Source organism: Bartonella sp. B17, from assembly GCF_053795755.1.
Map to the genome: position 1 here is coordinate 1076918 of NZ_CP200032.1, position 115343 is coordinate 1192260.

Genomic DNA, 115343 nt, shown 5'->3' on the forward strand with positions numbered 1-115343 from the left:
ACCATAGCATTACAATCGTTATCTCCAAAACGATCATCATTACAAAGGTGAAATAATGTTATCCATGAATCACACAAAGCATCAATACTGATATTCATTGCACACCTCCGTGGATTTGTTCTCTCAAGTATGCCAAGCCTTTTGCTGTAACACGTGCCTGAACAGAAACTTTCTCGCTGCCATCATCTCTTTTAAACACATTCGTCGCACAATCCATAAGCCCCTGTTGTATCTTATCCTGATAGGGTACAAATTCAGATGTACCCACGCGCTTATATATCCAACGTTTTTGTTGCATATAGCCGAATAGATCTTTCGGACGTATTTCAAGCATTTTAGCGGTATCTGTGATGCACATAGTCCCCTCAGCACGAGTTAAATGATCATAAGCTATAACCTTAGGGGTTTGTTGTTCAATTAATGCTTCTTTATTTTGCAACTCCTCTTGCATATGGGTGATGACACCAAGTATCGTGCGTGGATCCGAATAATCAATCTGTGGTGCTGATACTTTCTTCTCCAATTCTTGCCACCGGTCAACTATCTTGGCTCGTAGTGTAGTGCTATAACCTGACACAAGAATTAAACATTCACGCTTGGGAAGGTGGTAACAAGGACGGTTTTCACCTTTCACATCAGTGTAAGTGCCACTAAAATCAACCGCCCCAAATTTGGGGGCGTTAAGCTCTTCAAGCATTTTCTTGATGTCTCGCATAACATGGTCATGCCTTTTATTACACAATTCTGCAATTTCACGGCTAGACATAGTCTGAACCGTTGCACCATTAACAGTGCTTTCTGTAATTTTTATAAGAGTGTTCATGATGAACTCCTATTCGTTAGATGTTTTTGATTGACACTCAAGAAGAGTGCCGGGTGCTCAAAAACACGGCGAATAGTCCGTCGTTACACTTTCCCCGTAAGGGTATTGTATAGTGTAACCACACCCGACAAAATCATTGTACACACGTAGCGTATCATGAGTCAAAACATTAAATGAGCGGGAAAAGATTATTCGGTAATCTGACCGCTATTCGCTTAAGGTGTTTTTGAGGCACCTGAATCAAGGATAGACATATTCTCGCCATATTGTCAACGAATAAAATTTCTTTCCGTTCGTTTTTATCTTTTATACCGAGCATTACTTCAGAACTGAAGTAGTCAATCTGTGGTGCTGCGATTTGCTTCGCACGTCGCTCGCACTCGATAAAGTACTGACGTGCTTGTTTGTCTTTATCATTACGCTCTACCATGGCAAGCTCCTTCGCCATGTCGAGCGTGAGGTGATAAATATTTAAAATAACGCTATTGCGAAAACAAACACCTTTAAAAAATCACATTTTTAAGACTGAATACATCATGCAGATTTCCGGTTTGCGTACCAGTTTCTCCATAAGTGCTATTAATACCACAAGCGTCTACACGACCATCTTCATAGAGAAGACCAATGCCCCATCTTGATGAGATACCATAAAGATTCCAATCAACAATTTTGCCAGAGACTCCTAATACACGGGTAAAGCGTGTGTTAGAAGAAGTATTCTTGCCTATACCAAGATTGCCGTTGCTGCTATAACCTGCCGCCCAAAGCTGATTGTCCGCTTGAATAATTGTGCCATTATAGCCAAAGCAACCACAAATTTTTATTTTTTTTACTTTACCTTGAAAGGAATGATTTGGCCAGTAGGGTGCGTTTATCTGTGTCGTAGTGCCATTGCCAAGTTGTCCATAACTGTTTGCACCCCATAAATAGACATGTCCTTTTTCGGTTAGTGCTCCAACAGTGCAGCTTTTGCCATCAGATACAGCAATATCAGTAAACTTATCTTTATGTGTGATTTGGGTAAAGCTTGTTCTATTGGTTGTATCGCCAAGTCCCAACTGACCATTATTATTGTTCCCTGTACTCCAAATGCTGCCATCTTTTTTGATCACAAAGCCAGAACCAACGGGTGCAGTACCATCACTGAGATAACCACAAGTGGGTATTGCTTTATATACATTTGTCATGGTGGTATTTAAGGTTGGAGAAGAACGATTTGTTGTATCACCAAGCCCTAGTTGACCAAAATTATTACATCCCCAAACCCATAATGCGCCTGTTTTGTTGATAGCATAGACTGTACAGGGTGAGGCTGATATTCCGACATCTACGATATCTTCTAAAGCGCCACAACGAATAGGGGTATATTGATTTACTGTAGTTCCGATACCCATATTACCATAGCCATTATGGCCACAGCCATAAAGGCGACCGTCAGTGGTTAAAAAATATGCAAAGCCAGAATCGTAGTAGTTAGGACGATTAGTGATGATACGAGCAATTTTTATACCATATTTGACAAAATATTCGATGCGTTTTGGTAGGGCGCGTGCAACCGTATCTCCATGTCCTAATTGTCCGGCAAGATTACGCCCCCATGACCAAACTTCTCCATTTTCTGTTAAAGCATAATGTTGGAATCCGCCCGAATAAACCTCAACAAAACGGATATCAGGATCTTCAGGTGTAATAGTGCTTGGAATATAAATACTTTTTTCAGCAGGATTTCCATTAGAAAAATCAGTGCCTGATCCACAGGCTTTAATTAATCCATTGGCCATTAAGTAAACGCGAGTATCTATACTTCCACTTTGATTTACATTAGAAAGCTTCCAAACTTGGCGTGAAGGGTCAAGTGCTTGATTGCGCCAAGAGGGCGTAGTTCCAACCATTTGTAAAACTTGTGTATTATTTCCGCGTGGCAAACGCACTGGCATAGTACCATTGTGTGTGAGAAGATCACCTTGTTCTATTAGTTGATCAGAGCCAGCTGCCATCAAATCCCAATTATCACCTTGGGTTGGAATTACGTTGTTTATTGCGTGTTTTGCGACATAGCTAGAACCTTTATAAAACACTGCATCATGGCGAACATAGTGCGCCATATTATCATAAGCACCACGCCAATTTATACGGATATTTCCAAGACTAATCTGTGTCATAAAATTGTTATTCCTTTAAACTGTGAGAATGAGGTGGCCATTGTCATTAATAGTAAAGACGATATCAGGTAGCCCTATGAGCCAACTATCAAAATTATTGACTTCATAATTTCCTTTTCCGGTCGTCAGTGTGAGCTTAGCACCGTCCACATTTAGTCCGTAAAAAACACCACGGGTCTTTTCTAAAAAACGGGAATCGGATTCATTTTTGCTATAGACATTGTCACTATGTGCTAGGTTATCTAGATACGTCTCAAGATTTATAACATCAGTGATTTTATGATTATGTTGCCCTAGTGCAGCAGCGGGTGACATAAACCCAAAGCCCATTGTTTGCTTAGCAAGCACATAATTATTTGCAGCGATATTAGCACCAGATACGTCAGATAAATCGCCAAGCTTAATCTCTTTGTTAGCAGACATTTTACCGTTTAAAGCAGCTTCTAATCCGTTTACATCCTTCATCGCATGTTGGTGCTCTTTATCGGCTTTGTTATCAGTTGCATTACTGATGTTTTTTAGCGCTACATCAAGTATCTCAAGATTGGTGCGTAACAGTGGAAATTCATCAGCAATAGTTCGAGTTTCTTCTGGCAAGTGTAACTGATAATTTTTACTTTTCTTTGTCATTCCTTCACTCCTCACACGATTGCTACGCCGAAGTCGGAACAGGCTATTCGTGCTTGCGGACTGCCTGATAGTTCTATTTTTAATTGTGCTTGGTAACCATGCAAATTCTTTTGGCTAAATTTGCGCTCTGTCCATAATGGTTCTGACAGTGGTTCGTTCATCTCCAAAATTATTGGTTTGAAGCTTCCATCATCAATTTTTAAAGCTACGGAAACAGTTGCTCCAGCTGGCAGATAAGTTTTAATATGAGCTGAGAGATTAACTGTATCACCATCGCGATTGTTTAGTGGAAACGCACGGCTGATATAGCTAGCATTCTGCTTAATTTCTCCTGCCATTACTTTTACTGGCGCATAAAGAATAGGTGATAGTGTTTTCGTTCCTTTAAGAATAGCGCGTATGGTTACAGTTTCATTAAGATATTCTGATAAACTCAATACTTGTGCAGGTAATAATTGATAGACAGTACCATTCTTGCGTATCACTTCAAATATCACTGAACACTCATTGGATGGCAATTCTACTGCGGCACGAATTTGTAGATCAGAGCAATTTTTCAATTCAATTTCGCCAAGCTCTAATTGTTTTTCAAGATTTTTATATTTAGCTGCAATAATTTCAAAAGCTAAAGCCTCATCTTGGTGTGCTGTCCATGTTTGTGCATTAACTGATGAAAAGCGTGGTCCAACGACATAAGGGTGCATTGTTATCCATTGTTGACGCTCAGTATCAAAGTCACCAAGCTTAGCAAAACTTACAGAGTGCTTATTATCATCAGTTTTAATAACAAAAGCTGATAATGTGCTATTATCTGTGGTAACAGGTAAGTTGTAGTATGCTGTCATCCAGTTTGTTGTAGCGTCTTTCATTGATACGGTTGCTTGAGCTACAACATCTTGTGTTGGATATCCGTTATCGGTTGTTACTTGCTCGACAATAAGATCATTGTTTTTATTGCCAATTTTGCACACATGAAATCTAACCCCAACAATTTGTCGTGGTTGATCGGGCAAAAATAACTGTGCCTGCGGGTCTGGGTTACTGTACCACCAGCGGCGAATAGTGATATTGCGTCGCATAGTCGCAATATCCACAACACCTTGACCTGTGAACATTGCTAAACCTTTAGCACCGCTCATTCCTTCGACCAAAATTTGCTTCGTACCTGCGGGAATATTTGCGGGAATAGTAAAACTTCCGGCAATTTCACCCTTATCATTACTAACGGTTTTTGTTTTTGGCATTACATCTAAGCCATCAAATGTAAGGCTTTTTAAAATTTCCCCTTTTCCAAAACCGTTAATTTTATATGTGATAGGAATTTGTCGTAGGAATGGTAAATTTTCTTGGTGTTCACCAATTTTTTCATTGTATTCTGTACGCTCTGTTTTTGCTCCTGATCGACTCCCACTAACCCAATAATCATTAATTAAATTTTCTCCCCATTCTGTACGATGTTCTGTCCAAAAATCGGCAATCGGATTGAGTGTGATTGAAGCTGGTAATGGCTCGAAGTTAGCATAAGGGTTAATTTTCGTGCAGGCAGTTTTTTGTTGCTGACTAATGATAACATCTTCGCTCCAATCTAATGTAGCAGGAGCATCAAGAGATAGCGTATAAAATGTAGTCTTAATTGGCAATTCAAGTACACCATTCCCCACACTTGCATCTTGTTTAGTCCCCAAATCTCGGTTTGATTGATCAATAAATCCATCAACAAATATGCCTTTTTTAACCATGGGATCTTTAGCGTTAATACCAGATTTTATCCGCTCTAGTTGCACAATACGATCTAGATCATCAAGATGCTTGATAACGCGCTGTAAATCTGAATAAGGGATAGAACGAAACGCGTCGTTTTTTATAACTGGCGTATTCATCCAATCATTATGTATGCTTGCTAATGATAAGACATTGCTTGGTACTTGTGGTGTAAGAGGCTGATTTGGTGCTGACAATCCTTTAATGTAAACAGCGCTACCGTCTTCCAGAAGTCCGATACGATCAATTCGTGGCATTTTCCATGTATAGCTGACAATAATATCACCATCTTCAGCACCGCCGCTTACTGTAATTTCGGTAGAAGTTTGGTTTGTTGCTTCTACTTTATCACGATAGCGATAAGTTACACGATAAGTTGATCCGCTTTTGGGTTCTTTCCCTGCTAAGCTCCAGTCGATAATATTCCCACGCATGGTAAAATCAACATTTTCTTTAAATTCTGCTGTGCCTTGAACTACTTTTAACACGCTAACAATGGAGCTGTCGGGTAAAGAATCTTGTCCAAAAGCTATGGCACCACGGGTAACAGTCGCTGTTTTTTCTTTGGTGAGAAGAATAGATTTAATCTCTGCAATTGGTGTTTTATTTAGGGAAAAACGAAAGTTTGTTTCATTGCCTTTGTAAATATGCGTTTCTCCTGGAACAAAAGCTTCATCCCATTTTTCATTTTCAGCTAGTCGCAGGCTGGCATGGCGAACAGATTTGCGTCCGTTAATATTGGCTTCACCTTCTTGAATGGTGAATATTTGTGCGCCTTTGTTGTGACCAAGGGCAGTAACATAGCAACCTTTGACTACGTAATGTCCATGAGCACGGTCATAAGCAGCAATGGCGTTAATAGCTGGTTCTAATAAAGATGGACCTTTTTGATCCAAGATTGTGCCATCTTGTAAAACATAAACAGAATAAAATTCACCATTTCTGTTTTCATTTGGATGTATCCACTGAATCTCTACGATTTCACGCGCTGCTCCAGGCTCGCCTTCAGCTAAACTTCCAAGCTCTTGACCAAGTAAGCTTGGGTCATCTAGGTGTGTAATAAATTTGCGTGTCAAATGTACGCCAATCTCAATACGTCCAGACATTGGTATATTTTCCAGCACGCATTCTTTTACGGGAAAGATATCGCCAGCAAGAGCAATTTTTCCTGCTGATAATGTTACCTTAGCGCGAGCAATATCAACAATTGCTGTAGCACCTTCAATGCGATCACCATCTTTAGCAACAAGCTTTCCCAAGCGGTCATGGCGTCCACGGATAATAGTTTGCATTTCATTGAGTTCAGCTTTTTGTAATAAGGCATTTCTACCATAAAATACTACAGATTGTTGTTCAGGATGACCTTTAGCACGATCAAAGGCATTTTCTAAGTTGCTCTCATGGTTACGCATCAGAACCTCACAAGAATTTTGATTTGCTCACGCACAGTGGCACGTAATGGTAAGGAAAGGGGGGTGGTAATAATAGAAATGCCACCTGTTAATTGTTGCGGTGTGAGCCATAATGTTCCAATAGGGGTATCACCGACCAATTTTGGCTCAACAATTACCTTTATGTGCGATAAATGACTCACGCAATCATTAAAATCTGTCATGGCTTCTAAGTATAAATATTCGCCAGACGATGATGCTTGATAAGCTTGATTTTTGAAGTGATAAGCACCATCGATTGCTAAATTAACTGCACGAGAAGAACGGATACGACGATAACCAATCAGTGTATTGTCGCTATCATAAAATGCTAAATAACAAATTTTTTTGTTAAACCAGCTTGCCATCAAGATTCGACGTGCACGTGCACCTGTATCAATCCATGGAAATTTAGCTGTCACCCATGGGTAGTGCATATTTACCCATTTCAAATCATCTTCACTTAGAGGCAACCAATTACCAAGTCGTTTGCCTTCGTTTTCACTGAGCGTGTGTTCAATTTCTGTTGTGCGACCAAAGGACCATTGCGCATTACCAAATTTTATCCCACTTTCAAAATCCAACATGGCATTATCTAAAACACTATGGTCTGCAATGAAAGCGGGGGCATCATACCCACAAATTCCACGTCGAAAATCTGAACGTAGACAAGACGATAAAGCGATAAGTGCTGTTAAAGATGTTAAATTTGCATCATCTTTGGGAAAATTTGTAAAGTTAAGCTCAAAACTGTTCCACCATTGGCGTGTTGGTAATGCTGCTTGAAAAGTGGCTTCTAAATCTAACCAACTTAACGCTTGAATTAGAGCGGCAAGAGAACCACGTTGCTTTTGCCATTTTATACCATCCTCAATTAACTGATAAATATTTGGTAAATAAGGGATAAGCTCACTTAAACCGTACTCATCAATTAGATATGGGAGGATTGAGGCGGGTTTTGTAATTAATTTTGTTCGTGCAATTTCAGAAATTGCATCATCCAACAATGGTGCAGAAAATACGCTTTGTACTAAAGCTTCTTCAAAAGCTGTTGTATGAGGAATAGGAAGCGAAATTGCCATCTTATGAACCTATATTCTCATAATGCTTGTCCAGCAAAATTCAGTGTGATTTTGCCAATTGCTACAGCTTGGCTCTCATCTACGAAATAGTCTTTTATTGGATAAATTGGCTCAATTCGTTGAACACCATCCAGCATTAATTTGGATATCCAAAAGCTTAGAGTGAGGTTACGTCCAAGTCCTTGAATATTTGACCATTCTTTACGCAAATTTTGTTCCATTAATTTTAGGATTTCAGGATTAGTTTCGGGTGTTAGATAAACATTAGCGATAATATTTACGGTTTCGCACACAGCTGAATGAACATGAAGCACATCATTCGTCATGATGATATTGGGAGCATTTAAATATGAGCTAACTAAATCAAGTAATGCCTTATCGGCGGAGCCATCAACATTGTCGCCAAATATTGCGATGTGAACAATAGGGCTTTTGCCGCGGCGATAAGCTATCGCATCACGTACACGATTTGAAGCGCTAAGAGCATGAAATCGATAACGTGGACTTGTGCCACCAGATGATGATCCTTGTCGAAAAAGACGAATGCGAGTGCGGTAGCGTTCATCTTCTTCGTTATCCAATCGCTTTACACCGTGCCAGTCACCTAAGTGATCGAGATCAGTGCCACTTGCGTAGCTTAATAAGTTAGCGCGTGCTGCATTGTTAATGCGTGTGCGCAACAGAAATTCTCGATAACACAACGCTTCAATAACCTTAATAGCAGGGTCACTTTCTAAGGCGATGTAGTCTGGCTGTAAACGTTTAAGGCGTGTAATTGCATCGGCACGAATTTCTTCATAAGAAAGTTCTTGAATAACGGAAGGCGGAGGAAAATTTGAGAGCTCTGTATTTTTAAGCTTTTGACTTACTATTTTATTCATCTTAGTGCTATATCATCAAGGATAATTTTCTGATTAGTTGGCAAGTAAACGCCATCGAACCTCAATATAATCTTCCCATCATTGGCACTTTTATCACGTTTAATAATCACTTTTTTTAAAACTAAGCGTGGTTCATATGCGCCCAATGCTGTTGCTATGGCTTGTACCATATTTACAGAAAAGTTATCGTTTTGCGGATTATCAATGAGATCAGCTACATTTGCACCGTAGTTACGCCGCATGATGCGAGTTCCAACTCGTGTCATCAAAATATCAATGATTGATTGGCGTAAATGCTCAATTCCTGTAATGGGCTTTCCTGTCATGTGACACATACCAGTGCCAGTGATATGAACTGGTTTCATTGAGGTTCTCTTGTTAAGCCAATACCGTTTTTTACACCGCCATGACGGTGTGTTGATCCAACATCACGCCCATTATGAGTAAGTTTAGACGCATCAATTGTTACTTTGTCACTTGCACTGAATATTAAGTTATTATTGCTTTTAAATACGATATTTTGATCACTTTGAAATTCAATTCCGTTAGGAGCAGAAAATTTCAATATACCATCCTTTGCCACAATTTGTGCTCCACCACTAATTTCCAGTTTGAATTTGCCTCCTTGTACAAGCTTGACGACTAGTGTGTGTTCATTATCATCGTAATCGATTTGGGTTCCATCAGCATAAATTGTGCGATTCAAATGTCTTTGATCAGCTGCTTGAGTTTTGGTAGTTGGAATTGCTCCAATGATAACTGCTTGTGTTAAATCACCAGAAGGTGAAGCTAGTAATACTTGTTCTCCAATATCACGCCCACTCCAACTTTGGGTTTTTCCAGCACGCACTTGGCAGTCTGGTAACCAATTAGTTAACAGTGCACCTGACTGAACACGATAGCGACCATTTTTATAATCAACCTCGCTAATGTTGCCGATAACAATTTGCCCAGAAACACGTCGCTTTAAATCAGTTATTTGCGCTGCCGTTTTTTCAAACATTTATTTCCCTTGCATCACTAGGGTCGTATTCAGTCAAATACTCAAATTCAAAGTTTAAATCTACGGCATAAATTGGGAGTTCTCCTTGCATGCTAAAGCTAAATTCTGTTGATACAAATTTACTCGCGGAAACCAATCCACCAAGACGAGGATTTTTATAAAATGCTTGTTCTACAATCATTGCTAATTTATCAGCGACATCATCCCCTGCGTTTTCAGCAACGCGGCATTCAATTGTAATTGTTGTAGTACGACTGCGTCCACCATTATCAAGTACATATTGTTCATCCATGCGCTCACTATCACTACGCACCAATATACAAGGCAATACCTTCTCATGTACTGGTGCAGTTCGATTGCAAAAAATTTGCACGTCCGTTAGTGAATCTTCAGCCTTTAGCATCTCGACAATATAGTGACGTAATTTTGTGCGATGATGAATATTAGCATCTGATTTCATAAATTGTGACTTTCTTTGTTAAGTGTTACTTTAATTAGGTCGGAAGTGGATTGAAAAACATCAGTAACGCTATAGGTTACTCCTTCAATCATGACATGATCACCAAACGCGGGCTGATAACCGCCAATATCACTCATGCGAATGTCAAGTGCTTTTATTTGAATATTGGTCAGCGTGTTGCCGCTAGAGTTATCCAAATAATGGCTGATTTTTAAAACAGCGTAGATATTTCGCGCTATTCCGTCATCTTTTCTGATATAGGTAACAGGCTGCCCGAATGTATTCACTATAGTTTCATTCATGGTTTTGACAGCGTCATCCCACATCACTGTTCCTTTACGATAACTTCTTAAAAAGGAACTGTACAAAAAACATGCCTAAATCACAGCCGACAAGTGTCATGGGTTGAATAATATTAAAATATAGCTATTATAATATTATTAGAATGATATTATCTGGAGTAGACAATGCCAAAGGCTTTATATATCCCTGATGAGACAGTAAGAAAGCTAGCTGACGAAGTGAAAAAACAATTTCATTTTAAAAGTTATCGTGAAGCCGCTGAAGTTGCTTTTCGCAAGCTTTTAGATGAAAAAAAAGAGCAAGAAACACCCGCACAAATTATCTCTCGCTTACAAAACTGTACAAAAGAATTTTTAGGCGATGATTATCGCCCTTTGTCTGAAGCAGAAAAAAAGCATTTTTTTGATGATTTAAGTGGGGGAATCTAGTGCTATTTGTTGAACCATCAGCTATTTTAGCCATCTTATTAAACGAGCCTGAAGCTGAATTATTTTTTCTCAAAATCACTCATAGTGAAGAACTCTATTGTTCCGCTATCGGCAAGTTTGAAGTTGTAGCGGGGTTATGCCGAATAAAAGCGGGTCTTGGTAAGCCAGTATCACGGCAAAAAAGTGATGAGGCTATAAAAATAGTTGATGATTTTTTTGACTCTCTCAATATAGCATTATTGCCGTTAGACGAGAATGTAGCGATGAATGCTATTTCAGCTTATCAAGTTTACGGTAAAGGAACAGGGCATAAAGCTAACTTAAATATGGGCGATTGCTTTAGTTATGCTTGTTGTAAAGTGCTTGATGCAGCTTTGCTCTTTAAGGGGAATGATTTTATTCATACTGATGTGAAATGTGCATAAACTCTAGTCCTTCTCGCCGTTTATTATGACGAGAAGGCTAATATTTGTCTTATTATTTTTTAGTTGCGGATACACCTTTCATTAACATTTCTGGGCGTAAGCAAATAAATAATGGGTAAGAAAAAACCTCCGGCTGTACCCAAAATTCACGATCAAGATCATGTACCATTGTGGAATAAAGACTCAGACCAATTTCGTTAACATGAGACCAGCTTTCACCTGGTGCAAAAATTTTCTGAAATACGCCGTCTACATTAACAGGTACAAAGTGCGCTTCATTAGGTTTAACTCCTAAAGCTAGTTTTGTTCCCTCTTTTGCTGTTTCATCATAATCATCAATAGAGTGATAATTATAGAAGAAAATACCTCCGTAATAAAAGTAAGCAAAACTACCAGTACCTACGGGGCTTTCTGTAGCTACACCAAATGCTCTATTAAGATTTTGAGCTTGTGTTGTATTAAGATAAGTTTCGCGAACCATTTTATGACTCGTTAATTTATCAAAAAATGTATCACCACAAAGTGCGATGATCTGAGAGTTAGGCATATACTTATTGCCTGCTTTTCTCTTTATGCTGCGTACAATTTCGCGACAAATCCCCTCAACATTTGTGTTTTCAGTATCTAGATCAAAGTTGATAGCTTTTGGTCTTGGTATTCCCCATTCTTTAAACCAGTCATAAATCACTGTTCCATCAGCATCTAGGACAGCTCCTTTAATGGCTCCTAATTGCATATTTTCCCAAGTCATCTCAATTTCGCGAACGAGTTTATTCTGGTATAAGCTTATAAAATTTATAGCTGTTTGTAATTCATTCGATTTACCAAACGTTCGCATATTTTGAATTTCTGAGGCGTGGAGCGTTGCAGATTTTGCTATGCGCACTGTTTCAAAATTTCGTAAATTACGTTTAATACGTTTGCCAACTTTAATCGGAGCACCTCTAGGAGAAGTTTTGATTAATTCCAATCCTATGTCACGACGTTCAACAGTGGCTATAGTGGTGTCTGTTTCAACGTTTTCAAATATATTTAGCGAACCGATCAAGTCTGGCTGAAACTCATAAAGCTCTAAGGCTTTCGTCATAGATGTATTGGAAAACGCCTCATTTTTAAAAATACTGAAATTCATAAAAAGGCTCCCTTATCGCAAAATAATTTGACGTTCTGCCAAATCATTAATGGCTTTAATTTTTTGTTCAGGCGTTATATCTCGTGGCCAAATTAATGCTTCTGCACTGACAGCAGATAGTCGTGCTGTTACAGTGGCTGGCGTATCGTTTTCGCAAGCATCAACATTATCGTAGCAAATTGCACACGCAACATCTGAGCCATCGCTTTTAGATGGTTCATCGTCTTTTGATGGTTTTGCTGATGGTTTAAGAGCTATATATTTTCCAGTAGCGTGAAGACGTGCCAACACGGTTCCTGCCTCTAATTCTTGTCCTTTTGCAATTATTACTTCTTCGCGGGAAATTGCAATAGAGTCCTCGATTAGATATTCGGCAATCCAAGATCCTTCAGTATATACATACGACATTTTATTTTTTCCCTTTGGCTTTAGCCCACATATTGTTAATTTTAGAAGCACTTACAGATTGAGGCGATGATGAAAAACGATCTCTCCTCTGTGGGGGAATATTGGTAAGTGCATAGCTTTCTCTGTTTTCATGAGCAGCCCACATGACAGCTTTTGCAGCATTTTGTATGCTCAATCCATCTACAACAGCTTGCTTCATGTTAAATGATACACCCATCCTGCTAGCAACTTTGTTAATATGAGCGAGCTTAAGGCATCGTTTCCGTTCTTTTAGAGTCGCATTTTTTGCCAAACTTTTTTTCAATTTGGCATCTCTTTTGCTTTTTGCTTGTTTACTTTGTGGTTCGTCATCGTCAGTGTCGGTGGCTAAAATTTCGTCTTCATCTTCTACATTTGTATCGTTGTCATCGTCGACATCACTGGATTCTTCATCGTTATCGGAGTGACTCGCGTCGTCTATATCTGCTTCAGCCGCAATGTTTTTTAGCTCTTCTTCATTTTCGTCAAGTTCTTCGACGAGTTCATCTTCATTTTCATCGTTTTCGGTGTTGATGTATGGATTATTTTCTTCTTTGTGTTCATCTTCTTCGAGGCATTTTCTTTTTGCGTATTTGTTTTTTGCCATTTTGGATTATCCTCTTTATGTTGGTTGTTATTTATGAGCTTCATCAAGGCATGAAGAGCCATCACTCTGGTACCAATACGGTCACATAGTCCGATGTTTAGGGCTTCTTCACCCATAAAAATTTGTGCTTTGGTAGCGCGGATTTTGTCGACTGTTAGTGGGCGATAGCTCGCTACTAATTCAACAAATTTTTGATAAAGCGTGTCACAATCAGCTTGAATTTTTGAACGAGCATCATCAGACAAGGGTTGGTGAGGATTGGCATCAACCTTATTAGAGCCTGAATAAATATATGTCCAATTTAAGCCAGCCTTCTCATCAGCTTTAGATTGGTCAACATGGGCAGATACTACACCAATAGAACCAAGATCAGCTGTTTGTGTTGCCCAAATTTCTTGTCCAATGCAAGCAATTGCATAGGCTGCGGAGCAAGCCTGTTCATTAACAAGGGAGAAAACTGGTTTTTGATATTTTTGAGCCATAGCACGCAAATCAGTAACAAGATCGAATACACCACCAGCTTCACCGCCACCACTATCAACCTCTAATAGAACAGCTTTGACATTTTCATCGCGCATAGCTTTGTAAAAGCCTGCACGTAAATTTTGATAAGAAGTCAAACCTGATTGTGCCGCTAAAAAGCTATGCCGACGCACCAGTGTGCCAAACACGGGAATAACTGCTATACAATGAGCTTTTTTATATGGAGCTATGGCTTTTTGCTCAATTTTATCAAATTTATGTTCTCCCAAAATGCGAGAGCTTAAACTTGCTAAAACAACATCTAACTTTGTTCTTGTCACCATGAGTGGATGATTAAACAGCATCTGATAAAGGTGAGGAACATCAATCATCTTTATCTCCGATATCTTCTATATTTTCATCATCTTATTTATTATTATCAGGTATTTGGAAATCTGATACAGTGAGCATATGCGGTGAAAAATCTAACCCTAAACGATGTTCATTTGCGCGGTCTGACGCTATTTGACTATCAATGTCGCTAATATCCATGCCTTGTTCGCTCAACAGCTTTCTACGACTGGTAAGACCAAGACGCAAAGCCATTTCATTTGCTGCCATATCCTTAGATGGATCAATCATTTCTAAGGGGGGTGCATGACTTTCAGATTGTAACCAAGGCGTAGGATTTTCATAAAAATTAGGCAAATTAATAACGTTTGACATCTGCGCTAATAGAATAAAACGTTCCCATACAATACGATTTAGCTGGAAAATCAAAACATTAGCGCGCCATTGTCCAACGCGTCGTCTAAATTGAATAATAGATGTTCGCACATTTGAGAAATTACCACGTGTAACATCACCAGTGACGACAGAATAAGGTACACCAAGCCCTGCGCAAATCTTTAATAAATTGCAATATTGGAAAGCATCATAAGAGCCTCCCACTTCTGCGGGGTTTGAAAATTTAATATCACGATCAGCTCCAACGTCTGTTATGGTTCCTGGTTTCCAATTAGGAATGGATTTTTCATGCTTTTCACCTTTTTCTTTTCTTGCAGCATCTGAAAATGGGCTTATGGCATCATGTGAAGGTCCAACCAAAAAACCAGCCAACAATGCTGCTGTTTTTTTGCGCTCTAATTCAGCTTCATCATAAAAATCGAGATTAAAGATTTTTGTAAGTACACGCGTTACCCTTGGAATGCCACGTAGTTGTCCGCTTTGCCGCATTTCTTTTATGTGAATTATATGACTTGCTGGAATCCTCACACGTTCATCGCTATTAAAATTTAATTTAAAGATGCCTGTTTCGTCATAGGGATGCTCTTTAAAAAAATGATAAGCAACTCGGTGTCCTTTTGGGTTGAACTCTATACCCATCCGAATGTAATTGCCTGACTCTTCAGCAGGGCAATTATATTCGACATCAAGCATTTCGCAGGCTAAGACTTCAAGTTTTAGTGGGACATAATCTGATGCACTTTGGTCGCTGTCTATCTCGTCTTGAGGAACCATCAATAAATGGATAAAGCATTCACCTGTTAAAAATACTTCACGTGCAACTTCTTCTTGAATACCGTAAAAATCGTAATTTCGACGGTAATCAGCTCTATCACACCATTGCCACCATAAATCATTTAAGTGATTTGTATATTTTGTAAATCCTTGGATACGCGGGGATGGTTTGACACCATCACCTACTGCCGCAGAAACCCATTCATCAACAGCAGATGAGTAAATGGGATCATTATCATAAAGCCAGCGCGATCGGGAAACGACAGTAGCTCCTGCGGCTTCAATAACACGGTTAAGATGCTCTTGTGGTGTTTCAAGTCCAGAAAGGCGCTCACTATGGCTGCCTGCGCGCAATCGTACTTCTTGATCGCTTGATGGTTTGGCAAATGGATTAAATTTATTAAAAAAAAATGCCATTAATAGCCACTTCTTATTTTAGGAGAGAAGTAGCGAGGATAACCACCTGTGTTATTTAAGGTAGCAATCTCTTCATCCAAAACGCAAAGTGCTTTTTTGAGGTCATCAATAGAGCGGTACATTACTTGTGTTTCACCGTGGCGCACCATCAATTCGCCAGAAAAAATGGTTTCTTCAAGTTTTTTGCGTTTTTCTAATAATGTCGTCAGTTTTTCCTTAATAGAGTCTGACATTTTTTCGATTTTCCCCATTTTTCATGAAAGAACTGACCCTTGATGGGTAGGGGTTCTTCTGTTTTTTCGTCGATGATTTATTAACTATAGCAGGGTTAATCGGGTGATGCCTTTGACTATTGTCAATTTCTTTTAATCTGTTTTCGAGTTTTTCTGCATCTCGGTTTAAATCTAATCCTAGAGCAATTAAGCCTTGCAGAGCAGCATAAGCGTATACGCGGCAATCAAGTGCCTCATTGCGATCTTTGGCGGCTTTTTCCCAACCAACGGTTTTGCGTCCTTTATGATAACGGACAACTTTATATTCACTGGTCAATTGAGCAAAATATTCAAGATCACGATCTATATGAAAATGGCATGCACCAGATCCACTTACATTGGAACCCACTTTTTTGAGACGCGCAGTTATAATCTCTTTGGCAGAGTCTACACCAACGATATAAAGATTAATTCCACCTTTGTTGTTTAACGAGGGAGCCTTTGGCCAAACAGGCTTGGATCCAGGATTCCCTTTAATCCCCCATATGGGATAATTTCGTTCACGCGCTGCTACATATTTGTAAACAGATTGGGTGTTTAGTCCTCCTGTATCGACGCAAGTAGCTGATATAGGAAATCCGTTTTTAAAAGCAGGATGAGGCCAAAGCTTTTTTAAATAAATATCTAATCTTTCCCATACCTCTTCACCTGAAGCATCTCCTTCAATGACTTGGTAGTCAATATTCCAGCTTTCTTCACCAGCACCCCACGCCACTAACTCTAATTCTAGACGATCTGGTTGGACATCTACACCGCATGTTAATGCTAGCGTTTGTGGCGGCAAAATAGGATATTCCTCACGCAAAGCATGAAGTGTGTCAGGTGGGATTGCTTCGTCTTCACGCTCTGACCAAACTTCACCAAGGACAGTATTTACAAATGGCTGAATGAGGGCAGGGTCATGGCGCGCACTAAGAAAATCTCGTGCACATTCACTCCATTTAAACCAAGGGGAGTAAAGCGCTGAAATATGATAAGATCGCAAATTAGAGCGACTAGATTCTTGTGTCGCTATCCAACAAGCACCATTCTCTTCCTTCATTAAGTGTCTTTTGCGATGTTCAGGATGTTCGTGACCACATTCACGGCAAACAAATACAGCTTTTTCAGGCTCTCCTTTTGGCCATTTGATACTTGCCCATACAATAGGCTGGAGTACTCCACATCCTTCACAACCAACATGATAAAGCCTCTTATCGCCTTTATTGTATTCGGCATTAATACGGCTAGTAGCTTGGTTTGCAGGCGTTGAGAGAAGAAATATTTTTCGCCCAATAAAGTTTGCTGTACGCTTAATAGCAAGTTGAACAGGATCACCTTCGTTATCAACATTTGTTGGATAAGCATCGACCTCATCTAAGATCAAATACCTAATTGGCATAGAACGTAAGCCGGCAGCTGAATTTGCACCTGTCAAAAGCAATACGCCGCCATCAAATTCTTTAGATAACATGGTGTTGCCTGAGTCACGCGAGCGTGGTGGTGCAATCCGTTCAGACAAAACTGGACTATTGCGTATCATTGGTTCGAGACGCGTTTTTGAGAGTTTTTTAACTGTATCAACGGTTGGCATAACATAAAGTGCAGGACCGGGTGCATGATGGATTGCATAGCCACAAAAATTCATTCCTGCTTCTGACATTCCGATTTGTGCACCTTTCATTACTATTGTCGTTTCAATAGGTGAATAGACAGACAAATTGTCCATAATTTCACGCAAATAAGGTGTCCGTGATGTTCTCCAGAGTCCAGGCTCGGGTGATGATACCGTGGCTAAATGGCGGTTCTTGTTAGACCATTGTGATACTGTCCATGCTGGGTCTGGTCTTCTTGCTTCCAGCGCATATTCTAAGAACATATTATAGCCATCAGCTGTAATAGCGTCTAAACCGTCCACTTCCATTTAATCTTCCTCGTTTTCACGATCAAGAAATGGTTCAGGGATATTAAGTGCTTCCGTCAAAGATGAGCGCACAAATTTCTCTAAAACTGGAATTAAAATTGCAGGATCAATACTAACCTCGGCAGCAATCTCAGCACCGTAACGGGCAGGGAAGGCTAATACAGCATCACGATGACTACGAGCAAAGTTACGAGCCGCTTTTCGTACATCAGCAAGTTTTACGGTAGTTCGCTGTTTTTCGGTTAACTCAACCTTTGCTAATGCAATGTCGATAAGCTTCTTTTTTAGATTAGCTGAACTAATAGTGTTTTGGTCAAGCTCTTGGTCAATAACGTTATCTGTGATGAAGTTAGGATTTGCGCGTTTTGCTTTAGCAATTGCATCAACAGAAGAGATTTGAAGCCATACCTTAGTGGCCATATCTTCATTGAGAGAGTTGTCTGGATAAAGCGCTTCATCTAAATAGCCTTTCTCAATACGCGAGCGCACTGCATTAAAATGAACTCCCATCTTTTTAGCAAACGCATTGGTTGAAATGCCTTTGCGACCTTTAAGTTTTTTACCAGTTGTCCCTGAACTTTTTTTTCGACCTATCATGTTTAAAGTTTTTAAGAGTGATGCTTATAGGTCTTTGATTTTATCTGGTCTAAATCCCGCCCAATGTTGAGATTCAGTTACAACAACAGGGAGGCGTGAATAACCAAGAGATTGAATATATTCGTAAGCTTCTTCGTTTTGAGTTACGTCAATCATTTCATAAGTTAACTCGCGTGCATTTAACGCCTTGTAAGTCATCGTGCATTGCACACAATCGGGCTTACTATAGATTTTTATCATTTATTGCCCCTTTATTTTCGGCAAAAATTAAAGCCAAAAAAAAATCAATAAAATAAATATTTTAGCAATATAAAAATTTTCTGACGGTAGAAAAATATCGCGCTGCTCAACCGTGTTCGACCCTACCCCCTCTGGGAAGTACCTTTTTATTAAAAACTCTAAATAAAAAGTAAAATTTAGCGATTTTCATAATGTATCGATTGCTTTATTCAATTTGTTGACGACATTTCGTTCAAGTATATTTTTAGTATAATTACTTATTTTTTCTTGAATATTACTTTTTTCAAGTACTTTAGTTACAGAAATACCTTTAACTTTTCTTATACCATATCCTAAATATGTTCCATTTTTACTTTTAATTCTTCTAGTTTTACTTTCAGATTTCTTAAAAATATTTCCACCTCCAACTTTAAGAGGTGTTCTGTTTGGAAATTTTCCACCCATATGAAAAGCCCCCCTATACATACGATCCTCTCCTGAAATTTTTATGATAGTACCGTTTTGGAGTTGTTCTTGGTGAGAAAATATTCGCAAAGGCAATCTATTGGTATCACCAGTGACTATAGCGTTCATTTCATTGGTTATAGCTTTTTTTGTTACATTAATCTCTTTTGCTACACGATATTTGCTTTCTTTAGATACACCAAGTTTTTCAGCAACAAGGTTAGTAGACTTTCGTTTTAAAGCGGTGGCAGTTGCATTAATAGCACTAACGAGCGTGCGTTGAAGCTTTGGTTCTTGAAGTTGATACATCAAGTCCTGAATACCATCATCATCAATTTTGAAAATGATTTCCATACAGTGATCTCAGATATGATTTCAATTTTGTAATCAATCTATCATATTGGTGACAAAAAAGTCAACAAAATAATCAAATGTATGAAAATTTCTTGTTGTATGAAACCAAAATCAATTTTATACACATTTTCATACATCAAAAAATCCAGCTTTTTCTAGCTCTCTAGCCTTATATGTATAAAAATATAAAAAATAAATAATATATATATATATATATGTGTGTGTGCATGCGCGCGCATACGCGTATGCGTGTACGCGCATTATGGGGCTATCTTTTTTTAAAAATTTTCATATTTTCATACATATTCAAGTATCTATTTGAAATATATAAATAAAATATGTATGAAAATGTGTATGAAATTGATGTATGAAATAAAATGTATGAAAATTTTAGCTATAATAGGGGGATAATAAAGGTGCTATGATTAAATAATTATCTTTGTATGAAATATAAAATTAGGTAAAATTTTAATTGCTAATTTTGTTATAAAATAGTAATCATTATACATGAAAAGATTACTTAAACTTACGTCATACCCCGATGCAGCTAATTGGTTCGGCTTTGATAATGAAGATGAATGGTTAGAAAATCGTGCACACCATATTACTGCAACTGCAAGTTCTGCATTGTTTGGCGTTTCACCTTATATGACAGAATTTGATTTGTACCATCAGCTTGCTGGGAATGTGTCACCAAAATTTGTTGAAAATGAACGCATGTTATGGGGTAAGCGCTTACAGAAGTCCATTGCTCAAGGTATTTGTGATGATAATGGTTGGAGACTTGTTAGTGACCATCCCTTTCTTTATGCTGAAAGTGTTGCACATCCACGTATTGGTTGCTCGCCTGATTACATTATTTGGGATGATAAAAATCCAGAGCGTGGTTATGGATGCTTAGAAATAAAAAATGTCGATAATTTTATTGCCTATCAACAATGGGAAGATGAAGAGGCACCAGCTCATGTTGAATTTCAGTTACAGCATCAAATGGGTGTTTGTGGGTTTTCATGGGGAGTTATTGGTGGATTAATTGGTGAAAATGAAGCGAGAGTTCTTATTCGTGAAGCAGATAAAGAGGCAATAGAGGCTATTTTTTCTGCATGTAATGCTATGTTTACGAGAGTAAAAATCGGAAACCCTCCGCTAGCAGATTACTTAGCTGATTATGATACGATCCGTAATATTTATCGTCATAGTGAAAAAGGGAGCTCAATTGATTTAGATGCGCCAATTCAAAATATTGATGTTGATGAAATAGAAATCTTGATAGCAAAAAAATATCAAGCAGATACAGCTCTTAAGTTAGCCAAAAATGAGCAAAAACGCGCTAATGCTGCTTTGCTTAACGCCATTGAAGATACTGAAACGGTTATTGGACGAGGGTGGAAAGTAAGTGCCCCAACAATATCAAAAGCTGCATATACGGTAAATTATCCAGAGACAACATATCGTCATTTACGTGTCTCTAAACTTAAAGAAAAAGGAATTTCCTCATAATGAATATACAATCACAAGCTGTGGCACCAATTTCACAAAGTGAAGTGCAAACAATTGATCCCTTAGTTCCACCACAATTAAAAGGGGCAGGTATTTTTTCAGATATGAAGTTTTTTGAAGATGCTCAACGCATATGCAAAATGCTTGTAACTTCAACTTTAGTTCCAAAACAATATCAAGGAGTGAATAATATTGGAAACGCCATGATCGCGCTTGATATAGCCAAACGTATGGGTATTTCGCCTCTTATGGTTATGCAAAATTTACATATCATCAACGGTAGACCAAGTTGGTCATCAAGCTTTATTGTATCTGTTCTTAATATTTCAGGACTTTTTTCACCACTTCGTTTTAGAATAAAGGATATTGGATCATTTAAAAATCGTCAAGCTCAAGAAATTGTTCATGCAACCAATAAATCATATGTTGCTTATGCTGTTGAAAAAAGTACTGGTCGAGTTTTGGAAGGAACAGAAGTTACCTTAGAGATGGCCATTATGGAAGGGTGGTACGGTAAAGACGGTTCTAAGTGGAAGACAATGCCAGATCAAATGGGCTGTTATCGTGCAGCAGCATTTTTTGGGCGTCTTTACGCGCCGAATCTTCTGAATGGGGTATATGCAGAAGATGAAGTGTTGGATATCTCAGATAATAAATATCAAGTTATTACAGTAGAAACAGAAGAAGAAAATAAAAATAGTCAGCAGATAATTAAACGCTCTAAGGGTGTGCAGGCAGCTTTAAAAAAGAAAGCTGCTCCCCAATATACACCATCCATCCAAGAAAATATTGTAGAGGCAACGGTAGAAGAGATTTTTCCCATTCAAAAACAGGTTGTGCCTGAAGTGGCTGCAATAATGGCGAAAGATATCAATGATGACAAAAACGATATTTCATCTGATCTAATCATTGATGATTATTAACACTGAATAAGAGATTTTAAAAGGCGGAAAAGATAAGGTTAATTGCAGCAGAGATAAGCTTGTCTGCATAATGATGTTAAGGGAGAAAAATTTGAATAATCTTTCCGTTAAAAATGAAAAGAGTTTTCAGGCATCATTAATCCAATCAGTTTCATCACCAGTGTCATTTTCTGATGTGAAAGAAATTAAACTGACTGATCGTCATGAAATTATGAAAGCCATTATGCAGGCACGCATCGAGAAGGGAATGACGCTTATAGATGTTGCGTGGACTTCAGGTGTATCATGGGATGCAGTACGCAGTTGGTATCATGGGCGCCGCGAACCTAAAATGGGAAATCTCGTTGCAGTTGCGCAAACTCTTGGTTTAGAAATTATCCTACGCAAAAAACAAGAAGAAAAAATTCTTTCTAAAATCACTTAGCCATTATCACGAATCAATATCACAAACTGTTGCGGTTTATCCTCATAATCACTGCTTAAAATCGGATATTGATTTGATACCTTAGTGAATCGACTATTCAGATATAGCCATCTTTATACACTTTCCAACAACCTTGCTCGGGTGCCCCGTAGGGTGCCCCGCAGCTAAAAAATCTTTTCTTATAATTGAAAAAAAACTGCTAAGTTATTGATTTTATTGGTGCCCCCAGAGAGACTCGAACTCCCGACCCCCTGATTACAAATCAGGTGCTCTACCAACTGAGCTATAAGGGCATAGCAACATGTGCAGTAGCATAAACTTACAAAAAGGGAAACAAAAAATTGTCAATTTTTGTACATATTTTTTAAATTTATATCACAGATTATAAAGTAATCAGCTTTTTACTCCTTAATCATCTTTTGTAAATAACATTTTACTACTCCTATACTACATTTAGTAGAGGATGTTGGTAAAATGAATCATTTTATTTATCAGGTTATGAATCTGAAATTTCTGATTTGTTAGAAAGATATTTTTCTAGCCAATGAATATGGTAATTACCATCTGTAACATCTTGGTTGCTAATGAGGTCGCGAAAAAGAGGCAAGGTGGTTTTGATTCCATCGACTACAAATTCATCTAAAGCACGTCGTAAACGCATCATGCATTCTAAGCGTGTACGTCCATGAACAATCAGTTTTCCGATTAAACTATCATAATAAGGTGGGATACGGTAACCTGAATAAGCACCTGAATCAACACGAATTCCCAAACCTCCAGGTGTATGAAAATGTGTAATGGTTCCTGGCGATGGGGTAAAGTTATTGGGATCTTCCGCATTAATACGACACTCAATAGCATGACCAGAAAAGCAGACGTTATCTTGTGTAACTGAAAGTCCTTGGCCAGATGCAATATGAATCTGTTCATGAACTAAATCTATACCCGTAATTGCTTCAGTTACAGGGTGTTCAACCTGTAAACGAGTATTCATCTCGATAAAGTAAAATTCACCATTTTCATAAAGAAATTCAATGGTACCTGCACCACGATACCTAAGTTCTGCACAGGCTTTTGCAACAATATCACCAATTTTTTTTCGTTCAATTTCATTAAGTGCAGGTGAATTAGCTTCTTCCCATACTTTTTGATGACGTCGCTGAAGTGAACAATCACGATCTCCTAAATGGATGGCATTTCCTGCTCCATCACCTACGACTTGAATTTCAATATGGCGTGGTTTTTCTAGATATTTTTCAATATAAATTGCATCATTACCAAAAGCAGTTGCTGCTTCTGAGCGGGTTGTTTTTAAAGCTGTAGCAAATTCTTGCTCAGAATGAACAACTTTCATACCACGTCCACCACCACCAGCAGAAGCTTTAATAATAACAGGGTAACCAATTTCATTAACAACACGCAAAGCTTCAGTTTCTTCAGTTATAGCTCCATCTGAACCGGGAACTACAGGAATTCCGAGTTTTTTAGCGGTTTTTTTTGCTTCAATTTTGTCACCCATCATTCTAATATGAGCGGCTGTTGGGCCAATAAATGTAATATCATGAGCTTCTAAAACATCTGCAAATTTTGCGTTTTCAGAAAGAAAACCATATCCTGGATGTACAGCATCAGCTCCTGTAATTTCACATGCAGCAATAATTTGATGAACACTCAAATAAGAATCGCGTGCTGAGGGAGGACCAATGCAAACACTTTCATCTGCAAGACGAACATGCATTGCGTCAGCGTCAGCTGTTGAATGAATGGCTACAGTTTTTATTCCTAATTCTTTGCAGGCTCGTTGAATGCGAAGAGCAATTTCTCCTCGATTCGCAATGAGAATTTTTTGAATCATAATTTCCCCTCGCTTTATTCAACAACAATGAGTGGTTCACCAAACTCAACTGGCTGACCATCTTTAACAAAAATAGCGGTTACCACACCTGAGCGTGGTGATGGAATCTGATTCATCGTTTTCATTGCTTCAATAATAAGTAATGTTTGTCCTTCGGAAACATTTTGTCCTACTTCTACAAAAACTTGTGCATTTGGTGCAGGTGCAAGATATGCTGTACCAACCATTGGAGATGTTATCACATTTTCTGACTCATTTTCTTGTGTCGATACTTCATGTTCTGCGGTTAAAGGGGGAGTAGTTGTAATAACAGTAGGAGTGGAAATGTGAGGAGGGATTGTTTGTTCGGTAACGATTGAGGTGTTTTGACGTGATACGCAAATACGAAGTCCACCTTGTTCAAGTTCAATATTAGTTAAATTTGTGTCATTCAAAATTTCAGCAAGGTCGCGGATAATTTTTGTATCAATTGCAGTATGTCTCGTCGCATCCATTTTTTTTGTTGCCATTTTTTTTTAACTCCTTTATCCATGAAGCTCCTCACTATTTATTGCTATAACTAAATGTTTTTCGACTACGGATGACCTTTTTGAGGCTTCTAGGAAGGTTTATTTTACTTTTCTGATATTCGCACTGATGATATTTTGCAATTTTGAACTTATATCTGCTATAGAGATTGCACTTATAAACTTGTTCATAGAAAAGAGAAAGCCTAAAATCACTTAAATTTATGGTATTTTTTATAAGATTGATGAGATAAAGAAGATGTTTATTGTGCATTTTCTATCGCATTTTCTAAAATTTTTTGCATTACAGCTCCGATAAATATCTCATTATTTATGAGATAAGAAGGGGTTCCAGTAATACCTAGCGTAGAGGCAATTTGAATATTTTCTTGAAAGGAATTCTGCGGATCGGGTTTTTTCATTGCATGGCGCAATTTTTTTTCGTCAGCTCCTAGTGAAATTGCTATTTTAATGGCTTTAGCCTCATTTGAGCGATTTGGACTGGTTATGAGTGTTTGATAAAATTGATGATATTTTTCTGGCAACTGTTGTCGAAAAGCATAGGCAACGGTATGTGCTGCCATAGAGTCAGGTCCTAAAATTGGCAAATCTTTGATAATTACCCGTAAATCTGGGTATTCTTTTATTAAATTTGTTATGTGTTTATAGGACTTTTTACAATGACTGCAATTGTAATCAAAAAAGACAACAAGTTCTGTTTTACCATTTTGATTTCCAAAAATAGCATCATGAGGGGATTGAAAAATTTCCTTTTTTAATAAATTTATAAAAGAAGCTCGCTTTTCTTTTTGTTTTTCTAGCTTTTCTTGAAGAATAAGCTGCATTTGAATCATAATTTCTGGATTAGTGAGTAGATAGTCTCTAACGATTTTTTGAATATCGTGATCATTAATATGTGTTGCAATCTTTTCTTTAAGCTTAGATAGAAAGACAGGATCTTCTAAAAGTTGTATCTTAAATTTTTCTGAGCTCAAATGATTTGGTGTTTCTTCACTTAATTTTGTGTTCGATAAAGAAGGCGAGCAGATTAAAACGCTCAATATGGTTGTTGCTAAAAATTTTGCAATGAGTTTTTTTTTAAAGTACTGAGACTTGTTAGTCATCTTTATGCTTTCTATTTTTATTGCGACATTATAAAACTATACGGAAAGTATCGCATATACGCAATAAAGCATTTAATTGTATTGTAAATCTAGTAGGTTGCAAAAAAAATATAAATTTTTTCTTTTATATAAAAAGATTTTATCTAGCACATATTTTGCTATCATTGTGTTTTTACAATGACTGAATTTTTTTCTTTTTATCAAATATTGTTTTAACTTATGGTAATGTAAAGAATAATTATATGCATAATTTTATTACAGAAAAAGTACATTAATAATTCGGTTAAGAGAATCTTGGTATTGACTTTTAACTTCTGTTTTGTTGAGCACAGTAAAATGAAATAAATTTGATATGAAAAGTAAAATTATGAAAACCACAACGCATTATGATCTGTTTATCATTGGTGGTGGGATAAACGGATGTGGATTGGCAAGAGATGCAGCTGGACGCGGATTTAAAGTAGGATTAGCTGAAATGAATGATCTTGCATCAGGTACATCAAGCACATCAACAAAACTCATTCATGGAGGTCTTCGTTATCTTGAATATTATGAGTTCAAACTTGTTCGTGAAGCGTTAAAAGAGCGCGAAATTATTTGGCGTATGGCTCCGCATATTGTGCGTCCTTTACGCTTTATCTTACCTTATCATAAAAAATTGCGACCTGCTTGGATGTTGCGTTTGGGACTTTTTATTTATGATTATCTTGGTAGCTGGAATCAAAAATTGTGGCGCAGTAAAACTATTAATTTTTCAAAAAAATTTGGCTCTACGCTTAAAGAAAAGTACCACAGAGGCTTTGAATATTCTGATGCACGAGTAGATGATGCACGTTTGGTAATTGCAAATGCGCGTGATGCGGAAAAACTGGGTGCTGATATAAAAGTACGAACACAGGTTCTATCCGTAAAAGTAGAGGATAAAAAATGGCTTGTGGTTCTTCAAGATAAGTTAAGCGGCAAAGAATATTGCGTTACGGCTTCTTATGTTGTGAATATGACAGGTCCTTGGATTAAACATGTTTTGGAAAATGTATTAGATTATAAGGGGAATTCATCAGTACGACTTGTTAAAGGTTCTCATATTGTTGTTCCAAAGCTTTATACCCATGATCGTGCTTACATTTTTCAAAATGATGATGGGCGCATTATATTTTCTATTCCGTACCAAGAAAAATTTACATTGCTTGGGACAACAGATTGTGATTATCAAGGTGATCCTGCTGACGTTCATATCTCGGATACAGAGATTGATTATATCTGTACAGCAGCGAGTGAATATTTTATAAAACCAGTATTGCGTGAAAACATTGTTTGGGCCTATTCTGGTGTTCGTCCGCTTTATAATGATGGAGCTTCCAAAGCACAAGAAATTACGCGTGATTACGTTTTGAAAGAAATGGGAAGTGAAGACGTTCCGCGGATCCTCCATCTTTATGGCGGTAAGATTACAGTTTATCGCAAATTGGCTGAAGATGTAATGAAATTTGTTGAAAAAGCGCTTGGTACAAAAGGAGCACCATGGACAGCTAATTCAACACTTCCTGGAGGTGACTTTCCATATAATAAACTGGATATAATCGAACACAAAATTGCTCTTTTGATTTCAGACTTAGATAGTTTTACGCATCGTAGGCTTGCCCGCTCTTATGGTTCCGAAGCACTCATAATATTTGCTAATGGTGAGGCAGATAAGGGAAAAAATTTTGGACATGGACTTTATGAAATAGAAGTAAAATGGCTAATGGAAAAAGAATGGGCTAAGACGTGTGAGGATGTGTTATGGCGCCGTTCAAAACTTGGGCTTTTGTTTAATAAAAAAGAGATTGATGCTCTGTCTACTTATATGCAAAGTAAACAAGAAACTAAACAAAATTCGCAATAACTCATTTTACAGGGCTTATATCACTTTATTATGACATCTGTTTATGTCATAAATCAATTACAAAATTATTGAAAATGGTTAAGCCATGATCATACAATTTATCTGTATTTTTCAGTATAGTATGAGTAAAAATGGATGTTACTTTAATAAATTATTATAGTTATATTTAATATTTATAGAATTATTTAAATAGATCTATTATAGAAGTAGCTTTTTGTTGAAAGCAACATAACTTGTTTTTGCTTAAACTGATTTTGATAAAACTTTAAATCAACTAAGGAAAGCAATAAAGTAGAGAGGGTGTTTTTATGTTTTTAATTAATAGTAAAAATAGTAAACTTTTCGTGAAATAGAAATTTATGTAGGGATGGTGGGAAGCTATTAAGAAAATGCAAGAGTGATTTTTATGGTATTTTATAGCCTTCCTTCACCAATAAAATTTGCAGTAGCGCCAATGTTAAATTGGACGGATCGGCATTGTAGATTTTTTTATCGCCTTTTAACAAAAAAAGCGCTGCTTTACACTGAAATGATTGTAGCAGATGCTGTAATTCATGGTATGCGCGAACAATTATTGACTTTAAATCATAAAGAGCATCCCATTGCATTGCAATTAGGGGGATCAGATGCAAAAAAGTTAGCAGAGGCTGCGCAAATTGCAGAAGATTTTGGTTATGATGAAATAAATCTTAATGTTGGTTGTCCATCAAATCGTGTTCAGTCTGGTGCATTCGGTGCTTGTTTGATGTTACATCCTGATATTGTGGCAAGTGCTGTAGAAGCAATGAAACAAACAGTTTCTATACCTGTAACTGTTAAGTGTAGGATTGGTGTAGATGATCAGGATGAAGAATTAACTTTAGATTTTTTCGTGAATCAAGTTTGGAATGCTGGATGTGATGCACTCTGGATACATGCACGTAAAGCGTGGTTACAAGGGTTAAGTCCGAAAGAAAATCGTGATGTTCCTCCACTTAATTATAAAAGAGTATATAAATTAAAACGCAAATATCATAATAAATTTATTGGAATAAATGGTGCAATTAAATCTATTAATGAAATTAAAGAGCATTTAATTTTATGCGATGCTGTTATGGTTGGTCGACAAGTTTATCATGATCCAACTTTATTGAAGTATATTGATGCAGAGATATATGGTGAATCACAGAATAATCTTAGTGATTGTGATCTTATTGAAGCTATGTGCGATTATGCTGCTAAACATATTGCATCAGGGGGACGGCTTTCTCATGTTACACGTCATATGATTGGTTTATTTCATGGTCAAGATGGGGCACGTCGATGGCGGCAAATATTATCAAATGATGCAACAAAAAAAGATGCTGGTGTGCATGTTTTAAAAGAAGCTTTTTCTGTTTTCAGTTAATAAAAATTGTACAGATCAACGTATACTAAAGCTTAAATTTTTTAAGACTTTATTTCTAGAAAAATTTTAAAGTATTGCAAGATTTATTAATTTCAAAAATTAACGCTATTATGGAGAGGATACCAGTTGTATGTAAATATAGTATGCGGATTGATGTTTATTAATAAATCAACTAAAGGTGAAGTATATGTAGATCAATAACAACAACCATTTTATTAAAAAATTTAACGTAAAAATAATTTCGCTAATAAGGCTTGATGTGTCCAAAACGTTTTTTTAAAAAAGCAACAAGTTATTTGCGTCTTGTTGATATGACAAATTATATCGTGTAAGTTTGAAAAGGTGTTTTCATGACCGTCAATTCATTTGAGTCTTTTCGTATTTTACTCACCAATTTACCTATTGCTGATGAATTTTCTATGATTTTGGCAAAAAAACGTCAAAAAAATTTAACACATATGGGAAGCGCACTAGGAAAATTAGGAGATCTTGCGGTTTGGTATGCAGGATGGAGAGGTACAGAAAAACCTGTTGTAGTACGGCCGTTAGTTGCTATTTTTTCTGGAAATCACGGTATTACAGATGAGAATATTACATCATTTCCGCAATCTATGACACAGAAGATGGTAGAAAATTTTGCAACTGGTGGTGCTGCTATTAATCAGATTTGTAACGCTTATGACCTTGGATTAAAGATATTCGATTTGGCACTGAAATATCCAACAAGGAATATTACAAAAGATGCAGCAATGGATGAGTGTAATGCTGCTGCTACAATGGCATTTGGAATGGAAGCTATCGCTGGTGGTCCAGATCTTCTGTGTATAGGTGAAATGGGAATCGGAAACACTATGATAGCTTCAGCTTTGTGTTTTGCATTATTTGGTGGAAAGATTGAAGAATGGATAGAGAATGGCCTCGAACATGAAGAAAAATTTTATCAACGTAAAGTAGCTACGCTTAAAACAGCAGTTTCTTTACATAAGCATCATTTTGATGATCCTTTTGAAATCATGCGTCGCTTAGGAGGGCGCGAAATTGCTGCTATCATAGGTGCTATTTTAGCAGCAAGACTGGAAAAAATACCAGTTATTTTGGATGGTTTTGTAACAACAGCAGCGGCTGCGGTACTTTATAAAATGCATCCAAGGGCTCTCGATCATGTTCTCGTAGGGCATATTCCTTCTGAGCCAGCACACCGTAAACTTTTGGAAAAAATTGAGAAAGAGCCGTTTTTAGATTTGGGGATAAATCTTGGTGAAGGAGTAGGTGCTGCTGTGGCTGCTGGTATAGTCAAGGCTGCTGTTTTAACGCATGCACAAATGGCGATTTTTAAGCAAGAAGATTTGGCCGTTTAAAATTAATAACTTAATTATATAACAATCAAAATTATTAAAATCTTTTTCTCTTTTTATGATATTCTTTATAAATTCACGATAGTCTGTTTAGAACGAAAAAATAGAAAACTATAGATATCAATTTTAGCAAAATTTTTAAGAGATGTTTTGCTACTCATGGTTGAGTGTGCATTGCTGTTATATACATAAAAACAGTGACGTGCAATTTATCTTCTAAAAAAGAATGCAAACACATTGTTAAATAATTACATTTTTTTAATTTTGCACTAATAAAGAATAATAAAATTAAGCTTTTTAAACTCCGTAAGAAATAAAAAATTTTGCATTTTTTTAATACAAATTTTAAAAATTAAGATGGTTTATATTTGTTTCTCAAATGTTTAATTTATAAAAATTTACGCACTAAAGCGCGAAGATAGATAATAAGTTCATCATTAAACCATGGATTTTTTTGTATCCAAGAAGTATTTCGCCATGATGGATGAGGTAAGGGCATGACGTGGTAACCTCTAGGTTGATGTATAGAAAGAATATTTTTCCAATCACGGACGGTTGCTGAGACAGTTTTATATTTTAGATTCGCAATATGCCATTTTTGTGCATAACTCCCAATCGCCAAAACAAGTTTTATTTGTGGCATAGCCTGAAATACTCTCTCATGCCATATTTCTTGACATTCACGTCTTGGCGGTAAATCAGATTTATTTTTATCATAGCCTGGGAAACAAAACCCCATAGGAACAATAGCAAATAGGGATCTATTATAAAATTCATCATTCGTTACGTTAAGCCAATTACGCAATTTTTCTCCAGAACGATCATTAAAGGGGATAGAGCTTTCGTGTACACGCAATCCAGGTGCTTGACCTGCGATTGCAATCGAAGCTGTGTTAGATAAATAAACTACTGGTTTTGGGTCATGGAGAAGAGGAGGAAGATAATGTGGGTGCTCGATACAAACACGACAGGAATAAATTTCTTTTTCAAGTTTAATAATTTTATTACACTGTTTCATATAAATAGAAAATTAAGAATATGACGCAAAAAAGAGAAAACCTTCTTTATTTTTTCCAAGGATGAGTTTTTCGCCATTTTTGCGGTTGTTGAAAATTTGATTGCCATATTCCTTTTTTTTTCCTTCTGGCTTCTTGTTCTTCTTTAGGATAGTTGTAGTAACTTATGGCCCAGCCATTACGTACCATCATTGCATTGATATTGTCGATTTTCTTTGTTTTACATGTTGCTAAAATGCGATGATACTTATCTTTTTTATTCCAGTAACATGTAATGAGTTGATTTGCTATGAGTTGTTTTAAATATTTTTTCGCTTCAAGCCCACATGGATATTGCTTTCTTGTATCGCCACAAAATTGATGAAGTTCAGGGGCATCAATCCCAATGAGTCGGATTATAACAGAATGAATTACGATTGAATCACCATCAATGACAGATGCATTTCCTTTGATTGATGTATTACTTTTAATAAATTCTTGATAAATAAAATCTTTTTTTTGAGAGCCGGTTTGTGTAGATTTTAAATAAACTGTTACAAAAACAAGAGTAGTAATAATTAAAAAAACATAAAAATCAAAAAACTTTTGTTTAGAGATATTTAAATAAAACTGAAAAATTTTTTCTTTCATAAAGAGAACTGCTGTTATATGGAAAGTTTACTTTTGAAGAAATCATTTATAATTTCGTATTAAATTTTCATTGTTTTATAAGAATAAACGCATTACAAAATTACGTGAAAAAATTTCGTAATACTTATTTATCTATTGTTGCACACAAAAATGTTGCACACAAAAACACCTTGAATGCGATATCATAGCGGAGACCTAAAACGAAAACACAAAGAAGTGATTTAAAAATAAACCACTTCCTATATATGTGTAGAGCACTACAACATAAGTATGCAAGCAAACACACTCTTCTCTTTAATTTCAAAAAACTCCAAAAGCAATACAATCAGAATTTGCTTTCAATAAAAAACCACCAATTAAATGATAACAATAACTTATTTAATTTTTGTTTCTTTAAATTCAACATGCTTTTTTGCAATTGGATCATATTTACGCTTGCTCATTTTATCTGTCATTGTACGGCTGTTTTTCTTTGTCACATAAAAAAAACCAGTATCTGCAGTCGATAAAAGCTTTATTTTAATGGTTGCTGCTTTAGCCATAACGAGGAATCCTATTTATATTGAAAACGATATCATTCTGCTATTAAATCTACTTTTATGTAATTAGATTCTGCTGTAACACTACGGATGTTCTAAAAAAAGTCAATAGCTATTAATTTTTTGATTAATTGGATAAGCAAAAATAATATATAAATTAAAAAATAAGTCATTATAGATAAAATAAATAGTTAAAAGATATCTACAATTTAGACGGCAATGGTTATCGAGATAAGTATATTTATTATATTAAATTTAAATTAATTTTATATTGTTTGTATAATATTGACAATAAATAGTATAATTGAATAATAATATGAAATACTTTAATATATTATTATTTTATAATATATTGTATTAATTGAAAATAATACAATATATTTTTATGTAAATTTACATTTTTATTTAGTATTTTTTTCTTTTGTAAGAGAATTTTTTATATTTTTTATTTATAATTTTAGTTTTGTGATGAGATGTAGATGAAAGAATTATTGGACGAGGGTTTGTTAATATTTCAAAAGACAAAGCACCAGCAAAAGACTGTACTTTTATGAGTTTTACTTCTACTATATCACTAAGTTGATATCCTTTGTGACTACGTTTTCCTATAAGAATGTGTTGTGCTTCGTTAAAATGATAATAATCATTTTTAAGTGTAGAAATGTGTACAAAACCATCTGTGCCTAGCTTATCAAGTGAAATAAAGAGACCTGTTTTTGTAACTCCAGAAATGCGACCTGTAAAAGTGTAGCCAATTTTATTCGTTAAATATTGCGCAACAATGCGGTCAATAGTTTCTCTTTCAGCTATCATTGCACGGCGTTCATATAAAGAAATTTGCGTGGCGATTTTTTCAAGATTTTGTTCTTGTTCATCTATTAATTGATCATTGCCTAATTTTAGAGCTTTAATGAGTGCTCGATGAATAATAAGGTCTGCATAACGACGGATTGGTGATGTAAAATGTGTATAGTTATGCAGGTTTAAACCAAAATGGCCAATATTTTTAGGATTATATTCAGCTTGAGATTGTGAACGTAAAATAATTTGGTTAACCAATTCTTGTTGTTGTGTATTTGTTACTTTTGCCAAAATGTTATTAAGGCATGCTGATGTAAGCTCTGCTCCTCGGGAAAGTGATATCCCTAAACTTTGAAGAAAGTCCCGCAATATTTCCTGTTTTGCAAGAGAGGGTTTATCATGGATACGATAGAGGAGAGGTTGATGATGTTCCTTTAACGTTTCAGAAGCTGCAATATTAGCTTGTATCATAAATTCTTCAATTAAACGATGCGCTTCTAAATGTGTTTCTATTATAACATCTTTGATGCAACCATTTTGGTCAAGAATAACCTTTTTTTCTGCTATTTCTAATTCTAGTGGTTGTCGACGATTCCGTGCAGCTTTAAGTGTATCATAAGCTGCCCATAATGGTTGCAAGACATTCTCAAAAAGAGGAGCTATTTTTTTATTTATATTTCCATCAATCGCCAACTGTACTTCTTGATAAGATAATTTAGCTATTATGCGTACCATAACACGATGAAAACTATGCTTTCGTTTATTACCATTTGCATCAAAGATCATACGAACGGCTAGGGCTGGTCTATCCTTTCCTTCACACAGAGAACATAAATCATTAGAAATGCGTTCTGGAAGCATTGGCACAACGTGATCAGGAAAATAAACAGAATTTCCCCGTTTAAATGCTTCTTTATCTAAGAGACTTCCCGCCTTAACGTAATAAGAAACATCTGCAATTGCAACGACAACAACCCAACCGCCATTATTGGCAGGATCTTCATCTTTTGTTGCATAAACTGCATCATCATGATCTTTTGCATTTGGTGGATCGATTGTTACAAGTGGTAATTGTCGCCAATCTTCCCGATTTTCTACGTTAGCAGGTTTTACATTTTTTACTTGCTCAAGAACTTCTTCAGAAAAAATATAAGGAATTCCTTTTGAAAGAAGAGCAATCATTGAGATTGCTTTTTCATTTTCAATGTGTCCTAAAACATTTTTTATTTGTGCGCTTTTTAGTCCGTAATTAGTATCTTTTTTTATTTCAACTTCAACGAGATCACCAGATTCTATACCAATTTTTGAAGATGTATCAATAATTAGCTCGTTAAATTTTCGTTCTATCGGATCAAGTCGCCATTGGCCATTTTCTAACTTTCTGACTATGCCAAACGTACTCTTTTTAAGCACATCAATTTTACGAATAATTCGTCCAGTATAAAGAATATTTTTAGAATTTTTATTTTGGGCAATTTTTACAAGAACGTGATCTCCAATACCAGCGTTGATCTTTTTTTTACGTTGAAAAGGGAGTATTTCAATATTTGGTTTTGGATCATTTTCCCACTCAAGAGGTTGTGCAATTAAACTACCGTCTTCATCGCGCGTGCTAATTTTTACTAAAGCAGTCTGTGGTAATTTTTCTTTATTTATTGCCTTTTTACGCTGTTTTGGGATTAATCCATGATCTTTCAGATCACGCAATATGTCTCTTAACCAGATTCGAGAATCGCCTTTTAAGTTAAAAGCTTTGGCAATTTCACGTTTATTTGATCGGTCAGGATTATCATTGATAAAAGAAAGAATTTCTACCTTATTGGGTAGTCGTTCCATATTGCGTGATTGGGTATATTTTATTTTTTTTGCGCTTTTAGCCAAAATTTATGTCTCTTTTGTTTTTGACGAAGCTCTTTTAGAAGTTATTTTTTTAACAGATGATTTAGTTAATATAAGTTCTAATGCTTCTGTAAATGTTACGGTCGTTGGATCTTTATCTTTTGGTAATGTTACATTAATTTTACCCCAATTAACATACGGACCGTAACGTCCATTGCGTACAGTAATAGTACCTCCATCTGGGTGTTCTCCTAATGTAGCTAATGCTACAGGTGTTGTTTTTTCTCGCTTTATTTTATTTTCTTGTTTTTCGGCAAGCACTGTAACAGCACGATTGATGCCAATATCAAAAATTTCATCTACATGAGGAAGAGGAGCGTATTTTCCATCATGGGAAAGGTATGGACCATATCGTCCAATTGTGGCTGTGATTATTTTGCCAGTTTCAGGGTGAATTCCAATTTCACGGGGCAGGGATAATAAAGCTAAAGCTTTATCAAGAGTAACATTTTCTGCTTGCCACTCTTTTGGTAATCCCGCACGCTTAGTCTTTTTACCTTCACCAAGTTGAATATATGGTCCAAAACGGCCTGTGCGAAGAGAGACATTTTCCCCTGTTATAGGATCAACACCAAGCATTACAGGTTCATCATTGCGCATAGTTTCATTTTCTTTTCCTGTATCAGTACCAAGCTGGCGTGTGTATTTGCAATCAGGGTAATTAGAACAACCAACAAATGCACCATAACGACCCAATTTTAATGATAGCTGGCCGTTTTTGCAAAGAGGACAAGAACGAGCATCACTTTCGTCTTCACGTACAGGAAATATAAGAGGAGCTAATGCTACATTTAAAACGTCAAGCACATTTGTTATGCGCAATTCTTGGATATTGGCAATAGATGCATTAAATTCATCCCAAAAATCTTGTAGAACATCTTTCCAAGCAAGTTTTCCATCTGATATAAGATCCAGTTTTTCTTCAAGATTTGCTGTAAAACCATATTCTACATAGCGATTAAAGAAATTTTCAAGAAAGGCTGTAACGATGCGTCCTTTAGCATCAGGAATAAGTTTTCGTTTATCAATTACGATATAGCCGCGATCACAAAGTGTAGCTAATGTAGATGCATAGGTTGAAGGCCTGCCAATTCCTAATTCCTCAAGCTTTTTAATTAATGAAGCTTCAGAATAACGAGGTGGTGGTTCTGTGGTATGTTGTGTGGCTTCAACTTTATCTTTTGTAAGCGCTTCATTTGCATTAATTTGTGGAAGATGTGTTGATTCATTTTCTTCACTATTTTCTTCATCTTTTTGATCAGTATAAGCGGAAATGAATCCATCAAAACGAATAACAGAGCCTGTGGCGCGTAAATTGGCGTGATTTTCTCTTTGTAATGCTTCAATTTCAACAGTTGTTCGTTCAATTTCAGCAGAGCGCATTTGACTGGCAATAGCGCGTTTCCATATCAATTCGTAAAGCTTTGCTTGATCGCTATCGAGAAAATTACTTATTTGGTTAGGCGTACGTTGAAAATCTGTTGGACGTATAGCTTCGTGTGCTTCTTGCGCATTTTTTGCTTTTGATGAATAAAAACGCGGTTTTTCAGGAACATAATCATTGCCAAAAGATTCATGAATTACTTTTCGCGCCAAATCAATAGCTTCTGGTGCTATCTGTACACCATCAGTACGCATATAGGTGATAAGTCCTGCCGTTTCACCATTAATTTCAACGCCTTCATAAAGTTTTTGAGCAATTTGCATGGTACGAGATGCTGAAAAACCTAATTTTGAAGAAGCAGCCTGCTGTAGGGTGGATGTTGTAAACGGAGGAGAAGGGTTTCTTTTTGTAGGCTTCGCTTCAACACTTAATACACGATATTCCGCTTCCTCCAACATAAGGCGAATCTGATTTGCATGTTCTTGAGATTGAATATCGAGTTTGCCAATCTTTTTTTGATTAAACATTGTTAATCTTGCAGAAAAGCTATCATTTCTGATAGTTTTAAAGTATGTTGTAATAGACCAATAATCTTCTTTGATAAAATGCTCTATTTCTGATTCACGGTCACAAATAATACGCAAAGCAACAGATTGAACGCGACCGGCTGAGCGTGCACCAGGGAGTTTACGCCATAAAACAGGCGAAAGCGTAAAACCGACGAGATAATCCAGAGCGCGACGTGCAAGGTATGCGTCGACGAGAGATATATCGATATCACGTGGATTGTTCATAGCATCCAGAACGGATTTCTTAGTGATCGCATTGAATACAACTCGTTTAACAGGTTTATCATTTAAAACTTTTTTTTGCTTAAGAACATCTAAAATATGCCATGAAATAGCTTCTCCTTCACGATCAGGGTCTGTAGCTAAGATGAGACTATCAGATTTTTGGACTATTTTTGCTATTTCGTTTAAGCGCTTTTGAGCAGCAGTGTTTATATCCCACTTTAAAGCAAAGTTCTCATCAGGTAAAACAGAACCATCTTTAGCAGATAAATCTCTGACATGTCCAAATGATGCTACCACCTTATATTGAGATCCAAGGTATTTATTAATTGTTTTTGCTTTGGCTGGAGATTCAACGATAACGATATTCATAATTTAACCTGAATGTTGAAATAAAAATTCCTCTATAAACGCCTTTTTCGGGAATAGCTAATGACAATTAGTTGAAAGAACATAAAAACATTATATTATACAACTTTTTATTGTTATTATTAAAATACACCCTATATGATACTATATAATTTATTTTTCATGGCTAATACAATAGATATGATGAAATAGTAAGATGGTGTCTATTAAGAGGTGGGGGGGGAAAATTCCCAAGGGTAAAGGATTATGTTTGTAAATCATTTAAAGATTATCCAGTATATTACAGATATGTCAAAACAAATGAATGTAATGGCGCGCCAAGCTCGTAGTCCACTTTTGGCATTACTTTTGGATATGGCGGCTAAAGAGGGGCAAAACATTATTAATAACGCTGAATCTCTTCGGGAAGATCCAAATTCAACAATGACACATAACCACCAGAGTGTCGAATAAGCTTTCCAGCAAGATCAAGTTCAACCAACAAGAGATAAAGATTTTGTAACGAAACACCTGAGTGGGCACTTAGCGTATCTAAATCAATTGGAGTTGTTGAGAGGGATGAGAGTACAGCTGCTCGTTCTGCATCATTTCTAATAGGAGAGGGTGTGCTGCTTTCTGGATAAAGAGAAGTGGGGATTGATTCTTGGAATTGAAAAGAATTTGCTTTTTCAAAAAAATCAAGCTGAGAGTTCACCGTATTTTGGGTAAGAGGTGTCAATGTTTCTATTATGTCAGAAGGGTGTGTGCTTAGTAAGGCACCGTTTTTGATAAGGTTGTTTGTGCCAACCGATCTTGGGTCAAGTGGAGAATTGGGGATGGCAAAAACTAATCGCCCCATTTCGGCGGCTTGACGTGCTGTAATTAAGGATCCTGATCGCATAGCAGCTTCAACAACCAAGAGACCAAGTGATAGACCCGCAATAATACGATTTCTTCTTGGAAAATCGGTAGCTCGTGGTTTCCAAGAAATGGGCATTTCACTAATAATTGCTCCCCCGTTGTTGATAATATTCTCGTACAGTTTTTGATTTTCAGGAGGATAAATGTGGTCAATTCCACCAGCCATAACAGCAATTGTACCTGTTTGCAGGCTGGCTTGATGAGCAATGCTATCAATTCCACGAGCTAATCCAGAGATAATTGTAAAGCCAGCATTGCCAAGAAAGTGAGCAAATTGAGCGGTTAATTTTTTACCAGCTGCTGAGGCATTTCTAGAGCCCACGATTCCTACAGAAGGTTTCTGAAAAGCAGAAGAATCGCCTTTTATAGCAATAAGCGGTGGTGATGCTTCTGTTACTTTTAGATATGCCGGATAATCTGGTTCTCCTATACCAACAAACCTAATATTTAATCTTTCGGCTTTTTGCATTTCTTTTTCAGCATCTTCTAACGTTGCTATTTTAATAGATCTACAAAGACTACCTTTTTTATTAAGTTCAAGAAGCGCATCTAGAGCATTTTCTGCTGTTTGATAATGATCAATTAAATTACGAAAGCTTACTGCTCCAATATTTTCACTGCGCAATAACCGTAACCAGTTTAGACGTTGGCGATCAGTGAGCAGAATTCCCTTATTCATTTCTGTTTTAAAGGTCAATTTTGTTTTCTTTTCCAATTAATAACCTACCTATATTTGCATAATGTTTTAGAATTACAAATGCACTCATTGCGAGTGTCATGTAATAAACGCAGGGATAAGGATAGAAAAAATACACAAATATCGGCGTTATAATAACAGCAATAAGTGAAGATAATGAAGAATAGCGCGTAAATAGAAAAAAGGCTATCCATACAACAGCAAATACAATTGCTGATGGCCAATAAAGCCCTAAACATACTCCCAGATAGGTAGCAACACCTTTACCACCTTTAAATTTAAGCCATATTGGAAAAAGATGTCCCCAAAAAGCTAAGAAGCCAGCTAGAGTAATAATAATATTATTTTCTATCGGACAATTTAAAAATTTTGCAATAAGAACGGCAACAGTCCCCTTCAATATATCACAGAGAAGAGTAAGGGCAGAAATTTTTTTATTTTTTGTTCGCCAAACATTTGTAGCACCAATATTTCCAGAACCAATAGTTCTCAAATCACCAAGTTTTGCCCATCGTGTAAAAAGTAGTCCAAATGGAATAGATCCAATGAGGTAGGACGTCAAAAAGATAAACCATGTATAAAATTGAAAAAGTGTTTTTACTTCACTCATTAAAAGTCTCATTAATTTTGTTGATCAAATTTAAAAACTGATTGCCCTTTAACAAAGGTTTGGAGAACTTTTCCCTGAAAGCGAGCATTTTCAAAAGGTGTGTTTTTTGCATGTGAATATAATTCATTTGCAGACACTACCCACGGCTCATCAAGGTCAACTAAAATCAGATCTGCATTTGCACCTTTTTTAAGTGTTCCTGCGTTAAGACCAAAAAGTTTTGCAGGTGTCGTTGATAAAAGTTCAGTTAATCGTAGTAAAGATATGCTATTATTGTGATAAAGGCGTAAAGCTGCACTCAATAAAGTTTCCATACCAATGGCGCCTGCGGACGCTTGATTAAATGGCAAATGTTTTGTATCGGAACTTTGAGGATCATGAGAAGAAACAATAATGTCTATTGTTCCATCTTTTATCGCTTCAATCATTGCTATACGATCTTCTTCTGCACGTAGAGGAGGCATTAAACGGAAATGGGGACGATATTCACCAATGTCATTTTCGTTAAGAGACAAGTGATTAATAGATACACCGGCTGAAATTTTTGCGTAGTGTTGCTTTCTCAAACGAACGGCATCAGCAGACATAGCTGTTGATATTTGTGCAGCATGATAACGTGTTTGTGTTAATGTAGCTAGTCGCAAATCTCTCTCAAGAGGGATGATTTCTGCTTCGCGGGGTATTCCAGAAAAACCAAGCCAGCTTGCGAGTAAACCTTCATTCATAACGCCTTGTTCTATAAGGTCATTATCTTGTGTTTCGTGCATCAATGTGATGTTGAAATCGCGTGCGTAAGTCATTGCACGTCGCATAACAGATGAATTTTGAAGTGTTTTTTTCCCTTCACTAAAGGCAATTATTCCTGCATCTTTTAATAATCCAAATTCAGTGATTTCTTGTCCATTAAAACCTTTAGTAATTGAAGCAATGGGATAAATATTGACCAATGATATTTCTTGTGCTGTGTATGTAATAAATTGAGCAAGTACAACATTATCGATAATAAGATGCGTGTCTGGCATCAAAAAAAAGGAAGTAATTCCGCCTGCTGCTGCTGATTGACTTGCTGATGCGATCGTTTTTCGGTATTCGCCACCTATTTCTCCGATAAAAACTCTGGCATCTACAAGTCCAGGCAAAATTGCTTTGTTTTGTGCATTAATAATTTCTGCTCCTTCTGGGATTCCTTGATTAAGAGCTTCTTTTCCAGCAACTGTTATCAGTCCATTTTCAACAATAACAGTGCCAATTTCATCAATTGCGCGTGAAGGGTCAACAATACGAGCGTTTTGAAAAACTATTGATTTTATCATTTTTTTTCTCCACTCTTAAGTTGTGGATCCAATAAGGCTTCTATAACAGCCATACGCACAGCAACTCCCATTTCTACTTGCGTGTGGATCACACTTTGTGATCCATCTGCTATGTCAGATGCGATTTCTATACCACGATTTATTGGACCTGGATGTAAAATAATGCAATCATTTTTAGCATGAGCCAAATTTTCTTTATGCAAACCAAAGTAACGAAAATATTCACGAGTAGAGGGAATAAAGGAACCTGACATACGCTCGTGTTGCAAACGTAGCATCATGATAACATCAGCATCTTTAAGACCTTCTTTCATCGTGTTAAAAACCTCAACACTCATATTTTCGATTCCTATAGGTAAAAGTGTTGAAGGAGCAACAACACGGACACGTGCTCCCAGAGCATTAAGACTGAGGATATTGGAACGTGCAACACGTGAATGTAAGATATCACCGCAAACTGCAACAGTTAATCCTTCAATGCGACCTTTTGCTCTCTTAATGGTTAGAGCATCTAATAAAGCCTGTGTTGGGTGTTCATGCGCACCATCACCTGCGTTAATTACGCAACAATCAACTTTTTGAGATAACATAGCAGCTGTTCCAGCGCAACTATGGCGAATGACGAGTATATCTGGTTTCATCGCATTGAGGGTTGTGGCTGTATCAATCAATGTTTCCCCTTTTTTTACAGATGAATTGTTAATAGCTATATTTATCACGTCTGCTCCCAACCGCTTGCCTGCTAATTCGAACGAAGATTGTGTTCTCGTGGAAGCTTCGAAGAAGAGATTAATTTGTGTGCGTCCACGTAATGTAGATTTTTTTTGATCAATTGTTTCAAAAAAGGCAACATTGGCATTTGCACGATCAAGTAACATGATAAGATCTTGCACACTCAAATCTTTAATGCTTAAAAGATGTTGGTGGGGGAAAGTGGGGAAAAAAGTATTTTGAGTCATAGCATTCTTTTCTCTCTCTCTTTAATAGAGATTAAAAAACTATTTGTTTAAAACGATAATTGTTTTTTAACTGCAAAAAAACAAATAGTCTATGATATGAATTATTTGAATAATAGGAATGTACCCATGAGTGTCGGATCTACACAAAATGCCCGCAAAAAAAACGCATTTCTTAGTGATACGCTTATGTTTCGTATTGCCTCTACTTTGCCTACATTTTTGTTAGCAAGTTTTGAAGAAATGGGAGATTTTGTGGCTAGTCATGAAGCAAGGGATCTTTCCTATTTGGCTAATCGTTATAGACCTTTGTTGCGTTATAATGATGAATGGGGGCAAGCAACAGAAAAATTAGAAATACATTCTTCTTACCAAGCACTTCAAAAATATTCTAGACAAGCTGGCTTGGTTACATCACTTTGGGAAAATGCCACTTCAGAAAATGGAGTACGCTATCAAGCGCGTGCTATTCGTTTAGCTTTATCTGCAAGTTTAGAAACTGGGCATTTGAATGAGATCATAATGTCAAGTGCGGCTATTGCAGTGTTAATTAGTGATGTTGAACTATTCAAAAAATGGAAAAATGTTCTTTTATCGCGTGAATATGATTTATCGTCTAAGCCTATTAATAACAAAACAGCAGCTTCACTTACCTGTGCTTTTGATGATGTTGAAAAACACGAAAAACACTTTTTCAATTTTCCAAGTGTTCAAAAAATATCTTTTGATGAAAAAATGGGACGCGATCTTTATCGTTTAAATGCTTTAAAAACGAATGTTATTAATCCTATAGTTGATGGGTATATTGTTAGTGCAGAATTGGAAGGTCATTTAAGCTGTTTTTTAGTTCCGCGTGTACAAGAAAATGGTGCCTTAAACGGTATTATATCAATCCGTCATTTAATACAGCGCTCTGGAGAAACTTCAATGCCAGAGGGGGTTGTTGATTTTCAAGGAAGTTATGGTTGGCTTTTGGGTAATGCTGGAGAAGGTATCAAGGTCATTAAAGATATCGAAACTATGATGCGTTTCGATCAATCAGTGATTTCAGCAGGTGTTTTGCGAGCAGCGCTCCAATTTGGTATAGATTTTTTTCGACAAAAAATGCCAAATCAGCCTTTACCACCGCTGACAGAGCGTATTTTTGCAGATATTGCACTTGATATTGCAGCTTCACAAGCATTGGTGTTTCGTTTAGCTCGAGCATTTGATAACGCTGCCAGTGATCGCTCTGAAGCAGCTTTTGCACGAATCATGACGCCTATTATTGCTTACCATGTAAGCCAATTAGTTGTTCCTATTATTGGTGAGATTATTGCACAACTTGGTATCGAAGGATTTATAGAAGGAAATCCGTTATCACAAATGTTGTGTAATGGGCCTGCACGGATTGTTAGAAATAATTCTGCTAATCAATTGGTAAAAGATGCAATTCTCATAGCTGAAAAAGCACCAGGGTTGTTTCAAAAGTTATTAGAAAAAATTGCAGTTGATATTGGGTCAGCAGGACCTCGAGCGATTGATATTATCAAATCTGCTGTAGGTATGGCATCGACAAATGAGGGAGCAGGTAGATTTTTTGTTGAGCAAGTAGCATATGCTGCAGCTGCTGCATCATTACGTTATACAGATATAGAGCAGGTTGCAAATGCTTATATGGAAAGTCGTCTTGGAGGACAATGGAGATCTTCCTATGGTATGCTCATCGCACGATATAATACAGGACACTTATTAAATGTTCTCTATCCTTCTGTTTGATGAAGAATTCGAATTCTATCGAGAGCACCTTGTAGTATGAAAGCGGCAGAAGCAGAATCAATACGAGTTGCTCTTTTTGTGCGTGATACATCCATTTCTAGAAGGTAGCGTTGTGCAGCAACAGTTGATAAGCGTTCATCCCAAAAAATAAATGGAATCTTTGTATGCGCTTCCATATTGTTGACAAAAGTTTTGGTTGCCTGAACGCGAGGACCATTGCTTCCATTCATATTAAGAGGTAAACCAATAATGACAACTCCCACATTTTCATTGTCAAAAGTTTGTACAAGTGAGCGAGCGTCTAGGGTAAACTTTTTTCGTTGAAGTACTGGACGTGGATTTGAAAAAGTCAAACTAATATCAGAAATGGCAATTCCAATAGTTTTTGTGCCTAAATCCAACCCTGCTATTGTTTGTCTGGGCAAAAGATGTGTAATAGCTTCATCTATGTTAATAATAGCCATGTGCTTTATGATTTAAGTTGTTTAATATTTTAATTCGTACCTATATTTTTATTTAAGATATCAATATCCTTGCGCTTACCAACATAGCTCTGTATAGCCAGAATATGAGTAAGTTAATGTCAAAATAAAAAAAGCAGGAAGGCGTAGTATGTCTGTTGATAAAGAAACAGTCAAGCGGATGGCACATTTGGCGCGCATTGCTATCCATGATGATGAAGCAGAACGTATAACAAAAGAGCTCAATGTCATTTTTAATTTTGTAGAGCAACTTAATGAAGTTGATGTTAGCAAAATTGAACCATTAACATCAGTAATGCCAATGGCTTTACGAATGCGTGAAGATATTGTCACAGATGGTGATAAAGTGGAAGATATTGTAGCAAATGCACCTGTTACGGAGGAAAATTTCTTTCTCGTCCCAAAAGTTGTTGAGTAACTTTAATTGTATTTAAAAATTTGAGAACTAATATGACAGATTTAACGACCCTAACAATTGCACAAGCGCGTAATTCTTTAACAAAAAAAGATATCAAAGCTACTGAATTGACAGAAGCTTATTTGAAAGCGATTGAATTGGCTAATCCAATTTTAAACGCTTATGTGGCAATAACAGCAGAACACGCAGTGAAAATGGCGACTGAATCAGATAACCGCTTAATTAAAGGGCAGGGTGGTATTTTAGAAGGAATTCCGTTAGGAATTAAAGATCTTTTTGCGACAAAAGGTATTCATACTCAGGCCTGTTCGCATATTCTTGATGGTTTTAAACCTCAATATGAATCAACCGTAACTGCTAATTTATGGAAAGATGGAGCGGTTATGTTAGGTAAGCTTAATATGGATGAGTTTGCCATGGGATCTTCCAACAAAACATCATATTATGGTCCAGTTGTTAATCCATGGAGAAAAAAGGGATCAGATGATAAGCTTGTTCCAGGTGGCTCTTCTGGTGGTTCTTCGGCTGCTGTTGCCGCACGGCTTTGTGCTGGTGCAACAGGAACTGATACTGGAGGATCAATTCGTCAGCCGGCAGCTTTCACAGGCAGCGTTGGCATAAAACCAACTTATGGACGGTGTTCACGATGGGGAATTATTGCTTATGCTTCATCACTTGATCAGGCGGGTCCTATAGGACGTGATGTGCGTGATTGTGCAATTATGCTACAATCAATGGCTTCTTTTGATGAGAAGGATTCAACCTCAGTCAATTTACCAATACCTGATTATGAAAGCTATATTGGCCAATCAATTAAAGGAATGAAAATTGGTATTCCAAAAGAGTGTTATATTGAAGGGATACCTAATGAAATTATTGATCTATGGAAATCAGGGATGAGTTGGCTAAAAGAGGCGGGAGCTGAAATCATAGATGTTTCATTACCTTATATAAAATATGCTTTGCCTGCCTATCATATAGTGGCTTCTGCGGAAGCATCTTCTAATTTAGCGCGCTATGATGGTGTCCGTTTTGGACTTCGTGCGTCAGGAAAAGATGTTATTGAAATGTATGAAAATACACGTTCAATTGGTTTTGGTGACGAAGTTAAGCGACGTATTTTAATTGGTACCTATGTGCTATCGGCAGGTTGTTATGATGCTTATTATTTGAAAGCTCAGAAAGTAAGAACACTAATAAAACATGATTTTGATCAATGTTTTGCAGACGGTATAGATGCTATTTTAACACCTATAACACCAATGCAAGCTTTTGGTATTGCTGATGAAAAAGTAAAAAATGCTACTTTGACAATGTATCTCAATGATATTTTTACAGTACCAGTTAATATGGCAGGGTTACCAGGGATTTCTGTCCCTGCAGGTTTATCACTAGATGGTTTACCGTTGGGATTACAATTGATTGGTAAGCCTTTCACTGAGGAAATAATTTTTCAGATAGCTCACGTTATAGAACAGGCTGTTGGTACATTAAGTGCTGAAAAATGGTGGTCATAAAATAAAAAGTAAATTTTTTGTGAAGACAAAATTTTACCCGAAGAGAGTATTTTTTCGGGTAAAGAGTGTAGTAAATTAATTTTCTTTTACACAGAATTGGACTAAAATCTATTAGCCACCAAGATAGGCTTCTTTAACACGTGGATCAGAAAGCATAGCTTTTCCTTCACCGTGAAATAGGACTTTTCCTACTTCTAAAACATAAGCGTAATTAGCAATAGAAAGCGCTGCAAATGCATTTTGCTCAATAAGGAGAATAGTTTTACCCATATCATTAATTTTTCGAATAATCGAAAAAAGTTCTTGCACAAGAAGCGGCGCTAAACCGAGAGATGGTTCATCCAATATCACAGTCTCAGGATTACTCATAAGTGCACGTCCTACAGCCAACATTTGCTGTTCACCGCCTGACATTGTACCACTTAATTGTTTAGATCTTTCACGTAAACGCGGAAACATATCAAATACCCATTCAATATCGCGAGCAATACCAGCTTTATCATTACGAGCATAAGCTCCTAATTGTAAATTTTCTAGTACAGTAAAATAAGGTATAATGCGCCGCCCTTCAGGACTAAGCGCAATACCTAATCGTAAAATTTCTTCTGGCATTTTTTTGATAATAGATTGGCCTTTATAGATGATATCTCCATGAACTGATCGATTAAGCCCCATAATAGAGCGTGCAATACTGCTTTTTCCTGCTCCATTAGCACCAATTAAAGTTACTATACTTCCCTTTTTTATAGATATAGAGAGATCATAAACAGCTTGAATGTTACCATAATGAACATGAAGTTTTTTTATTTCAAGAATATTCATGTATATCTCCACCAAGATAAGCTTCAATAACCTTAGGCTCATTGCGAATTTCATTAGGTGTACCACCAGCTATACAACGACCATATTCCAGCACATAAATATGTTTGCAAAGCCCCATAACAACTTTCATATCATGTTCAATAAGTAAGATTGTAAGGTTAAATTTTTCTCTTATTTCTTCTATAAATTGTCTTAATTCTTCACTTTCTTGCGGATTCATACCAGCGGCAGGTTCATCAAGAAGGAGCAATTTGGGTTTTGTTGCTAAAGCGCGAGCAATTTCTAAACGCCGTTGTGCCCCATAGGGAAGAGTAATTGCCAGCTGGTTAGAAAGATGATCAAGTTCAAACCATTCAAGAAGTTTCATTGAGCTTTCGTAAAGCTCATTTTTTTCCTTAATAGCGCTTTGCAAAAATAAATTTGAAGCAAACCATGGCTGTTTTTGTCTCACGTGAGCACCAACCATGACATTTTGTAATACTGTTAATCCTGAAAAAAGTCGAATATTTTGAAATGTTCGCGCAATATGACGCTTACATATAATATGTGGTGAAAGTCCACAAATTTTTTCTCCATCAAAAAGAATTGTTCCACTAGTAGGTGCATAGAAACCAGAAATCATATTAAAAACAGTGGTCTTTCCTGCACCATTTGGACCAATTAATCCAGTGATTTTTCCCCGTTCAATTTCCATATTAACATTATTTACAGCAATCAACCCGTCAAAATTCATCATGAGATCATGGAGTGAAAGAATAGTGTTTTTCATGGTTTTTCCTTATTCAAAGTTTTTCTTTTTGCAAAAAAACAGTAAATTCCACTCCATGAAAATTCACGCTGACCTAATAATCCTTTTCTCCAAAATAAGATAATTGCCAGTAATAAAAGTGAAAAAATAACCATACGCAGACCTGGAATTCCTGGAATATATATGAAACCTAAATCTAACGAGCTTTCGATAACGCGAAACCATTCAAGCGATACTGTAATGATAATACTGCCTATAATACTACCTGTGATAGAACCAAGACCACCAGCAACGACAATCATCAAAATATTAAAAGTTAAAAGAAAACTAAACATTTTTGGATCTATAGATGAAATAAGTGCAGCCATCAATGCGCCCCCAATACCTGCAAAAAACGCACCGGTAGTAAAAGACGTGACACGGTAAAAATAAGCGTTGATTCCCATTGTGTTTGCAGCAATTTCATCATCACGAATAGCGCGTAATACATTGCCAGTATTACTCCGCAGCAAAAGAGTAATAAAGATGATTGTGAATGCTAACCAACCATAATTCCACCACAACGTAGCGCTTTGAGGTATTCCTTTAATTCCCAAAGCACCATTTGTAAAAGAAGTGGCATTGACAATAACAATGCGAATGATTTCCGCAAAACCTAATGTTGCAATTGCAAGATAATCACCACCAAGACGTAATACGGGAAGAGCAATCAATAATCCCACGACTGCTGCACACAAACCACTTACAATAACTGCTACAAAAAACGGTAATTGCATGTGGCGCAGCGGCTCAGCTATGGGATCAAGAATCCACATCATCTCTTTTTGTTCAGGAGAAAGAAGAAAAATTGCACATGTATAAGCACCAACAGCAATAAAACCAGCATGCCCAAGAGAAAGCATACCTGTAAATCCGTAGATTAAATTAAGTGAAATAGCTAATATGGCATTGATAGCAATAAGATTGACGATACGCAGCGTATAATCATTAAAATGACTTTCAGCGTAAAATAAAAAGCTTATAAATATGATAATGCTAACAAATGATAAAAAAAATTCAATTGACTTTGCCATCAAATTTTCTCCTGATTTTTTTTGCCCATTAAGCCATAAGGCATAAACAATAGGATAAGAATTAATAAAATGAAGGCGAAAGCATCTCTATATCCGGACAAAATAGGAAAGAAGGCAACTGTCATAATTTCAATAAATCCTAATAGTAATCCACCAAACATCGCTCCTGGAATTGACCCAATACCTCCAACAACGGCGGCTATAAATGCCTTTAGTCCAGGAAAAACACCCATATAAGGTTGAATTTGAGGATAACGCAAAGCCCACATAATTCCTGAAATAGCAGCTAATGCTGAACCTATAGCAAATGTGAATGCAATAATCTTATCGACTGAAACGCCCATTAAACGAGTAACCTCAATATTGTGAGAAATTGCACGCATGGCGAGACCAGGTTTTGTTTTATTAACAACCCATAATAACAAAACAACAAGAATAAATGAGACGATAGGAACAATAATCGACATGGGAACAATTCGAATTATACTATCTGGTGTTTGTCCAAAATGCCATTCGATTGGCGTTACAAAGAAACTTGGCTGTTTTACACTTTTAGGAGTGCCTCCAAAGAGTACGGTTGCTAAATTTTCAATAAGAAAAGAAACACCGATTCCACCAACAAGTGCTGAAACGCGTGGAGCATCACGCAGAGGCTTATAAGCAAAACGATCAACAGAAATTCCTACTGCACTTGTAATAAAAATTGAAAAACAAACAGCTAAAATCCAAATTGGTGTAAAATCTTGAGGAGCAATTTTAAAATAATAAATAAGCCCGAAAACAAGAATAAGGAAAGCACAAACCCAGTGAATTTTAGGGCGTTTTTTAAATCCTACAAATGTTGAATAATAAATGATGACAGCCAGTAACACAAGAAGAACAGCAACCCATGCAGGCATAAAGCTGACTGTAGAGAAAAAAACAAAATATGCACCTAGCATAAAAATATCGCCATGAGCAAAGTTAATTAGTCTTAGAATACCATAAACCATGGTATAACCAATCGCGATAAGCCCATAAAGCGATCCTAGTGCAAGTGCATTAAAAAAATACTGGATGAACATTTCAGTGCTCATCTCTTATCCTTCCGTATAATAATATATCAAGATAAAATGCTATGTTTTTGGTTTATTTAATTTTTATTATTTTCAAAGTACATAGCATACTTTTGTCTAGATGATTTATTTATTCAAAATATTTTCTAAATGTCAGACTCTACTTCACCTAAATAAACACGTTTGCCATCTTTTATTTGAATTACACCAACAGGCATTATAGGATTGTGATTTTCATCTATAGATATTTTACCAAAAGGCGTTGAAAAATCTTTTAGCTTTCCAAGTTCCCGTGTAATATCTTCGCGATTAGCATTACCTGCATTTTCAATGGCTTTCATAACCATCGTGTAAGCTACATAGCCAGCAACGGAATTCATATTCGTTTTTTTATTGGGATAAAACTTTTTCCATTCTTGGGTGAATTGCTTTGCAGCTTCCGACATATTTGGCATATTTTCATCGTAGGCGAGTGTTGTGTGTAAAAAACCTTCAGCCGCATTTCCAGCAATTGTGACAGTATCTGGGTTATCCATAGCATCGGCACCCATAATGCGGAATTTTGCTCCTAATTCGTGTGCTTGCTTTAAGATGATCGCACCTTCAGAAAAATAAGATGTTATAAATAAAATATCAGGTTTTTGAGCTATAATTTGCATGAGAGCAGCTGAAAAATCCTGATCTCCAGAATTATAGTTCAAATTTGCAACAATCTCACCGCCTAAATTTTTAAACGATTTACTAAAGTAATTTGCAATGCCAACCCCATAATCACTTGATATATCTTTCAATATAGCGGCCTTTTTTGCATTTAAAGTTTTAATTGCGTAAGTCGCAGCACTTATACCTTGATAAGAATCAGTAAAAGATGCACGGAAATAGTATTTTTTGCCTAACGTTATGAGTGGATTTGTTGCTGAAGATGCTACAATGGGAGTTTTTCCTTTCTCAGCAACTTCTCCTCCTGCCAATGATAATGAGGAGCCATAACTCCCAATGATAGCATTAACTTTATCATTAGAGATCAAACGCATGACTGCATTAGCTGCTTCTACTTTATCAGATTTATTATCAACAACAATGAGCTCAACTTTACGTCCTAATATTTCTGGAATTTTTTCATGTGCTAACCGTACACCTCCAAGTTCAAGTTCTCCTCCAAATGCGTATGGGCCTGTTAATGGAAGGTAAACACCAATTTTAATAGGTTCGTTAGCATAAACATTCGCTACAAGTGCCATCATTGTAGCCATTATAGTAAAAATCTTTCTCAATTTCATTGTGTACCTCCCTGATTAGTTGCAATTTTGCACCTTATCTTGAACTTTTTCATTATGCAAGTTCCATTCACGAAAATATCATTATGTAAAAAATCTTTTGTATCGCTCCTTTTAGGATACGTTGAGCATATGATCAAATGTTTTTGTAAAATGGATTGATACTAATATACAATAGGATGCGACAATATGGGGAAATCTTATCTTGGGGCTTGCGTGTTGATGTAGGAGCGATATTTACTTACGTTAAAGAATCAATATCGTAATTTATACCTAATAGGATCGCGTTTTATTATGACGAGTAAAGATGTGCTAAAAGATCATTTCATGTCTAAGGATGGTTTAGGTGCTTGTGGTGAAATTATTGAAATTAGTGGCGTCATTAAGTGGTTTGATGGTAGTAAAGGTTATGGATTTGTTCTGCCTGATTCTCCTGAGTTTCCCGATATATTGTTACATGTTACTGTAATGCGGAGAGATGGTTTTCAAACAGCTTTGGAAGGTGCTAAAATTATCTGTGCTGTAGAAAAAACTGATCGAGGATTGAAATGTGTTCAAGTGAAATCTATAGATTGCTCATCAGCTGTTCATCCATCAGAGATTCCGGCACGTACGCACGTCGTTGTTGCTCCTGAAAGTGGTTTAGAGCGAGCAATTGTTAAATGGTTTAATCGCGATAAAGGATTTGGTTTCCTTAGTAGAGGACAAGGAACAGAAGATATTTTTGTTCATATGGAGACGTTGCGTCGTTTTGGTTTAGCAGAGCTTCGTTCTGGTCAAGTTGTTCTTATTCGTTTTGGTAAAGGGGAAAAAGGTTTAATGACAGCGGAGATTTATCCAGACATAGGACTTCCATTTGCTACGCATTAAATTTTAAATTATCTTGTTTTGATCCTCTTTTAAAATTTTTGAGCTTTTTTGCCCCGCAGAACTAGAGAGTTTTTTTATGGTTAAATAAAATGTTAGAGCTCTTTAAAAAAGGAAGCATTATCCTGTTAGTGTTGTTTTTTACGATAATAGCTGGTGTAGCTGTGATAAAGAAGCCTATGAAAATCCCTATTCATCCAGTTCCTTTAGTGATAGAGACAAAGAAAGGTGTAATTTCATACCAAGTAGAGCTTGCGTTTACGTCATCTCAGTCAGAGGCTGGTTTAATGTATCGTACAGATTTTCCACGTGATCGAGCAATGCTTTTTAAAAATCAGGTAAGTAATCAGCAAGAAATTTTTATGTGGATGGCGAATACACCCTTGCCTTTAGATATGATTTTTTTAGACGCTGAGGGAATTATTGTTTCAGTTGTTGAAAACACTTCTCCATTTTCAATGGATATAATTTCATCAAAAGTGCCCGCAGTTTTTACTATTGAAGTTAATGCTGGTGAAGTTTCTGAAAAACAGATACAAAAGGGACAACGTGTTATTCATCCAGCTATTTGTGGTGCGTGTGAAAGTAATAAAAAGTGACAGCTGAGGACGTTCGTTTTTTTGAATATGATGGGTTACGCCTTGCTTATAGAGAAGAAGGGCAGGGTGCTCCTATTTTGTTGATTCATGGTTTTGGATCTTCTGCACGTATAAATTGGTGTGCAACAGGTTGGTTTAGAACTCTTACTGAAGCAGGATACCGTGTTATTGCTCTTGATAATCGTGGACATGGAGATTCAGATAAAAGTTATGATCCTGCTTTTTATACTCCTCAAGCTATGGCTGGCGATGCAGTTAAATTGCTGCAACATTTAAATTTATCTCAAGCTCATGTCATGGGATATTCTATGGGAGCTCGAATTAGTGCATTTATGGCTCTTTTGCATCCAACATATGTACACAGTGTTATTTTTGGTGGTTTAGGTATTGGTATGGTAACAGGGGCAGGAAATTGGGAACCTGTTGCGGAAGCTCTTTTAGCAGAGGATATTTCTACCATTACCAATCAGCGTGGTTTGATGTTTCGTAAATTTGCAGATCAAACTAAAAGTGATAAGCGCGCTCTTGCTGCTTGTATCATTACATCAAAACAGGAATTAACAGCATCTGAGGTTTACAAAATTAAACAACCTACACTTGTTGCAGTTGGTTCATTAGATGAAATTGGTGGTGCAGCAGAACCGTTAGTTGCTTTATTGCCCCATGGAGAATCACTATTAATTCCTAGACGGGATCATATGCTTGCTGTGGGAGATAAAGTCTATAAAAAAGGCGTTATCGATTTTCTTTCTCGTTATCCCATTATAAATAATTATTCATAGTTTTTAAAATTTTTAAAAGAATGTAATTCTTCTTTTTTTGAATTAAAATAAAAATTTATTTAAAATTTTAGCTGTTGTATGTAAATTTATATGAAAATATAAAGGAAAAAGCAGAGGGGATTTTAACGCGCTTATTTTGTATAGGAATAACTTTTTTTCATGTGTTAATTTATATTTAGCGTAGTGAAAGGAAGGGAGCTCTTTTCAATTATGCAATGGGGATTTTATAGTAAATAAAATAGCTATAATGATTAGCATGCGTTTATTTTATATAATTTATTTTGGATAAAATAACTTAAAATTATTGATATTTTACGTTTTATTAAAATATATTTTTGAACATAAAAACTTAAATTGAAAATACAGTTTTTAAAGATTTACAGTTTATTATTTATTTTTAATTTTAAGCAGTATATTTAAAAGTTTTCAACTTTTTAATAAAATACATTTAGTAAAATTTCGAAGGTACTTATGTTTTTAGTATAGATTATAAAAACAAAAATGTAGATTAAGCTTTTTTATCATCTTTATAGAATCATAAGAGCGCCTTATTTGCCAAGAAAGAATTAATTGATAATTTCAAAAAAACAGGAGAGCATAGTGAATGCTGATGAAATAAAAAAACTTGATAGTTATTTTAAAAATACATTCCAAAATTCAGCATTACAGGTACGAGAACGGCCTAAAAAAGATGATTCTTGTGAAGTCTATATTGGGAATGAGTTTTTGGGTATTATCTATCGAGATGAAGATGAAGATGAATTATCGTACAATTTTTCAATGGCTATATTAGACATCGATTTGGAAAAGTAAAAAATTATGAATTATTGAATGAAGTTTTTCTTCATTCAATAAACTTTATATAAGTTTTAGTTTTTTAAAACTTGTGTGACCATTACGCCCGATAATAAGATGATCATGAATAATAATTCCTAACGCGTTTGCTGCATCTTTTAATCTATATGTCATTGATATATCTGCTTGAGAAGGTGAAACGTCGCCAGAAGGGTGGTTGTGTATTAAAATAAGTCCTGATGCAGATAATTCTAAAGCTCGAGAAATTACTTCACGAGGATAAACAGGAGTGTGATCAATCGTTCCAGTTTGTTGTATTTCATCAGCAAGTAAGCCATTTTTCTTATCAAGAAATAAAACACGAAACTGTTCACGTGTTTCGTGAGCCATAACAGCTTTACAATAAGCTAAGACTTTATCCCATGATGAAAAAATATCACGTTTAAATAATTCGGCGCGAGCAAGACGTCCGGCAACATCTGAAATAATTTTTAAATCGATTGCAGTTGCTGGACCACATCCTTGAATTTCTTGAAGTCGGTGAATGTCAGCGCCCAACACGTCAGCTAATGAGCCAAAACGTTCTATCAAGCTTTTAGCTATTGGCTTTGTATTTATTCGAGGAATAGTACGAAAAAGTAATAATTCAAGATATTCATAATCTTCAATTCCATTTCCTTTTGTCTTTAAATAACGTTTGCGTAAACGTTCACGATGTCCTTGATGATGTTTATTTATTTGTAAATTTTTTTGAAGCTTTTTACTTTTTTGTTCTGATATTGAGCGCAGTGGGGAACTCGGTGTTAATGCAAAATGATTGCCTTGGTTTTCCCCCTTTTTATTTGATTTTTTAATCATGATATTTCTACATTTACTCAAGAATATGAACTTGGAATATAAAAAATGTTTTTAGGAGATTGAGTAAATATTTCATATCCTTCACTTGTTACACCAATTGTATGCTCATATTGTGCGGTCAAGGATCGGTCACGTGTAACAGCTGTCCAACCATCGGATAAAATTTTAACATGTGGTTTGCCAAGATTGACCATAGGTTCAATTGTAAACATCATACCTTTTTTAAGTTCTATACCTTCCCCTGGGTTTCCATAATGCAAGATATTTGGGATATCATGAAAAAGTTGACCGATTCCGTGTCCACAAAAATCTCTCACAATTGAACATCTTTCAGATTCAGCATAACGTTGAATTGCTGCACCAATGTCACCTGTTGTTGCTCCAGGTTTAACTACGGCAATTCCTCTCATAAGACTTTCATGTGTTACTTTTAGCAAGCGTTCCGCAGCGCGTCTGATTTTTCCAACAGGATACATGCGACTTGAATCTCCATGCCAACCATCAAGTATAAAAGTCACATCCACATTAACAATATCTCCTTCTTGTAAGGGTCTTTTATTGGGTATTCCATGACAAACAACGTGATTGATGGATGTACAACATGAATGAGTGTATCCATGATAATTTAAATCAGCCGGAAGAGCTCCTCGTTCGGCGCCAAAAATAAATACAAAATCATCAATTTCTTGAGTAGTAATACCAGGTTTAATAATATCTGTAAGTGCATCGAGGCATTCTGCAGCAATGCGACCAACTTCACGCATTTTAGAAAAAGCGTGGTCGTCAAAAATGCGGATTTTTCCATTAAGTTTTAAGGGGATTTTGTTATATTCAATATAATCAATCATTGTTTTTTCTATTTTCTATTTTTATTCGATGAATCGGAAAAATACCTTTTATACTTACGCGACACTTTACAGCATAAAATTTTACCCCCGATTTTAGTGCCAAATCAAATTGACGTCCATAAGTGTGATCTAAATCACGACAAACTGCAAAAGCTGTGCAATCTTCTCTTTGAATTATATAAAGCATAGCAGCACGTTTTCCTTGTTGCACAATTTTTATAAGTTCATCAAGATGGCGTGTACCGCGTTTTGTTTCAGTATCAGGAAACTCTGCTAATCCTTTTTGGCGAATATAATGAACATTTTTAACCTCTAGATAACAATCAGGAAGGGTGTCATCACGTAAAAGAAAGTCAATACGTGATTTTGTACCATAGCATTGTTCTTTCAAAATTGTTTTATAACCGCTTAATTCTGGCAATAATCCGTGTTGAATAGCTTCTAATGCAAGTTTGTTAGGCAAAATCGTATTGATGCCAACCAAGGTATTATCTGCTTCGACAATTTCTAATTGATATGGGTATTTTCGCTTAGAATTGTTGTTATAAGAAAGCCAAACATTGGAATTAGGTGTTGTTAATCCACGCATTGATCCTGTATTAGGAACTGAAACTGTGAAGATGCGCTGATCATCTTGTTTAACATCTGCAAGAAAGCGTTTATAACGACGGATAAGTTTTGCAGGAAAAAGTTCAGAAGTAAAGAGCATGTTTCTTTTTAAAGTGCGTGATATCATAATTCAACTTAAATTATGACCTGTAATAATTATAGCATGTTAAATGAAGCTGCATTGTTGTAAAAAACAATTATAGCAATTTATATAATTTGCTATTTTGATTTATCAGTGCAAAATGAAGGAAAATTGGCTTTAATTGGTTGGTAAAAGGTTATTTTGTGTTTCTAACATTGAATTCAAAAAAACAGCAATTAAGGGCGTAATTGATAAAATTAGGTAAAATTAATGGCTGGAACAAATAAAAATCGTAAAAATTTAATCAATGGTCCAATTATTATTTTAGTTGAGCCGCAGTTGCCAGAAAATATTGGTATGGTAGCGAGAGCAATGGCAAATTTTGGACTCTCTAAGCTTCGGTTAGTCAGACCGCGAGAAGCATTTCCAAATGAAAAAGCTAGAGCTGCAGCTAGTAAAGCAGATCATGTAATTGATGATGCAATGATTTTTGATACGTTGCATGATGCGGTTGCAGATTTACACTATGTTTTTGCTACAACGGCACGTGAAAGATGTGGTTTTAAAACTGTAAAAAGTGCTGTTGAAGCAGCAAGTATATTACGTCAACGTGAAAACATTGGACAGAAAACAGGTATTTTATTCGGAAGAGAAAGGTGGGGGTTAAAAAATGATGAAATTAGCCTTGCTGATGAAATTATTACTTTTCCAGTTAATCCTGCTTTTGCGTCACTCAATATTGCGCAAGCAGTTCTCCTTATGTCTTATGAATGGATGAAGTCAGGTTTAGACAATATAAGTGATACGGCTTTTCGTGCAGTAGAGATGCAACCAGCTAATAAAGCAACGTTTTATGGTTTTTTATCTCAATTAGAAGATGCTTTGGATATTCGTGGGTATTTTAGACCCCAAGAACGCAAAGAGGTGATGATTGCGAATATGCGCTCGGTTTTTACACGCGCTAATTTTAGCGAATCTGAGGTTTGTTTACTACGCGGGATTATATCTTCATTAGATCATTTTTCGCCTAAGTTTCCACGAGGAAGCGGGGCACCAGCAGATCGTGATCGCAAAAAAAGAAAAATAAGTGTAAATATTGATGTTTGAGCGGCCTATTCTTTTTTTTGATAGCGGAATCGGTGGTTTAACGGTTTTCCGGGAAATGCGCATTCTTATTCCTGAAGCACAATTTATTTATGTTGCTGATGATGCAGCATTTCCTTATGGAAATTGGGAAGAAAATTCTCTGGCAAATCGCATTTTTAAGATTTTTACAAATCTTTTAACACGTTACAATCCTGCTTTATGTGTGATTGCTTGTAATACCGTTTCCACATTGATGATAGCAGATTTACGACAAAAATTCCCATATACTCTTTTTGTTGGAACTGTTCCTGCAATTAAATCAGCAGCGAAGCAAACAAAATCTGGTATTATTTCAGTGCTAGCGACTCCAGGAACAGTTAAACGTGCGTATACGCATGAATTAATTAATTCTTTTGCTGGACAATGTCACGTTCAGCTTGTTGGAAGCAAAAAACTTGCTGAATTTGCTGAAGATTATTTACGTGGTAAATCTATTAATTCTGAAAAATTACGTCACGAAATTTTGCCATGCTTTGTTAAGAAAAATAATCAATATACTGATATTATTGTTTTAGCTTGCACACATTACCCTTTTTTAATTAATTTATTTCGTGAGCAAGCCTTATGGCCCGTTAAATGGATTGATCCAGCAAAGGCTATCGCTAAACATGCAAGATCTTTATTGCCGGAAAGAATGCATCACAAAAACATAAAAAAGCATAAAAATTTTGCATTATTTACATCGCAAAATGTAACTTACTCAACGGAGGCTTTGCTAAAAGAGTTTGGCTTAGATATAGTGAAAAGTGTTGACTTTGAAATATAAAGTGAATAGAGCTGTTTTAGATTTTTCTTTCGAGAAAATGTCATTAATTGACGTGTCCCGTGGATGCTTTGTAAAGCTGTGCGTTCGAGCATCCTGTCAGTCTTCAAGTTGAAGGCAGAGGAGGGCGCGTTTCCTTGGTCTTTAGTTGTGGGATTTTTTATTTTATTTTAGAGGAAATGCGGTATGAGTAAACGCGAAACAACGAAGTATAAAATTGATCGTCGTATGGGAGAAAATATTTGGGGTCGCCCGAAGTCTCCTGTTAATCGCCGTGATTATGGCCCAGGCCAGCATGGTCAACGCCGGAAAGGAAAGCTTTCTGATTATGGTGTACAATTGCGTGCTAAACAAAAATTAAAAGGATTTTACGGTGATATTTCAGAAAAACAGTTCCGTAGAATTTATCAAGAGGCTGCTCGTCGGCACGGCGATACTGGTGAGAACTTTATTGGACTTCTAGAGTCGCGTTTGGATGCTATTGTTTATCGTGCAAAATTTGTGCCAACAATTTTTGCTTCTCGCCAATTTATTAATCATGGTCATGTGAGTGTAAATGGTCGACGCACAAATATTCAATCATATCGCTGCAAACCGGGTGATGTTATTGAAGTTCGTGAAAAATCAAAAAAGCTTGTTTTAGTTTTAGAATCTGTACAATTGGTAGAACGTGATGTGCCTGAATATATTGAAGTGGATCATGATAAGATGAAGGCAACATTTACTCGTGTTCCTGCTTTTACAGATGTACCTTATGCTGTACAAATGGAGCCAAATCTGGTTGTTGAATTTTATTCTCGTTAAGTGTTATGGAGAGAGTATTACTCTCTCTACTTTGTTGTATGTTTAAAAATATTATTTTTTATATCCGTTGAATCTACAAATGATTTTTGTGAGTGGTGCGTATTAATTTATTTTTGTTTTTATGCATTATGATTTATTGTAGTCTTATTTAATTTTGTGGTTTAAATAAATATCACTTTATGCTGCTTTATACCTGCTATGAGTTCATATACTTTACAGGAAAAGTTATTATATTGTGAAAGTTTAAATTTATTATATCATGGAAAACTCTTCAGCCAAATATCAAAAAATGGAAGAGAATATAGATAAATCTGTTTCTTTTGCAGTAGAAGTTGATGATTGTCATCCAATGTTTCGGATTGCACCTTCTACTGTTGAATTTAATAAGTTGCGTAAACGGCTTTTGCGCAATGTACGGCAAGCGTTTGATGATTTTTCTATGCTTTCTTCAGGAAAAAAATGGCTTGTTGCTTTATCAGGTGGAAAGGATTCTTATGGTTTACTTGCGCTTCTTTTAGATTTAAAGTGGCGTGGTCTTTTACCTGTTGAAATTTTGGCCTGTAACCTTGATCAAGGGCAACCAGGATTTCCAAGGCATATTCTTCCAGATTTTTTAAGCTCTTACCAAATTCCATATCGTATTGAATATCAGGATACTTATTCAATTGTTACGGATAAATTGACACATACGCAAACATATTGTTCGCTTTGTTCTCGATTGCGACGCGGTAATCTATATCGTGTCGCACGTGAAGAGGGGTGTTCTGCGTTAGTTCTTGGGCATCATCGTGATGATGTCTTAGAAACGTTTTTCATGAATTTGTTTCATGGTGGCCGATTAGCAGCTATGCCTGGCAAGCTTATAAATGATGAGGGAGATCTTTTTGTTTTACGCCCTCTTGTTTATGCTGCTGAGGAAGATATGGAAAAATTTTCTCAAGCAATGCAGTTTCCTATTATTCCTTGTAACCTTTGCGGTAGTCAAGATGGCTTGCAACGTAATGCCATGAAAGAAATGCTAAAAGATATAGAAAAAAAAATGCTAGGACGTAAGGATACTATGATTCGTGCTTTAACAAATGTGCGTCCAAGTCATTTACTTGATACAAAAATTTTTGATTTCAAAAATTTTATATAGATTATGAGACGTTAATAAAATAGTTTCAGTCCTTTTTATAGCTTCAAATTGTAATATTATAAATATTCATTTAGTAATAATAAATTTGCCTATCTGTAATGGTTATTATGATAATATATTGCAATATTATGTGCTTTTAAAACGTTATGTTAATTAAAGCTTATAGAAATTTATAATGATTTTCATTGATAGAGCTTTTTATCTTTTAAATAAGTAAAATTTTTATTTTGCTATAAAGAGTGAGATTGATTTTATTTTATTTTTTTCAGAAATACTTTTTATTGTAAACAATTTATGATAAATTTTTATGTTTTTTTATATTAAAAATTAAAGATCAAAATATTTAATTTTATGAAATGATAATAACTTTTTACTTTTGTTTGTAATAATTTTTTGAATTCGTAAAGAATTATTTATAAAATGTGAAATAAGATTATTATATAAAGCAGAGATAATATTAATATAAAATCTATATCACTTAGATTAGCTTTAAATAAATCTTTATAATAAATTTAAAAAATTGTTTTGTTTTCTAAAATAGAGCTATGTGCTTTGTAATTTTTATCATAAAGATATCAATGAAAAGATACTTTTTCAATCAGTGTAATGATTCTTAATTAAGTGTATATTTAGAATCATTTCTTTATTTTATATCTTTATCAATAATGTTTTTCGATATCGTTTAAGTTATATAACTTCTAATTCATGGAGTGGTGATTATTCGGTATATGACCACTGTAAATTATAGAAATTACGCTAGTATCTTATTTGGTAATAAGAAAAAGATTCTTAAAGATATAAAAGTTGTGGTATTTTGTGCTATAAAAATAATAACGTAAATGTTTCTTTACAATTAAGTTTTTTCTTATTTATGGACTGTAATAAAGAACTGTATATGTTATTTGTCCATTCTTTTGCTTCAATAATTTTAAACTGTTTGCTATTTATCTTTCAAAGATTTAAAATACTTTTTGATTAAGATATTGTTTTTACTAAAATTTTAAAAGAAAAAAATTGTGTATGCAATAATGCAAAAAGGAGAAAGATTAAAAAAAAATATTGATAACTAAAATAAACAATAATATTTTTCTTAAAAGGTGTTGACCAAATGAAAAGTCGACCGTATGTTCCGTTTACTTTCTACAAGTAAGGTGGCTTGTTTGGGAGCGCGTAGCTCAGCTGGTAGAGCAACTGACTTTTAATCAGTAGGTCCAGGGTTCGAATCCCTGCGCGCTCACCACATTTAAATAAAGATGATAAAAAGGCACTATGAATTTTGAATCTTCAACTCCAGATAATCTATTTATTGAAATTTCTAATGTAGTTTCTGTTCATCTTAAATGTGCTTTTGTTGTAAGATTTTATCAGGAAGAGTAATTTGCTACTACCAATGAAAAAAATCTCTTAGTGAGGATTGAGAGATAGGCAATAAACAGAGATAAATATTCGAAAAGAACAAAAACTTTCGTTCCCGAAAAGTTTAAAGTGATTAAAGGTTTTAAGTAATCAAAAAATCTTACCAAAAGACTTAAAATTTTAAGTTAACTATTAATTAAAATGATATTTGCAGAAAATTAAAAATATTTTTATCAGTCTAAATTTAGAAGCATTGTATCTTAATTAAGTATTGCGTAACACTGTAAATAACTACGGTAAAAGTAAGCTGAGTGTTTGACAGAACGAAAATTTTTAAAGCTATATCAGTTTCAATCTAAACGCGTTAAAAGAGATATTTACGTTAAAACAAAAGTAATAGCAAAATTCTTTGAATCGGATCCTGTTGATTCAGGAACATTATTGCCGCTTGAATTTTTAAAGGTGAAAGAAATAAAGTATAGCGGGTTTACACGATGTCTCTAGAAAAAATTCTACTCTACAGTTTTATAAAAAAAGCAGGTGTTAATTAAGTTAAGAATGGGGGAGAATATATTTTAAATAACTAAAAGATGATCAATTCTTTATTGCAAAATGAGAGAGACAGTGCAGAAATCACATCTAAGCAAGAAATTGTAAGTTCCATTGAATAACATGCCAATAAGATGAGCTTCAGATACACTTTGCTTATCAGGAATGTGATGCCAATAAAAAGGCTAGGCAATGTTCTTAATTTACACTTATACTTTATATACTGTCGATTTGTTATCGATTATGTGTTTGCTCTTCTTCGAGAAAATTTCAGAAAAATTTTTGTAAAAAACACTTTTCAGCGGTTGGTTATTGTTGTGGGGTAGGCGAGTGCAACTATCGTTAGCGATAAAATTTTAAAATTGACTGTATATTATAAACATAACTATTTGATAAATAATGATTTTAATGTGTACTACGTATGTACACTGTGTAGTAATTTATGTGCATGCTATACACAATATATAATTATTTTAATAAAAGTGATATCCGTCATTTGATAGTGTCGCAAGAGTATATCTGTTATAGATATCAAAGTTTTAACAAATATTTTAAATTGATAGCGAATAGATTACCAAAACAATTTTTTCTCTGCACATTCAATACTTTGACTAGTTATATTCTTGTTGTGTACAATGATTTTATTGAATGTAGTTATGCTACACGATACTTTTTTAAGGAAAAATTTGATGATGAACTATCGACCACGTTTTTTAGCACTCGGCGCTTTTAAAAAAGATTATTAATAAACACCTAATCAGTAAGAATTTATCATGAACATTCTTATAAAATTCAAAGAAAGCACTTATCAATAACGCAACAATTTAGCAAAATGCATCTAGTCGTAAGATTGCGAATCTGTGCGATAAAAAGTATGGCCATGTTATGCATGGCATCAAGAAAATGCTTGAGTAATTATTAAGTCAATTCTTAATTTTGCCATATTTTCTACACTAAAAAAAGTCAATTATCACTATTTATATAAGTATATAATTTACTTATCCACAGTTTATATTATTATATTGTATCTTATTAAGATATTGATTTTTTTATATTTTATGTACTTTAATATTTAGCTAGATAGCATTTATTTTCTATGATGTATAATAAAAAAGTTTTAAAAAAGGTTAAAATTGTATTAATCTTTTGGTGGAAAGCGAATTTTAAGCATACCTTAAATGTTTAAGAAAAATAGTTTAATGTTTAAGGGAAATATTTTGCGAGTATAATTTTTTTACGTGTAAAGATACGATTCGCTTTTATAGTGAAGTCAATAAAAATAAGCCGAGTTACAAATGCTTAACGGTAAAAGAAATATTATCCCTATTATTAAGTTAGTTTTCAAATTTGCTTCTGTAGTGGCTGTTTCCCAGTTATTAGTATCTTGCAGCACAAGTAAAATAGCACTATTAGCAGTAAAAGATTCTGAACATAATAAAAGAACTGGTACAAAAAGCGCCTCTTTGCCTAAAAAAGTTTCAAATGAGCAAATTAAATCGAAAAAAAAGAGTAATGGACGTGCTGTTGTTGGCAGGCCTTACCAAATAAAAGGAAAGTGGTATTATCCTAAAGATGATCCGGCTTATAAGCGGGTTGGGCAAGCTTCATGGTATGGTTCATACTTTCATGGACGCTTAACTGCAAATGGTGAAGTTTATGATATGAATCTCTTGACTGCTGCTCACCCAACGATGCCTTTGCCTAGCTATGCTCGTGTTACTAACCTAGAAAATGGATCTTCTCTCATTGTTAGAGTAAATGATCGTGGTCCATTTATGAAAGATAGAATCATTGATTTATCAAAACAAGCTGCGATGGTACTTGGTTATGCTAATGCAGGAATAGCAAATGTTAAAGTAGAATATGTTTCTAAAGCCCCCGTTGATTATTATGATGGCGCTTATTTAATGGCTTCTTATACGTTTGGGAATCATTCTTCACCTTTATTGACATTGGCGGATATTTCAGGAAAGAGAGAAGACGTCATGTTAGGAAAGTTAAATTTGAATAGTCAAAGAAAATTAATCAAATCTGCGATTGAACAGAAACACTTGAGTAAAATTGCTTCAATAAAATTGCCAGAAATTGGTCCTATTTTGATTAATAAGCCTACCTCATTCAATCAGGTAGCTTTTGTAAATAAATAAAATAATAACAGATTGGTTTTAATGAATTTAAGTAATAATATGTTAGTTTTTTATCATATACATTTTAAAATCATAGATAATAAAAGTGATTTATTATCTGATTAAACTCTCGTTTTAAAAATGAGATTGGATATTGTTTATCAGAGCGATATTGTTTGAAATTTAAAAATTTATTGTGTTTTTAATGTATTTTTGAACTTTATTTAGATAAAAAATAAAGAAAAGTGCATTTTGTTATTTTATCTTTATGGCAAATAAAATAAGAATTTATTTTAAATTTACAGACGACTCTTAGTTTGCAAAAAACGAACAACTCTTTTCTTGCACAAGAAGATTCTTTATGCTGATTCTTTAGATATGGGAGGATTAGCTATGCATATGACATTAAAAATTTTGTTTCTTTTATTTTTGATGTTGATATTGTCCGAGCAGGGGAAAGCGCAAAGTTTTCAGATTTCTGCATCGCAATTATTATTACTAGATGATAATACAGGTACAATTCTTTGTGAAAAAAATAGTGATGTTGCTTTTTTTCCTGCGTCATTAGTAAAATTAATGACAGCTGAGGTTGTATTTCATCAATTAAAGGAAGGGGTATTAAATAGCGTACAAACATTCAAAGTGAGTGAAAATGCTTGGCGCAAAGGTGGAGCTCCTTCGGGTACAACCACTATGTTTGCAAAAGTGAAAACAGAAATTAATATTTCTGATCTTTTGCATGGTTTAATTGTTGCCAATGGAAATGATGCAGCTATTATTTTAGCTGAAGGGATAGCGGGAAGTGAGGCTGATTTCGCAAAATTGATGAATCAGCGAGGCAAGGTGCTTGGATTGTCGCATAGTCATTTTGTTAATGCGACAGGACTTCCTGAAGAAGGGCAGTTTGTAACATTGCGCGACATGATAGCACTAGTACGTCATATTGTTCATGAACATTCTGATTATTATTCGCTTTACAGTGAACCTAATTTTACTTGGAGTAAAATTTTTCAGCGTAATAAAAATCCTCTTATCGCTAAAAAAATTGGTGTAGAAGGCTTTGGCTTTGGTTATAGCGAAGAAGAAGGATTTTCAATGGTTGTTTCCGTCTATAAAAATCATCGACGTCTTTTTTTAGCAATAAATGGCTTGCAAGATAGTAAAGAACGTACAAAAGAAGTAGAACGTATTCTTCAATGGGGAATGACAGCTTTTGATCTTAAAACAATTTTTACAAAAGAAGAGGTGGTTGGTCGCGCTTCTGTTTATGGTGGATCGCACAATTTTGTCCCATTGATTGTTAAGGAGCCGATAAGTTTTATGCTTTCGAATGAAAAAGAAGTTAACGTTAAAGCAAGAATTAAATATCATGGTCCATTGAAAGCTCCTATTGTTTTAGGGCAATCTGTCGGTGTTATTCAGATTTTAGAAAATGACAGGATTTTTTTTGAAAAGCCGGTTTTTGCTGGCGTTAATATTCAAGAAGGAAGCTTCTTTTCGAAAGTAAAAGATGCATTGTATGAAGTGACAATTGGATGGTTGCGAAAATATTTATAGTACATACTAAATAAGGTTAAGGTTCATTCGTGTCAGGATTTTTTATTACATTTGAAGGAGGAGAGGGAGTAGGGAAAACGACACAAATTTCTTTGCTTAGTCAATATCTCAATAGTAAAGGTCATGATGTTATTACGACACGGGAACCTGGAGGAACAGTAGGTGCAGAAGTAATACGCCATGTTTTATTAACGGGTCAAGTACACCATTACGGATCTTTAATTGAGGCAGCTTTATTGACTGCAGCACGTGCTGACCATGTTACCGAAGTTATTGCTCCTTCTTTACAAAAAGGTAAAATCGTTTTATGTGATCGCTTTATTGATTCTACACGTGTTTATCAAGGGCTCAATGGTAGAGTAGACCCTCGCACTCTTTCAGTTTTAGAAAGTATTGCTATAGATGGTATAATGCCTAATTTAACATTTTTGCTAGATATGCCAGCAATATGCGGTATAAAACGTGCAAATTTACGAAGAAAAAAAACAGAGACAATTGATTGTTTTGAAAAAGATGGATTAAAGATTCAAGAACAAAGACGTCAGGCTTTTCTTCAATTGGCAAAGCAAGAACCGCATCGATTTTGTGTAATTGATGCAACAAACACAGTGGAAGTTATTGCACATAAAATAAAAGATGTTTGTCATCAGATAATTGTGGATCATTTTTTATGAATGATATAAACTGTTTACGTCAATATGATGATATCGATACAATTTTGTCGTCGTCACAAAATAATCTTATTTTCGGCCATGAGAATGTTCGTCATCTTTTAATGCAAATGCGCGAAAAAGAGCGTTTACATCATGCATTATTATTTGAAGGAGAGTATGGGATTGGAAAAGCCACGTTAGCGTTTCATTTTGCTTGGAATATTTTAAGTTCTCAAAAGAATTATTTTTTACAACCAGAGCCTAACTCAATTATATGGCGCCAAATTACACAAGGAAGTCATCCAAATTTTTTATATATTTCACGTCGCTTTGATTTGAAAACACAAAAGTTTAAAGCAGGCATATCCGTTGATGATATTCGCGATGTCATTCATTTTTTAAACCAAACAGCGCAAGATAGTGGATGGCGCATTGTTATTATTGATTCTGCTGATGATATGAATAGAAGCGCTGCCAACGCAATTCTTAAAACGCTTGAAGAACCTCCAGCAAAGACTTTGTTTATTATTATTACGCATTTTTCGGGAAAATTGTTTCCGACAATTCGCTCACGGTGCCAACAGATTTCTTTCCAATCATTGCACAAAAGTGAAATGAAGCAAGTCATTACACATGTTTTTTCTAATAAAAACATCATTGATGAAGAAACAGTTGAAATGATTATTCAAAAATCCAAAGGGAATCCTCGAAAAGCCGCTTTACTTATTTGTCATGGTGGACTTGAAATTATTAAAACTATCAATTTGTTCTTAGAGAAACCTGTATATGACGTAACTATTGCACACACTCTTGCCCAAACATTATCCTCTTCTTCTTTAGTAACCCAATTTCAACAATTTTGTGATGAAATTCTTGATAAAATTAGAAAAAGAGCTATCACGTTTGCTGAAATAGGAAATCTTACTTTTTCAAAAAATTGCGCGCAAGCATGGAAAGAAATTCATCAAGAAGTAGGGGAAATACAGTCGTTTAATCTTGATAAAAAGCAATTCGTTATCAATTTGCTTTTTAAAGTACATAAGATCTTTCAAGAAAGTAAGCTTTTTCCGTGACAATATGATTAACAGTCGTTATGTCATTATATCTTCTATTGCGTTTTACAATGAGTATGACATGCGTGATACATATTATATAACTACTCCAATTTTTTATCCTAATGGCACTCCGCATATTGGACATGCTTATAGTGCAATTGCAAGCGATTCCTTGGCTCGGTTTCATAGATTAGATGGCAGAGATGTGTTTTTTCTATCTGGTACGGATGAGCATGGTTTAAAAATGCAACAAACAGCAGAAGCGTTAGGTATAACACCTAAACAACTTGCAGACTGTAATAGTGCAGTGTTTAATAAAATGCTTACAACATTAAATTGCTCTAATGATGATTTTATTCGTACGACAGAGAAGCGGCATTACCAAGCGTGTCAAGAGATTTGGAAGAAAATGGAAGCCAATGGTGATATCTATATTGGTCGTTATAGTGGTTGGTATTCGGTTCGTCAGGAAGCTTATTATGAAGAAAAGGATACTGAAATTGGAGAAGATAAAATTCGCCGTGAAAAAGAGTTAGGATCTCCAGTTGAATGGAACGAAGAAGAAAGCTATTTTTTTAGACTTTCCCGTTATGAAGAAGTTCTTCTTGAATATTATAAAAAACATCCTAATTGCATTTTTCCTATTGAACGGCGTAACGAAATTATAAGTTTTATCAAATCAGGCTTAAAAGATATATCTATTTCACGGACAAGCTTTAACTGGGGGATTCCTGTTCCAAATAATCCGAAACATGTGATGTATGTTTGGGTTGATGCACTCACAAATTATTTATCAGCAATTGGTTTTTTTGATAAAGATTCAAAAAATCGTGATTTTTGGCCTGCAAAGATCCATATCATTGGTAAAGATATTATCCGTTTTCATGCAGTTTATTGGCCAGCGTTTTTAATGTCTGCAGGAATTGAATTGCCTGAGCGTATTTTTGCTCATGGTTTTTTGCTGAATCGTGGTGAAAAAATGTCAAAATCCATAGGTAACGTCGTTGATCCTTTTGAAATGGTGGATCGCTATGGTCTGGATCAGGTGCGTTATTTTCTTCTTCGTGAAGTACCGTTTGGACAAGATGGTAGTTATAGTCATGATCATTTTGTAAATCGTATTAATGCAGATCTTGCTAATGATCTTGGTAATTTAGCACAGCGCTCTTTATCTATGATTGCTAAAAATTGTGGTGCGAAAGTCCCTGTGCCAACAGGATTTTTAGCTCAAGATGAGCAACTTTTAGAGCAATCTCTTCAAGCACTTGAAAGTTTACGCCAATCCATGCTTTTCCAGAAAATGCATTTAGCGCTTGCAGCTGTTTTTTCAGTTGTAACAAATGCTAATCGCTATTTTGCTAATGAACAACCTTGGAGTTTACGGAAAAATAATCCAGAGAGATTTTTTACAGTTCTTTACGTAACTGTAGAAACTTTGCGGCGAATAGGAATTATGTTGTTGCCTTTTATGCCTCAATCAGCAAGCAAACTTCTTGATAGTCTTGCAATTTCTGAAAAAGATAGATTGTTGCATCATGTAACGAATTCAAAGATTAAAGAAGGCCTTGATCTTCCTTCACCAAAACCGATTTTTCCTCGTTATATCTTGAAGAAAGACGATATTCATCATGCTGATTGATACACATTGTCATCTTGATTTTGAGAATCTTGCACAAAATTTGGGTGATGTTATTCAACGAGCCTTAGATGCTGACGTTAAACGTATGATAACAATTTCAACACGTGTTAGTGAATTAGATAAGCTTTTAGCAATTACACAAGCTTACGATGAAATATTTTGTTCTGTTGGAACTCATCCTAATCATACTCATGAAGAACAAAATATTAAGGGTAAAGACCTTATTCATTTGTCAAATCATCCTAAAATTGTTGCATTTGGAGAAACAGGTCTTGATTATTATTATGATTATTCTTCTCCAAAAGAGCAAAAGAAAAATTTTCTGGAACATATCATCGCTTCTCGGGAAACGCAGCTGCCCCTTATCATTCACTCACGGGATGCTGATATAGATATGGAGCAAATATTACGAGAACAAATGAAAGAAGGTTTTTTTCCATTCGTATTCCATTGTTATTCATCTGGAATGCAACTTGCTCGTGTTGGTATTGAACTTGGTGGTTATATATCTTTTTCAGGAATTCTTACTTTTAAAAATGCTTCTGAAATCCGTGAAATAGCAAAAATTGTGCCTCATGAGCGTTTATTGATTGAAACGGATGCGCCATTTTTAGCACCTATTCCTCACCGAGGAAAAATAAATGAGCCTTCTTTTGTACGTTATACAGCAGCTATTTTAGCTGAAGCTATTGGCTTAAACATTGAAGAAATAGCTCAAATAACGACGCGAAATGCTTTTCGTTTATTTAACAAAATGAAATAAGGGAAAAGATATGTTTGACCGGTATAGATTTACAATATTAGGCTGTGGTCCTTCTGCTGGAGTTCCGCGTCCTAATGGTGATTGGGGTGCTTGTGATCCGAATAATTCTAAAAATAAGCGCTATAGAAGTTCTTTATTAGTTGAACGTGTTCATACATCAGGAAAAAAAACAACACTTGTTATTGATACTGGTCCAGATTTTAGATCACAAATGATAGATGGATGTGTGAAGCATCTCGATGCTGCTCTCTATACGCATTTTCACGCAGATCACATTCATGGTATCGATGATTTGCGCAGTTATGCACTTGCACAGAAATGTTTGATAGATATTTATGCAGATGCACCTACAATAAAGTACCTCAATAATGCTTTTGGATATTGTTTCCAAACGCCTAAAAATTCACTTTATTCACCCATTTTAAAAGCACATCTTATAAATGAGGATAGCCAGTTTACAATTCAGGGACAGGGTGGTGCAATAACTGTTAGTACACATTTACAATTTCACGGTGCCATCCATTCGTTAGGTTTTCGTATTGGCAATGTTGCTTATTGTACAGATGTTAATAAATTTCCTGAAAAAACATTAATAAAATTAATGAATTTAGATGTTTTAATTATTGAGGCTCTTCAATTTGAACCTCATACAAGTCATTTTTCAGTTGATCAGGCTTTGCAATGGATAAAATGTTTAAAACCAAAGCAAGCTATATTAACACATATGGATAAATCACTTGATTATAATGATCTTGTAAGACATATTCCAACACATGTTACGCCTGCATATCAGGGACTTACTTTTGAAAAAAGTATATCTCTTACTGACTAAAATATTAAATCAATTTTAGATGTAATTTTGTTTTTATAAAAGTATTATTTTTTGCATAAATTTTTGTATGTGGATATATAATATTATTATTCTCAATTTTTTTAAAATTTATACAAATAGTATGATGTGTTTTATATTTTTTTACATATAATTTATTTAAAATTATTTAGTAATTCTGTTTAATGATTTTTATTACTGCATATTAGTTTTTAAATAATATTGCAATTATTAAAAATATATTGCCAAAATATTGACATAGTTTTGTTATAATAGTGATTTCTATGACAGAAATGTGAAAAATGTGTATAAAATAAGTTTTAATTGAAGGCTTCTTTTTTTGCTCTAAATCACATTCGTATTATCGCATAATATATATTATGGAATATTTTTAATAGAATAGAAAGGATATGTATTATAATGTTAATAGCATCGCTTTTTGGAACAGTATCATCATTAGTATGGATTTTTTCAGCAAAAGCTACCAGTCCTTTGGATTTATGGTGGGTTCTGTTTCTTTAAAAAAGTTCTATTTTATTATTAGGTAAAAAGACTCTACGGCAATTAAGAAAGTTTGATAATTAAGAAAGTTCTATGACGTTATTAAAAACTTCAGGTCAATTATTCTATCCTGAAGTTTTTAAATTTAGTAATCTGTTATAGTATCGGCAGAATCATTCATATGATTTTTCTTAAAAAATGCAATCGTGATTTGTAGCATCACGAGAATTAAGAATAATATTCCGTGCAATAGTAGCATAAACAATTTATAAGAAAAGTTAGAATGAGAAATTGTTATCATCAGCGTTTCAGTAAGGGCTGCAACACACCATAGTACAATTCCCCATGGCGAATACATCCAAAGTCCAAGTGAAGCAATTGGATAAACAATAGCTAATGTGCCTGATAAAAATTGCCATTGCCATGGCATAAGATCAAAACGCCACAAAATTCCCGAAAATACACCAACAAGACGCAACCAATAATGAATGCTTAAACTTAAGCAAATAAGTGCTAAAAAACGCAAATAAAAGTTGTAAATTAATAAAAGTATATTAGTTTTTGAAATCTGTTTTTTAGGGTTATTTATCAAAGTGATAATTCTCGTTCAACGGGTTGAAAATACACATCAATCATTTTATCTGTTATATCTGAAAGCTTATTTGGATTCCATTTAGGCATTTTATCCTTATCAATTAACATCGCACGCACACCTTCACAAAAATCATGTGAATTAATCATATGATGTGCAATGCGATTTTCAATTCGCATACATTCTTCCAAAGTTTGACATGAATTCTGTTTCATTTGTCTCCAGATAATTTTCAAACTTGTTGGGGAACGTGATTGTAAAGTATCATAACATTCTTTGGCAAATAAAACTCCTTCACAACTTTTTTTATGAAGCAATTCTATACATTCTTCCAAGGTATCTGTACTAAAACAAATATTTATTACACAGCGTGTTTCGTAATTTGTTTCAAAATTTTTTGTAATTGCTCGTTCTTTTAAAGCTAAAATAGGATTTCCTTGCTCAATAATAGCATTTTTAACGATATTTAGTTCAGATTCAGGAACCGCATGCGTTGCTAATCCTAAATTTAAACAATCTCCCCACCTTATATGCGCACCTGTCAAAGCAAGATAAACACCAAAAAAATCAGGAAGAGGTGGCAGAAAAAAGCTCGCGCCAACATCTGGAAAAAATCCAATAGCACTTTCTGGCATAGCAAAAACTGTATTTTCCGTAACAATCCGGTGTGAGCCGTGTATAGCAATCCCAACCCCTCCTCCCATACAAATTCCATTTAAGAAAGAGATATAAGGCTTTGGAAAGCGCTTAATGTAAGCATTTAAACGATATTTATCGCTAAAATATTGATAAGAAGAAGCCGTTTTCCCCATATGATAAATTTCAACTACATCTCCACCTGCACAAAAGGCACGTCCCTCTCCTTCAATTAAGATGCACGAAATATCATCATCTTTTGCCCACGCATTAAGAGCTTTTTCAAAAGCAAAAATCATCTTATGATTAAAAGCATTTAATACAGAAGGACGTGTGAGCTTTATAATACCAGCACACCCCTCTTTCGTAAATGAAATATCACCGTCTGCCCCAAAATCAATTTGCATCTTAGAACTTTCTTAAGTTACTTATTTTATTGTTTGAAATAACTTTTTTGCTCCTAATTGAGGAAATAGCTGCATGATAGCACCAATACAATATATATATATGCCAGTTATTGAAATCCCTACTTTTACCCAATATGGAGCATTAAGTTGGTAAAAAAATGCAGCACCACCGAAAAAACACCATAAGAGAAAAATTGAAAAATTAAGCTTACGTAAACGGATAACTCTTACTGGATGAACAAAATAAATTGGTAAAAAAGATATAATAGCAGATAGAACAATGACAGTGAAACTGATCCACTCTTCTGGTCTTACTACAAAAAGCGTAAAAATCGTCATATTCCAAACTACAGGAAATCCTTTAAAAAAGTTTTCTTTGGTTTTCATTCCTGTATCAGCATAATAAATAGCTGACGCAATGACAATGATAGCGCTTAGTAAGAATGATAATTTTGGCCCCACAAAACCACTTTGATAAAGTGCGAATGCTGGAATTAAAACATAAGTTACGTAATCAATAATGTTATCTAATAATTCTCCAGACCATGTTGGGAGTACGTACTTAACATCAAGTTTACGTGCAATTGGCCCATCAATACCATCAACAAGAAGTGCAAGTCCGAGCCAGAAAAACATAGCTGTCCATTCTTTTTCAGATGCAGATATAAGAGAAAGAAATGCTAAAAATGAACCAGAAGCCGTTAGTAAATGAACAGAAAAAGCTTTAGCTTGGGGCATCGTTACTCTTTTTTGACGTAACAGATCAGCTTTAGTTTTAATTTTTTTTGTTAGTTTACGTTTCAAGGTTTTTTTATCCTCGGTTCCAAAATTTTTACCCATTTTGCAATATATTACTCTTCTCTTTATGATATGATTCATCAGGAAAAAAAACACAAAAAGATCACTTTTTTATATCGCATTATTTATTACATAGTGTAATAAGAGAGGTTTACACAATAAAAAATGCTTATCCATTTAGAAATATTAAAATGGTCGATAAGTTAGAAAGGCTCAAACTATTGTGACATTAGAGAAAAATAAGCGCGAGAGTATTGCTGTTATTGGCGCAGGCCCAGTGGGTATGTTAGCAGCGCTTAGCCTTGCGTATAAAGGGTATTCTGTTTTTCTCATTGGTCCACCTTCTTGTGTAGATGAATTGCGAACAACCGCTCTTATGATGCCGGCGATTCATATGTTAAAAAAAATGAATATTTGGAATGTTCTCAAAAATTATGCTACAGCTTTATCTTTTATAAAAATCATTGATGTTACGTCTAGGATTGTGCGTGCTCCTATTGTAAATTTTTGTTCTGCTGAAATTGGAGAAGAGGCTTTTGGTTATAATATACCTAATGTAGAGTTAAACAAAATTTTATGCGATTTTATTACAAATACACCAAATATTATAAGATTTTTCTCTTCAGCAAAATTTTTTCTTCATCAAGAAGATCATATATGCATTACTCTTGAGGATGGAAAAATGATTCAAACGCCACTTGTTATTGCTGCTGATGGACGCCATTCTTCAGCGCGCGCAGCAGCTGGTATAAGCATCAAACAGTGGAGTTATTCGCAAACAGCATTAGTTTTAAATTTTTCACATGATTTTTCTCATAAAAATACATCGATTGAGTTTCATACAGAGAATGGTCCATTTACACAAGTACCACTCCAAGGGTATAGATCAAGCCTTGTATGGGTTGTCACCTCTTCTCGCGCTGAAGAATTACTTAATCTAGAACCAAAAGAGATTGCAAAAGTGATTGAAGAACAGATGCAGTCGATCCTTGGAAAGGTAACGTTAGAATCATCAATCCAAACTTGGTCCCTTTCAGGACTGATTTCTTATCGTTTTGCCGCTAATAGAACGATTTTAGTAGGTGAGGCTGCTCACGTTCTTCCCCCTATTGGAGCACAAGGATTAAATTTAGGATTTAGTGATGTTCAAACTTTGATTGATATTTTGCCTAATCAAATATCTCATTCTAATATTAAAATGATTATTGCATATTATAATAAACGCCGCAAACCCGATATATTTATCAGAAGTGGATCTGTTCATATGCTTAATTATGCTCTACTTTCTAATATACTGCCTATTCATATCATACGGAGCACTGGGCTTGGATTATTACGCAATTGCTCACCATTACGTAACCTTTTTATGCGTGAAGGCATGTATTTTGGTTATGGATTGAAAAAAAATTATGCAAATATTTCCAAAAATAGCTAAAATGGCTGTATTTATATGATAACAAAATGAATGGGAATGATATAGCTTATAGTAAGCATATTTTATTAGATAATAAGTGTTTTTTACAAGTTGGTGCATTAATTTATCGCGTAAAAAACGAAAATCTTGAGTTTCTTCTCATTACTAGTAGAGGGACTAAGCGATGGATCATACCAAAAGGATGGCCAATTCCAAAGAAATCTCTTTCACAGGCAGCACTCCAAGAAGCATTTGAAGAGGCTGGAGTACGAGGTATTATTGGAACATCCCCTATAGGTACGTATGAATATGAAAAATTAGATTTTCCTGTAAGAAAAAGAGGTAAACTTCGTGTTTACATTTTTTCTATGCTCTATTCACATCAAGAAAGAAAATGGCCAGAACAAGGTCAACGCATATGTGAATGGGTTACAGCGTCAGAAGCAGCAAGACGTGTCAAGGAGCCACAGCTTAAGAAAATTCTGTTACACTATAGACCACATTAAAATAAATCTACATAAAATTCATCATAATACATTTTTTATATCAGTCATTTATATTTTATAAATATCTTAAAATTGCTTATGTAAATGGGCATAAATTTTTACAATATCTTATAAAAAAGTAATTATAGTTAATACTTAAATTTTTTAAATTCCTCGCTGTTAAGTATAATGTAAAAATAAAATAATCTTTGGAACTTGTGAGAAATACAAAGGTTAAGCGTACGAGATAAACATTAAAAAGCATCGTTTAAATAAATGGTGATCAGATGAAATTAAGTAAAAACGTAAAATTAATTATTTTTTTTATAATGGCCATATGTATCTCATCTATCATCATAGTTTCAATAAGTGAAGCTTTCTATAATCCTTCTTGCCAAACTTCTGAGTATGGTTTTGCTCAAGATAAAATTAAATCAGGTCAAAATTCATTTACTGCTTTGCAAATTAAAAATTATCTTACGAAAAATGGTTTTAGTAATATTAAACGATTGCGTTTAGATGATAAAGGCATTTGGCGTGCTTTAGTAGAATTTAAAAAGTGTCATTTCCTCATATCAATCGATTATTCTGGAGCAATCTGCATTCAAAATGAAAGAGATAAATATGATTGAATTTAAAGTTGTTAAAAACATTAATTCAAACGGATATAATAGAACTTTTTTTAAAAAGATTTGTTATTCTATTAAAGAGCTTGTACTCATCGGAGGTTTAAACGGTAGTGTATCAGGAGCAATTGCAGCAATTCTTGCAGCTTATGGTTATATTGCTCTTCCAGGATTTGGTCCCATTATCGCAATGGGCATAGGAATAGCCTTCTTTACTGGCATAATAATTGGTGCAACAGCAGGATTTGTAATGGGTATTTTTGTTGGCACATTCTGCGCTTTTGTGAAAAGCTTATATACATAATAATCTTGTTCATAAATATTTTGTACGAACACATATAATTAATGGATTATATATTATCATTTTTAATAAAATTTCAATTATTATGAATAGAATACTACTAAAATTTTAAATAATTTTTTATTTGATTACATTTGGATAAAATAAGTGGCGCATTATTATATAATAAAGATATTTGTTTTTATATTGTTTATTTAACGTAAGTATAAAAAAGGTCATAAATGAATAAATTTTTTTTTCCTTTGTTAATTTCATTCGCATTTTTAAATTGTGGCGTTTCTGCATTAGCAACATCAACTCAAGTAACAATTTATAAGTTAGAAAAAGACAACGAAAAAAGTCCTATAGGTATAATAAAAATTGAAGAAAGTGCATATGGTTTGATTTTTACACCAAATTTATCTACACTTCCAGAAGGTTTGCATGGTTTTCATGTGCATAAAAATCCTTCATGTGATACGAAAGAGGATGTGATTGGTGGTGCAGCGGGAAAGCACTATGATCCCCAAAATACAAATAAACATCTTGGACCCTATAATGTTAATGGACATCTTGGTGATTTGCCTGCACTTTATGTCGATGAAAATGGTCAAGCAACAATGAGTGTTTTAGCTCCACGAATTAAAAAAATTTCTGAAATTCAAGACCACTCATTAATGATTCATGTAGAAGGAGATAATCACTCAGATAAACCATTACCTTTTGGGGGAGGCGGTGCACGTTTGGCATGTGGTGTTATTACAGGATAAACCTAAAATCCGTAGTGAACTGTAGATGTATATACTCTTCTACAGTTTAGTGATGATGTAGCTTGCTACAAATTTTTGCACAATTTTAGTATTCTAAATTTTATTATAATAATTAATAACGATATAATCTCTTCGTTAAATTAATTTTTTAATTTTCTCTCCTCTTCTAATTCAAAAATGAAGCAACTACGATTTTTAACTAGTTTTTTGTCTCAAAAATCACTTCTTATGATCAGTGAACCTACTTCTTTTTATATATGGGAAATGTGTTGTAATCATTAGATTCAATTTAAATACACTCTCTTTTTCAATTTAGATAAACTTTAATTTGATTTACGACAGTTTATACAATTGTTCTTTAAATTTAAACACTTGTACAAAGAAAAACAGCTCATTCATGAATAAAAGAATTAAATTATTTAGTAATGCCTAATACCATCCAATCGCAACTTGTGCTTCCTCTGACATACAGTCAGGTGTCCATGGTGGATCAAATGTCATGATTACTTCCACATGCAAGACACCTTCAACTGCACTCACTGCATCTTCTACCCAACCTGGCATTTGACCTGCAACAGGACATCCTGGTGCTGTAAGTGTCATTTCAATCTTTACAGAACGATCATTTTCAATATCAATACGATAAATTAGTCCTAATTCATAAATATCCGCAGGAATTTCTGGATCATAAACCGTTTTAAGAGCGGCGACAATACCATCTGTCATGCGCTCAATTTCAGCTGCTGGAATTGCTGATACATAAGACTTCTCTTTTTCGTAATCTTTCTTACTAGATTCAATAGGGTCACATGTTTTAACTGATTTAGCCATTAAAAAATGTCCTTGCTTTTTCTAATGCTTCTGCTAGCTGATCAATATCTTCATAATTATTGTACATGGCTAATGATGCGCGACAAATAGATGTTAAACCAAAATGTTGTAATAAAGGCTGTGCACAATGCGTTCCTGCACGTATAGCAACGCCTTGTCGATCAATAAACATAGCTACATCATGTGCGTGAATACCTTCCATTTCAAAAGATATAATAGCTCCTTTATGAGGAGAACAACCGTAAATACGCAATGATTTAATAGCTTCAAGCTTTTTATGTGCATATGCTAAAAGTGCTGTTTCATGTATATGAATAGCATTTCTATCTTTTTGTTGCATATAATCAATGGCTGCAGCCAGGCCAATAGCTTCAACTATAGGAGGAGTTCCTGCTTCAAAGCGAAATGGAGGAGCATTATAAGAGACTTTTTCAGTGGTTACATCTTCAATCATTTCCCCTCCTCCTTGAAAAGGATGCATCTCCTCTAAGCGATATTCTTTACCATAGAGAACGCCGATACCTGTGGGACCATAAAGCTTATGACCGGTAAAAGCATACCAATCACAATCAAGATCTTGTACATCAACTGTTAAATGTACAGCTCCTTGTGAACCATCAACAAGAACAGGAATAGAATTCTGATGCGCTAGCTTAACAATCTCTTTAACAGCGGGCACTGTTCCAAGTATATTAGACATATGAGTAATAGCAACAAGCTTAGTTTTTTTACTTAATGCTTTTTGGAAATCTTCAATATGTAAAGTGCCATTTTCATCAACTGGGACAAAAACAAGCTTCACGCCTTTTCGTTCACGAATAAAATGCCAAGGAATAATATTTGAGTGATGTTCCATAATAGTGAGGACAATTTCATCTCCTTCATTCAATTTAAACATACCCCAGCCATAAGCAACAGTATTAATGGCTTCCGTCGCACTTTTTGTAAAGATAATTTCTTTGGCTGTTTGAGCATTTAAAAACGTACGAACTTTTTCGCGAGCATCTTCATAAGATTGTGTAATTGTATTTGATAAAAAATGTATTCCTCGATGCACATTTGCATAATAGCATTGATACAAATTATTCATCGTATCAAGCACTTGTTGTGGCTTTTGAGCAGATGCACTATTATCAAGATATGCTAATCGCTTACCATAAACATCACATTGTAAAATAGGAAAATCACGACGAATTTCTTCTACATTATAATTTAATGGTGGTACATCACTTTCCATATTTTTCCTTAAATATTCTTTTTTAACCATAGGACAATAATCTTATCAAGAATAGTTCGAATCTTATCTTGTTTAATGTCATCAATTAATTCTGAAACGAATCCTTTAATCAAAAGTTCTTGAGCGATTTTGAAAGGGATACCACGTGCCATCAGGTAAAAAAGCTGATCACGGTTAATTTTTGCAACAGTTGCACCATGACTACACACAACATCATCAGCAAAAATTTCTAATTCAGGCTTTGCATTAAATTCTGCATCATCTGAAAGAATAAGACTATTACAAGCCATACGTGCATCTGTTTTTTGAGCTTTTTGTGCTACACGTATCATCCCTTGAAAAACACCATGCGCCTTATCTGTGACAACATTGCGAATAATTTCTGTAGAAGTTGATTTTTCTGCAATGTGACGAACTGTCATTGTAAGATCACTATGTGTTTTTTCAGACAATAAATTGATTACTCGTAATTTAAAATTCGCGTCTTCTTCTTGTAATTCAATATCAATTTCCTGACGATTCAGCTGACTGCCTATATTAATTACATAAAGTGACAATTGAGCATTTTTTCCAAGCGTAGCATGTAATCGACCAAATTGTGTAGAATTTATTCCTCGATCTCTAATAAGAATCCACGTCACATCACTATAATCTTCTACGCATAATGAAAATATTGAACTGACAAAAGTATCTTTATCGTTACCAATTTGACGCTCAATGAAGGTGGCTCGGCTATTTTTACCAGTTTTAACCTCTGAAAAAACGTGTGACTGTCCACCTTTTTGAATATTTTGTAATTCTATGGGAACACTTAAATTTGCATTCTCAGAAATTTGAAGAATCCAGCCATCTGTAATGAAAGCTGTGTTCAATTGCCCAATAAAATCGTTATCAGCAATAATGGGATTTATCTGTGCACAATTTTTTTCTAATACATCTGCAAGACGTTTTGCTGAAATATTTGGCATTTCTGGTTTTATGAGCGTTTTACCATTTTCAATAGAGAATACGACATTTTCTAAAAGTAATGCGTCAACCAATTGGTCATTATCTATTTTTGAAAAATCACAAACAGACTTTAATAAAACACGTAGATTAGTGTAGTGCCAATTTTCTATTTTACGCGTAGGGAGTCGCATTTTTTGAAATAATTCAATAGCTTCTTTGCGTATTGTACGCATTGTCCCATTTCCAGGTAAATCATCAATACATTGATTAAAATTGTTTATAATATCGATTTCAGCTTCTACCAATTCTCGTTGTGAGTTCATGCGCATATTTAATGACCTCAAGCTACTTCACCGATAATATCAGCATATCCATTTTGTTCTAAATAAAGTGCCAATGATTTATCTCCACTTTTAATAATACGCCCTTTATGAAGAACATGTACTGTATCAGGAACAATGTAATCAAGCAGGCGCTGATAGTGCGTAATGAGCAAAAATGAACGCTTTAAGTCACGAAGTTTGTTAACGCCATCTGCAACGATTTTTAATGCATCAATATCTAAACCAGAATCTGTTTCATCTAAAACACAAAGCTTAGGCTCTAGTAGAGCCATTTGAAGAATTTCAGCTCTCTTTTTTTCCCCACCTGAAAAACCAACATTTAAAGGACGTTTTAGCATAGATATATCTATATCAAGTTTAGAAGAAATCTCTTTAACACGCTTGATAAATTCAGGAGTTTTAAGTTCTTCATCGCCTCGTGCTTTGCGTTGAGAATTTACTGCAACTTTTAAAAATTCCATTGTTGCAACACCAGGAATTTCCATGGGATATTGAAACGCAAGAAAAATGCCAAATGCAGCACGTTCTGCAGGATCCATTTCCAAAAGTGATTGTTCATTGTAAAGAATATCACCTTCTGTTATTTCATAATCATCACGACCAGCAAGCAAATAAGATAAAGTAGATTTTCCTGCTCCATTTTGTCCCATAATGGCAGCAACTTCACCATCTTGGATAGTTAAATTTAAACCGCGAATGATTTCTGTATCAGTTTCAGCAATCCGGGCATGTAAATTTTTGATTTCTAACATAATTTAATCCTGTTCCTACAGCTTATATTCAGTATACTATTTAAAACTGATGAACAATTAACCGACACTACCTTCAAGGCTGATACCAATGAGTTTTTGTGCTTCAATAGCAAATTCCATTGGAAGTTTCTGAATGACCTCTTTTACAAAGCCATTCACGATTAATGCAATAGCCTCTTCTTCAGGAATTCCTCGTTGCATAACATAAAAAAGCTGATCATCAGATATTTTTGATGTTGTTGCTTCATGTTCAAACTGAGCTGTTGCATTTTTTGCTTCAATATAAGGTACTGTGTGAGCACCACAATCATTACCAATTAACAAACTATCACATTGTGTAAAATTTCGCGCATTTCTCGCTTTCCGATATGCTGCGACTTGCCCACGATAGGTATTATTTGAAAAGCCTGCTGAGATACCTTTGGAAATAATGCGACTTGATGTATTTTTCCCTAAATGTATCATTTTTGTTCCAGAATCAATCTGTTGATGACCATTGGCAACAGCAATAGAGTAAAACTCGCCACGTGAGTTATCACCTCGTAGCAAGCAGGATGGGTATTTCCAAGTAATTGCAGAACCTGTTTCAATTTGTGTCCATGAAATCTTAGAATTATCTCCTCGACAATCTCCTCGTTTAGTCACAAAATTATAAATACCACCTTTTCCTTCTTTGTCACCAGGATACCAATTTTGCACTGTCGAATATTTAATTTCTGCATTTTTCAGCGCAATGAGTTCAACAACAGCAGCATGGAGTTGATTTTCATCACGTTGAGGTGCAGTACAGCCTTCAAGATAAGAAACATAAGAATCTTCATCTGCAACAATTAATGTGCGTTCAAATTGGCCTGTATTGCGTTCATTAATCCTAAAATAGGTAGAAAGCTCCATGGGACAACGAACGCCTTTGGGAATATAAACAAAAGAGCCATCTGTAAAAACGGCTGCATTTAAGGCAGCATAATAATTATCACCAACTGGTACAACTGCTCCTAAATATTTTTTAATAAGAGTAGGATATTGGATAATTGCTTCTGAAATAGAACAAAAAATGACACCAGAACGGGCTAATTCTTTTTTAAATGTCGTAACAACAGAAACAGAATCAAAAACTGCATCAACAGCTACTCGTCCAGAGGCATAAATATTATCATCAAGAGTAGAAGGATCACTCTGTTTTTTTATACCTGCTAAAATTTCTTGTTCTTTAAGGGGGATGCCAAGTTTTTCATAAGTCGCTAATAATTCAGGATCAACTTCTTCTAAAGATTTTGGTCCTGTATGATTTTTAGGAGCAGCATAATAATAAAGTTCTTGAAAATCAATTCTAGGATATTGAATCCGCGCCCAATGTGGCTCTTCCATTGTAAGCCAACGATGAAAAGCTTGTAAACGCCACATTAACATCCATTCAGGTTCATGCTTTTTTGCAGAAATGAAGCGAATAATATCTTCATTTAATCCTTTAGGAGCTTTGTCTGTTTCGATGTGAGTTTCAAAACCATATTTATATTGGTCAACATCTATCTCACGTACCTGGCGTATTGTTTCCTGTACTGCAGGCATTGGCTTTCTCCATTCTTTCCAGTGTCAAGAATCGGTGATTGAAAACCTTGTTTTTATAAAATGAAAACAAGAAATTTACTTCTTAAACTATATGCAAAGTGTGAAAGTTTCAATCAAGCTTATTTTATTTTTTAAAGCAATTCTGAAATTAAATAATGCATTTTACCTTTTACCGTTGTTTATAATTTGAGAAAAAGCTAATAAAAAATCATCAATATCGTCAAGTGTTGTGTCACGTCCTATTGAAACACGGACTGCACCATTTGAGATATGATATCCCATTGCTTCCAAAACTCTGCTTTGTTTCACTTTTCCTGAAGAACAAGCAGAGCCTGCTGATACAGAAAACCCTGCCAAATCAAAACTAATTTGCATAGTTTCAGCTTTCATGTTTCGTACAGAAAAATAAGTTGTATTTGGCAAACGTTGAACTTTTTGGCCAAAAATTCTAACATCATTACTAATTTTTTGCAGGCCATTTTCTAATTTATCACGCAAATAAATTAAATTTTTTATCTCTTCTTGGGTAATACAATCCGTCATTGCAGCTCCAAACGCAGCGATAAGCGGCAAGGCTTCTGTTCCTCCACGCAATCCTTTTTCTTGTCCGCCCCCAACGATAAGAGAACAAGGCATTAAAAGTCCACCACATGAAACAAAAGCACCAATTCCTTTAGGTCCACCAATTTTATGAGCAGACAGTATAAAAAAATCTCCACCCATTTGATTAATATCAACAAAATTTTTATTTATATATTGTGTTAAATCAACAATAAGGACACCTCCAGCATCCCGAACAATAGCAGATATTTCTTTTATTTGTTGAATAACACCAGTTTCACTATTTGCAGCTTGAATAGCAACGAGAGGCAGACCCTTTATATTATCATGAACAGCTAAGAGAGAAGTTAATTTATCTTGCTGAATTAAGCCATGTTGATCAACAGTAACTATACTGGTTAATTCTTTAGGAAAACGCCCCCCTTCTGCAACGCATGGATGTTCAGTAGCTCCAATATAAAGATGGGAAAATCGTACTTTAGAATTTCTCATATTATAAAAAGGTGTTAACAAGGTCATTGCTGCTTCACTTGCGCCAGATGTGAATACAACATGATCTGGATCTGTGTTGAGCCTATTGGCAATTTGCCGACGTGCTTTTTGTAATAAAGCTTTAGCAGCACGCCCTTCTGTATGGACAGATGATGGATTTCCAAATATTTCTAAAGATTCTAGTAACGCCGCTCGCGCTGTTTTTGTAAGTGGTGTTGTTGCGTTATGATCAAAATATCGGCGTTTTATAACCATTTTACATCTCAATCATTAATCTTATGGATTGATTAAAAAAAAATAGTGCAATTTTCTTGAAAAATGCACAAAAAAAAGAATATCTAACAGTTCATTAAACTGAAATGATCATATAAGAAGGTTACTATAGCAGAAATAGATTAAGGTCAACAGAAGCCTATAGCATTGAAGGAGCATTTAATGCCAGAAATTATTTTTAATGGTCCCGCAGGTCGTCTTGAAGGACGTTATCAGCCCTCTCAACAAAAAAATGCACCAATTGCAATTATTCTGCATCCACATCCCCAATTTGGTGGAACAATGAATAATAAAATTGTCTATGACCTATTTTATATGTTTCAACAACGCGGTTTTATCACGCTACGTTTTAATTTTCGTGGTATTGGGCGCAGTCAAGGCGAATTTGATCATGGAATAGGAGAACTTTCAGATGCGGCAGCAGCACTCGATTGGATACAGGCACAACATCCTGATTCTAAAAATTGTTGGGTCGCTGGATATTCTTTTGGTGCGTGGATTGGTATGCAACTTTTAATGCGTCGACCAGAAATTGAAGGCTTTATATCGGTTGCCCCTCAACCTAATATTTATGATTTTTCATTTCTTGCTCCTTGCCCCTCTTCTGGGCTTATCATTCATGGAGATATCGATAAAGTTGCTCCTCCTAAAGATGTTCAAACTCTTGTAGATAAATTGAAAACACAAAAAGGCATTGTCATTACACAAGAAATATTAGAAGGTGCTAACCATTTTTTTAGCGGATATAATGAAGAACTTATTGAACGGTGTGCACGATATTTAGATAGTCATATAACAGGGCAATTTCCAGCTCCTCTGCGTGAAATAACTATGCTTACTTAAGAAATTTATGATAAAGAATTAGATTATTCTTTAACAATGTTTTGTATCTTTTTTAAATTTGACTATGTATTTAAGATAAAAATATATCTTCTTACATAAATAATAATCGATTTTTTCTTAAATTAGATGAATAAAACAGTATTCATATTTTAATGTTTTTCATTTTGTGAATTATATGTCATCTATAATGGAGACAGTGTATATTAACGATCCATAAAAAATTAATGCAATATTGATCAGGAAATAAATTCGTGCTTGCCTTTAAATCTGATTTTTTACACATCATGAGCGAACGTGGCTTTATTCATCAAATTTCGGATGAAAAAGGTTTAGACACTCTTTTTGCAAAAGAAGTTGTAACTGCTTATATTGGTTTTGATCCCACAGCATCAAGTCTGCATGCTGGAAGTCTTCTTCAAATTATGATGCTTTATTGGTTACAGAAAACTGGTCATCGACCCATCGCTTTAATGGGTGGAGGAACGGGTATGATTGGTGATCCATCTTTTAAAGATGAGGCTCGACGCCTTTTGACACAAGATGATATTGCTAAAAATATTGCGGGTATTAAAAAAGTTTTTTCTAATTATTTAACATTCGGCGATAAAGAAACTGATGCGTGTATAATTAATAACGCTGATTGGCTATGTAAATTAAACTACTTAGAATTTTTGCGCGATGTAGGAAAACATTTTTCTGTCAATCGTATGTTATCATTTGATTCTGTTAAACTTAGACTTGAACGCGAACATTCTTTATCGTTCCTTGAATTTAATTATATGATCTTGCAAGCTTATGATTTTGTTGAACTTTATAATCGTTACGGATTACGTATGCAAATGGGTGGTTCGGATCAATGGGGTAATATTATTAACGGAATTGAATTGGGACATCGCTTAGGAACACCACAGTTATATGCATTAACTTCACCATTGCTAACAACTTCTTCTGGCGCAAAAATGGGTAAATCATTAAATGGTGCTGTATGGCTTAATGCCGATATGCTCTCACCTTACCAATTTTGGCAGTATTGGCGCAACACAGAAGATGCTGATGTTATACGCTTTTTAAAGCTTTATACTACACTGCCTATGGGTGAAATTCTTAAACTTTCTACGTTACAAGGTACTGAAATTAACGAAGCAAAGAAAATTCTTGCAACAGAAATTACAGCAATGTTGCATGGACGTAGCCTAGCAGATGCAGCAGCAGAGACTGCTCGTAAAACTTTTGAAGAAAAAACTCTTGGAGAAAATCTTCCAACTATTGAAATTAATGCTACAGAATTAAAAACAGGAGCGGGATTACTAGCTCTTTTAGTACAGGCAGGACTCGCTAAATCTAATAGTGAAGCTCGTCGACATGTTCAAGGTGGAGGTGTTCGTGTAAATGATCAAATCGTTGAAGACGAAACGCGTCTTATTACCGAAGAAGATGTTAATGTAGCAGGAATGATTAAACTTTCTTTCGGCAAAAAAAAGCACGCTTTGATTAAAATTCTATAATTTATTTACAGTTTTTATCTTACTTTATAATTTTATGCTCATTATAAGCATAATCTCTATATTTGTCATACCTGCTTAATTTTTGTGCGTTTCTTAGTAATATCTTTGGGATAAAATTTAAAAAATAAATAGATCTTAGATAGTTGAATAACGATTTTTTCTATGTATTCTTATGTTTAATGCTTATAAAAAAGAGAGACAAAAGAATGATAAAATCGATAAAAGGTGCTCCTGCTCCTAATTTTAATTTACCGCGCGATGGTGGAGGTACGTTGAGTCTTTCTGACCTTAAAGGAAAACTAATTGTTTTATATTTTTATCCAAAAGATGATACCAGTGGATGCACAAGTGAAGCAGTTGATTTTACACGACTAAAGACAAAATTTGATAAAATCGGAGTTGTTGTTGTTGGTATGTCTCCAGATAGTGTTAAAAAACATGACAAATTCAAAATGAAATACGACCTTGATATCATCCTTGTTTCAGATGAGGAAAAAACCACGCTTAATAATTATGGTGTTTGGGTTGAAAAAAGCATGTATGGGCGCAAATATATGGGCGTTGAACGAAGCACATTTCTTATTGATTCAACTGGAAAAATAGCAGAAGAATGGCGCAAAGTAAGTGTATCGGGACACGCTGAAGATGTTTTAGCTGCTGCCGAACTTTTATATCGTAATGGCTTATAAATTCAATTGCTTTTAGCTACTTATAAAAAACAAAGCTATCTTAGAGTTAACTTTGTTTTTTAGCTAATATATTTGAAGTTAAATTAATAGATAAAGCAAAAATTTGAAAAATGTCATACGTTATCAATTAATATTTTCAATTTTTTCACCTTTTCCATGAATGCGTCGGGAAAGTGCGGCTTCCATAAACGCATCTAAATTGCCATTAAGTACGGATTGTGGATCGGTATTTTCTACACCTGTGCGTAAATCTTTAACGAGCTGATATGGCTGAAGAACATAAGATCTAATTTGGTGTCCCCATCCAATTTCTGTTTTAGAAGATTCAATAGCATTCGTTTCTTCTTCTCTTTTTTTAAGCTCTTCTTCATAAAGTCTAGCGCGCAACATAGACCACGCAGTTGCTCGATTCTTATGTTGAGAACGTTCCGTTTGACATTGAACCACAATTCCCGTTTTTATGTGCGTGATACGAACCGCGGAATCTGTAGTATTGACATGCTGTCCTCCAGCTCCTGATGCACGATATGTATCAATACGAACATCTGACTCTGAAACATCAACTTCAATATTATCATCGATAACTGGATAAACCCAAATACTTGCGAAAGATGTATGACGCTTTGCATTCGAATCATATGGAGAAATGCGTACCAAACGATGAACTCCTGATTCTGTTTTCAAAAGCCCATAAGCATTATGCCCTTTTATAAGAATAGTAGCTGATTTTATCCCTGCTTCTTCTCCATCATGAATTTCTAATACTTCAATTTTCATTTTATGTTGCTCAGCCCAACGCATATACATACGCAAGAGCATAGAAGCCCAATCCTGACTTTCTGTCCCTCCTGCACCAGCATGCACTTCTAAATAAGTGTCATTTGAATCTGCTTCTCCTGACAAAAGCACATCAATTTGTTTTTTATCTATCTCACTTTTAAGAGTCCGTATTCCATTTTCTGCATCAGTGATAATTTCCATATCACCTTCTTCTTCACCCATAGCAATCAACTCAACACACTCTTCAAGTGTTTTCGTAAATGACCGAATGCCATTTACAGAATCTTCAAGATTTTGACGCTCACGCATCATATCTTGTGCTTGCTGAGCATTATTCCAAAGTGTTGGATCTTCTGCTCTTTGATTCAGATATTCAAGACGCTTTAATGACTGATCCCAGTCAAAGATGCCTCCTTAACAATTTTATTGTTTGTTGAATTTCATCAACTAGAGTTTCTATTTCTGTGCGCATAATTAATCCTTAACTATTTTTATATCTTTTTTAAATTATGATCTTAAATACTCTACTATATCAACATGGCAATATATGCTAATGCATATTAATTTTATAAAATTTATTCTCTTAGCTACATAATAAAAGCAAGTGAATATTATTCATATCTATTTGCTATATGCAAAAAGTTATTTGTTAATCAGTATAATCCACCGGTTCCACTTTCAAGAGCCTTATTGACTTGTGGGGAAATAGTTGTTGAAGGGAAACCTTCTTGAAAAGAATTACTGCTACCGATAACCTGATATATATCAGCAGGTCCAGTTCCTGGTTTAAATGCTTCTATAATGACGTTCTTATCCCCTGCTTCAGCAAGCATACCTGTTTTACGATTAATTGGCATTAAAATCATACCCTTTGGCATTTTAAATGGCACATTGGGCTTATCTTTCAAAGCGGCTTGCATAAACTCACCAAAAATAGGAGCTGCTAGTGAACTTCCCGTTCCATACCCTAACGGTGCAGGACGATCGTAACCGACAAAAATGCCAACAACAATATTAGGAGTAAACCCCATAAACCACACATCTTTAGAATCGTTTGTTGTTCCTGTTTTAGCAGCAATGTGTCGATTAAGGTAATGTAAACGCGCAGCTGTACCACGTTGAACAGCTCCCTCCATCATTGAGGTAATCTGATAAGCGGTCATAGGATCAAGAACTTGATCTCGTTCATCAATTAATTTTGGCTCCTTTTGATTATTCCATGATGTAACATTACAATTCTCACATATACGATCATCATGACGATAAATAGTTTTTCCATAACGATCTTGAATTCTATCAATAAGTGAAGGTTTAATCGAGCGTCCTCCATTAGCAATCACTGAATAAGCTGTAACCATCCGTAAAACTGTCGTTTCAGCAGCTCCTAAAGCCATAGGAAGATAAGGCTGCAATTTATCTACAATACCAAAACGTTCTGCGTATTCAGCAACAAGAGGCATTCCCATATCATGAGCAAGCCGTATAGTCATAAGATTACGAGAATACTCAATACCATAACGAAGTGTTGAAGGCCCTGCAAATGTACCACCATAGTTTTTAGGTTGCCAAATCTCGCCATTTATCTGGCGAACTTCAATAGGACCATCTAAAACGACTGATGCTGGTGTGTATCCATTATCAAGTGCTGCCGCATATACAAAAGGCTTAAAAGCAGAACCAGGTTGACGATAAGCTTGTGTTGCACGATTAAATTCAGAGGCAGAAAAAGAAAATCCTCCTACCATCGCGAGAACACGTCCAGTATGAGGTTCCATAGCAACGATAGCACCATCAACCTTTGGGATTTGCTGTAAACTATAAGTATTGCTTATATGAGATATTTTTTTAACAAAAATAACATCCCCAATTTGCAAGACGTGAGATAAATCTTGAACAGTTTTTTTATAACCATTTTCATTAATGATCTTTAATGCCCACTTTGAATCAGCTTCAGATAAAACAGCAATTTCTCGTTTTTTTGATAATACTCCTGAAGATTCACGCTGTGGCTGCAAACCAATTTCTATTTTATTCGCATTCACTGAAAGAACAACAGCCAACTGCCATTCAGGAACATCACTCAACCCCGCAATATTTGCAAGTTCTACACCCCAATCACCTTTTTTATCTATATGCTTATAGGCTCCACGCCACCCTTGCGAACGATCAAATTTAATTAAACCATTTTGTAAAGCGCGTCGCGCAATAAGCTGTAAATATGGATCGAGTGTTGTATGAACAGAAAGTCCAGCTTCATAAAGCGTTTTAGCTCCATAGTCGCGCATTAAATGACGGCGTATTTCTTCAACAAAATAATCAGCAGCAAAAACATGGTTATCACTATCACGTATATTTACTTCCAAAGATTTTGCTTTAGCTTTTTTACCTTGCTCGAGTGTTACATATCCATTTGCAACCATTCTATCTATAACCCAATTGCGTCGATCAATAGCACGCTTTGTATATTTAAATGGATCGTAATTTGCAGGTCCTTTTGGAAGAGCAGCTAGATAGGCACACTCTTCTAAAGTGAGATCATTAACGGATTTATTAAAATAGACTAGAGAAGCTGCTGCAACACCATATGAGCCACGACCGAGATAAATTTCGTTAAGATAAAGCTCAAGAATATGATCTTTTGAATAAGTTTTTTCAATTCGCATTGCTAAGATAGCTTCTTTAAATTTACGCTCTAATGTTGCGTCTGAATTTAAAAGAAAATTTTTAGCGACTTGCTGCGTAATGGTTGATGCTCCTTCTGGGCGTTGACGAGAACCAATATTGCGAATATTATTGATCAAAGCTCTAGAAAGCCCTTCGGGATCTAAACCAAAATGATGATAGAAATTTTTGTCTTCGGCAGAGATAAAAGCATCTTTAAGAAGTTTTGGTATGGACTGAATTGGCAAATAGAGACGATGTTTTGTTGCAAATTCTGCTATAAGACTACCGTCAGAAGCATGAACACGAGTCATCACAGGCGGTTCGTATAACGAAAGAACTTCATAATCAGGAAGTGCACCCGCTTGACTCTTTGTAAAAACTGCTTCCAAAAGCCCAATAATAACAACAATTTTAAGAAAATATCTAAAAAAAATCATCATCAAAATGAATATCGCTTTCTTCAAAATTGATCAAAGGAAAAGTACATTATCTCATCAAGATAAGGTATACTATCATTAAACCAAAATAAAGGCAGGATTGTTTTCCGTTTCTTCTATTTTATACTAAAACTCGTTACTGATACTCTATTTTTTTACAGGTTTAAAGAGGCAGCGCCATTTTTTGCCTATATTCAGCAAATTGGCGGATAGAATTGGCAATAGAAACAGCCATTTTTTGTCTCCACTCAGAATTATTTAACAATTGTTCATCCTCTTTATTCGATAAATATCCTATCTCTATTAAAACAGAGGGGATATCTGGAGCCTTTAAAACTTGAAAATTGCCATATCTATGAGGATTTTTTATTAAGTTAATATGATTTTTTGATAAATTTAAGACAATACGATCAGCAAAATTAACTGAAAATGTATGCGTTTCACGTCGAGTAAGATCAAACAAGATATCTGTAACTTCAAAAGCTTCTTCAACAGGAACTCCATAAAGAAGATCAACTTTATTTTCGTTTTCAGCTAAGGATTTTGTAATCGCATCAGATGCCTTATCTGATATGGTATATACTGTAGCACCACGTAAAGAACGTATACCAATGCTATCTGCGTGAATGGATATAAAAAGATCAGCATTAAATTCCTGTGCCTTTTTAACTCTTTCGCTTAATCTTAGGAAAACGTTAGAATCTCTTGTTAAAGCAACAGTAATGTGAGAATCTTTTTTTAATTCATTTCGCAATGCACGTGCAAAAGCCAATGTTATATCTTTTTCTAAAATTCCAGTAACTCCCAGCGCACCGCCGTCAATTCCACCATGACCAGGATCAAGAACTACACGAAAATTACGTATTTGGCTTATTTGCGTTTTTGTATTTTGACTGAAATTTTGTTGATTTTTCAACACGTCATTAAATTTTTTTTGTGTACTTTGTGAAATATCAATTAATAATTGCCATAAGCCGTTATCTAATTTTTGTACTGTGCTTTTTTTTATAGAAAAAACAGTTTTGCTTGTTAAAATAATACGTGAGGTCTGCATATCAGAAAGGCTATAATGTACATCTGATATCATACCAGATGATATATTCTGTTTATTTAAAGACGTATTTTGCTGTAAAAAATCCACAGTAGGTAAATTGATAATTAAACGTGCAGGCCTATCCAAAATTTGCAAACGTATATTTGGTTTAACATTAAAAACGGCAATAATACGTGTATGCGCGTTATCACCAATAGTCCGCAAATTTATAAGCTTCAAGGAATAGGCAGCTTGAATATATGTTTGGAATATAAAAAAAAATAATAAACAGCATCCAAAACGCAAAATAACATTCCAATAAGCTGTTTTAGGCTCTCGGGTAGAAATTTTTTTTATCATAAGTGAAACACTCTATTCTAAAATTCTAAAGCAATAACCAACTTTATCGTATATAAATTGTACTTCCGATTTAAATTGTATTTTTTATAAATGCTGAATCTCTTAACTATAAACAGCAAAAAACTAAATTTAGGTAATTAAAGACATTATAATGGCATGTATTTATATTGTTACTTGCCAAAAGCATGATATCAACATAAAAGAATATTTACGTTTCCTAACCGATGATAACTGCCTAGTATTGACTTAATTTATCAGTAGTTCGTATTAAGCTGTCTTTAAAGGGTTTGTCGCACAGTATGGATTTAGGCTTTTATGAATAAAAAGTCTTGAGGCCTCAAAAGTTAGGATCACGTTATTTAAGATTCGCTGATTCGGATATCCGAACTGTTTTCAAGATTTTTGCTGGGGACTTATAAAAATATGAGTCATACAAAACAGATGGAGATGATGACTGTAAAAGCTGTAAATGCAGAAATGCATTTGCTTGTAGCTACCCATCTTGTTATGCCGTCCGCCCCCTTTTTTTACGGTAAACAACCTTTTATGTTTGCGGATAATCGTACTGTTCGTTTGAATAAAATTGCGTATGTTGCCTTCAGGATTTTAACTTATGTCAAACAAAATGCTTATAGATGCCTCACATCCAGAGGAAACACGTGTTGTCGTTGTTCATGGCAATAAAATTGAGGAATTTGATTTTGAATCTGAATATAAAAAACAACTCAAGGGAAACATTTATCTAGCACGTATTACACGTGTAGAGCCATCGCTACAAGCAGCTTTTGTAGAATATGGTGGCAACCGTCATGGTTTTTTGACATTTTCAGAAATTCATCCCGATTATTATCAAATTCCTATTGCTGATCTCCTCGCTCTTCTTGAAGAAGAGGAAAAAGCAGTTGTTATAGAAAGCCATGCAGATGGTTTTATGGAAGAAACTAAAAAAAGTAAAAAAGATGAAAATAGCAACACCATGGCAGTGGATGCTGAGAATGATATCATAACTGAAGCAGTCACAAGTGATGATGCAGAAGAAGTCTTTGATATAGATACTTCTGATGACGATATTGAAATGGTTGGCGTAGAGGATGTGAGTGAAGAACTTCCTATCTATCCGCGTAGGCAAGAGCGCCAATATAAAATTCAAGAAGTCATTAAACGACGTCAAATTTTGTTAGTACAAGTCATCAAAGAAGAACGTGGCAATAAGGGTGCAGCACTCACGACTTATTTATCTTTAGCAGGTCGTTACTCTGTTTTAATGCCTAATACCGCGCGTGGTGGTGGTATTTCACGCAAAATTACAAATGTACAGGATCGTAAGCGTCTTAAAGAAATTGTAAAAGAATTAGAAGTTCCAAAAGGTATGGGAGTCATTTTGCGGACTGCTGGAGCAAATAGAACGAAAGCTGAGATTAAACGCGATTATGACTATCTTACGCGATTATGGGACACTATTCGTACTTTAACGCTTAAATCAACCGCACCCTGTCTTGTCCATGAAGAAAGCAGCCTTATCAAACGTTCTATTCGCGATCTTTATAATAAGAATATCAATGAAATCCTTGTTTCTGGTGATCAAGGATATCGTGAAGCAAAAGATTTTATGCGTATGCTTATGCCAAGCCACGCGAAAGTTGTTCAACCTTATCGCGATCCTATTCCTATTTTTACGCGCAACAATATTGAAACTCAGCTTGACAAAATGTTTCATCCACAAGTTTTTTTAAAATCTGGTGGTTATCTCGTCATCAATCAAACTGAAGCACTTGTTGCTATTGATGTAAATTCTGGCCGTTCTACCAAAGAACATTCTGTTGAGAAAACAGCATTACAAACTAACCTTGAAGCAGCAGAAGAAATAGCGCGTCAGTTACGTTTACGTGATCTAGCTGGTTTAATTGTGATCGATTTTATTGATATGCTTGAGGATCGCAATATTAGGATGGTCGAAAAAAAGTTGAAGGATTGCTTAAAAAGCGATCGTGCTCGCATTCAGGTTGGTCATATTTCACATTTTGGTCTTCTAGAAATGAGTCGTCAACGTATTCGTGTGTCAGTTTTAGAAAGCACAACACAGCCCTGCCCACATTGTTCTGGAACAGGAAACATACGTTCTGAATCATCAGTTGCTTTACATGTCATGCGTTCAATTGAAGAGTATCTGCTTCATAATCCACAATATAATATCGTTGTGCGTACACCAGTAGCAACAGCACTTTATGTGTTAAATCATAAGCGTAATATTCTTGTTAATCTTGAAGCACGCTTTAAGCTTAATATTAGTATTGAAGCAGATGATAGTATTGGAACACAACATCTTATTATTTCTAAGAGCACAATAGCAGAGTCAGTTGCTCAATCTTCATTAATTTCTGAAGATAATAATAAAGAAAAAAATGAAAATGCGACTCTAATAGATAATGAATCTGATGGAAATAAAACACTAACTGAAACAAAACAGCGGCGTCGGCGTAAAAATCGTCAAAGCGAGACTGACGATCGTTCCCTTTTAGCCACTAACAAAAAAAATGACATCTCAAATGATGAGGATTCCCGTCGTCGGGGACGTCGTCGAGGGCGTTCAGGCAATCGCCGGAGTAAAGATAATAATCTCCATCAACCTCGTATTTCTCATGCAGAACAAGTGGAGGATTTTATCAAGCAAGATTTAACAGAAATTAAAGAGCTCCATAATCCAGTTGTTAAATCTGTTGAATTTGAAGAACTAAAAAATGACACACAATATTCAGCTATACAAAAAGATAAAATTGTAGAAGTTGATACGACTGTTAAGCCTAAAAAACGTAGGATACGTTCTTCAAAAATAGCACAAAATAAGCAAACTCTTGACAATGATCAGAACTTAAAGACACAGGAATTTTTTGAAGAAAAATCCACAGCTAGTACAGTGCATAAGAATGAAACTCAAAAAACGGATGAGCTTATGCATGCAGTGATAAAAGAAAATTCTGCAAATATAAAAAAATTAACACGTAAAACACGAAAAAAATCAACCGCTAAAGAAACAATACAAACAAAAGAAATATTAGAGCAAGGATCTGTAACAGAAAAGGTTTATGAAAAAACTCCTAAAAAAATTGAAGAAACAGTCAATCGATTAGTTATAACATCATCAACACCTGATGATGATGCTGATATTCCAAAAACTAAGCGTGTTGGCTGGTGGAAACGCAGGATTCTTTCTAAAAATTAAATATAAAAAAAAATTGCCACAGAATTTTGTAGCAATTTTTTTATATTTAAAAAGGCTTTTTAAAAAGCATTTTATGTTTATTTTATTACTGTTGCTTTGCTTTTTCTTGTTCTGTTTTCATACGATCTTCAATTTCTTTTTGCTGAGATTGAATAGCTTGTTGTAATTTTATTTGTTCTTGCTGAAAATCCTTTTCTTCCATACCAGGACCTGTGTATGCAGCTGTAAATCCATTAAGAGAAAACTCAATAGGATTAGCTGATCCTCGGAAATTAACCGTTGTTACAATCATTTTTGTACCACTTTTCATAGCAGCAATGAGCTTGTCATCTAAGACATCATTAGCAATGCAACTTGGTCCATTACAAATAATGTAAGGAATTTTTTTAGAAAAGTTATCTCCAATTTGAATGCGAACACCTTCTGGTAAAAAACGACCTGTAGGTACTTGAATTCCTATACGACTTTCATTTTGTTTTCCTTTTATTTCCACCAAATTAAAAGCCGTCAAAGGTTGTCCAGTACTCGATATAACAGTATTCATTGTGTTGCAAATATCAACATCATGCTGTTTGCTACAAACTTTGTGCCAACCTTGAGATAAAGTTTGTGCGCTTGCAGGAGTATGGACTGTGAGAAAAAGGGCTGCAGCTCCAGCTAGTACTGAAATAGCAGAATAAATATTTTTATGGAACATAATTAAGTTAATCCTTTCAACGCATTTTTACAATAATCCTGATATTGGGAATATTGCGTGTAATTTTAATTCAATATATTAAATTAAATCAACTAAACGGCACTTCTCTATGTGCCTCTTACTTTAATACAAAAAAAGTCAATTTTAGAGAAAGAAGCTATAAACAATAAAATAAGCTTTTATGCACTTATGTGTACCCCTCTTTATCACATTGGCCTTTTATGCAATTCATCTATAAAATATCTTAATACAAAGTAAAATTACACAAACGAATCGATATTGCAATATGATTAAAGTAAACTTCTATGTTGTTTTATAGCTCTTGTTATTTTACATTTATTTTTGCATTTATATTTTTTAAAAAACATGGAGCTTTAGCAACTTGTATTGTAATGCATGAAGCTCCAAAATTATCGGATAAATTTGACTATTTTTCTTATGCATTTCTTAGTGCAAATTGAAAAGGTAAAGTGACTTATAGTGTTGTTAGAATATTTTATGGACTAAATCTATTTATTATCCGCAGTTTTCGAACAACTGCGAGAGATTTTTCGCTAATGAGCAATTTTTTGGTCTCGTTTATGCAAGAATGATGGTATATATTCTTGTGATGAAACTTTTATACTTTATAGTCTTTTAGCAGAAAAAGTTGAATTAAACGATGAACGTATTAAGATTACTTTTTTTAATACAAAAGCATGCGTTTCAGATGAAAAACCAGTAACAATTGAAAACGTTTTATTCACAATAGAACTTTCTTAAAGATAAAAGAAGACTTTCATTTAATCAGTATATGAAGTGCGTAGGATCTATTAAAAAAGTCGGGAACCATGACATTAAAATTACACTTTCCACACTCAAAAGATCGTAAATTTTTACTTTTTTTAGCGAGTGTAATGTCGGTATTATCAAAACACGCTGTTAACATTGATGATTTTGAAAAGAATGGTTTAAATAAAATTCTATGAAGTGCCTCTTACCTCATTGAACATGTTGATCTAAAAGGATGAATTATCTATAAGCGCAATCCAAATTATTAGAGAAAAAATCTCTCTGTTAATAAAGGATTAAATAATTCTAATATCATACAGATATAATGTTTCAGTAATAATATCGTGCATTTTTGAAGCATTTTTAAAAAGTATAATTGTTGTCTTTATTGAAATAAACCACAATTGTTGGCAACACTTTTAAATTTTTCAGCTATTCGTGAAAATCGAATCATCAAAGAAAAATTTTTAAAAGAAACTCCCGCTAATGTTATGTTTTTTTAATACGCGTTGTGCTATTTGAAAAGATAAGAGAGTAAGATAAGCATCATTAATGCTCTTCGATTTTGAACGGATAATTGTTATATTTTTAATAATATCTATATCAGAACAGAATGTTGTCAGGATAGATTAGAAAGTATGACTACATTGTTTTTTTGTAAAGTCTATTTTTGTAAAAGTTTTTAAGTTTTTTTGGCAATTAATCAATCCATACCTGATCTATCTGTTTTGAAAATATGCCAGCTTCCATCCATTACTTCAGGAAAAATTGTATCAGGATAAGCTACTAAAAGTATTTTTTTCCTTAGTTGCAGGTTTTCTGATAGCTGGAAAGTATTAATGATTTGCCATTTCAATTTGAGATAATGACTCGATCACTTGAAGAAGAAAAAATTTCACTTGCATTTTAAAGTATTTTATCACGTCTTGGCATTCATGTTAAAATTAGAACTTTTTGTTGATGATAGCCAATATCAAAATCGTTTAGGAGTATTTAATTATGATATGATTATTGGAAAATTAAGAAGCTCTCTATCGCTAAAAAGCGAACAAATAAATCGTTGGAGTTCTATTTCTCGAAATTTAAAAAATTTTAAAAGGAGTTTCAATGTTTTTTGAGCCACTAATCCCGCTATAGATGCAATATGATAGAAACGAGCTTGATGCACATTTAGATATCGATTTTATATAGCAGTTTGTGCTTTAGAAAAAGATCCTTATTTCTGAGTGTTTCTATATACAACTTTATCATTTTACCTGAGTAGTGGATAGCTTCTCTGGTCATATATTAAACATCCTGCTTATATATCATTATACGGATATTATCTTCTAGCTTGGTGGCATGAGTAAAAGTAAACAATAAATATTACTACATAACTATATCAATATATATCGTAAAAATAGTAACAATTTTAAAATATTAAAGAATAATTACTAAATAAAATGCTATTTTACCATTTCTACAAGTTGTGTCATAATAGCTGCTGCTCCAATAAGTCTTTCATCTACTGTTGCCCAATCACGAATAAGTACAATACTTTGATCAGGTCGGATTTTTGCCATCGAACCTTGTTTGCCAACCCACTGAACGAGAGCAACACCATTTTCGAAATAATTATTGCGAAACTGTATAACAATACCCTTCGGTCCTGCATCCAATTTTTCTACATGCGCTTTTCTACATAATGTTTTAATGTAAAAGACTTTAAGAAGATGTTGAACTTCAAATGGTAAAGAACCAAAACGATCAATTAATTCTGCTCCAAATTCTTCAATCTGTTCTAAATCGTCAAGTTCTGTTAAACGACGGTAAAGTCCCATACGTAACGATAAATCAGGTACAAAACTTTCTGGTATTAACACTGTTGTACCAAGCGAAATTTGAGGTGACCACTGCTGATCTTCGCTTTGTTCGCCATCTTTTAATTCAGTAACAGCTTCTTCAAGCATTTTTTGATATAGCTCAAATCCAACTTCCTTAATGTGTCCTGATTGCTCTTCACCTAAAAAATTACCTGAACCACGAATATCCATGTCATGGCTTGCTAATTGGAAACCTGCTCCTAAGGTATCAAGAGATTGCAAAACTTTAAGACGACGATCAGCCGCAGGTGTTAAAACTTTACCAGCAGGAAATGTAAAGAGCGCGTAAGCGCGCTGTTTGGAACGCCCCACTCTACCACGTAACTGATAAAGAGCAGAAAGACCAAACATTTCAGCATGATGTACGATTAATGTATTAGCTGTTGGAATATCAAGGCCTGATTCAATAATAGTTGTCGATAGCAAGATGTCATATCGTCCTTCATAAAAAGCATTCATAATATCATCAAGCTGTCCAGCAGGCATTTGACCGTGAGCTACGATAAATTTAAGTTCAGGCACATGCGTTTTAAGATATTCTTCTACAAAGGCGAGATCAGAAATACGAGGACAAACATAAAAGCTTTGTCCACCACGATAATATTCTCGAAGCAATGTCTCTCGTATAACCAATGCATCAAAAGGTGAAATAAAAGTACGTACTGCCATCCTATCAATAGGTGGAGTTGTTATCAATGAAAGTTCGCGTACCCCTGATAATGCTAATCCTAAAGTTCGTGGTATGGGAGTTGCTGAAAGTGTAAGAACATGGATGTCACTTTTAAGTTCTTTTAAACGCTCTTTGTGTTTTACTCCAAAATGCTGCTCTTCATCAATAATAAGAAGCCCTAACCGTAAAAAATTGACTGCACCGTTTAATAATGCATGTGTTCCAATGACAATATCAATTGTACCAGTTGCAATATCTTTTTTAATTTGCGCAAGTTCTTTAGTTTTTACAAGCCTTGAGGCATGACCAATTTTAACAGGAAGTCCTTGAAAACGAGAAATAAAAGTTCTGTAATGTTGTCGTGAAAGCAAAGTTGTTGGTACAACAACAGCAACCTGATATCCATTCAATGCTGCAACAAAAGCACTTCGAATAGCAACTTCTGTTTTTCCAAAACCAACATCACCACATATTAAGCGATCCATTGGTTTTCCCGATGCTAAATCATCTAAAACAGCATCAATTGCATCCATTTGATCTTCTGTTTCTTCATAAGGAAAACATGCAACAAATTCATCAAATAATCCAGTTGGTGGAACTAAAGCAGGTGCAGAGCGTGTAGCACGTTCTGCGGCTATACGAATTAATTGGCCTGCCATTTCTAATAAATGTTTTTTTAGCCGTGTTTTACGAGCTTGCCAAGCAACTCCACCTAACTTGTCTAACGAAATATCTGTAGCTTCCGATCCATAACGTGAGAGAAGTTCAATATTTTCAATAGGTAGAAAAAGTCGATCACCTCCAGCATACTTAATTTCAAGACAATCTCGTAAAATTCCGGTTGTCGTAATGGTTTTAAGACCAACAAATTGTCCAATACCATGATCAATATGCACAACTATATCGCCAGAGTTTAAAGCAGAAATTTCAGAAATAAAATTTTTATTGTGTTTACGCCGTTTTGGAGATCTTATTAATCGATCACCAAGAATATCCTGTTCGGCTATAATAACAAAATCTTCAGCTTCAAAACCATGTTCAATCATTATAACAGCTGCAGATATACGATCACGTGGTGTTGCTTTGACAGTTTGCAATGATTTTGCAACCTCTATTTTTTTCAGTCCGTGCTCATAAAGAACCTGTATTAAACGATTAAGAGATCCTTCACTCCAACACGCTAAAAGTACCTTTTTACCAGCAGCACGCAATGAAGCAATATGATTAACGACACTTGAAAAAACATTTTTTTCTTGTGCATTACGCTCTTTTACAAAATCATATCCTAGTTTTACATTTGCATGAACGACAGTTTGCCCAGAAGTTTGCGGAATATTAAAAGGTGTAAAATCAACACGTATTCCAGACTCTTGTGCGTATTCTAAAACATGCTCCGGAGTTAAATAAAAAAGATTAGCCTCTATTGGATGATAAGATGTAGGACTGTCTTTATCATTTCCACGCTCTTTGCGAGCGTCATAATAATCCTCAATAAGACGATAGCGTTCAGTGAGTACCTCTTCTATGAGATGCTCAAAAACAATAGGTAACTCACCGCAATAATCAAAAAAAGTATCAAGATTCTCATAGAAAAATGGTAACCAATGTTCCATGCCAGCAAAACGCCGCCCTTGGGAAATCGCTTCATACATTATGTTATTTTTTTGTGATACACCAAATGTACGGATATAGTTGCTTTTAAAGCGGCTGATGCGCTTAGGTGTAAGAACAACCTCACTCATCGATTGTAACAAAAATTCAGTTCTTTTACCTGTTGTTCTTTGTGTTGCTGGATCAAATACACGAATACTTTCTAAGGTATCTCCAAAAAAATCAAGTCGTAAAGGTTCAATATCCATAGGAGAAAAAATATCAATAATTCCTCCTCTTACAGCAAATTCGCCTATATCACGAACAGTTGCAACACGTTCAAAACCATTAATTTCTAAAGATTGAATTAAATACCCCATATTCGTACTTTGACCAACACGTGCATGAATAATATGAGCTTCAATCATTTCTTGAGGAGGCAATTTTTGCATAATTGCATTTGCCGTTGTTAATATGATCGCAGTGTATGGAGTTTTGCGCAAATTTGATATATGCGCCAAAGCTGATAATCGACGTGCCATAATCGCAATTCCAGGTGATACGCGATCATAAGGTAAACAATCCCACGCAGGAAATTGAATAACAGGCAAATTCGGTTCAATAAAATTTAAAACCTGCTGTAAATGAGCAATATTAGTTCCATCACGAACAACATAAACAAGCGGTTTACCTTTGGCAATTTCTGAACTTAATTTAATAAGCGCGAAAGCTTCAAATCCATCAGTGACCCCTTCAAAAGTCATGTGAGCAGAAATGTTTTTAGGAATGACAATTTTTTTTAATACGGACATCGGAATCAATTTGAATTTATGCAAACATGGTAATTTACAATGTCATGAAAAAGAAGATTATCAATGTCAGATGGAGGTAAAATTTCTCCAGTAACCCACATTAACAAATCGCGATCATCAAAAGACATGATATACTCAAGTTCAGAAACTGTTTTATCGTTCATCTCAACAATATGAGCATTCACATAATTCCCAAAAATTAAATCCATTTCACGAATACCCCGATGCCATGCACGAAAAACCAATCGGCGACGACGCACATCCAATTGATTTTTGCCAGCAACAAAAACTGTCATAAAAGTCTCCTTAATCGATGAAAAGTAAATCAATGCAATATTCAATTTATAAAATAAATTTTGTACATCATCTTAAGGCAGTTCAACAATTTTTTTTTCTTTAAGTGTAATTCGACGATGCATTTGTTTAGCTAAAGCGTAATTATGTGTTGCAATAAGAGCAGAAAGACCTGATTGACGAACAAGCACAGATAAAGCTTGAAATACATAAGCTGAAGTTACAGGATCAAGATTTCCTGTAGGTTCATCAGCCAAAAGAACTGAAGGACCATTTGCTACTGCACGTGCAATAGCAACACGTTGTTGTTCACCACCTGATAATTCGGATGGACGATGTTGAGCACGATGAGAAACACGTAAATATTTCAATAATTTAAATGCACGATCTTTTGCTATAGATTTTTTTAATCCTGCTATCATTTGTGGTATCATGACATTTTCTAAAGCAGTAAATTCTGGAAGCAAATGATGGAATTGATAGACAAACCCTATGTCATTTCGTCTAATAAACGTTCGCTCATTGTCAGAACGCTTTGCACAAGAAATACCCCGTAATACAACATCACCAGCTGTTGGTTTTTCCAATAATCCAGCGATATGAAGAAGTGTTGATTTTCCTGCTCCAGATGGCGCAACAAGTGCTACAAGCTCTCCGCGGTGAAGTGTCAGATTAGCTTTATCTAAAATAATTAAAGGTTTATCATTTTCAAAAAAATATCTCTCAATTTCAACAAGCTCTAAAATAGCTGTCATTATTCGTACCTCAAAGCTTGTACAGGATCTAATTTAGCTGCTCGCCATGCTGGAACAAGTGCAGCGATAAATGACAAAAATAAAGCCATTACAGCAACTATAATTGTCTGTCCCCATTCAATTTTTGCAGGTAATTTGGTTAAAAAATACAACTCAGGATTGAAGACATCAACATTAAATAGCCAAGATACAAAATTTTGAATATGATTGATATTCGCGGTAGTTATAATACCTAAAATCAATCCCAATATTGTCCCGATTAAGCCAATCATCATACCCGTTGTAATAAATATACGTAAAATTGCATTTTTATGTGCTCCCATTGTGCGCAGAATCGCAATGTCATGACTTTTATCTTTTACAAGCATAATAAGCCCCGAAATAATATTTAAAGCAGCAACAAGGATAATAAGAGAAAGAATAAAAAACATAACGTTTCGTTCAATTTGTAAGGCTGAAAAGAAAGCTTGATTACGTGTACGCCAATCAACTAAATAAAGTTGTTGATCAGAAGCTTCCTCTATTAATGGTTTTATTTTATCAACAGCATCAGGGTCATTCAAAAATAGCTCTAAAGACTGAACCTTGTCTTCTAAGTTAAAAAATATTTGTGCTTCGCTAAGAGGCATAAAGACGAATATTGAATCATATTCGGACATACCAACTTCAAAAATGGCTATCACTTTGTATGCTTTAACACGTGGTGTAACTCCAAAGGGAGTCGCGTCACCATTTGGTGTGATAATACGAAGATCACTCCCAACTGTAAGTCCTAACTTTTCTGCTAAGCCACTTCCAATTGCAACACCTTCTTCTTCATCAAACTGAGCAAGCGTACCTAACTTAACATTTTGAGATACTGTTTTGAGTTTTTCCAGATCTTGCTTACGCATACCGCGAACTAAAGCACCAGATCCTCCTTCAAATTCACCTTGTACAAGCGCTTGACCTTCAACGACAGGCAAAGCAAATTTCACACCATTCATGGATTCTAAAGAAGAAATAAAAGCATTGTAATCGGAAAAACCAGAACTAACTGTTTGGACAATAAGATGCCCATTCATGCCAAGAATACGATTGAGGAGCTCTGTACGAAAACCATTCATTATCGCCATAACAACAACTAAAGCGAACACCCCTAACATAATCCCAATTAAAGAAATAATTGAAATAACGGATGCGACTACATGCTTTTTGTTTGGAATCATATAACGAAAAGCTATCATCCATTCATAAGATAAAAGCCATTTATTCCTCAATCTATTCATAACATTGTCCATCAAATTGTAGAAAACTGATTGAGTACCTCTTCAACTTTTAAAGATTTTTTCACATTCGTTTTTCTATCTTTAATTTCAACTTCATTTTGTGCAACGCTTTTGGGTCCAACGATGATTTGTGTTGGCAAGCCAATTAAATCCATTATTGCAAATTTTGATCCAGGACGTTCATTTCTATCATCTAATAATGGATCAAAACCAGCATGTTGTAATCCCTGATAAAGAGTTTCACATACATAAGTACATTTTTCATCATCTGGTTTCATATTGATGATACCAAAATTAAATGGCGCTATAGATTCTGGCCAAATAATACCATTTTCATCATGAAAAGCTTCAATAATTGCTGCAACAAGGCGTGAAGGGCCAATACCATAAGACCCCATAGAAACCAGATGTTCTTTTCCATCTGGCCCCATAACTTTTGCTCCCATTGGAGCAGAATATTTCGTACCAAAATGGAAAATATGCCCTACTTCAATACCACGAGCAGATAAACGATTACTATCAGAAACTTTAGCCCATTCTTTTTCGTTATGCATTTCTTCTGTTGCTGCATAAAGAGATGTCCATTGCTTTACAATATCAGTTAAAACAGCTTTATCAGAAAAATCAATTGAAACATTCGGAACCATAAGCTCAAGAAACTGCTTATCACAATATATAGCGCTTTCACCTGTTTCAGCTAAAATGATAAATTCATGGCTGAGTTCACCGCCTATAGGACCTGTATCAGCACGCATAGGAATTGCTTTTAAACCAATGCGAGAAAAAGTACGCAAATAGGCAACAAACATACGATTATAAGATGCTTTTGCACTCTCATGATCAAAATCAAAGGAATAAGCATCTTTCATTAAAAATTCACGCGAACGCATCACACCAAAACGTGGGCGAATTTCATCACGAAATTTCCATTGAATATGGTATAAATTCAGCGGAAGATCTTTATAAGAACGAATATATGAACGAAAAATATCTGTTATCATTTCTTCATTAGTTGGGCCGTAAAGCAAATCACGCTCGTGACGGTCTTTAATACGCAGCATTTCCAAACCATAATCATCATAGCGACCACTTTCACGCCAAAGATCAGCAGGTTGAATTGTAGGCATTAATATTTCTACAGCACCAGCACGTTCTTGCTCTTCATGAATAATTTTACAAACTTTATCAAGTACTCTTTTACCTAATGGAAGCCAAGAATAAATTCCTGATGTTTGTTGACGAATCATGCCTGCTCGCAGCATGAGGCGATGAGAAACAATTTCTGCTTCTTTAGGATTTTCTTTTAAAATAGGAAGAAAATATTGAGAAAGACGCATTAAGATAACGACTCCTAACCAAGTACACCATATCGGAAAAATTTAAAATATATCGTAAGCTAAGCTATAGCTATATTCTGAATGCTTGCAAATATAACAATTACGTTATTAAAAAATTTATGTACTATATTTTTGTTTTATCATGCTTTAGGGATGAAATGATTTAGTGATTTTCTTCTCTTTCCTTGATTAAAAAGAAATCACGAAATACAAAAATGTCTTACTTTGATCGATGTAAAAAAACTGTACAGACGGGCTTTTTTTGCCAAACTTCATTAACAGCTGCCCTTACTGCACGCCGTACAGCTTCTCGAACAAGTTCGTCACTCTTTCGTTTAACACGGGGAATACTGTAAACAGTGTTTTCCACAACATCTAAAAGTATATCTTTTAACATTTTTCCTTTTTCATCATTTTCAGGCAAACCGAATGTGACTAAACTAATATTACCAAAAAAATCATACTTGCTATTCATTTGGAAAGAGACAGCAACATAACCAGCATAACTTAATTTGCGACGCTCACGAATTCCTAATGTATCCTCATCTCCAATAAGACAACCATCCTTATAAATACGTCCCACAGGAACTTGATCAATAATTTCTACTGGCTCTGGTGCAAGGCGTAACATGTTGCCATTTCTGATATCAGCAACAATTTTAATACCTGCTTGACGCGCTAAATTCACTTGAGCAGCAAGATGTATTGCCTCACCATGTACAGGAACAAGTATTTGTGGTTTTACCCAATCATACATCTGCAAAAGCTCTGAACGGTAAGGATGACCTGAAACATGCGTAAGGGTTTCTTCATTCGTGATCGTTTTAATTCCTAAATCTATAAAACGGTTTTGTATTTCAATAATAGATTTTTCGTTTCCTGGAATACTTCGTGACGAATAAATAACAGTATCGCCAGTGGAAAGTGCAATATTGCCCATTGCATTTCGCGATAATTTGGCTAAAGCAGCACGTGGTTCCCCTTGACTACCCGTTACAATTAAAACAATATCTTTTCGCGGAATGTAACCATAATCCTCTTCTGTAAGAAATGGTGCTAAACCGCTCATATAACCAAGCTCTTGCGCAACCATAATGCTCCGCTTAAGAGAACGTCCAACAACAAGAACTTGACGTCCTACAGATTCGGCTGCAAGAGCAATTGAACGTATACGAGAAACATTAGATGAAAAAGTTACAATAGCAACCCGCCCTTCAGCTTTCGAAATAATTTCTGCAAGACTTGTTTGAACTTTCTGTTCAGATGGTGATATTTTGTCTCTACACGCATTAGTAGAATCACAAAGCAAAGCTAAAACACCTTTTTTTCCTAAAGCACGAAAACGTTTTTCATCCGTTACATCTCCAAGCAAAGGTGTGTGATCAATTTTCCAATCGCCGGTATGAATCACAGTACCTAAAGATGTTGTAATTGCCAAAGATACAGATTCTGGGATAGAATGGTTAACAGCAATAGCTTCAACCATAAAAGAACCAATCTGAAAAGAATCGCCAGATTGAAAAATATTTAATGGAATTTGATAAGATCCAAAATCCGATTGCTTTTTACTCTCCAATAATCCTGCCGTAAAAGGCGTGCAGTAAAGCGGAATTTTAAGCTTTGGCCATAAATCTAGAACCGCACCATAGTGATCTTCGTGAGCGTGTGTCAAAACAAGACCGCGTATATTGTGCTTTTCACTTTCCAGAAAACGAATATCTGGCAAAACAAGATCTACTCCCGGTAATTCAGGACCAGCAAAACTAACTCCCATATCAACAAGTAGCCACTCACGAAAATCGGGGGAACCAAAACCATAAGCAGCTAAGTTCATCCCTATTTCACCTACTCCGCCAAATGGCAAAAAAGTGAATTCGTTCTTATTGGCGGCGACCATAGACATCTCCTAAATCATTAAGATAATTTTGTGGTGAAGTAAAATTTTATAGATCAATAATGATCTACATTAACAGAAGCAGCCGAACCAAAATAAACATCTCCGGCTGTTATAAATTCTTGCTGACCATTTTTTTGTTTTATGATGCAGTTAAATTTACTATCGAGACCATCAAAAATACCTTCACTGATTTTTTTACCATTGATTATTTTGATATGTTGTCCAAGGTAAGCAGAGTATGAAAGCCATTTTTCACGAATTATATCACAACCTCCTAACTGTTTCCAAAGAAGGTAATTTTTAGAAAAATACTCCGTCAAAGCCATAAACAACTGTTTTGTATCAGTATGCAAACCAATGTTTTTCAAACTTGAAGTGGGATATAATGCACCTTCATAAGAGTGTTTTACATTCATTCCAATGCCAATAACAAATGCAGATTTTTTGGGTGCGATTTCAAAAACTTCTAGCAGAATTCCTGAACTTTTAGCACCTCTTAACAAAATATCATTTGGCCATTTTAAGCTAACAATATCACTTGCCTTTTTTTCATCTTTTATAAATCGCTTTACTGCCTCTACCATACTGACTCCAGCAACAAAACCAAGCTGAGCAGCAGTTTTATGAACAATATCATCAATCAACAAAAGACTGGAATAAAGATTTCCTTTTGGACTATACCATGTTCTACCTCGTCTTGCTCTTCCTTGTGACTGCTCTTGTGCTACAATCCAAAGGTAACCAAGATGTCCTGCATATGCTCTTCGTTGTGCCACCAAATTTGTTGAATCAACACTATCATATGATTCAACAACATATCCTTGTTTTTGTGCAAAATCTGATAAAATGTAAGTCATATTTACTAAAATAATGCGATCGCTGCTTTTTCTGCCAAATCAGCAAACCAAATTCCAAAAAATATATAAAATAGAATAAATAATGCAGAAAAGCCAAGACAAAACTGAAGCTCATTCGATAAAGTTATAAAATGAATTTTTGCATCATCAAACCACATAATTTTAATAACTCGTAAATAATAAAAAGCTCCAACAACAGACGTGATTACACCAATGACAACAAATGGAATAAGACCAGCATGAACAGCGGCAGAAAATGTATACCACTTTCCAAAAAAACCAGCCATAGGTGGTATACTTGCTAAAGAAAAAAGCTGTATTGTCATCATAACAGCCATAAATGGATTCGTCTTTATCAATCCTGAAAGATCATAAATATTTTCAACATTTCCACTACTAGATCGCATTCCAAGAATAAAAGCAAATGAGCCAAGAGTCATACCAAGATAAATAGTCATATAAAGAATAACACTTTTTACTCCAAGCATGTCTCCAGCAGCTAAACCAACAAGTGCATACCCTATATGACCAATCGATGAATAAGCCATAAGACGTTTTATATTACTTTGGCCAATTGCAGCGAATGCACCAAATATCATAGATGCAACGGCCATGAAAATTAAAATTTGTTGCCATGCAGGCACAGAGCCATCAGGAGAATCTAGTGGAATAAAAGCCGTAACAACAACACGAATTATTAAAGCCATTGCTGCAATTTTAGGAGCAGCAGCAAAAAATGCTGTAATAGGTGTTGGTGCTCCTTCATAAACATCAGGCGTCCACATATGAAACGGAACAGCAGAAATTTTAAATCCTAAACCAGCTAAAACAAAAACAATTCCAAAAATAACACCTAATTTTAAATCTTCATCTTTCAAAGCAATAGCAATTTCGCTAAAACCGATTTGACCTGTAAAACCATAAAGCAAAGAAATACCATAAAGTAATAATCCTGAAGACAGCGCTCCTAAAACAAAATACTTTATACCTGCTTCAGAAGATTTTACATTATCACGATTAATTGCAGCTAAAACATATAAAGCTAAAGATTGTAATTCTAATCCCATATAAAGCGATAGCATATTGCCTGCTGAAATCATAAGCATCATGCCTAGAATTGCTAAAAGAACAAGCACTGGGAATTCAAATATATCGAATTTTTGAACACAAGTGAAACTAACTGACATGATAAGAGCAAAAAGTGCAGCGATTAGCGTTAAAACTTTCATATAGCGACCGAAAGAATCTATGATAAGTGCATTGGTTTGAAATAAGCCACTTTTCGGAAAAACAATAATAATAATAATGGTTGCAACAAGAAGAGCAATTGCTAAGCCAGTCACGGTTAAATATGAGCGTGCACGAGAATAAACGCCAACTAAAAGCAATATAACTGCCCCCAACGCTATTAAAATTTCTGGAAAAATTAACACTAATTGAGTTATTATTTTAGTTTGCATAAGGATTTTCTCTTCTAGTGCAGTTTATTGATGAGAGTTTTTATAGAAAACGCAGTCGTTTTTAAAATAGGTGCTGGATAAACACCAAAGAATATTGTGAGAATAACCATAGGATAAAGGATCAATTTTTCTCTTGTAGACAGATCTGTGAGCACTTTTAAACTCTCCTTATCCAAGGATCCAAAAATCACACGTCGATAAAGATAAAGTGCATAAGCTGCAGATAAAATAACGCCAATTGTAGCAAAAATTGCAATCCATTTATTAACTTGAAAAACACCTACCAAAGTTAAAAATTCACCCAAAAATCCTGAACTTCCTGGTAAGCCAATATTTGCCATAGTAAAAATTAAAAAAACAACAGCATATTTGGGCATATTATTTACCAGACCGCCAAAAGCTGAAATTTCACGCGTATGAAGACGATCGTATATAACCCCAATACAGAGAAATAAAGCAGCGGAAACAATTCCATGCGACAACATCTGATAAATAGCACCTTGAATCCCTTGTTCATTCATAGCAAAAATGCCCATAGTTACATATCCCATATGAGCTATTGATGAATAAGCAATAAGTTTTTTTATGTCACTTTGAACAAGTGCAATCAACGATGTATAAATAATTGCAATAAGCGACAATACGAAAACAAAAGATGCAAAATTAACTGAAGCAATAGGAAACATCGGTAAAGAAAAACGAAGAAAACCATAGCCGCCTAGTTTTAGTAATACACCAGCTAAAATAACAGAGCCAGCTGTTGGTGCTTCTACATGAGCATCAGGTAACCATGTGTGAACCGGCCACATTGGCATTTTAACCGCAAAAGAAGCAAAAAACGCCAACCATAACCATGTTTGCATATGTGAGGGAAACTGATAAGTTATTAAAGTCGGTATATCAAGTGTTCCAGTTTCCCAATACATAATCATAATGGCAACCAGCATTAGCACTGAACCAAGTAAAGTATATAAAAAAAACTTCATACTTGCATAAACACGACGTGCTCCACCCCAAACACCTATAATAACAAACATCGGAATGAGGCTGCCTTCAAAAAATACATAAAATAATACAGCATCAAGAGCGCAAAAAACTCCAATAATCGCAACTTCAAGAAGAAGAAAAGCAATCATATAAATTTTTAATCTATCTTGAATAGTTTCCCAACTTGCTAAAATACAAAAAGGCAAAAGAAAAGCTGAAAGCACTACAAATAGAATAGAAATACCATCAACACCCATATGATAATAAATGCCACTGTCAAGCCAATTGAATTTTTCAGTCATTTGAAAATTAGGGTTTGTATTATCAAATCCTATCCAAGCCACTAAAGAAATAGCGAAGACAAATACACTCGTAAAAAATGCTACATTGCGTATATTACGTTTTGCTGCTTCGCTATCATCTTTGATTAACAAAATCAAAATTACGCCAACGAGCGGTAAAAATGTAATCGTAGAAAGAATAGGCCAATCGGTCATTAGTTTAAACTCCCGACGGTCATCCATGTGATAAGCACGGCAACACCAATAAGCATCGCAAACGCATAATGATAAAGATAACCTGTTTGTATCCGAACAACTCTGTTTGTAATATCAACAACGCGCGCAGCGATGCCGTTAGGACCAAAACCATCGATAATTTTACCGTCTCCCACTTTCCAAAAAAAATAACCAATTTTAAAAGCAGGACGAACAAATAAAACGTCATATAACTCATCAAAATACCACTTGTGGTAAAAGAAATTATATACAGCAGGCATTAATTTAGCGATTTTTTTCGGAATGGAAGGAAGAACAACATAAAACAAGTAAGCTAATATAAACCCAAAAACCATTACTATGAATGGTGACCATTTAACCCAATTTGGGACGTTATGTACTTCGTGAAGAATATGATTATGATCTCCTGTAAATAATGAACCCTTCCAAAATACGTCATACAAATTACCAAAAAAATAAGGTTGAAAAATCACACCAGCAAACAATGCTCCAATAGATAAAATAAACAATGGGGTTAACATAATTGGAGCAGATTCATGAACATGATGCATAACATCAGCAGTTGCACGTGGTTTCCCATGAAATGTCATAAATAAAAGCCGCCATGAATAAAAACTCGTTAATAAAGCAGCAAAAACAAGAAGCCAAAAAGCGTACCCTGAAGCAATATTATGAGATACAAATGCAGACTCTATAATTGCATCCTTAGAAAAAAATCCAGCTGTTCCAAAAAATGTTCCTGGAATTCCAACACCTGTCAAAGCAATGGTTCCTATTACCATCATCCAATAAGTTATTTTTATATGCTTACGCAATCCTCCCATTTTTCGCATATCTTGCTCATCCGATACCGCATGAATAACAGAACCAGCCCCAAGAAACAGTAATGCTTTAAAGAAAGCATGCGTAAAAAGATGAAAAACAGCCGCTCCATAAGCTCCAACACCTAATGCAACAAACATGTAACCAAGTTGAGAGCAAGTAGAATAAGCAATAACACGCTTAATATCATTTTGTACCAATCCCACGGTTGCTGCAAAAAATGCAGTTGTTGCTCCAATAATAATGATAATAGTCAAAGCAATTGAAGAAAGTTCAAAAATTGGAGACATACGCGCAACCATAAAGACACCCGCTGTTACCATTGTTGCAGCGTGAATAAGTGCTGACACAGGCGTTGGGCCTTCCATTGCATCGGGAAGCCAAGTATGTAAAAGAAACTGTGCCGATTTCCCCATAGCACCAACAAATAATAAAAGACATGTAACGGTAATCGCTATCTGTCCATCAAGTTGCCAACCTAAAAACGTCATATTTTGTATAAAACTATTATCAGCAGCTTTCTTAAAAATAAAAGAAAAATTAACAGATTGAAACAAAACAAAAATACTAAAAATGCCCAAAAGGAAACCAAAATCTCCAACACGATTAACTACAAAAGCTTTCATTGCAGCTTTATTGGCAGAAGCTCGCTGAAACCAAAAACCAATTAATAAATAAGAAGCAAGTCCAACACCTTCCCATCCAAAAAACATCTGGATTAAATTATTCGCTGTTACCAACATAAGCATCATAAATGTAAACAAAGAAAGATAAGCAAAAAAACGAGATCTTGAAGGGTCATGATGCATATAACCAATTGAATAAATGTGAACTAATGCCGAAACGCTGTTTACAACAACAAGCATAACAGCTGTTAATGTATCAATATGTAATGCCCAATTAAAATGCAAAACACCTATATTAATCCAATCTAATAGCAGTATATCAACCGCTGAAGTATAGCCAATAGCAATACTAAAAAAAGCTATCCATGATAATACAGCAACAATCAGCATAAAACCGGAAGTTACCAATTCACTAACACGAGCCCCTATGGTTTTTCCACCTATAGCAGCAATCAAAAAACCTAAAAGCGGAAGAAAGACGATTGTGTAATACATTACGGATCAGCCTTTCATAACATTAACGTCTTCAACCGCAATAGAACCACGGTTACGGAAGAAAACCATAAGAATTGCTAAACCAATTGCTGCTTCTGCAGCCGCTACCGTTAAGATAAATAAAGCAAATATCTGACCAACAAGATCATGAAGAAACGCTGAAAACGCAACAAAATTAATATTAACGGAAAGCAATATAAGTTCAATTGACATAAGAATGATAATCACATTTTTTCTGTTTAAAAAAATCCCAGCAATACCAATTGTAAACATCAGAGCAGAAACAGTAAGATAATGAGTAATATCAATGTGCATAATTTCCCCCTTAAATACCCTTACCTGATTCAACTTTTTTAATTTCAATAGCACTTTCTACTGTTCTAGAAACTTGTATTGCAATCGATTGTCGCTTTACTCCTGATTTATGACGAAGAGTTAAAACAATAGCACCAATCATTGCAACCAATAAAACCATTCCAGCAATCTGAAAATAAAAAACATAATCTGTATAAAGAATATCGCCTAATGCTTGTGTATTTGTTCGTTGTACTAAATCTGGTATTGATTGAACAACATGCGTTCTAAGAATTGAAGAAAAATGACTATTAACAAAAACAACAATAAGCTCTGCCGCAATAATAATCCCAATAAAAAAACCAATAGGAGCGTACCGAAGTGAACCGTTCTTTAATTCAGCAAAATCAACATCAAGCATCATAACTACAAATAAAAATAAAACTGCTACAGCACCAACATAAACAACGAGTAAAAGAAGTCCTAAAAATTCTGCTCCTGCTAACAAAAACAAAGCCGCAGCATTAAAGAATACCAAGATTAAAAACAAAACTGAATGTACTGGATTGCGTGCAGTAATAACAATAATTGCACTTACAAGCATAATAAAAGCAAACAAATAGAAAAATGCCGCCGCTAGATTTGTTAGCACAGGCCTCTCCTTAATTTACAAAATAATTGGTATAATA

General features: G+C 35.0%; 102 protein-coding genes, 2 tRNA genes and 1 pseudogene (1 of these 105 cut by a window edge). 37 read left to right on the forward strand and 68 right to left on the reverse strand.

Translation table 11 applies throughout. The annotated features are described in order from the left end of the window. From V4B18_RS04770 to V4B18_RS04825, 12 genes and pseudogenes are all read right to left on the reverse strand, one after another. Positions 1-98: the 5' end (the start) of a hypothetical protein gene (locus V4B18_RS04770; RefSeq protein WP_455475331.1), read on the reverse strand. The gene continues 181 nt to the left of window position 1, outside the view; only the first 98 of its 279 coding nucleotides appear in the window; its start codon is at positions 96-98; its stop codon lies off the left edge, out of view. Further along, positions 95-823, reverse strand: a complete 729-nt coding sequence (locus V4B18_RS04775) for a phage antirepressor KilAC domain-containing protein (RefSeq protein ID WP_455475332.1) — start codon at positions 821-823, stop codon at positions 95-97. The genes V4B18_RS04770 and V4B18_RS04775 overlap by 4 nt, the downstream gene beginning before the upstream one ends. A 283-nt stretch (positions 824-1106) precedes the next feature. Beyond that, positions 1107-1289, reverse strand: a pseudogene (locus V4B18_RS04780) (phage antirepressor Ant); the annotation flags it as partial. A gap of 37 nt (positions 1290-1326) precedes the next feature. Continuing rightward, entirely contained in the window at positions 1327-2985 is a 1659-nt protein-coding gene (locus V4B18_RS04785; protein WP_455475333.1) for an RCC1 domain-containing protein, read from the reverse strand. Between the two features lie 15 nt (positions 2986-3000). Next, positions 3001-3615: a hypothetical protein gene (locus V4B18_RS04790; protein ID WP_455475334.1), complete on the reverse strand. Its 615-nt coding sequence runs from the start codon at positions 3613-3615 to the stop codon at positions 3001-3003. Between the two features lie 11 nt (positions 3616-3626). Next, positions 3627-6788: a DUF4815 domain-containing protein gene (locus tag V4B18_RS04795; protein ID WP_455475335.1), complete on the reverse strand. Its 3162-nt coding sequence runs from the start codon at positions 6786-6788 to the stop codon at positions 3627-3629. Further along, positions 6788-7888: a phage tail protein gene (locus V4B18_RS04800; RefSeq protein ID WP_455475336.1), complete on the reverse strand. Its 1101-nt coding sequence runs from the start codon at positions 7886-7888 to the stop codon at positions 6788-6790. The genes V4B18_RS04795 and V4B18_RS04800 overlap by 1 nt, the downstream gene beginning before the upstream one ends. Before the next feature lie 17 nt (positions 7889-7905). Then, positions 7906-8769 (reverse strand): baseplate assembly protein, encoded by an 864-nt coding sequence (locus tag V4B18_RS04805; RefSeq protein ID WP_455475337.1) that lies wholly within the window; start codon positions 8767-8769, stop codon positions 7906-7908. Next, on the reverse strand, positions 8766-9134 hold the full coding sequence (locus tag V4B18_RS04810) for a GPW/gp25 family protein (RefSeq protein WP_455475338.1): 369 nt from the start codon (positions 9132-9134) through the stop codon (positions 8766-8768). Before V4B18_RS04810 ends, V4B18_RS04805 begins: the two co-directional genes overlap by 4 nt. After that, positions 9131-9772, reverse strand: coding sequence for a phage baseplate assembly protein V (locus tag V4B18_RS04815; RefSeq protein WP_455475339.1), 642 nt, complete (start codon positions 9770-9772; stop codon positions 9131-9133). The genes V4B18_RS04810 and V4B18_RS04815 overlap by 4 nt, the downstream gene beginning before the upstream one ends. Beyond that, positions 9765-10232, reverse strand: coding sequence for a hypothetical protein (locus tag V4B18_RS04820; RefSeq protein WP_455475340.1), 468 nt, complete (start codon positions 10230-10232; stop codon positions 9765-9767). The genes V4B18_RS04815 and V4B18_RS04820 overlap by 8 nt, the downstream gene beginning before the upstream one ends. Continuing rightward, positions 10229-10558: a head-tail joining protein gene (locus tag V4B18_RS04825; RefSeq protein WP_455475341.1), complete on the reverse strand. Its 330-nt coding sequence runs from the start codon at positions 10556-10558 to the stop codon at positions 10229-10231. Before V4B18_RS04825 ends, V4B18_RS04820 begins: the two co-directional genes overlap by 4 nt. 141 nt (positions 10559-10699) lie before the next feature. Between V4B18_RS04825 and V4B18_RS04830 the strand changes: the two genes are divergently transcribed. Both V4B18_RS04830 and V4B18_RS04835 read left to right on the forward strand, forming a co-directional pair. After that, positions 10700-10963: a hypothetical protein gene (locus V4B18_RS04830; protein ID WP_455475342.1), complete on the forward strand. Its 264-nt coding sequence runs from the start codon at positions 10700-10702 to the stop codon at positions 10961-10963. Beyond that, positions 10963-11388: a type II toxin-antitoxin system VapC family toxin gene (locus V4B18_RS04835; protein WP_455475343.1), complete on the forward strand. Its 426-nt coding sequence runs from the start codon at positions 10963-10965 to the stop codon at positions 11386-11388. The genes V4B18_RS04830 and V4B18_RS04835 overlap by 1 nt, the downstream gene beginning before the upstream one ends. A 52-nt stretch (positions 11389-11440) precedes the next feature. On the opposite strand, the gene V4B18_RS04840 is transcribed toward V4B18_RS04835, so the two are convergent. The 9 genes from V4B18_RS04840 to V4B18_RS04880 form a co-directional block, all read right to left on the reverse strand. Continuing rightward, entirely contained in the window at positions 11441-12520 is a 1080-nt protein-coding gene (locus V4B18_RS04840; protein WP_455475344.1) for a major capsid protein, read from the reverse strand. A gap of 12 nt (positions 12521-12532) precedes the next feature. After that, entirely contained in the window at positions 12533-12928 is a 396-nt protein-coding gene (locus V4B18_RS04845) for a head decoration protein (RefSeq protein WP_455475345.1), read from the reverse strand. A 483-nt stretch (positions 12929-13411) separates the two neighbouring features. Next, positions 13412-14407 (reverse strand): S49 family peptidase, encoded by a 996-nt coding sequence (locus V4B18_RS04850; RefSeq protein WP_455475346.1) that lies wholly within the window; start codon positions 14405-14407, stop codon positions 13412-13414. Positions 14408-14441: 34 nt separating this feature from the next. Further along, a complete protein-coding gene (locus V4B18_RS04855) occupies positions 14442-15953 on the reverse strand; it encodes a phage portal protein (protein WP_455475347.1) in 1512 nt (503 codons plus the stop codon). Then, the gene (locus V4B18_RS04860) at positions 15953-16186 is read right to left on the reverse strand and encodes a phage head-tail joining protein (protein ID WP_455475348.1); all 234 of its coding nucleotides are present in this window, start codon (positions 16184-16186) and stop codon (positions 15953-15955) included. The genes V4B18_RS04855 and V4B18_RS04860 overlap by 1 nt, the downstream gene beginning before the upstream one ends. Then, entirely contained in the window at positions 16170-18128 is a 1959-nt protein-coding gene (locus V4B18_RS04865) for a phage terminase large subunit family protein (protein ID WP_455475349.1), read from the reverse strand. Before V4B18_RS04865 ends, V4B18_RS04860 begins: the two co-directional genes overlap by 17 nt. Further along, positions 18129-18725, reverse strand: coding sequence for a hypothetical protein (locus V4B18_RS04870; RefSeq protein WP_455475350.1), 597 nt, complete (start codon positions 18723-18725; stop codon positions 18129-18131). It lies immediately after the preceding gene. Between the two features lie 24 nt (positions 18726-18749). After that, positions 18750-18965 carry a glutaredoxin-like protein NrdH gene (nrdH, locus tag V4B18_RS04875; RefSeq protein ID WP_455475351.1) on the reverse strand — a complete coding sequence of 72 codons (216 nt, stop codon included), beginning with the start codon at positions 18963-18965 and terminating at the stop codon, positions 18750-18752. 186 nt (positions 18966-19151) lie between these two features. Further along, entirely contained in the window at positions 19152-19763 is a 612-nt protein-coding gene (locus V4B18_RS04880; RefSeq protein ID WP_455475352.1) for a hypothetical protein, read from the reverse strand. A gap of 507 nt (positions 19764-20270) precedes the next feature. Between V4B18_RS04880 and V4B18_RS04885 the strand changes: the two genes are divergently transcribed. The 3 genes from V4B18_RS04885 to V4B18_RS04895 all read left to right on the forward strand — a co-directional run bounded on the left by V4B18_RS04885 (position 20271) and on the right by V4B18_RS04895 (position 22610). After that, on the forward strand, positions 20271-21263 hold the full coding sequence (locus V4B18_RS04885) for a YqaJ viral recombinase family nuclease (RefSeq protein WP_455475353.1): 993 nt from the start codon (positions 20271-20273) through the stop codon (positions 21261-21263). Next, positions 21263-22186 carry a hypothetical protein gene (locus V4B18_RS04890; RefSeq protein WP_455475354.1) on the forward strand — a complete coding sequence of 308 codons (924 nt, stop codon included), beginning with the start codon at positions 21263-21265 and terminating at the stop codon, positions 22184-22186. Before V4B18_RS04885 ends, V4B18_RS04890 begins: the two co-directional genes overlap by 1 nt. A gap of 91 nt (positions 22187-22277) precedes the next feature. Continuing rightward, positions 22278-22610 (forward strand): helix-turn-helix domain-containing protein, encoded by a 333-nt coding sequence (locus V4B18_RS04895; protein ID WP_455475355.1) that lies wholly within the window; start codon positions 22278-22280, stop codon positions 22608-22610. Between the two features lie 217 nt (positions 22611-22827). On the opposite strand, the gene V4B18_RS04900 is transcribed toward V4B18_RS04895, so the two are convergent. The 4 genes from V4B18_RS04900 to V4B18_RS04915 form a co-directional block, all read right to left on the reverse strand. Further along, positions 22828-22903 (reverse strand) — tRNA-Thr (locus tag V4B18_RS04900). Positions 22904-23106: 203 nt separating this feature from the next. Then, the gene (gene accC, locus V4B18_RS04905) at positions 23107-24465 is read right to left on the reverse strand and encodes an acetyl-CoA carboxylase biotin carboxylase subunit (protein ID WP_455475356.1); all 1359 of its coding nucleotides are present in this window, start codon (positions 24463-24465) and stop codon (positions 23107-23109) included. A gap of 14 nt (positions 24466-24479) precedes the next feature. Then, the gene (gene accB, locus V4B18_RS04910; protein WP_455475357.1) at positions 24480-24974 is read right to left on the reverse strand and encodes an acetyl-CoA carboxylase biotin carboxyl carrier protein; all 495 of its coding nucleotides are present in this window, start codon (positions 24972-24974) and stop codon (positions 24480-24482) included. 260 nt (positions 24975-25234) lie between these two features. Next, positions 25235-26095 (reverse strand): DsbA family protein, encoded by an 861-nt coding sequence (locus tag V4B18_RS04915; protein WP_455475358.1) that lies wholly within the window; start codon positions 26093-26095, stop codon positions 25235-25237. Between the two features lie 367 nt (positions 26096-26462). Between V4B18_RS04915 and glpD the strand changes: the two genes are divergently transcribed. From glpD to V4B18_RS04930, 3 genes are all read left to right on the forward strand, one after another. Next, complete coding sequence (glpD, locus tag V4B18_RS04920) at positions 26463-27980, forward strand: glycerol-3-phosphate dehydrogenase (protein WP_455475359.1); 1518 nt, start codon at positions 26463-26465, stop codon at positions 27978-27980. A 406-nt stretch (positions 27981-28386) separates the two neighbouring features. Continuing rightward, positions 28387-29367, forward strand: coding sequence for a tRNA dihydrouridine(20/20a) synthase DusA (gene dusA / locus V4B18_RS04925; protein WP_455475360.1), 981 nt, complete (start codon positions 28387-28389; stop codon positions 29365-29367). A gap of 350 nt (positions 29368-29717) precedes the next feature. Continuing rightward, positions 29718-30725: a nicotinate-nucleotide--dimethylbenzimidazole phosphoribosyltransferase gene (locus V4B18_RS04930; protein ID WP_455475361.1), complete on the forward strand. Its 1008-nt coding sequence runs from the start codon at positions 29718-29720 to the stop codon at positions 30723-30725. A 385-nt stretch (positions 30726-31110) separates the two neighbouring features. Here V4B18_RS04930 and V4B18_RS04935 read toward each other — a convergent pair whose 3' ends face one another. The 5 genes from V4B18_RS04935 to topA all read right to left on the reverse strand — a co-directional run bounded on the left by V4B18_RS04935 (position 31111) and on the right by topA (position 38154). Further along, complete coding sequence (locus V4B18_RS04935; protein ID WP_455475362.1) at positions 31111-31740, reverse strand: uracil-DNA glycosylase family protein; 630 nt, start codon at positions 31738-31740, stop codon at positions 31111-31113. Positions 31741-31786: 46 nt separating this feature from the next. Beyond that, on the reverse strand, positions 31787-32368 hold the full coding sequence (locus V4B18_RS04940; protein ID WP_455475363.1) for a thermonuclease family protein: 582 nt from the start codon (positions 32366-32368) through the stop codon (positions 31787-31789). 374 nt (positions 32369-32742) lie between these two features. After that, the gene (rpmG, locus tag V4B18_RS04945) at positions 32743-32910 is read right to left on the reverse strand and encodes a 50S ribosomal protein L33 (RefSeq protein ID WP_241437046.1); all 168 of its coding nucleotides are present in this window, start codon (positions 32908-32910) and stop codon (positions 32743-32745) included. Positions 32911-33312: 402 nt separating this feature from the next. Continuing rightward, a complete protein-coding gene (gene rnr / locus V4B18_RS04950; RefSeq protein ID WP_455475364.1) occupies positions 33313-35589 on the reverse strand; it encodes a ribonuclease R in 2277 nt (758 codons plus the stop codon). Positions 35590-35592: 3 nt separating this feature from the next. Then, a complete protein-coding gene (gene topA, locus V4B18_RS04955) occupies positions 35593-38154 on the reverse strand; it encodes a type I DNA topoisomerase (protein ID WP_455475365.1) in 2562 nt (853 codons plus the stop codon). A gap of 243 nt (positions 38155-38397) precedes the next feature. On the opposite strand from topA, the gene V4B18_RS04960 reads away from it, so the two are divergent. After that, on the forward strand, positions 38398-38604 hold the full coding sequence (locus tag V4B18_RS04960) for a hypothetical protein (protein ID WP_455475366.1): 207 nt from the start codon (positions 38398-38400) through the stop codon (positions 38602-38604). Here V4B18_RS04960 and dprA read toward each other — a convergent pair. Genes dprA through V4B18_RS04980 form a run of 4 tightly spaced genes read right to left on the reverse strand, consistent with a single transcriptional unit; the run spans position 38534 to position 42630 of the window. Next, positions 38534-39730: a DNA-processing protein DprA gene (gene dprA / locus V4B18_RS04965; protein WP_455476536.1), complete on the reverse strand. Its 1197-nt coding sequence runs from the start codon at positions 39728-39730 to the stop codon at positions 38534-38536. The genes V4B18_RS04960 and dprA overlap by 71 nt on opposite strands. A 7-nt stretch (positions 39731-39737) precedes the next feature. After that, positions 39738-40358: a glycerol-3-phosphate 1-O-acyltransferase PlsY gene (gene plsY / locus V4B18_RS04970; RefSeq protein WP_455475367.1), complete on the reverse strand. Its 621-nt coding sequence runs from the start codon at positions 40356-40358 to the stop codon at positions 39738-39740. 11 nt (positions 40359-40369) lie between these two features. Next, positions 40370-41671, reverse strand: a complete 1302-nt coding sequence (locus V4B18_RS04975; protein WP_455475368.1) for a dihydroorotase — start codon at positions 41669-41671, stop codon at positions 40370-40372. After that, complete coding sequence (locus V4B18_RS04980; RefSeq protein ID WP_455475369.1) at positions 41668-42630, reverse strand: aspartate carbamoyltransferase catalytic subunit; 963 nt, start codon at positions 42628-42630, stop codon at positions 41668-41670. The genes V4B18_RS04975 and V4B18_RS04980 overlap by 4 nt, the downstream gene beginning before the upstream one ends. Positions 42631-42756: 126 nt before the next feature. On the opposite strand from V4B18_RS04980, the gene V4B18_RS04985 reads away from it, so the two are divergent. Beyond that, positions 42757-44385: an acyl-CoA dehydrogenase family protein gene (locus V4B18_RS04985; RefSeq protein ID WP_455475370.1), complete on the forward strand. Its 1629-nt coding sequence runs from the start codon at positions 42757-42759 to the stop codon at positions 44383-44385. Here the strand turns inward: V4B18_RS04985 and ruvX are convergent. Next, on the reverse strand, positions 44370-44849 hold the full coding sequence (gene ruvX, locus V4B18_RS04990) for a Holliday junction resolvase RuvX (RefSeq protein ID WP_455475371.1): 480 nt from the start codon (positions 44847-44849) through the stop codon (positions 44370-44372). The genes V4B18_RS04985 and ruvX overlap by 16 nt on opposite strands. A gap of 148 nt (positions 44850-44997) precedes the next feature. Between ruvX and gatC the strand changes: the two genes are divergently transcribed. Then, positions 44998-45285, forward strand: a complete 288-nt coding sequence (gene gatC, locus V4B18_RS04995; RefSeq protein WP_455475372.1) for an Asp-tRNA(Asn)/Glu-tRNA(Gln) amidotransferase subunit GatC — start codon at positions 44998-45000, stop codon at positions 45283-45285. Between the two features lie 32 nt (positions 45286-45317). Beyond that, positions 45318-46802: an Asp-tRNA(Asn)/Glu-tRNA(Gln) amidotransferase subunit GatA gene (gene gatA / locus V4B18_RS05000; RefSeq protein WP_455475373.1), complete on the forward strand. Its 1485-nt coding sequence runs from the start codon at positions 45318-45320 to the stop codon at positions 46800-46802. Between the two features lie 111 nt (positions 46803-46913). On the opposite strand, the gene V4B18_RS05005 is transcribed toward gatA, so the two are convergent. From V4B18_RS05005 to V4B18_RS05025, 5 genes are all read right to left on the reverse strand, one after another. Next, positions 46914-47624, reverse strand: coding sequence for an ABC transporter ATP-binding protein (locus V4B18_RS05005; protein ID WP_455475374.1), 711 nt, complete (start codon positions 47622-47624; stop codon positions 46914-46916). Continuing rightward, complete coding sequence (locus tag V4B18_RS05010; protein WP_455475375.1) at positions 47611-48393, reverse strand: ABC transporter ATP-binding protein; 783 nt, start codon at positions 48391-48393, stop codon at positions 47611-47613. Before V4B18_RS05010 ends, V4B18_RS05005 begins: the two co-directional genes overlap by 14 nt. Next, positions 48390-49445, reverse strand: coding sequence for a branched-chain amino acid ABC transporter permease (locus V4B18_RS05015; RefSeq protein ID WP_455475376.1), 1056 nt, complete (start codon positions 49443-49445; stop codon positions 48390-48392). Before V4B18_RS05015 ends, V4B18_RS05010 begins: the two co-directional genes overlap by 4 nt. Next, positions 49445-50521 carry a branched-chain amino acid ABC transporter permease gene (locus V4B18_RS05020; protein WP_455475377.1) on the reverse strand — a complete coding sequence of 359 codons (1077 nt, stop codon included), beginning with the start codon at positions 50519-50521 and terminating at the stop codon, positions 49445-49447. The genes V4B18_RS05015 and V4B18_RS05020 overlap by 1 nt, the downstream gene beginning before the upstream one ends. Before the next feature lie 125 nt (positions 50522-50646). Next, positions 50647-51780 carry an ABC transporter substrate-binding protein gene (locus V4B18_RS05025; RefSeq protein ID WP_455475378.1) on the reverse strand — a complete coding sequence of 378 codons (1134 nt, stop codon included), beginning with the start codon at positions 51778-51780 and terminating at the stop codon, positions 50647-50649. 291 nt (positions 51781-52071) lie between these two features. Here V4B18_RS05025 and V4B18_RS05030 point away from each other — a divergent pair, with 291 nt between their 5' ends. The 4 genes from V4B18_RS05030 to V4B18_RS05045 all read left to right on the forward strand — a co-directional run bounded on the left by V4B18_RS05030 (position 52072) and on the right by V4B18_RS05045 (position 54838). Beyond that, entirely contained in the window at positions 52072-52647 is a 576-nt protein-coding gene (locus tag V4B18_RS05030) for a cold-shock protein (protein WP_455475379.1), read from the forward strand. 89 nt (positions 52648-52736) lie between these two features. Next, positions 52737-53243 (forward strand): DUF192 domain-containing protein, encoded by a 507-nt coding sequence (locus V4B18_RS05035; protein ID WP_455475380.1) that lies wholly within the window; start codon positions 52737-52739, stop codon positions 53241-53243. Beyond that, complete coding sequence (locus V4B18_RS05040) at positions 53240-54025, forward strand: alpha/beta fold hydrolase (RefSeq protein ID WP_455475381.1); 786 nt, start codon at positions 53240-53242, stop codon at positions 54023-54025. The genes V4B18_RS05035 and V4B18_RS05040 overlap by 4 nt, the downstream gene beginning before the upstream one ends. Positions 54026-54625: 600 nt before the next feature. Then, entirely contained in the window at positions 54626-54838 is a 213-nt protein-coding gene (locus V4B18_RS05045; protein WP_455475382.1) for a DUF3126 family protein, read from the forward strand. Between the two features lie 45 nt (positions 54839-54883). Here V4B18_RS05045 and radC read toward each other — a convergent pair whose 3' ends face one another. From radC to sfsA, 3 genes are read right to left on the reverse strand one after another with little or no spacing between them, the layout of a single operon-like run. Continuing rightward, complete coding sequence (gene radC / locus V4B18_RS05050; protein ID WP_455475383.1) at positions 54884-55678, reverse strand: RadC family protein; 795 nt, start codon at positions 55676-55678, stop codon at positions 54884-54886. Positions 55679-55695: 17 nt separating this feature from the next. Continuing rightward, positions 55696-56526, reverse strand: a complete 831-nt coding sequence (map, locus tag V4B18_RS05055; protein ID WP_455475384.1) for a type I methionyl aminopeptidase — start codon at positions 56524-56526, stop codon at positions 55696-55698. Further along, positions 56519-57235, reverse strand: a complete 717-nt coding sequence (sfsA, locus tag V4B18_RS05060; RefSeq protein WP_455475385.1) for a DNA/RNA nuclease SfsA — start codon at positions 57233-57235, stop codon at positions 56519-56521. Before sfsA ends, map begins: the two co-directional genes overlap by 8 nt. 252 nt (positions 57236-57487) lie before the next feature. Here sfsA and V4B18_RS05065 point away from each other — a divergent pair, with 252 nt between their 5' ends. The 12 genes from V4B18_RS05065 to V4B18_RS05120 all read left to right on the forward strand — a co-directional run bounded on the left by V4B18_RS05065 (position 57488) and on the right by V4B18_RS05120 (position 71598). After that, positions 57488-58324, forward strand: a complete 837-nt coding sequence (locus tag V4B18_RS05065) for an RNA methyltransferase (RefSeq protein ID WP_455475386.1) — start codon at positions 57488-57490, stop codon at positions 58322-58324. After that, positions 58317-59129, forward strand: a complete 813-nt coding sequence (murI, locus tag V4B18_RS05070) for a glutamate racemase (RefSeq protein ID WP_455475387.1) — start codon at positions 58317-58319, stop codon at positions 59127-59129. Before V4B18_RS05065 ends, murI begins: the two co-directional genes overlap by 8 nt. Before the next feature lie 183 nt (positions 59130-59312). Then, entirely contained in the window at positions 59313-59930 is a 618-nt protein-coding gene (rpsD, locus tag V4B18_RS05075; RefSeq protein WP_455475388.1) for a 30S ribosomal protein S4, read from the forward strand. Positions 59931-60189: 259 nt separating this feature from the next. Beyond that, positions 60190-61068: a tRNA 2-thiocytidine(32) synthetase TtcA gene (ttcA, locus tag V4B18_RS05080; RefSeq protein WP_455475389.1), complete on the forward strand. Its 879-nt coding sequence runs from the start codon at positions 60190-60192 to the stop codon at positions 61066-61068. Positions 61069-62232: 1164 nt separating this feature from the next. After that, a tRNA-Lys gene (locus tag V4B18_RS05085) sits at positions 62233-62308 on the forward strand. Between the two features lie 1960 nt (positions 62309-64268). Beyond that, positions 64269-65120: a septal ring lytic transglycosylase RlpA family protein gene (locus V4B18_RS05090; protein ID WP_455475390.1), complete on the forward strand. Its 852-nt coding sequence runs from the start codon at positions 64269-64271 to the stop codon at positions 65118-65120. 372 nt (positions 65121-65492) lie between these two features. Beyond that, entirely contained in the window at positions 65493-66656 is a 1164-nt protein-coding gene (locus V4B18_RS05095) for a D-alanyl-D-alanine carboxypeptidase family protein (RefSeq protein ID WP_455475391.1), read from the forward strand. A 29-nt stretch (positions 66657-66685) separates the two neighbouring features. Next, positions 66686-67330 carry a dTMP kinase gene (tmk, locus tag V4B18_RS05100; protein WP_455475392.1) on the forward strand — a complete coding sequence of 215 codons (645 nt, stop codon included), beginning with the start codon at positions 66686-66688 and terminating at the stop codon, positions 67328-67330. Further along, complete coding sequence (locus V4B18_RS05105) at positions 67327-68382, forward strand: DNA polymerase III subunit delta' (protein WP_455475393.1); 1056 nt, start codon at positions 67327-67329, stop codon at positions 68380-68382. Before tmk ends, V4B18_RS05105 begins: the two co-directional genes overlap by 4 nt. 61 nt (positions 68383-68443) lie before the next feature. After that, positions 68444-70003, forward strand: a complete 1560-nt coding sequence (metG, locus tag V4B18_RS05110; RefSeq protein ID WP_455475394.1) for a methionine--tRNA ligase — start codon at positions 68444-68446, stop codon at positions 70001-70003. After that, entirely contained in the window at positions 69993-70766 is a 774-nt protein-coding gene (locus V4B18_RS05115; protein ID WP_455475395.1) for a TatD family hydrolase, read from the forward strand. The genes metG and V4B18_RS05115 overlap by 11 nt, the downstream gene beginning before the upstream one ends. Positions 70767-70776: 10 nt before the next feature. Next, positions 70777-71598, forward strand: a complete 822-nt coding sequence (locus tag V4B18_RS05120; protein ID WP_455475396.1) for an MBL fold metallo-hydrolase — start codon at positions 70777-70779, stop codon at positions 71596-71598. Between the two features lie 643 nt (positions 71599-72241). Here the strand turns inward: V4B18_RS05120 and V4B18_RS05125 are convergent. From V4B18_RS05125 to pcsA, 3 genes are read right to left on the reverse strand one after another with little or no spacing between them, the layout of a single operon-like run. Beyond that, positions 72242-72688, reverse strand: a complete 447-nt coding sequence (locus tag V4B18_RS05125) for a DUF6163 family protein (protein WP_455475397.1) — start codon at positions 72686-72688, stop codon at positions 72242-72244. After that, the gene (locus V4B18_RS05130) at positions 72685-73731 is read right to left on the reverse strand and encodes an enoyl-CoA hydratase/isomerase family protein (protein WP_455475398.1); all 1047 of its coding nucleotides are present in this window, start codon (positions 73729-73731) and stop codon (positions 72685-72687) included. The genes V4B18_RS05125 and V4B18_RS05130 overlap by 4 nt, the downstream gene beginning before the upstream one ends. 21 nt (positions 73732-73752) lie before the next feature. Then, complete coding sequence (gene pcsA / locus V4B18_RS05135; RefSeq protein WP_455475399.1) at positions 73753-74571, reverse strand: phosphatidylcholine synthase; 819 nt, start codon at positions 74569-74571, stop codon at positions 73753-73755. Between the two features lie 181 nt (positions 74572-74752). Between pcsA and V4B18_RS05140 the strand changes: the two genes are divergently transcribed. The 5 genes from V4B18_RS05140 (at position 74753) to sodC (ending at position 78104) form a co-directional block, all read left to right on the forward strand. Next, entirely contained in the window at positions 74753-75964 is a 1212-nt protein-coding gene (locus tag V4B18_RS05140; RefSeq protein ID WP_455475400.1) for a UbiH/UbiF family hydroxylase, read from the forward strand. A gap of 26 nt (positions 75965-75990) precedes the next feature. After that, positions 75991-76449: an NUDIX hydrolase gene (locus V4B18_RS05145; RefSeq protein WP_455475401.1), complete on the forward strand. Its 459-nt coding sequence runs from the start codon at positions 75991-75993 to the stop codon at positions 76447-76449. A 266-nt stretch (positions 76450-76715) separates the two neighbouring features. Beyond that, complete coding sequence (locus V4B18_RS05150) at positions 76716-77060, forward strand: hypothetical protein (protein ID WP_455475402.1); 345 nt, start codon at positions 76716-76718, stop codon at positions 77058-77060. Next, on the forward strand, positions 77038-77358 hold the full coding sequence (locus V4B18_RS05155; protein WP_455475403.1) for a hypothetical protein: 321 nt from the start codon (positions 77038-77040) through the stop codon (positions 77356-77358). Before V4B18_RS05150 ends, V4B18_RS05155 begins: the two co-directional genes overlap by 23 nt. Before the next feature lie 218 nt (positions 77359-77576). Beyond that, positions 77577-78104 (forward strand): superoxide dismutase [Cu-Zn] SodC, encoded by a 528-nt coding sequence (gene sodC, locus V4B18_RS05160; RefSeq protein ID WP_455475404.1) that lies wholly within the window; start codon positions 77577-77579, stop codon positions 78102-78104. 429 nt (positions 78105-78533) lie between these two features. Here sodC and V4B18_RS05165 read toward each other — a convergent pair whose 3' ends face one another. From V4B18_RS05165 to V4B18_RS05190, 6 genes are all read right to left on the reverse strand, one after another. After that, a complete protein-coding gene (locus V4B18_RS05165) occupies positions 78534-78935 on the reverse strand; it encodes an SUF system Fe-S cluster assembly protein (RefSeq protein ID WP_455475405.1) in 402 nt (133 codons plus the stop codon). Next, positions 78928-80172, reverse strand: coding sequence for a cysteine desulfurase (locus V4B18_RS05170; protein ID WP_455475406.1), 1245 nt, complete (start codon positions 80170-80172; stop codon positions 78928-78930). The genes V4B18_RS05165 and V4B18_RS05170 overlap by 8 nt, the downstream gene beginning before the upstream one ends. A gap of 8 nt (positions 80173-80180) precedes the next feature. Then, positions 80181-81449 carry a Fe-S cluster assembly protein SufD gene (gene sufD, locus V4B18_RS05175; protein WP_455475407.1) on the reverse strand — a complete coding sequence of 423 codons (1269 nt, stop codon included), beginning with the start codon at positions 81447-81449 and terminating at the stop codon, positions 80181-80183. 11 nt (positions 81450-81460) lie between these two features. Then, positions 81461-82216: a Fe-S cluster assembly ATPase SufC gene (gene sufC, locus V4B18_RS05180; protein ID WP_455475408.1), complete on the reverse strand. Its 756-nt coding sequence runs from the start codon at positions 82214-82216 to the stop codon at positions 81461-81463. Positions 82217-82273: 57 nt separating this feature from the next. Further along, complete coding sequence (gene sufB, locus V4B18_RS05185) at positions 82274-83785, reverse strand: Fe-S cluster assembly protein SufB (protein WP_455475409.1); 1512 nt, start codon at positions 83783-83785, stop codon at positions 82274-82276. A 162-nt stretch (positions 83786-83947) separates the two neighbouring features. After that, on the reverse strand, positions 83948-85093 hold the full coding sequence (locus tag V4B18_RS05190) for a cysteine desulfurase family protein (protein WP_455475410.1): 1146 nt from the start codon (positions 85091-85093) through the stop codon (positions 83948-83950). A 180-nt stretch (positions 85094-85273) separates the two neighbouring features. Between V4B18_RS05190 and V4B18_RS05195 the strand changes: the two genes are divergently transcribed. The 3 genes from V4B18_RS05195 (at position 85274) to V4B18_RS05205 (ending at position 88148) form a co-directional block, all read left to right on the forward strand. Continuing rightward, positions 85274-85954: an alpha/beta hydrolase gene (locus tag V4B18_RS05195; RefSeq protein ID WP_455475411.1), complete on the forward strand. Its 681-nt coding sequence runs from the start codon at positions 85274-85276 to the stop codon at positions 85952-85954. Between the two features lie 251 nt (positions 85955-86205). Next, positions 86206-87459, forward strand: coding sequence for a tyrosine--tRNA ligase (tyrS, locus tag V4B18_RS05200; protein ID WP_455475412.1), 1254 nt, complete (start codon positions 86206-86208; stop codon positions 87457-87459). Between the two features lie 206 nt (positions 87460-87665). Then, positions 87666-88148 (forward strand): peroxiredoxin, encoded by a 483-nt coding sequence (locus tag V4B18_RS05205; RefSeq protein ID WP_455475413.1) that lies wholly within the window; start codon positions 87666-87668, stop codon positions 88146-88148. A 123-nt stretch (positions 88149-88271) separates the two neighbouring features. Here V4B18_RS05205 and prfB read toward each other — a convergent pair. The 3 genes from prfB to V4B18_RS05220 form a co-directional block, all read right to left on the reverse strand. Further along, positions 88272-89400 (reverse strand): peptide chain release factor 2 gene (gene prfB, locus V4B18_RS05210; RefSeq protein WP_455475414.1). Its coding sequence is split into 2 segments (ribosomal slippage): positions 88272-89330 and positions 89332-89400, totalling 1128 coding nucleotides; the frame shifts between segments, so codons are not numbered across the junction. Positions 89401-89581: 181 nt separating this feature from the next. After that, positions 89582-92032 (reverse strand): penicillin-binding protein 1A, encoded by a 2451-nt coding sequence (locus V4B18_RS05215; protein ID WP_455475415.1) that lies wholly within the window; start codon positions 92030-92032, stop codon positions 89582-89584. 160 nt (positions 92033-92192) lie between these two features. Beyond that, positions 92193-93422 carry an N-acetylmuramoyl-L-alanine amidase gene (locus tag V4B18_RS05220; protein ID WP_455475416.1) on the reverse strand — a complete coding sequence of 410 codons (1230 nt, stop codon included), beginning with the start codon at positions 93420-93422 and terminating at the stop codon, positions 92193-92195. A 613-nt stretch (positions 93423-94035) separates the two neighbouring features. Between V4B18_RS05220 and V4B18_RS05225 the strand changes: the two genes are divergently transcribed. Further along, positions 94036-96642, forward strand: a complete 2607-nt coding sequence (locus V4B18_RS05225; RefSeq protein ID WP_455475417.1) for an Rne/Rng family ribonuclease — start codon at positions 94036-94038, stop codon at positions 96640-96642. Positions 96643-96727: 85 nt separating this feature from the next. Here the strand turns inward: V4B18_RS05225 and V4B18_RS05230 are convergent, their stop codons facing one another. The 13 genes from V4B18_RS05230 to V4B18_RS05290 all read right to left on the reverse strand — a co-directional run bounded on the left by V4B18_RS05230 (position 96728) and on the right by V4B18_RS05290 (position 115306). Continuing rightward, positions 96728-97339: an invasion associated locus B family protein gene (locus V4B18_RS05230; protein ID WP_455475418.1), complete on the reverse strand. Its 612-nt coding sequence runs from the start codon at positions 97337-97339 to the stop codon at positions 96728-96730. 2216 nt (positions 97340-99555) lie between these two features. Next, positions 99556-103044 carry a transcription-repair coupling factor gene (gene mfd, locus V4B18_RS05235; RefSeq protein ID WP_455475419.1) on the reverse strand — a complete coding sequence of 1163 codons (3489 nt, stop codon included), beginning with the start codon at positions 103042-103044 and terminating at the stop codon, positions 99556-99558. 5 nt (positions 103045-103049) lie between these two features. Next, positions 103050-103340: an FAD assembly factor SdhE gene (locus tag V4B18_RS05240; protein WP_455475420.1), complete on the reverse strand. Its 291-nt coding sequence runs from the start codon at positions 103338-103340 to the stop codon at positions 103050-103052. 72 nt (positions 103341-103412) lie between these two features. Then, positions 103413-104093 (reverse strand): ABC transporter ATP-binding protein, encoded by a 681-nt coding sequence (locus tag V4B18_RS05245; RefSeq protein WP_455475421.1) that lies wholly within the window; start codon positions 104091-104093, stop codon positions 103413-103415. Beyond that, positions 104093-105361: a lipoprotein-releasing ABC transporter permease subunit gene (locus V4B18_RS05250; RefSeq protein ID WP_455475422.1), complete on the reverse strand. Its 1269-nt coding sequence runs from the start codon at positions 105359-105361 to the stop codon at positions 104093-104095. The genes V4B18_RS05245 and V4B18_RS05250 overlap by 1 nt, the downstream gene beginning before the upstream one ends. An 11-nt stretch (positions 105362-105372) precedes the next feature. Beyond that, positions 105373-106698 (reverse strand): proline--tRNA ligase, encoded by a 1326-nt coding sequence (gene proS, locus V4B18_RS05255; protein WP_455475423.1) that lies wholly within the window; start codon positions 106696-106698, stop codon positions 105373-105375. Positions 106699-106918: 220 nt separating this feature from the next. After that, a complete protein-coding gene (locus V4B18_RS05260; protein ID WP_455476537.1) occupies positions 106919-108595 on the reverse strand; it encodes a ribonuclease J in 1677 nt (558 codons plus the stop codon). A 53-nt stretch (positions 108596-108648) separates the two neighbouring features. Beyond that, positions 108649-109452, reverse strand: a complete 804-nt coding sequence (locus V4B18_RS05265) for a biotin--[acetyl-CoA-carboxylase] ligase (RefSeq protein ID WP_455475424.1) — start codon at positions 109450-109452, stop codon at positions 108649-108651. 5 nt (positions 109453-109457) lie between these two features. Next, the gene (nuoN, locus tag V4B18_RS05270; protein WP_455475425.1) at positions 109458-110912 is read right to left on the reverse strand and encodes an NADH-quinone oxidoreductase subunit NuoN; all 1455 of its coding nucleotides are present in this window, start codon (positions 110910-110912) and stop codon (positions 109458-109460) included. A 14-nt stretch (positions 110913-110926) separates the two neighbouring features. Then, the gene (locus V4B18_RS05275; protein ID WP_455476538.1) at positions 110927-112396 is read right to left on the reverse strand and encodes an NADH-quinone oxidoreductase subunit M; all 1470 of its coding nucleotides are present in this window, start codon (positions 112394-112396) and stop codon (positions 110927-110929) included. Continuing rightward, the gene (gene nuoL / locus V4B18_RS05280; protein ID WP_455475426.1) at positions 112396-114360 is read right to left on the reverse strand and encodes an NADH-quinone oxidoreductase subunit L; all 1965 of its coding nucleotides are present in this window, start codon (positions 114358-114360) and stop codon (positions 112396-112398) included. The genes V4B18_RS05275 and nuoL overlap by 1 nt, the downstream gene beginning before the upstream one ends. A gap of 6 nt (positions 114361-114366) precedes the next feature. Beyond that, positions 114367-114675: an NADH-quinone oxidoreductase subunit NuoK gene (gene nuoK, locus V4B18_RS05285; protein WP_455475427.1), complete on the reverse strand. Its 309-nt coding sequence runs from the start codon at positions 114673-114675 to the stop codon at positions 114367-114369. A 10-nt stretch (positions 114676-114685) separates the two neighbouring features. After that, positions 114686-115306: an NADH-quinone oxidoreductase subunit J gene (locus V4B18_RS05290; RefSeq protein WP_455475428.1), complete on the reverse strand. Its 621-nt coding sequence runs from the start codon at positions 115304-115306 to the stop codon at positions 114686-114688. Between the last annotated feature and the right edge of the window lie 37 nt (positions 115307-115343).

Coding starts and splice junctions, on each gene's coding strand:
- V4B18_RS05130 (WP_455475398.1), bottom strand. CDS start 73,731: ATGCAAATTGATTTTGGGGCAGACGGTGATATTTCATTTACGAAAGAG.
- topA (WP_455475365.1), bottom strand. CDS start 38,154: ATGAATATCGTTATCGTTGAATCTCCAGCCAAAGCAAAAACAATTAAT.
- V4B18_RS05220 (WP_455475416.1), bottom strand. CDS start 93,422: ATGATAAAAAAAATTTCTACCCGAGAGCCTAAAACAGCTTATTGGAAT.
- V4B18_RS04960 (WP_455475366.1), top strand. CDS start 38,398: ATGTTTGTAAATCATTTAAAGATTATCCAGTATATTACAGATATGTCA.
- V4B18_RS04935 (WP_455475362.1), bottom strand. CDS start 31,740: ATGAAACAGTGTAATAAAATTATTAAACTTGAAAAAGAAATTTATTCC.
- V4B18_RS04820 (WP_455475340.1), bottom strand. CDS start 10,232: ATGAAATCAGATGCTAATATTCATCATCGCACAAAATTACGTCACTAT.
- nuoK (WP_455475427.1), bottom strand. CDS start 114,675: ATGCACATTGATATTACTCATTATCTTACTGTTTCTGCTCTGATGTTT.
- rpsD (WP_455475388.1), top strand. CDS start 59,313: ATGAGTAAACGCGAAACAACGAAGTATAAAATTGATCGTCGTATGGGA.
- V4B18_RS05215 (WP_455475415.1), bottom strand. CDS start 92,032: ATGATGATTTTTTTTAGATATTTTCTTAAAATTGTTGTTATTATTGGG.
- V4B18_RS04785 (WP_455475333.1), bottom strand. CDS start 2,985: ATGACACAGATTAGTCTTGGAAATATCCGTATAAATTGGCGTGGTGCT.
- V4B18_RS04790 (WP_455475334.1), bottom strand. CDS start 3,615: ATGACAAAGAAAAGTAAAAATTATCAGTTACACTTGCCAGAAGAAACT.
- sufC (WP_455475408.1), bottom strand. CDS start 82,216: ATGTTAGAAATCAAAAATTTACATGCCCGGATTGCTGAAACTGATACA.
- ttcA (WP_455475389.1), top strand. CDS start 60,190: ATGGAAAACTCTTCAGCCAAATATCAAAAAATGGAAGAGAATATAGAT.
- V4B18_RS04980 (WP_455475369.1), bottom strand. CDS start 42,630: ATGACTCAAAATACTTTTTTCCCCACTTTCCCCCACCAACATCTTTTA.
- V4B18_RS05010 (WP_455475375.1), bottom strand. CDS start 48,393: ATGAAAAACACTATTCTTTCACTCCATGATCTCATGATGAATTTTGAC.
- V4B18_RS05230 (WP_455475418.1), bottom strand. CDS start 97,339: ATGTTCCATAAAAATATTTATTCTGCTATTTCAGTACTAGCTGGAGCT.
- V4B18_RS04775 (WP_455475332.1), bottom strand. CDS start 823: ATGAACACTCTTATAAAAATTACAGAAAGCACTGTTAATGGTGCAACG.
- V4B18_RS04870 (WP_455475350.1), bottom strand. CDS start 18,725: ATGATAGGTCGAAAAAAAAGTTCAGGGACAACTGGTAAAAAACTTAAA.
- V4B18_RS05020 (WP_455475377.1), bottom strand. CDS start 50,521: ATGAGCACTGAAATGTTCATCCAGTATTTTTTTAATGCACTTGCACTA.
- V4B18_RS05105 (WP_455475393.1), top strand. CDS start 67,327: ATGAATGATATAAACTGTTTACGTCAATATGATGATATCGATACAATT.
- nuoL (WP_455475426.1), bottom strand. CDS start 114,360: ATGTATTACACAATCGTCTTTCTTCCGCTTTTAGGTTTTTTGATTGCT.
- V4B18_RS04825 (WP_455475341.1), bottom strand. CDS start 10,558: ATGTGGGATGACGCTGTCAAAACCATGAATGAAACTATAGTGAATACA.
- V4B18_RS05120 (WP_455475396.1), top strand. CDS start 70,777: ATGTTTGACCGGTATAGATTTACAATATTAGGCTGTGGTCCTTCTGCT.
- V4B18_RS05090 (WP_455475390.1), top strand. CDS start 64,269: ATGCTTAACGGTAAAAGAAATATTATCCCTATTATTAAGTTAGTTTTC.
- V4B18_RS05250 (WP_455475422.1), bottom strand. CDS start 105,361: ATGAATAGATTGAGGAATAAATGGCTTTTATCTTATGAATGGATGATA.
- sfsA (WP_455475385.1), bottom strand. CDS start 57,235: ATGCTCTTTACTTCTGAACTTTTTCCTGCAAAACTTATCCGTCGTTAT.
- pcsA (WP_455475399.1), bottom strand. CDS start 74,571: ATGGGTAAAAATTTTGGAACCGAGGATAAAAAAACCTTGAAACGTAAA.
- gatC (WP_455475372.1), top strand. CDS start 44,998: ATGTCTGTTGATAAAGAAACAGTCAAGCGGATGGCACATTTGGCGCGC.
- V4B18_RS04985 (WP_455475370.1), top strand. CDS start 42,757: ATGAGTGTCGGATCTACACAAAATGCCCGCAAAAAAAACGCATTTCTT.
- V4B18_RS04865 (WP_455475349.1), bottom strand. CDS start 18,128: ATGGAAGTGGACGGTTTAGACGCTATTACAGCTGATGGCTATAATATG.
- V4B18_RS05195 (WP_455475411.1), top strand. CDS start 85,274: ATGCCAGAAATTATTTTTAATGGTCCCGCAGGTCGTCTTGAAGGACGT.
- V4B18_RS05170 (WP_455475406.1), bottom strand. CDS start 80,172: ATGGAAAGTGATGTACCACCATTAAATTATAATGTAGAAGAAATTCGT.
- V4B18_RS05030 (WP_455475379.1), top strand. CDS start 52,072: ATGACGAGTAAAGATGTGCTAAAAGATCATTTCATGTCTAAGGATGGT.
- V4B18_RS05025 (WP_455475378.1), bottom strand. CDS start 51,780: ATGAAATTGAGAAAGATTTTTACTATAATGGCTACAATGATGGCACTT.
- accB (WP_455475357.1), bottom strand. CDS start 24,974: ATGGCAACAAAAAAAATGGATGCGACGAGACATACTGCAATTGATACA.
- metG (WP_455475394.1), top strand. CDS start 68,444: ATGCGTGATACATATTATATAACTACTCCAATTTTTTATCCTAATGGC.
- glpD (WP_455475359.1), top strand. CDS start 26,463: ATGAAAACCACAACGCATTATGATCTGTTTATCATTGGTGGTGGGATA.
- V4B18_RS04975 (WP_455475368.1), bottom strand. CDS start 41,671: ATGATAAAATCAATAGTTTTTCAAAACGCTCGTATTGTTGACCCTTCA.
- V4B18_RS05095 (WP_455475391.1), top strand. CDS start 65,493: ATGCATATGACATTAAAAATTTTGTTTCTTTTATTTTTGATGTTGATA.
- V4B18_RS04850 (WP_455475346.1), bottom strand. CDS start 14,407: ATGATTGATGTTCCTCACCTTTATCAGATGCTGTTTAATCATCCACTC.
- sodC (WP_455475404.1), top strand. CDS start 77,577: ATGAATAAATTTTTTTTTCCTTTGTTAATTTCATTCGCATTTTTAAAT.
- sufD (WP_455475407.1), bottom strand. CDS start 81,449: ATGCGCATGAACTCACAACGAGAATTGGTAGAAGCTGAAATCGATATT.
- V4B18_RS05015 (WP_455475376.1), bottom strand. CDS start 49,445: ATGGCAAAGTCAATTGAATTTTTTTTATCATTTGTTAGCATTATCATA.
- V4B18_RS05145 (WP_455475401.1), top strand. CDS start 75,991: ATGAATGGGAATGATATAGCTTATAGTAAGCATATTTTATTAGATAAT.
- V4B18_RS05190 (WP_455475410.1), bottom strand. CDS start 85,093: ATGGTTATAAAACGCCGATATTTTGATCATAACGCAACAACACCACTT.
- V4B18_RS04845 (WP_455475345.1), bottom strand. CDS start 12,928: ATGTCGTATGTATATACTGAAGGATCTTGGATTGCCGAATATCTAATC.
- V4B18_RS04930 (WP_455475361.1), top strand. CDS start 29,718: ATGACCGTCAATTCATTTGAGTCTTTTCGTATTTTACTCACCAATTTA.
- V4B18_RS05065 (WP_455475386.1), top strand. CDS start 57,488: ATGGCTGGAACAAATAAAAATCGTAAAAATTTAATCAATGGTCCAATT.
- V4B18_RS05035 (WP_455475380.1), top strand. CDS start 52,737: ATGTTAGAGCTCTTTAAAAAAGGAAGCATTATCCTGTTAGTGTTGTTT.
- V4B18_RS04830 (WP_455475342.1), top strand. CDS start 10,700: ATGCCAAAGGCTTTATATATCCCTGATGAGACAGTAAGAAAGCTAGCT.
- nuoN (WP_455475425.1), bottom strand. CDS start 110,912: ATGCAAACTAAAATAATAACTCAATTAGTGTTAATTTTTCCAGAAATT.
- radC (WP_455475383.1), bottom strand. CDS start 55,678: ATGATTAAAAAATCAAATAAAAAGGGGGAAAACCAAGGCAATCATTTT.
- map (WP_455475384.1), bottom strand. CDS start 56,526: ATGATTGATTATATTGAATATAACAAAATCCCCTTAAAACTTAATGGA.
- murI (WP_455475387.1), top strand. CDS start 58,317: ATGTTTGAGCGGCCTATTCTTTTTTTTGATAGCGGAATCGGTGGTTTA.
- accC (WP_455475356.1), bottom strand. CDS start 24,465: ATGATTCAAAAAATTCTCATTGCGAATCGAGGAGAAATTGCTCTTCGC.
- dusA (WP_455475360.1), top strand. CDS start 28,387: ATGGTATTTTATAGCCTTCCTTCACCAATAAAATTTGCAGTAGCGCCA.
- V4B18_RS05115 (WP_455475395.1), top strand. CDS start 69,993: ATGCTGATTGATACACATTGTCATCTTGATTTTGAGAATCTTGCACAA.
- V4B18_RS04800 (WP_455475336.1), bottom strand. CDS start 7,888: ATGGCAATTTCGCTTCCTATTCCTCATACAACAGCTTTTGAAGAAGCT.
- gatA (WP_455475373.1), top strand. CDS start 45,318: ATGACAGATTTAACGACCCTAACAATTGCACAAGCGCGTAATTCTTTA.
- V4B18_RS04815 (WP_455475339.1), bottom strand. CDS start 9,772: ATGTTTGAAAAAACGGCAGCGCAAATAACTGATTTAAAGCGACGTGTT.
- V4B18_RS05265 (WP_455475424.1), bottom strand. CDS start 109,452: ATGACTTACATTTTATCAGATTTTGCACAAAAACAAGGATATGTTGTT.
- mfd (WP_455475419.1), bottom strand. CDS start 103,044: ATGTCCGTATTAAAAAAAATTGTCATTCCTAAAAACATTTCTGCTCAC.
- V4B18_RS05005 (WP_455475374.1), bottom strand. CDS start 47,624: ATGAATATTCTTGAAATAAAAAAACTTCATGTTCATTATGGTAACATT.
- V4B18_RS05165 (WP_455475405.1), bottom strand. CDS start 78,935: ATGGCTAAATCAGTTAAAACATGTGACCCTATTGAATCTAGTAAGAAA.
- V4B18_RS05155 (WP_455475403.1), top strand. CDS start 77,038: ATGAAAGAGATAAATATGATTGAATTTAAAGTTGTTAAAAACATTAAT.
- V4B18_RS04880 (WP_455475352.1), bottom strand. CDS start 19,763: ATGGAAATCATTTTCAAAATTGATGATGATGGTATTCAGGACTTGATG.
- V4B18_RS04840 (WP_455475344.1), bottom strand. CDS start 12,520: ATGAATTTCAGTATTTTTAAAAATGAGGCGTTTTCCAATACATCTATG.
- plsY (WP_455475367.1), bottom strand. CDS start 40,358: ATGAGTGAAGTAAAAACACTTTTTCAATTTTATACATGGTTTATCTTT.
- V4B18_RS05205 (WP_455475413.1), top strand. CDS start 87,666: ATGATAAAATCGATAAAAGGTGCTCCTGCTCCTAATTTTAATTTACCG.
- V4B18_RS04805 (WP_455475337.1), bottom strand. CDS start 8,769: ATGAATAAAATAGTAAGTCAAAAGCTTAAAAATACAGAGCTCTCAAAT.
- V4B18_RS04860 (WP_455475348.1), bottom strand. CDS start 16,186: ATGTCAGACTCTATTAAGGAAAAACTGACGACATTATTAGAAAAACGC.
- dprA (WP_455476536.1), bottom strand. CDS start 39,730: ATGAATAAGGGAATTCTGCTCACTGATCGCCAACGTCTAAACTGGTTA.
- V4B18_RS04885 (WP_455475353.1), top strand. CDS start 20,271: ATGAAAAGATTACTTAAACTTACGTCATACCCCGATGCAGCTAATTGG.
- V4B18_RS05275 (WP_455476538.1), bottom strand. CDS start 112,396: ATGACCGATTGGCCTATTCTTTCTACGATTACATTTTTACCGCTCGTT.
- V4B18_RS04810 (WP_455475338.1), bottom strand. CDS start 9,134: ATGAAACCAGTTCATATCACTGGCACTGGTATGTGTCACATGACAGGA.
- V4B18_RS05260 (WP_455476537.1), bottom strand. CDS start 108,595: ATGGTCGCCGCCAATAAGAACGAATTCACTTTTTTGCCATTTGGCGGA.
- V4B18_RS04795 (WP_455475335.1), bottom strand. CDS start 6,788: ATGCGTAACCATGAGAGCAACTTAGAAAATGCCTTTGATCGTGCTAAA.
- V4B18_RS05225 (WP_455475417.1), top strand. CDS start 94,036: ATGTCAAACAAAATGCTTATAGATGCCTCACATCCAGAGGAAACACGT.
- ruvX (WP_455475371.1), bottom strand. CDS start 44,849: ATGGCTATTATTAACATAGATGAAGCTATTACACATCTTTTGCCCAGA.
- V4B18_RS04940 (WP_455475363.1), bottom strand. CDS start 32,368: ATGAAAGAAAAAATTTTTCAGTTTTATTTAAATATCTCTAAACAAAAG.
- V4B18_RS05245 (WP_455475421.1), bottom strand. CDS start 104,093: ATGACAGCTATTTTAGAGCTTGTTGAAATTGAGAGATATTTTTTTGAA.
- V4B18_RS05240 (WP_455475420.1), bottom strand. CDS start 103,340: ATGACAGTTTTTGTTGCTGGCAAAAATCAATTGGATGTGCGTCGTCGC.
- V4B18_RS04890 (WP_455475354.1), top strand. CDS start 21,263: ATGAATATACAATCACAAGCTGTGGCACCAATTTCACAAAGTGAAGTG.
- rpmG (WP_241437046.1), bottom strand. CDS start 32,910: ATGGCTAAAGCAGCAACCATTAAAATAAAGCTTTTATCGACTGCAGAT.
- proS (WP_455475423.1), bottom strand. CDS start 106,698: ATGCGTCTTTCTCAATATTTTCTTCCTATTTTAAAAGAAAATCCTAAA.
- V4B18_RS05150 (WP_455475402.1), top strand. CDS start 76,716: ATGAAATTAAGTAAAAACGTAAAATTAATTATTTTTTTTATAATGGCC.
- nrdH (WP_455475351.1), bottom strand. CDS start 18,965: ATGATAAAAATCTATAGTAAGCCCGATTGTGTGCAATGCACGATGACT.
- sufB (WP_455475409.1), bottom strand. CDS start 83,785: ATGCCTGCAGTACAGGAAACAATACGCCAGGTACGTGAGATAGATGTT.
- V4B18_RS04915 (WP_455475358.1), bottom strand. CDS start 26,095: ATGACTAACAAGTCTCAGTACTTTAAAAAAAAACTCATTGCAAAATTT.
- V4B18_RS04855 (WP_455475347.1), bottom strand. CDS start 15,953: ATGGCATTTTTTTTTAATAAATTTAATCCATTTGCCAAACCATCAAGC.